Source organism: Shewanella sp. MM_2022_3 (genome assembly GCF_022557375.1).
In the GTDB taxonomy this organism is placed as follows: domain Bacteria; phylum Pseudomonadota; class Gammaproteobacteria; order Enterobacterales; family Shewanellaceae; genus Shewanella; species Shewanella xiamenensis.
Map to the genome: position 1 here is coordinate 58,517 of NZ_JAKZGV010000005.1, position 115,343 is coordinate 173,859.

General features: G+C 47.5%; 118 protein-coding genes, 1 other RNA gene and 1 riboswitch (2 of these 120 running past the window's edge). Of the genes, 63 read left to right on the top strand and 56 right to left on the bottom strand.

Features of this window, described 5'->3' with window-relative positions; translation table 11 throughout:
- The 19 genes from MMG82_RS04740 to MMG82_RS04830 all read left to right on the top strand — a co-directional run.
- Nucleotides 1-179, top strand: the 3' end of a protein-coding gene (locus MMG82_RS04740; RefSeq protein WP_047540663.1) for an AMP-binding protein. The gene continues 1,186 nt to the left of window position 1, outside the view; 179 of the gene's 1,365 nt are visible here — the last part of the coding sequence; its start codon lies beyond the left edge, outside the window; its stop codon occupies nt 177-179.
- A complete protein-coding gene (locus tag MMG82_RS04745; protein ID WP_088586548.1) occupies nt 172-546 on the top strand; it encodes a thioester dehydrase in 375 nt (124 codons plus the stop codon). The genes MMG82_RS04740 and MMG82_RS04745 overlap by 8 nt, the downstream gene beginning before the upstream one ends.
- 20 nt (nt 547-566) lie before the next feature.
- On the top strand, nt 567-2,375 hold the full coding sequence (locus tag MMG82_RS04750) for a glycosyltransferase family 2 protein (protein WP_241406571.1): 1,809 nt from the start codon (nt 567-569) through the stop codon (nt 2,373-2,375).
- Nucleotides 2,372-3,937: an aromatic amino acid ammonia-lyase gene (locus tag MMG82_RS04755; RefSeq protein WP_172591056.1), complete on the top strand. Its 1,566-nt coding sequence runs from the start codon at nt 2,372-2,374 to the stop codon at nt 3,935-3,937. The genes MMG82_RS04750 and MMG82_RS04755 overlap by 4 nt, the downstream gene beginning before the upstream one ends.
- The gene (locus tag MMG82_RS04760; RefSeq protein ID WP_047538731.1) at nt 3,934-4,368 is read left to right on the top strand and encodes an acyl-CoA thioesterase; all 435 of its coding nucleotides are present in this window, start codon (nt 3,934-3,936) and stop codon (nt 4,366-4,368) included. Before MMG82_RS04755 ends, MMG82_RS04760 begins: the two co-directional genes overlap by 4 nt.
- Nucleotides 4,365-5,186 carry an outer membrane lipoprotein carrier protein LolA gene (locus tag MMG82_RS04765; protein WP_047538734.1) on the top strand — a complete coding sequence of 274 codons (822 nt, stop codon included), beginning with the start codon at nt 4,365-4,367 and terminating at the stop codon, nt 5,184-5,186. Before MMG82_RS04760 ends, MMG82_RS04765 begins: the two co-directional genes overlap by 4 nt.
- Nucleotides 5,186-7,705: an MMPL family transporter gene (locus MMG82_RS04770; protein ID WP_241406541.1), complete on the top strand. Its 2,520-nt coding sequence runs from the start codon at nt 5,186-5,188 to the stop codon at nt 7,703-7,705. Before MMG82_RS04765 ends, MMG82_RS04770 begins: the two co-directional genes overlap by 1 nt.
- On the top strand, nt 7,706-9,031 hold the full coding sequence (locus MMG82_RS04775; RefSeq protein ID WP_241406542.1) for an NAD(P)/FAD-dependent oxidoreductase: 1,326 nt from the start codon (nt 7,706-7,708) through the stop codon (nt 9,029-9,031). It begins immediately after the preceding gene.
- A gap of 4 nt (nt 9,032-9,035) precedes the next feature.
- Nucleotides 9,036-9,776 carry a DUF3261 domain-containing protein gene (locus MMG82_RS04780; RefSeq protein WP_241406543.1) on the top strand — a complete coding sequence of 247 codons (741 nt, stop codon included), beginning with the start codon at nt 9,036-9,038 and terminating at the stop codon, nt 9,774-9,776.
- 103 nt (nt 9,777-9,879) lie between these two features.
- On the top strand, nt 9,880-11,097 hold the full coding sequence (locus tag MMG82_RS04785; protein WP_241406544.1) for a beta-ketoacyl-[acyl-carrier-protein] synthase family protein: 1,218 nt from the start codon (nt 9,880-9,882) through the stop codon (nt 11,095-11,097).
- A 5-nt stretch (nt 11,098-11,102) separates the two neighbouring features.
- On the top strand, nt 11,103-11,645 hold the full coding sequence (locus MMG82_RS04790; RefSeq protein ID WP_172589179.1) for a hotdog family protein: 543 nt from the start codon (nt 11,103-11,105) through the stop codon (nt 11,643-11,645).
- Between the two features lie 100 nt (nt 11,646-11,745).
- The gene (locus tag MMG82_RS04795; RefSeq protein ID WP_241406545.1) at nt 11,746-12,471 is read left to right on the top strand and encodes a 3-ketoacyl-ACP reductase FabG2; all 726 of its coding nucleotides are present in this window, start codon (nt 11,746-11,748) and stop codon (nt 12,469-12,471) included.
- Nucleotides 12,472-13,734: a beta-ketoacyl-ACP synthase gene (locus MMG82_RS04800; RefSeq protein ID WP_241406546.1), complete on the top strand. Its 1,263-nt coding sequence runs from the start codon at nt 12,472-12,474 to the stop codon at nt 13,732-13,734.
- A 10-nt stretch (nt 13,735-13,744) separates the two neighbouring features.
- Nucleotides 13,745-14,488 carry a hypothetical protein gene (locus MMG82_RS04805; protein WP_241406547.1) on the top strand — a complete coding sequence of 248 codons (744 nt, stop codon included), beginning with the start codon at nt 13,745-13,747 and terminating at the stop codon, nt 14,486-14,488.
- Nucleotides 14,489-14,662: 174 nt separating this feature from the next.
- Entirely contained in the window at nt 14,663-14,905 is a 243-nt protein-coding gene (locus MMG82_RS04810) for a type II toxin-antitoxin system Phd/YefM family antitoxin (RefSeq protein ID WP_023266112.1), read from the top strand.
- An 8-nt stretch (nt 14,906-14,913) separates the two neighbouring features.
- On the top strand, nt 14,914-15,213 hold the full coding sequence (locus tag MMG82_RS04815; protein ID WP_241406548.1) for a type II toxin-antitoxin system RelE/ParE family toxin: 300 nt from the start codon (nt 14,914-14,916) through the stop codon (nt 15,211-15,213).
- A 532-nt stretch (nt 15,214-15,745) separates the two neighbouring features.
- On the top strand, nt 15,746-16,717 hold the full coding sequence (locus tag MMG82_RS04820; protein ID WP_241406549.1) for a toll/interleukin-1 receptor domain-containing protein: 972 nt from the start codon (nt 15,746-15,748) through the stop codon (nt 16,715-16,717).
- Nucleotides 16,718-16,820: 103 nt separating this feature from the next.
- Nucleotides 16,821-17,891, top strand: a complete 1,071-nt coding sequence (locus MMG82_RS04825) for a hypothetical protein (protein WP_241406550.1) — start codon at nt 16,821-16,823, stop codon at nt 17,889-17,891.
- A 722-nt stretch (nt 17,892-18,613) separates the two neighbouring features.
- Nucleotides 18,614-19,069: a GNAT family N-acetyltransferase gene (locus tag MMG82_RS04830; protein WP_241406551.1), complete on the top strand. Its 456-nt coding sequence runs from the start codon at nt 18,614-18,616 to the stop codon at nt 19,067-19,069.
- 57 nt (nt 19,070-19,126) lie between these two features.
- Here the strand turns inward: MMG82_RS04830 and MMG82_RS04835 are convergent, their stop codons facing one another.
- Nucleotides 19,127-20,314, bottom strand: a complete 1,188-nt coding sequence (locus MMG82_RS04835; protein WP_241406572.1) for a benzoate/H(+) symporter BenE family transporter — start codon at nt 20,312-20,314, stop codon at nt 19,127-19,129.
- A gap of 129 nt (nt 20,315-20,443) precedes the next feature.
- On the opposite strand from MMG82_RS04835, the gene MMG82_RS04840 reads away from it, so the two are divergent.
- The 3 genes from MMG82_RS04840 to MMG82_RS04850 all read left to right on the top strand — a co-directional run bounded on the left by MMG82_RS04840 (nt 20,444) and on the right by MMG82_RS04850 (nt 21,639).
- Nucleotides 20,444-21,019, top strand: a complete 576-nt coding sequence (locus MMG82_RS04840) for an XRE family transcriptional regulator (RefSeq protein WP_144345219.1) — start codon at nt 20,444-20,446, stop codon at nt 21,017-21,019.
- A gap of 95 nt (nt 21,020-21,114) precedes the next feature.
- The gene (locus MMG82_RS04845; RefSeq protein WP_241406552.1) at nt 21,115-21,438 is read left to right on the top strand and encodes a rhodanese-like domain-containing protein; all 324 of its coding nucleotides are present in this window, start codon (nt 21,115-21,117) and stop codon (nt 21,436-21,438) included.
- A 36-nt stretch (nt 21,439-21,474) separates the two neighbouring features.
- On the top strand, nt 21,475-21,639 hold the full coding sequence (locus tag MMG82_RS04850; protein WP_241406553.1) for a hypothetical protein: 165 nt from the start codon (nt 21,475-21,477) through the stop codon (nt 21,637-21,639).
- A gap of 61 nt (nt 21,640-21,700) precedes the next feature.
- Here MMG82_RS04850 and azoR read toward each other — a convergent pair whose 3' ends face one another.
- From azoR to MMG82_RS04890, 8 genes are all read right to left on the bottom strand, one after another.
- Complete coding sequence (azoR, locus tag MMG82_RS04855; RefSeq protein ID WP_037423238.1) at nt 21,701-22,297, bottom strand: FMN-dependent NADH-azoreductase; 597 nt, start codon at nt 22,295-22,297, stop codon at nt 21,701-21,703.
- 186 nt (nt 22,298-22,483) lie between these two features.
- Nucleotides 22,484-23,017, bottom strand: a complete 534-nt coding sequence (locus MMG82_RS04860; RefSeq protein WP_241406554.1) for a hypothetical protein — start codon at nt 23,015-23,017, stop codon at nt 22,484-22,486.
- A gap of 11 nt (nt 23,018-23,028) precedes the next feature.
- Nucleotides 23,029-24,249: a serine protease gene (locus MMG82_RS04865; protein WP_037423230.1), complete on the bottom strand. Its 1,221-nt coding sequence runs from the start codon at nt 24,247-24,249 to the stop codon at nt 23,029-23,031.
- 160 nt (nt 24,250-24,409) lie between these two features.
- On the bottom strand, nt 24,410-24,853 hold the full coding sequence (locus tag MMG82_RS04870; protein ID WP_172589174.1) for a thioesterase domain-containing protein: 444 nt from the start codon (nt 24,851-24,853) through the stop codon (nt 24,410-24,412).
- A gap of 39 nt (nt 24,854-24,892) precedes the next feature.
- Complete coding sequence (gene dtd / locus MMG82_RS04875) at nt 24,893-25,330, bottom strand: D-aminoacyl-tRNA deacylase (protein ID WP_037423224.1); 438 nt, start codon at nt 25,328-25,330, stop codon at nt 24,893-24,895.
- A 15-nt stretch (nt 25,331-25,345) separates the two neighbouring features.
- Nucleotides 25,346-25,948: a hypothetical protein gene (locus MMG82_RS04880; RefSeq protein ID WP_241406555.1), complete on the bottom strand. Its 603-nt coding sequence runs from the start codon at nt 25,946-25,948 to the stop codon at nt 25,346-25,348.
- Nucleotides 25,945-26,901: an alpha/beta fold hydrolase gene (locus MMG82_RS04885; RefSeq protein WP_241406556.1), complete on the bottom strand. Its 957-nt coding sequence runs from the start codon at nt 26,899-26,901 to the stop codon at nt 25,945-25,947. The genes MMG82_RS04880 and MMG82_RS04885 overlap by 4 nt, the downstream gene beginning before the upstream one ends.
- A gap of 45 nt (nt 26,902-26,946) precedes the next feature.
- The gene (locus MMG82_RS04890; protein WP_088586535.1) at nt 26,947-27,960 is read right to left on the bottom strand and encodes a virulence factor BrkB family protein; all 1,014 of its coding nucleotides are present in this window, start codon (nt 27,958-27,960) and stop codon (nt 26,947-26,949) included.
- 81 nt (nt 27,961-28,041) lie between these two features.
- Here MMG82_RS04890 and MMG82_RS04895 point away from each other — a divergent pair, with 81 nt between their 5' ends.
- The 3 genes from MMG82_RS04895 (at nt 28,042) to MMG82_RS04905 (ending at nt 30,471) form a co-directional block, all read left to right on the top strand.
- Nucleotides 28,042-28,263, top strand: a complete 222-nt coding sequence (locus MMG82_RS04895; RefSeq protein WP_037423215.1) for a hypothetical protein — start codon at nt 28,042-28,044, stop codon at nt 28,261-28,263.
- Between the two features lie 29 nt (nt 28,264-28,292).
- Nucleotides 28,293-28,946 carry a DUF2959 domain-containing protein gene (locus MMG82_RS04900; protein WP_047539718.1) on the top strand — a complete coding sequence of 218 codons (654 nt, stop codon included), beginning with the start codon at nt 28,293-28,295 and terminating at the stop codon, nt 28,944-28,946.
- A gap of 310 nt (nt 28,947-29,256) precedes the next feature.
- The gene (locus tag MMG82_RS04905; protein WP_047539716.1) at nt 29,257-30,471 is read left to right on the top strand and encodes a 4Fe-4S binding protein; all 1,215 of its coding nucleotides are present in this window, start codon (nt 29,257-29,259) and stop codon (nt 30,469-30,471) included.
- 85 nt (nt 30,472-30,556) lie between these two features.
- On the opposite strand, the gene katG is transcribed toward MMG82_RS04905, so the two are convergent.
- Nucleotides 30,557-32,743 carry a catalase/peroxidase HPI gene (gene katG / locus MMG82_RS04910; protein WP_047539714.1) on the bottom strand — a complete coding sequence of 729 codons (2,187 nt, stop codon included), beginning with the start codon at nt 32,741-32,743 and terminating at the stop codon, nt 30,557-30,559.
- 375 nt (nt 32,744-33,118) lie between these two features.
- On the opposite strand from katG, the gene MMG82_RS04915 reads away from it, so the two are divergent.
- Entirely contained in the window at nt 33,119-34,147 is a 1,029-nt protein-coding gene (locus MMG82_RS04915; protein ID WP_047539712.1) for a diguanylate cyclase, read from the top strand.
- An 83-nt stretch (nt 34,148-34,230) separates the two neighbouring features.
- Here the strand turns inward: MMG82_RS04915 and typA are convergent, their stop codons facing one another.
- Nucleotides 34,231-36,042 (bottom strand): translational GTPase TypA, encoded by a 1,812-nt coding sequence (typA, locus tag MMG82_RS04920; protein WP_037425027.1) that lies wholly within the window; start codon nt 36,040-36,042, stop codon nt 34,231-34,233.
- 974 nt (nt 36,043-37,016) lie between these two features.
- On the opposite strand from typA, the gene glnA reads away from it, so the two are divergent.
- Nucleotides 37,017-38,426, top strand: a complete 1,410-nt coding sequence (gene glnA / locus MMG82_RS04925) for a glutamate--ammonia ligase (protein ID WP_037425030.1) — start codon at nt 37,017-37,019, stop codon at nt 38,424-38,426.
- A gap of 573 nt (nt 38,427-38,999) precedes the next feature.
- Nucleotides 39,000-39,257 (top strand): YceK/YidQ family lipoprotein, encoded by a 258-nt coding sequence (locus tag MMG82_RS04930; RefSeq protein ID WP_224021454.1) that lies wholly within the window; start codon nt 39,000-39,002, stop codon nt 39,255-39,257.
- A gap of 142 nt (nt 39,258-39,399) precedes the next feature.
- Here MMG82_RS04930 and MMG82_RS04935 read toward each other — a convergent pair whose 3' ends face one another.
- Nucleotides 39,400-40,521, bottom strand: coding sequence for an aminotransferase class V-fold PLP-dependent enzyme (locus MMG82_RS04935; protein WP_240292840.1), 1,122 nt, complete (start codon nt 40,519-40,521; stop codon nt 39,400-39,402).
- A 4-nt stretch (nt 40,522-40,525) separates the two neighbouring features.
- Nucleotides 40,526-41,704, bottom strand: a complete 1,179-nt coding sequence (locus tag MMG82_RS04940) for a monodechloroaminopyrrolnitrin synthase PrnB family protein (RefSeq protein ID WP_240292839.1) — start codon at nt 41,702-41,704, stop codon at nt 40,526-40,528.
- Nucleotides 41,705-41,985: 281 nt separating this feature from the next.
- On the opposite strand from MMG82_RS04940, the gene MMG82_RS04945 reads away from it, so the two are divergent.
- The 4 genes from MMG82_RS04945 (at nt 41,986) to MMG82_RS04960 (ending at nt 45,326) form a co-directional block, all read left to right on the top strand.
- The gene (locus tag MMG82_RS04945; RefSeq protein ID WP_241406557.1) at nt 41,986-43,329 is read left to right on the top strand and encodes an anaerobic C4-dicarboxylate transporter; all 1,344 of its coding nucleotides are present in this window, start codon (nt 41,986-41,988) and stop codon (nt 43,327-43,329) included.
- 211 nt (nt 43,330-43,540) lie between these two features.
- Nucleotides 43,541-44,206, top strand: coding sequence for a CHAP domain-containing protein (locus MMG82_RS04950; RefSeq protein WP_240292837.1), 666 nt, complete (start codon nt 43,541-43,543; stop codon nt 44,204-44,206).
- Nucleotides 44,207-44,209: 3 nt separating this feature from the next.
- Nucleotides 44,210-44,791, top strand: coding sequence for a hypothetical protein (locus MMG82_RS04955; RefSeq protein WP_240292836.1), 582 nt, complete (start codon nt 44,210-44,212; stop codon nt 44,789-44,791).
- A 22-nt stretch (nt 44,792-44,813) separates the two neighbouring features.
- Nucleotides 44,814-45,326 (top strand): M23 family metallopeptidase, encoded by a 513-nt coding sequence (locus MMG82_RS04960; protein ID WP_172589162.1) that lies wholly within the window; start codon nt 44,814-44,816, stop codon nt 45,324-45,326.
- Nucleotides 45,327-45,362: 36 nt separating this feature from the next.
- On the opposite strand, the gene MMG82_RS04965 is transcribed toward MMG82_RS04960, so the two are convergent.
- Entirely contained in the window at nt 45,363-45,521 is a 159-nt protein-coding gene (locus MMG82_RS04965) for a DUF2986 domain-containing protein (protein WP_240292835.1), read from the bottom strand.
- A gap of 303 nt (nt 45,522-45,824) precedes the next feature.
- Here MMG82_RS04965 and MMG82_RS04970 point away from each other — a divergent pair, with 303 nt between their 5' ends.
- On the top strand, nt 45,825-47,999 hold the full coding sequence (locus tag MMG82_RS04970; RefSeq protein ID WP_037423169.1) for a TonB-dependent receptor: 2,175 nt from the start codon (nt 45,825-45,827) through the stop codon (nt 47,997-47,999).
- Between the two features lie 76 nt (nt 48,000-48,075).
- On the opposite strand, the gene MMG82_RS04975 is transcribed toward MMG82_RS04970, so the two are convergent.
- On the bottom strand, nt 48,076-48,195 hold the full coding sequence (locus tag MMG82_RS04975) for a YqaE/Pmp3 family membrane protein (RefSeq protein WP_224022102.1): 120 nt from the start codon (nt 48,193-48,195) through the stop codon (nt 48,076-48,078).
- Between the two features lie 220 nt (nt 48,196-48,415).
- On the opposite strand from MMG82_RS04975, the gene MMG82_RS04980 reads away from it, so the two are divergent.
- On the top strand, nt 48,416-49,594 hold the full coding sequence (locus tag MMG82_RS04980) for a GGDEF domain-containing protein (RefSeq protein WP_241406559.1): 1,179 nt from the start codon (nt 48,416-48,418) through the stop codon (nt 49,592-49,594).
- 4 nt (nt 49,595-49,598) lie between these two features.
- Here MMG82_RS04980 and MMG82_RS04985 read toward each other — a convergent pair whose 3' ends face one another.
- Genes MMG82_RS04985 through MMG82_RS05000 form a run of 4 tightly spaced genes read right to left on the bottom strand, consistent with a single transcriptional unit; the run spans nt 49,599 to nt 52,871 of the window.
- A complete protein-coding gene (locus MMG82_RS04985) occupies nt 49,599-50,285 on the bottom strand; it encodes a TIGR01621 family pseudouridine synthase (protein WP_241406561.1) in 687 nt (228 codons plus the stop codon).
- Between the two features lie 32 nt (nt 50,286-50,317).
- Complete coding sequence (locus MMG82_RS04990) at nt 50,318-51,574, bottom strand: HAMP domain-containing histidine kinase (RefSeq protein WP_037423161.1); 1,257 nt, start codon at nt 51,572-51,574, stop codon at nt 50,318-50,320.
- 49 nt (nt 51,575-51,623) lie between these two features.
- Nucleotides 51,624-52,301, bottom strand: a complete 678-nt coding sequence (locus MMG82_RS04995; protein ID WP_011621087.1) for a response regulator transcription factor — start codon at nt 52,299-52,301, stop codon at nt 51,624-51,626.
- A 48-nt stretch (nt 52,302-52,349) separates the two neighbouring features.
- Nucleotides 52,350-52,871 (bottom strand): hypothetical protein, encoded by a 522-nt coding sequence (locus MMG82_RS05000; protein ID WP_069454050.1) that lies wholly within the window; start codon nt 52,869-52,871, stop codon nt 52,350-52,352.
- A gap of 409 nt (nt 52,872-53,280) precedes the next feature.
- Here MMG82_RS05000 and MMG82_RS05005 point away from each other — a divergent pair, with 409 nt between their 5' ends.
- Nucleotides 53,281-53,442 (top strand): hypothetical protein, encoded by a 162-nt coding sequence (locus MMG82_RS05005; RefSeq protein WP_218737865.1) that lies wholly within the window; start codon nt 53,281-53,283, stop codon nt 53,440-53,442.
- A gap of 1 nt (nt 53,443) precedes the next feature.
- Here the strand turns inward: MMG82_RS05005 and MMG82_RS05010 are convergent, their stop codons facing one another.
- The 7 genes from MMG82_RS05010 to moaA form a co-directional block, all read right to left on the bottom strand.
- A complete protein-coding gene (locus tag MMG82_RS05010; protein WP_172589159.1) occupies nt 53,444-54,547 on the bottom strand; it encodes an ABC transporter ATP-binding protein in 1,104 nt (367 codons plus the stop codon).
- On the bottom strand, nt 54,528-55,208 hold the full coding sequence (modB, locus tag MMG82_RS05015; RefSeq protein ID WP_047538588.1) for a molybdate ABC transporter permease subunit: 681 nt from the start codon (nt 55,206-55,208) through the stop codon (nt 54,528-54,530). Before modB ends, MMG82_RS05010 begins: the two co-directional genes overlap by 20 nt.
- A gap of 8 nt (nt 55,209-55,216) precedes the next feature.
- The gene (modA, locus tag MMG82_RS05020) at nt 55,217-56,020 is read right to left on the bottom strand and encodes a molybdate ABC transporter substrate-binding protein (RefSeq protein ID WP_144376043.1); all 804 of its coding nucleotides are present in this window, start codon (nt 56,018-56,020) and stop codon (nt 55,217-55,219) included.
- A 43-nt stretch (nt 56,021-56,063) separates the two neighbouring features.
- Nucleotides 56,064-56,531 carry a molybdopterin synthase catalytic subunit MoaE gene (moaE, locus tag MMG82_RS05025; RefSeq protein WP_023265973.1) on the bottom strand — a complete coding sequence of 156 codons (468 nt, stop codon included), beginning with the start codon at nt 56,529-56,531 and terminating at the stop codon, nt 56,064-56,066.
- A gap of 1 nt (nt 56,532) precedes the next feature.
- Complete coding sequence (gene moaD / locus MMG82_RS05030; protein ID WP_047538593.1) at nt 56,533-56,784, bottom strand: molybdopterin synthase sulfur carrier subunit; 252 nt, start codon at nt 56,782-56,784, stop codon at nt 56,533-56,535.
- A gap of 19 nt (nt 56,785-56,803) precedes the next feature.
- Nucleotides 56,804-57,283, bottom strand: a complete 480-nt coding sequence (moaC, locus tag MMG82_RS05035) for a cyclic pyranopterin monophosphate synthase MoaC (protein WP_011074083.1) — start codon at nt 57,281-57,283, stop codon at nt 56,804-56,806.
- 113 nt (nt 57,284-57,396) lie between these two features.
- Complete coding sequence (gene moaA, locus MMG82_RS05040) at nt 57,397-58,377, bottom strand: GTP 3',8-cyclase MoaA (protein WP_037425068.1); 981 nt, start codon at nt 58,375-58,377, stop codon at nt 57,397-57,399.
- Nucleotides 58,365-58,498: riboswitch (molybdenum cofactor riboswitch) on the bottom strand. Its footprint overlaps the gene before it by 13 nt.
- 252 nt (nt 58,499-58,750) lie before the next feature.
- Here moaA and MMG82_RS05045 point away from each other — a divergent pair.
- Both MMG82_RS05045 and MMG82_RS05050 read left to right on the top strand, forming a co-directional pair.
- The gene (locus MMG82_RS05045) at nt 58,751-60,400 is read left to right on the top strand and encodes an electron transfer flavoprotein-ubiquinone oxidoreductase (protein ID WP_047538596.1); all 1,650 of its coding nucleotides are present in this window, start codon (nt 58,751-58,753) and stop codon (nt 60,398-60,400) included.
- A gap of 303 nt (nt 60,401-60,703) precedes the next feature.
- Nucleotides 60,704-62,620: a methyl-accepting chemotaxis protein gene (locus MMG82_RS05050; RefSeq protein WP_241406562.1), complete on the top strand. Its 1,917-nt coding sequence runs from the start codon at nt 60,704-60,706 to the stop codon at nt 62,618-62,620.
- An 86-nt stretch (nt 62,621-62,706) separates the two neighbouring features.
- Here MMG82_RS05050 and MMG82_RS05055 read toward each other — a convergent pair whose 3' ends face one another.
- The 4 genes from MMG82_RS05055 to MMG82_RS05070 all read right to left on the bottom strand — a co-directional run bounded on the left by MMG82_RS05055 (nt 62,707) and on the right by MMG82_RS05070 (nt 66,496).
- Nucleotides 62,707-63,063, bottom strand: a complete 357-nt coding sequence (locus MMG82_RS05055; protein WP_055646891.1) for a DUF4870 domain-containing protein — start codon at nt 63,061-63,063, stop codon at nt 62,707-62,709.
- Between the two features lie 39 nt (nt 63,064-63,102).
- Complete coding sequence (locus MMG82_RS05060; RefSeq protein WP_240292832.1) at nt 63,103-63,795, bottom strand: MOSC domain-containing protein; 693 nt, start codon at nt 63,793-63,795, stop codon at nt 63,103-63,105.
- A 94-nt stretch (nt 63,796-63,889) separates the two neighbouring features.
- On the bottom strand, nt 63,890-65,347 hold the full coding sequence (locus MMG82_RS05065) for a sensor domain-containing diguanylate cyclase (RefSeq protein WP_047538607.1): 1,458 nt from the start codon (nt 65,345-65,347) through the stop codon (nt 63,890-63,892).
- 309 nt (nt 65,348-65,656) lie between these two features.
- The gene (locus MMG82_RS05070) at nt 65,657-66,496 is read right to left on the bottom strand and encodes a PfkB family carbohydrate kinase (protein ID WP_241406563.1); all 840 of its coding nucleotides are present in this window, start codon (nt 66,494-66,496) and stop codon (nt 65,657-65,659) included.
- Nucleotides 66,497-66,861: 365 nt separating this feature from the next.
- Here MMG82_RS05070 and MMG82_RS05075 point away from each other — a divergent pair, with 365 nt between their 5' ends.
- A complete protein-coding gene (locus MMG82_RS05075; protein ID WP_037423119.1) occupies nt 66,862-67,059 on the top strand; it encodes a hypothetical protein in 198 nt (65 codons plus the stop codon).
- An 8-nt stretch (nt 67,060-67,067) separates the two neighbouring features.
- Here MMG82_RS05075 and MMG82_RS05080 read toward each other — a convergent pair whose 3' ends face one another.
- Nucleotides 67,068-67,463 carry a hypothetical protein gene (locus tag MMG82_RS05080; protein ID WP_037423116.1) on the bottom strand — a complete coding sequence of 132 codons (396 nt, stop codon included), beginning with the start codon at nt 67,461-67,463 and terminating at the stop codon, nt 67,068-67,070.
- A 141-nt stretch (nt 67,464-67,604) separates the two neighbouring features.
- Nucleotides 67,605-68,588, bottom strand: a complete 984-nt coding sequence (locus tag MMG82_RS05085; protein ID WP_241406564.1) for a 2OG-Fe(II) oxygenase — start codon at nt 68,586-68,588, stop codon at nt 67,605-67,607.
- Between the two features lie 292 nt (nt 68,589-68,880).
- On the opposite strand from MMG82_RS05085, the gene ovoA reads away from it, so the two are divergent.
- The 7 genes from ovoA (at nt 68,881) to glnG (ending at nt 77,419) form a co-directional block, all read left to right on the top strand.
- Nucleotides 68,881-70,980, top strand: a complete 2,100-nt coding sequence (gene ovoA / locus MMG82_RS05090) for a 5-histidylcysteine sulfoxide synthase (protein ID WP_241406565.1) — start codon at nt 68,881-68,883, stop codon at nt 70,978-70,980.
- 660 nt (nt 70,981-71,640) lie between these two features.
- Complete coding sequence (locus MMG82_RS05095) at nt 71,641-71,952, top strand: pyrimidine/purine nucleoside phosphorylase (RefSeq protein ID WP_047538618.1); 312 nt, start codon at nt 71,641-71,643, stop codon at nt 71,950-71,952.
- A 113-nt stretch (nt 71,953-72,065) separates the two neighbouring features.
- Nucleotides 72,066-72,662, top strand: coding sequence for a TetR/AcrR family transcriptional regulator (locus tag MMG82_RS05100; RefSeq protein ID WP_140907482.1), 597 nt, complete (start codon nt 72,066-72,068; stop codon nt 72,660-72,662).
- 150 nt (nt 72,663-72,812) lie between these two features.
- Nucleotides 72,813-73,970 carry an iron-containing alcohol dehydrogenase gene (locus tag MMG82_RS05105; protein ID WP_037425092.1) on the top strand — a complete coding sequence of 386 codons (1,158 nt, stop codon included), beginning with the start codon at nt 72,813-72,815 and terminating at the stop codon, nt 73,968-73,970.
- 294 nt (nt 73,971-74,264) lie between these two features.
- Nucleotides 74,265-74,798, top strand: coding sequence for a DUF4124 domain-containing protein (locus MMG82_RS05110; RefSeq protein ID WP_241406566.1), 534 nt, complete (start codon nt 74,265-74,267; stop codon nt 74,796-74,798).
- Nucleotides 74,799-74,919: 121 nt separating this feature from the next.
- Nucleotides 74,920-75,966, top strand: coding sequence for a nitrogen regulation protein NR(II) (glnL, locus tag MMG82_RS05115; RefSeq protein ID WP_037423098.1), 1,047 nt, complete (start codon nt 74,920-74,922; stop codon nt 75,964-75,966).
- A 37-nt stretch (nt 75,967-76,003) separates the two neighbouring features.
- The gene (gene glnG / locus MMG82_RS05120; RefSeq protein WP_055647105.1) at nt 76,004-77,419 is read left to right on the top strand and encodes a nitrogen regulation protein NR(I); all 1,416 of its coding nucleotides are present in this window, start codon (nt 76,004-76,006) and stop codon (nt 77,417-77,419) included.
- A gap of 68 nt (nt 77,420-77,487) precedes the next feature.
- Here the strand turns inward: glnG and MMG82_RS05125 are convergent, their stop codons facing one another.
- The 4 genes from MMG82_RS05125 to MMG82_RS05140 form a co-directional block, all read right to left on the bottom strand.
- Nucleotides 77,488-78,045, bottom strand: a complete 558-nt coding sequence (locus MMG82_RS05125; RefSeq protein ID WP_047538633.1) for a porin family protein — start codon at nt 78,043-78,045, stop codon at nt 77,488-77,490.
- Nucleotides 78,046-78,199: 154 nt separating this feature from the next.
- On the bottom strand, nt 78,200-78,610 hold the full coding sequence (locus MMG82_RS05130; RefSeq protein ID WP_081990927.1) for a hypothetical protein: 411 nt from the start codon (nt 78,608-78,610) through the stop codon (nt 78,200-78,202).
- Nucleotides 78,611-78,657: 47 nt separating this feature from the next.
- The gene (locus MMG82_RS05135; RefSeq protein WP_047538636.1) at nt 78,658-79,548 is read right to left on the bottom strand and encodes a cation diffusion facilitator family transporter; all 891 of its coding nucleotides are present in this window, start codon (nt 79,546-79,548) and stop codon (nt 78,658-78,660) included.
- Nucleotides 79,549-79,598: 50 nt separating this feature from the next.
- Entirely contained in the window at nt 79,599-80,087 is a 489-nt protein-coding gene (locus MMG82_RS05140; protein WP_050991289.1) for a Spy/CpxP family protein refolding chaperone, read from the bottom strand.
- A 359-nt stretch (nt 80,088-80,446) separates the two neighbouring features.
- Between MMG82_RS05140 and MMG82_RS05145 the strand changes: the two genes are divergently transcribed.
- Nucleotides 80,447-81,133, top strand: a complete 687-nt coding sequence (locus tag MMG82_RS05145; protein ID WP_011621060.1) for a response regulator — start codon at nt 80,447-80,449, stop codon at nt 81,131-81,133.
- 14 nt (nt 81,134-81,147) lie between these two features.
- The gene (locus tag MMG82_RS05150) at nt 81,148-82,497 is read left to right on the top strand and encodes an ATP-binding protein (protein ID WP_055647103.1); all 1,350 of its coding nucleotides are present in this window, start codon (nt 81,148-81,150) and stop codon (nt 82,495-82,497) included.
- A 58-nt stretch (nt 82,498-82,555) separates the two neighbouring features.
- Here MMG82_RS05150 and MMG82_RS05155 read toward each other — a convergent pair whose 3' ends face one another.
- Nucleotides 82,556-84,415 (bottom strand): sigma-54-dependent Fis family transcriptional regulator, encoded by a 1,860-nt coding sequence (locus MMG82_RS05155; protein ID WP_047540656.1) that lies wholly within the window; start codon nt 84,413-84,415, stop codon nt 82,556-82,558.
- A 369-nt stretch (nt 84,416-84,784) separates the two neighbouring features.
- Between MMG82_RS05155 and MMG82_RS05160 the strand changes: the two genes are divergently transcribed.
- The gene (locus MMG82_RS05160) at nt 84,785-86,305 is read left to right on the top strand and encodes an aldehyde dehydrogenase family protein (protein ID WP_047538646.1); all 1,521 of its coding nucleotides are present in this window, start codon (nt 84,785-84,787) and stop codon (nt 86,303-86,305) included.
- 69 nt (nt 86,306-86,374) lie between these two features.
- Here the strand turns inward: MMG82_RS05160 and MMG82_RS05165 are convergent, their stop codons facing one another.
- Nucleotides 86,375-87,136: an SDR family oxidoreductase gene (locus MMG82_RS05165; RefSeq protein ID WP_047538649.1), complete on the bottom strand. Its 762-nt coding sequence runs from the start codon at nt 87,134-87,136 to the stop codon at nt 86,375-86,377.
- Nucleotides 87,137-87,273: 137 nt separating this feature from the next.
- Here MMG82_RS05165 and MMG82_RS05170 point away from each other — a divergent pair, with 137 nt between their 5' ends.
- Nucleotides 87,274-88,191 carry a LysR family transcriptional regulator gene (locus MMG82_RS05170; RefSeq protein WP_037423076.1) on the top strand — a complete coding sequence of 306 codons (918 nt, stop codon included), beginning with the start codon at nt 87,274-87,276 and terminating at the stop codon, nt 88,189-88,191.
- On the opposite strand, the gene MMG82_RS05175 is transcribed toward MMG82_RS05170, so the two are convergent.
- Together MMG82_RS05175 and MMG82_RS05180 are read right to left on the bottom strand one after the other, a co-directional pair.
- A complete protein-coding gene (locus MMG82_RS05175) occupies nt 88,188-88,676 on the bottom strand; it encodes a hypothetical protein (protein ID WP_047538651.1) in 489 nt (162 codons plus the stop codon). The two genes, MMG82_RS05170 and MMG82_RS05175, sit on opposite strands and share 4 nt — an antisense overlap.
- A gap of 28 nt (nt 88,677-88,704) precedes the next feature.
- Nucleotides 88,705-89,127, bottom strand: a complete 423-nt coding sequence (locus MMG82_RS05180; RefSeq protein WP_037423071.1) for a DUF2809 domain-containing protein — start codon at nt 89,125-89,127, stop codon at nt 88,705-88,707.
- 207 nt (nt 89,128-89,334) lie between these two features.
- On the opposite strand from MMG82_RS05180, the gene MMG82_RS05185 reads away from it, so the two are divergent.
- Genes MMG82_RS05185 through MMG82_RS05210 form a run of 6 tightly spaced genes read left to right on the top strand, consistent with a single transcriptional unit; the run spans nt 89,335 to nt 93,247 of the window.
- Nucleotides 89,335-89,931 (top strand): cytochrome b/b6 domain-containing protein, encoded by a 597-nt coding sequence (locus MMG82_RS05185; RefSeq protein ID WP_047538653.1) that lies wholly within the window; start codon nt 89,335-89,337, stop codon nt 89,929-89,931.
- Nucleotides 89,932-89,964: 33 nt separating this feature from the next.
- On the top strand, nt 89,965-90,396 hold the full coding sequence (locus MMG82_RS05190; protein WP_047538656.1) for a DUF1924 domain-containing protein: 432 nt from the start codon (nt 89,965-89,967) through the stop codon (nt 90,394-90,396).
- Between the two features lie 47 nt (nt 90,397-90,443).
- The gene (locus tag MMG82_RS05195; RefSeq protein WP_047538659.1) at nt 90,444-91,007 is read left to right on the top strand and encodes a diheme cytochrome c; all 564 of its coding nucleotides are present in this window, start codon (nt 90,444-90,446) and stop codon (nt 91,005-91,007) included.
- Nucleotides 91,000-91,266, top strand: coding sequence for a PepSY domain-containing protein (locus MMG82_RS05200; RefSeq protein WP_037423059.1), 267 nt, complete (start codon nt 91,000-91,002; stop codon nt 91,264-91,266). The genes MMG82_RS05195 and MMG82_RS05200 overlap by 8 nt, the downstream gene beginning before the upstream one ends.
- A complete protein-coding gene (locus tag MMG82_RS05205) occupies nt 91,266-91,928 on the top strand; it encodes a response regulator transcription factor (RefSeq protein ID WP_037423056.1) in 663 nt (220 codons plus the stop codon). The genes MMG82_RS05200 and MMG82_RS05205 overlap by 1 nt, the downstream gene beginning before the upstream one ends.
- Nucleotides 91,929-91,930: 2 nt before the next feature.
- Nucleotides 91,931-93,247, top strand: a complete 1,317-nt coding sequence (locus MMG82_RS05210) for a sensor histidine kinase (protein ID WP_241406567.1) — start codon at nt 91,931-91,933, stop codon at nt 93,245-93,247.
- 37 nt (nt 93,248-93,284) lie between these two features.
- On the opposite strand, the gene MMG82_RS05215 is transcribed toward MMG82_RS05210, so the two are convergent.
- The 3 genes from MMG82_RS05215 to rsmI form a co-directional block, all read right to left on the bottom strand.
- Nucleotides 93,285-93,797 (bottom strand): DUF1993 domain-containing protein, encoded by a 513-nt coding sequence (locus MMG82_RS05215; RefSeq protein ID WP_037423051.1) that lies wholly within the window; start codon nt 93,795-93,797, stop codon nt 93,285-93,287.
- Between the two features lie 343 nt (nt 93,798-94,140).
- An RNA gene (gene rnpB / locus MMG82_RS05220) (RNase P RNA component class A) lies at nt 94,141-94,494 on the bottom strand.
- Nucleotides 94,495-94,569: 75 nt separating this feature from the next.
- Nucleotides 94,570-95,415, bottom strand: coding sequence for a 16S rRNA (cytidine(1402)-2'-O)-methyltransferase (gene rsmI, locus MMG82_RS05225; RefSeq protein WP_037425136.1), 846 nt, complete (start codon nt 95,413-95,415; stop codon nt 94,570-94,572).
- An 88-nt stretch (nt 95,416-95,503) separates the two neighbouring features.
- Here rsmI and MMG82_RS05230 point away from each other — a divergent pair, with 88 nt between their 5' ends.
- The 4 genes from MMG82_RS05230 (at nt 95,504) to dolP (ending at nt 98,967) form a co-directional block, all read left to right on the top strand.
- Nucleotides 95,504-97,381: a penicillin-binding protein activator gene (locus MMG82_RS05230; protein ID WP_047536236.1), complete on the top strand. Its 1,878-nt coding sequence runs from the start codon at nt 95,504-95,506 to the stop codon at nt 97,379-97,381.
- Nucleotides 97,378-97,704, top strand: a complete 327-nt coding sequence (locus MMG82_RS05235; protein WP_047536234.1) for a YraN family protein — start codon at nt 97,378-97,380, stop codon at nt 97,702-97,704. The genes MMG82_RS05230 and MMG82_RS05235 overlap by 4 nt, the downstream gene beginning before the upstream one ends.
- Nucleotides 97,705-97,810: 106 nt before the next feature.
- Nucleotides 97,811-98,404, top strand: coding sequence for a phosphoheptose isomerase (locus MMG82_RS05240; RefSeq protein ID WP_011070670.1), 594 nt, complete (start codon nt 97,811-97,813; stop codon nt 98,402-98,404).
- A complete protein-coding gene (gene dolP, locus MMG82_RS05245) occupies nt 98,401-98,967 on the top strand; it encodes a division/outer membrane stress-associated lipid-binding lipoprotein (protein WP_037424203.1) in 567 nt (188 codons plus the stop codon). The genes MMG82_RS05240 and dolP overlap by 4 nt, the downstream gene beginning before the upstream one ends.
- 18 nt (nt 98,968-98,985) lie before the next feature.
- Here dolP and MMG82_RS05250 read toward each other — a convergent pair whose 3' ends face one another.
- Complete coding sequence (locus MMG82_RS05250; RefSeq protein ID WP_037424200.1) at nt 98,986-99,909, bottom strand: DMT family transporter; 924 nt, start codon at nt 99,907-99,909, stop codon at nt 98,986-98,988.
- A gap of 119 nt (nt 99,910-100,028) precedes the next feature.
- Here MMG82_RS05250 and MMG82_RS05255 point away from each other — a divergent pair, with 119 nt between their 5' ends.
- Complete coding sequence (locus tag MMG82_RS05255; protein ID WP_037424198.1) at nt 100,029-100,901, top strand: LysR substrate-binding domain-containing protein; 873 nt, start codon at nt 100,029-100,031, stop codon at nt 100,899-100,901.
- A gap of 98 nt (nt 100,902-100,999) precedes the next feature.
- Here the strand turns inward: MMG82_RS05255 and trpS are convergent, their stop codons facing one another.
- Genes trpS through rpe form a run of 3 tightly spaced genes read right to left on the bottom strand, consistent with a single transcriptional unit; the run spans nt 101,000 to nt 103,395 of the window.
- On the bottom strand, nt 101,000-101,998 hold the full coding sequence (gene trpS / locus MMG82_RS05260; RefSeq protein WP_047536232.1) for a tryptophan--tRNA ligase: 999 nt from the start codon (nt 101,996-101,998) through the stop codon (nt 101,000-101,002).
- 36 nt (nt 101,999-102,034) lie between these two features.
- On the bottom strand, nt 102,035-102,718 hold the full coding sequence (locus tag MMG82_RS05265) for a phosphoglycolate phosphatase (protein ID WP_037425184.1): 684 nt from the start codon (nt 102,716-102,718) through the stop codon (nt 102,035-102,037).
- The gene (gene rpe, locus MMG82_RS05270) at nt 102,718-103,395 is read right to left on the bottom strand and encodes a ribulose-phosphate 3-epimerase (protein ID WP_037424193.1); all 678 of its coding nucleotides are present in this window, start codon (nt 103,393-103,395) and stop codon (nt 102,718-102,720) included. Before rpe ends, MMG82_RS05265 begins: the two co-directional genes overlap by 1 nt.
- 262 nt (nt 103,396-103,657) lie before the next feature.
- Here rpe and MMG82_RS05275 point away from each other — a divergent pair, with 262 nt between their 5' ends.
- Complete coding sequence (locus MMG82_RS05275; RefSeq protein WP_037425148.1) at nt 103,658-104,023, top strand: hypothetical protein; 366 nt, start codon at nt 103,658-103,660, stop codon at nt 104,021-104,023.
- Nucleotides 104,023-104,208: a DUF2970 domain-containing protein gene (locus MMG82_RS05280; protein WP_037424187.1), complete on the top strand. Its 186-nt coding sequence runs from the start codon at nt 104,023-104,025 to the stop codon at nt 104,206-104,208. Before MMG82_RS05275 ends, MMG82_RS05280 begins: the two co-directional genes overlap by 1 nt.
- Nucleotides 104,209-104,257: 49 nt before the next feature.
- On the opposite strand, the gene MMG82_RS05285 is transcribed toward MMG82_RS05280, so the two are convergent.
- From MMG82_RS05285 to MMG82_RS05325, 9 genes are all read right to left on the bottom strand, one after another.
- A complete protein-coding gene (locus tag MMG82_RS05285; RefSeq protein ID WP_037424184.1) occupies nt 104,258-105,097 on the bottom strand; it encodes a Dam family site-specific DNA-(adenine-N6)-methyltransferase in 840 nt (279 codons plus the stop codon).
- A gap of 48 nt (nt 105,098-105,145) precedes the next feature.
- Entirely contained in the window at nt 105,146-106,549 is a 1,404-nt protein-coding gene (locus tag MMG82_RS05290; protein ID WP_047536228.1) for an AAA family ATPase, read from the bottom strand.
- An 18-nt stretch (nt 106,550-106,567) separates the two neighbouring features.
- A complete protein-coding gene (aroB, locus tag MMG82_RS05295; RefSeq protein WP_047536226.1) occupies nt 106,568-107,647 on the bottom strand; it encodes a 3-dehydroquinate synthase in 1,080 nt (359 codons plus the stop codon).
- 5 nt (nt 107,648-107,652) lie between these two features.
- A complete protein-coding gene (gene aroK, locus MMG82_RS05300) occupies nt 107,653-108,168 on the bottom strand; it encodes a shikimate kinase AroK (protein ID WP_037424170.1) in 516 nt (171 codons plus the stop codon).
- 219 nt (nt 108,169-108,387) lie between these two features.
- The gene (locus MMG82_RS05305) at nt 108,388-110,445 is read right to left on the bottom strand and encodes a type IV pilus secretin PilQ family protein (protein ID WP_037424166.1); all 2,058 of its coding nucleotides are present in this window, start codon (nt 110,443-110,445) and stop codon (nt 108,388-108,390) included.
- 21 nt (nt 110,446-110,466) lie between these two features.
- Entirely contained in the window at nt 110,467-110,982 is a 516-nt protein-coding gene (locus MMG82_RS05310; RefSeq protein WP_037424163.1) for a pilus assembly protein PilP, read from the bottom strand.
- Nucleotides 110,982-111,605: a type 4a pilus biogenesis protein PilO gene (locus tag MMG82_RS05315; protein ID WP_037424160.1), complete on the bottom strand. Its 624-nt coding sequence runs from the start codon at nt 111,603-111,605 to the stop codon at nt 110,982-110,984. Before MMG82_RS05315 ends, MMG82_RS05310 begins: the two co-directional genes overlap by 1 nt.
- Complete coding sequence (locus MMG82_RS05320) at nt 111,602-112,186, bottom strand: PilN domain-containing protein (protein WP_047536223.1); 585 nt, start codon at nt 112,184-112,186, stop codon at nt 111,602-111,604. Before MMG82_RS05320 ends, MMG82_RS05315 begins: the two co-directional genes overlap by 4 nt.
- The gene (locus MMG82_RS05325; RefSeq protein ID WP_037424154.1) at nt 112,174-113,253 is read right to left on the bottom strand and encodes a pilus assembly protein PilM; all 1,080 of its coding nucleotides are present in this window, start codon (nt 113,251-113,253) and stop codon (nt 112,174-112,176) included. Before MMG82_RS05325 ends, MMG82_RS05320 begins: the two co-directional genes overlap by 13 nt.
- Before the next feature lie 189 nt (nt 113,254-113,442).
- Here MMG82_RS05325 and MMG82_RS05330 point away from each other — a divergent pair, with 189 nt between their 5' ends.
- A protein-coding gene (locus tag MMG82_RS05330; protein ID WP_047536221.1) for a PBP1A family penicillin-binding protein crosses the window boundary here: on the top strand, nt 113,443-115,343 show its 5' portion. 619 nt of this gene lie beyond the right edge of the window; 1,901 of the gene's 2,520 nt are visible here — the first part of the coding sequence; it begins with the start codon at nt 113,443-113,445; its stop codon lies beyond the right edge, outside the window.

A 115,343-nucleotide genomic window follows, 5' to 3' on the forward strand; every position in this document is an offset into this window, starting at 1 on the left:
TTAGCGTGCATCAAGAGCAGGGAAAACTCAGTATCAACAATGCCTTAAAAGCGCATCTGCTGACCCAATTTGAACGAGTCACCTTGCCGCGCCGCTGGCGTTACCCCGACACCCTACCGTTAAACACTCAGGGTAAGCGTGTCGCCGCCCAGCTAGTTGAGTTATTTGACCATGATTAAGTCGAGTTTACCGCCGATACTCACGTCGCAGATCGGCCCTGATAGCATCGAATTGCGCCTGCTGGTCGCCGCCGATCTCGAATATTTTAACGGCCACTTCCCTGAGCAAGCCGTACTCCCCGGCGTGACCCAACTCGATTGGGCCGTGCGCTTAGGTTGCGAGCATTTTGGTTACAACGCTGCGGTCGCTAATTTAGAAGTACTAAAGTTTCAACAGCTTATTCTGCCAGGGCAAGAAGTGACCTTAGTTATTAGTCACAATGCCGCCAAGGAAAAACTCACCTTTGCCTACAGCGATGGCGACCACCGCTATGCCTCAGGCCGTATCAGCTTTGCCAGCAAGCAAGGCGATGGAGCGGCGCAGTGAGCGACGGAATGAACAACATAATGTTAGCCCCGCCAAGTGATTTAATGGGCCCAGTCCCAATCAAGCTGGCACTGGTGATCCCCAATTACAATCACAGCGCCGCTATCGCCCAGACCTTAGCCGAGCTAGCCACTCTTAATCTGCCCTGCTATTTGATTGACGATGGCAGTAATGATGAGACCCGCTATCTACTGCAATCCTTGGCGGAGCAACACGAATGGGTGACCTTGCTGCAACACCCCTACAACCGAGGTAAAGGTGCGGCAGTGATGACAGGGCTTCGCCGCGCCTATCGCGATGGCTTTACCCATGCGCTACAGGTCGATGCCGATGGTCAGCATAATTTAAGCGATATCCCCGCGATGCTCACCAAGGCGCAGGCCAAGCCGGAAGCGCTGATCTCGGGTAAGCCCGAGTACGATGAGTCCGTCCCAAAGGGGCGACTCTACGGCCGTTATCTCACCCACTTTTGGGTATGGGTCGAAACCTTAAGCTTTGATATTCAAGATTCTATGTGCGGATTTAGGGTGTATCCCTTAGCCGCCACCGAGCGTCTCTTCAGCCAACAAGCACTAACAGAGCGGATGGATTTCGATATCGAAATCCTAGTAAAACTCTACTGGCAAGGGGTAGAAATTCTGTTTCACCCCACCAAGGTCATTTATCCCGAAAATGGCGTCAGCCACTTTCAAGGTGTGGCCGACAATGTGCGTATCACTAAACTGCACACGCGGCTATTTTTCGGCATGTTAAAACGTCTGCCGCAGTTGCTGCGCCGTAAACAAGCGGCGAAATTGACGTCATCTGCTCATACTGCGACCCATTGGTCAGCCATGAAGGAGCGCGGCAGTTATTGGGGCATCAAACTGTTAGTCGAAAGCTACCGTTTTGGTGGCCATTGGCTGTGCCGCGCCATTATGTATCCCGTGATTTGCTACTTCTTCCTGACTGGCAAAGTCAGCCGCGAAGCCTCATTAGATTTCCTGCGCCGCGTACAGCACCTCGAGCCACGGCATCCTCAGTTAAATCAGCCCGTTGGCTGGCGCGACAGCTTAAGCCACTTTATCGCCTTTGGTAATGCGGCGCTCGATAGAATCGATGCTTGGTGCGATCGCATTCAATTAAGCCAAGTGGATTTTCCCGACCGCCAAGTGCTGGCCGATCAGCTAGAAAGCGGCCAAGGTGCCGTGCTGCTGGTGTCCCACTTAGGCAATCTCGAGCTGTGCCGCGCGATTTCAATCCACCAGCGTAAGGTCAAAGTGAATGTCATGGTGTTAACCAGCCATGCCGAAAACTTTAATAACGTACTCAAACAGTTAAATCCCGATAGCACGCTGAATTTGATCCAAGTGACCGAGCTAAATCCCGCCACATCGATGCTATTACAACAAAAAATTGAAGACGGCGAGTTAGTGGTGATTGCAGGAGATAGAACCTCATCCCACGCCCAAGGGCGAGTCGTGTACGCGCCATTTATGGGCCAAGAAGCCGCCTTCCCGCAGGGGCCATTTATTCTGGCCGGACTCTTAGATTGCCCGGTTTATCTGATGTTTTGCCTGCGCGAGCAAGGGCGTTATCGAGTGCATTTAGAACGCTTCGCCGAGACACTTAAAGGCCCACGAGCGGGCAGAATGGAACGACTCCAACAGGCCGTTTCTCGCTACAGCGAACGCCTCGAACACTATGCAAGGCGTGAGCCCTTGCAATGGTTTAACTTTTTTGATTTTTGGCGGGATGATAGCCAGGTTAACCGCGCGACATCCGCCCACAAAACGACAGCAGCACTCCCAGAGCAGGAGCGCACTACAGACAGGACAGAGCATTTATGATCCACGCAGTTACTCACACGACAACCGTTGAGTCGCCAATCGAATTTGGCCTTCAGTTACTCACATTAGAGCAGGTGGTCGCCGTGGCTAAGGGCGCCAAGGTCAAACTCTGTGATGATTCCGATTACCAAGCGTATATCCAAAAAGGCGCCCGCTTTATCGATAGTTTGCTGCACGAAGAAGGCGTGGTCTATGGCGTCACCACCGGCTATGGCGACTCTTGCACAGTGAATGTGAGTCTCGACTTAGTCCACGAGTTGCCGCTGCACTTATCCCGTTTTCATGGTTGTGGCCTTGGCGAAGTCTTAAGCGTAATGCAGGCGCGCGCCGTGATGGCATGCCGTTTAAACTCCCTCGCCATTGGCAAATCCGGCGTGACATATGAGCTATTAAATCGCATCGAAACTTTGCTTAATCTCAATATCGTGCCAGTGATCCCAGAGGAAGGTTCAGTCGGTGCCAGTGGCGATTTAACGCCACTGTCTTATCTCGCCGCCGTGCTAGTTGGCGAGCGAGAAGTGATTTATAACGGCGAGCGCCGAGCCACCCAAGAGGTTTACCGCGAGCTGAATATCACGCCCCATGTGCTGCGCCCCAAAGAAGGCTTAGCCCTGATGAATGGCACGGCAGTGATGACAGCATTAGCCTGTTTAGCCTTTGATCGCGCACAATATTTAGCGCGTTTAGCCAGCCGCATTACCGCCATGGCGTCGTTAACCCTCAAAGGCAACTCGAACCATTTCGACGATATTTTGTTTGCTGCCAAACCCCATCCAGGGCAAAACCAAATCGCCACTTGGATACGGGAAGATTTGAACCACCATGTTCACCCGCGCAATTCCGACAGATTGCAGGATAGATATTCCATCCGCTGCGCGCCGCACATTATTGGCGTGTTGCAGGATGCGCTGCCCTTTATGCGCCAATTTATCGAGACCGAAGTTAACAGCGCCAACGACAACCCGATTGTCGATGCTGAAGGCGAGCATATTCTCCATGGCGGCCATTTTTACGGCGGGCATATCGCCTTTGCGATGGACTCCTTAAAAAATACTGTGGCCAATATCGCTGATCTGATTGATCGCCAAATGGCATTAGTGATGGACCCTAAATTTAACAACGGTTTACCCGCTAACCTTTCGGGTTCGACTGGTGCACGTCGCGCCATCAACCATGGCTTTAAGGCGGTGCAAATCGGCGTTTCAGCTTGGACGGCGGAAGCACTGAAACACACTATGCCCGCGAGCGTTTTCTCACGCTCAACCGAATGCCATAACCAAGATAAAGTCAGCATGGGCACTATCGCCGCCCGTGACTGTATGCGTGTATTACAGCTGACAGAACAAGTCGCCGCCGCAGCCCTGCTCGCCATGACCCAAGGCATTGGTCTGCGTATCAACCAAAACGAGTTAGACGAAGCCTCACTGACGCCATCGCTGGCGACCACGCTCGCCCAAGTGCGTGCTGACTTTGAGCCATTAATAGAAGACCGACCACTCGAAGCCGTATTGCGCCAAACCGTTGCGAAAATCCAAGCGGGCGAATGGGAAGTGTGCCGATGAAAGCCTTGCTCTGCATAGAAATGGACATGCAGATCCCCTTCCACGATGTGGATTCGATGGGGATCACTTGGCATGGTAATTACCTGCGTTATTTCGAAATTGCCCGTTGCAAATTGCTCGACGAATTAGGCTACAACTATCGCCAAATGCAGGCCTCGAACTACGCTTGGCCGATTATTGATGTGCAGATCAAATACGTTAAGCCCAGCACCTTTGAGCAACATATTACCGTGCGTGCCGAGTTAGTTGAGTGGGAAAATCGCCTAAAAATCAATTATCAAATCCGTGATACCGCAACGGGTGAGCGTATTACCAAGGGCTATACCATTCAGGCGGCGGTGGATATGACGAGCCAAGAAATGTGCTTTGTGACGCCAGAGATATTTCGCAGCAAAATCGCCCCGCTACTGGCAAAGGTTGATAACGAATGAATGCCATCCTCAAAACCTGGTCGCGAGCTAAGTGGGTGCAATGGTTCTGCCAAGGCGCACTTTTAAGCTGCATGCTGCTTGGCTCTGTGCAGGCGCAAGACCTTGCTACTCCTAACCTTACAGAAGCGAGCCAATATCAGCCCCTGTTTAACCAAGGAGCCGATAACGCCGCATTACTCGCCCTCAGCCAAAAGCTTAACCTTGGCGAGACAGTACGCGGCCACTTTGTGCAATCCCGCCAACTTAAAGTGTTAAAAAAGCCCCTCATTAGCCAAGGTCAGTTTGTATTCGACAAGGACCAAGGGCTGATTTGGCAGCAGCTTACGCCCTTTGAGTCCTTGCTTATTTTAAAAGATAAGCAACTTATTCAGCGAGATAGCCAAGGACGAGTGCAAGTCAGCAGCGCCGATGCATCGGCAAGTGCCGCAGCCATGGGGGATTTATTACCCAGTCTGGTGAGTGCCATGCTGGGCGGTGATATTTCGGGTTTAAGCAATCATTTTGAACTGCACTTCTTAGCTCAAAAAACGTTAACGAACGAATTAGCTAAGGAAAATTGGCAGCTCGGATTAACCCCGAAAGATCCGCTGATGAAAAAAGCCATCGCTAACATGGTGCTCGAAGGCAGCGATACTCTTCATGCATTAGTGCTGCTCAGCGCCGCACCCAGCGTGAGTCCGCAGGATATCACCCGTATCGATTTTCGCGAGCTGCGCCAAGGTAAACTGAGCGACGCCGAATTAGCCCAGTTCTCCATCGCGCTAACTCAAAAAGTTTCTCCACAGGAGACTGATCCTCAAGAGAGCAAGGCAAAATAATGGCGACCAAGATTGCCACGCGCATAGGTCACAGGCTGATGCACACCTCAAGCAAATTACGCCTTGCGATTTGGCTGTGTCTGATGCTGGCGGCGAGCCTATGGACGCTGCAACTGTGGCAAAATGGGGCAAAGGTTCAAAGCGATATTCTCGCCATGTTGCCCCATCTGCAGCAGGATGCGCTCACAGCCCGCGCCCTCGAGCAAGTGGAGTCAACACTTGCCGATCAAGTGTATCTTGCCCTGATTGCCAAGGATGAAACGCAAGCCATTGCGGCGGCAACGCTCCTGATGGAGCAGCTTAAGACTCAAAATACCGCCTTTACCGATATTCGCAGTGCCGACATACAAATGGGTGAAGCCCTAGGCCAATATTATTTTCCCCATAGATTTAAGCTATTAACCCCAGAGCAAGCCGATGCGTTAACCCATAATGGCCTCGATAGCTTAGTTGCCTCGGCCACACAACAGCTCTACAACGCCTTTAGTTATGCTAATAGCCAACTGCTCACTCAAGATCCTTTGCTGTTATTTCCCGCCAATTTGCTCGCCCTCGCACCCAGCTCGAAACTGAGCGCCAAGCAAGGGATTTTACTTGCTCATCCACAAAGTGTTGATACCAAACAAGGTGTTGATAACAGTGAAGGCGTGGCCGCTATTGTGATGGCAAAGGGCAAAGACAGCGCCTTTAATCCCAATGCCCAACTTATTCAGCAAGCAGCGTTAACACAAGCACTTACCACAGTGACTGAGCAATATGCCGGCATACAAGTGTTACAGGCAGGCGCGCTGTTTCATGCCATAGAAGCCACCAATGCTGCCAAGAGCGAAATCTCTATCCTCGGCCTCGCCTCTCTGCTTGGGGTGGTGTTATTAGTCTGGCTGGCGTTTCGCTCCGTCATGCCGCTGCTGCTGGCGATAGTGACAATATCCAGCGGCCTACTGCTGGCGGTGACATTTACCCTAAGCGTGTTCGGGGAGCTGCATTTGCTCACCCTCGTCTTTGGCACCAGCCTGATTGGGATTGCTATCGACTACAGTTTCCATTTTTACTGCGAGCGGTTAAGCGATCATCAGCGTAGCGCGCAGGCGACCGTGGCCTATATTTTCCCCACTGTGTCGCTCGCCTTTATCACCAGCGCCTTGGCCTATGTCGGCATTGGCCTCGCGCCGTTTCCCGGCATGCAGCAGGTGGCGATTTTCTGCGCCTCTGGCTTACTCGGTGCTTACCTGACGTTAGTGCTGGCTTACCCACTCTTAGCGGGCAGCAAGTTACCTTCGGGAGAGCGTCCGCTGAATCTTGCACAAGCTTATCTTACGAAACTCTCCGGATTCTCAAACAAACTGGTGTCGCCATGGGGATTGAGTCTATTCACCTTACTGCTCGTAGGCGTTTGTCTGCTGGGTATCAGCCAACTTAAGGTGGATGATGATATTCGCCATTTACAACAAAGCCCTGCGAGCGTAACAGAGCCTGAAGATAAGCTCAGAAAACTCCTCAGTGGCGGTACCGATAACCAGTTTTTATTGGTGCGCGCGCCAAATGAAGAAGCCTTACTGCAACGGCTCGAAACCCTTAGCCCACAGCTCGATGCCGCCATAAAACAGCAGGAGCTGGGCAATTATGTCAGCCTCAGCCGTTACCTACCGAGCAAGCAAAAGCAAGATGCGGCGTATCAATTACAGGGCGAGATTTACCAGTCGCAATTAACCACAGTACTAAGCCACATTGGCCTTGATGACAGCCTAGCGCCAAGCCTTTCTGCCGTCTATCTTGACGCCAAGGATAGCTATATCACCCCGGCGGATTTTTTCGAACTGGGCTTTGGTAAACAGCTAGCACCACTTTGGCTTGCACCACTGGGATTAGCGCCGCTTGAACACTCAACGGAGCCAACGGCCAATCCAGATAATACACAGCGAGGAAGCGACAGCCATGGCGCCATAGTGTTGCTCGGTGGTATTGAAGATATTGCGGCTCTCAAAGCGCGCTTTGCCAAAGATCCGCAAGTGCAACTTATCGATAAAGTCGCGGATATCTCCACCGTGATGGGGCATTATCGCCTGCTCACCCTTAAATTATTGGGGCTAGCACTGGTTATCGCGCTCTTGCTATTTAGCCTAAGTTTTGGACTCAAAAAGGCCACTGTGGTTGTCGCTGTGCCAGCACTCGCCGCGGTACTTACCTTAGCCATTTTAGGCTTAGTCGGCTCCCCCTTAAGCTTATTCCATGCGCTGGCGCTGATTTTAGTCTTCGGGATTGGGATAGATTACAGCTTGTTTTTTGCCGCCGCAGCGCAACATGGCAGGGCGGTGATGATGGCGGTGTTTATGTCCGCCTGCTCGACCCTATTGGCCTTTGGCTTACTCGCCTTTAGCCAAACCCAAGCTATTCATTACTTTGGATTAACCCTATCCCTCGGCATAGGCTTTACCTTTGTACTTTCGCCATTGATTTTGACCACCCGTCAGGTTTTAACCACCAACAAGGTCTCGATACCTACAAGGAATGTTATTTAAATGTCTACCTCTACCGCGGCAAGCGCCACACAGTCTCACTCCCTTTGCGTCGATGTCGCCATTATCGGCGCGGGCCCCTCAGGCTCGATTGCCGCCAGCCTGCTACATAAGCAAGGCAAACGTGTCATCGTGCTCGAAAAACAACACTTTCCGCGCTTTTCGATTGGTGAGAGTCTACTGCCCTGCTGTATGCAATTTATTGAAGAAGCAGGCATGTTAGAGGCGCTAAATGCCGCGGGATTCCAATATAAAAATGGCGCGGCCTTCCGCCGTAACGGGGTATATACCACCTTCGACTTTACTGACAAATTTACCCCAGGGCCGGGAACAACCTTCCAAGTACAACGGGGAAACTTCGATAAATTACTCGCCGATACTGCGGCAAGCTTTGGGGTGGAGATCCGTTACGGTGAAACCGTTGAGGCGATAGAGTTAACTACCGCACCACGTTTAACTGTGCGTAACGAGCAGGGCGAACTTTATCAAGTCGAGGCTAAATATGTGCTCGATGCCAGCGGTTTTGGCCGCGTATTACCACGACTGCTCGACCTCGAAACGCCTTCTTCACTGCCGACCCGCAGCGCCATCTTCACCCATGTGGAAGATAACATCAGCGATCCCAACTTCGACCGGAATAAGATTTTAATTAGCGTGCACCCGCAGCATCAGGATATTTGGTACTGGTTAATTCCCTTCAGCAATGGCCGTTGCTCGCTCGGCGTCGTGGCAGAGCCGCAATTGCTCGCGCGCCTAGAAGGTGATTTAGAGCAGCAGTTAATGACCATAGTCAAGGAAGAGCCCGGCCTTAACGCACTGCTTGCCAATGCCAAAGTCGCCCAACCTTGCGCGACGCTCAAGGGCTACTCCGCCAACGTGTCACGCCTCGCCACCGATAAATTTGCGTTGCTGGGCAATGCCGGCGAGTTCCTCGACCCGGTGTTTTCATCGGGCGTAACTATCGCGATGCAGTCGGCATCCATGGCAGCAAAATGCGTGACCAAACAGCTTAATGGTAATACCGTAGATTGGCCTACCGAGTACTCAGCGCCGTTAATGCAAGGGGTGAACACCTTCCGCACCTATGTGCAGGCTTGGTACGATGGCCGCTTCCAAGATGTGATTTTTTATGAAGATCCGAATCCTAAAATCAAGCAGATGATTTGCTCGATTTTGGCGGGTTATGCTTGGGATGCGCAAAATCCCTTTGTTAAAGAATCCGAGCGACGTCTAAACATGGTGGTCGAGCTATGTCGGCAGGATGCTGAACTCATAACAGGCAAACCCGTAATCAGCGAACTCACAATCAACGAATTAGCCGAGGTGTAATTCGATGCGTCTAAGCCCTAACGCCAAAGGTCGCACAAAAGCGATAGTGACAGTAAGCCTAATGCTCTCAAGCCTAGGCTTGATGGGCTGCAGTGAGCTGCTCTATCGGCAAACCTGCGTAGGATTCACAAAAGATATGCGTTATTGCTTAGCGCCACTGCCACAGCATTTTGGCCCCGCAACGGACAAACCGCTTACCAAGCCGCAGGCAAATGCGCCCCAAAGCCAGACTCAAAGCCAGAGTCAGCAAAACGACAGCAAAACTGGGGTATCTTCGCCCCAGTCCTTTAGTCAGAAGGTGAGCATAAAAGTGGGCGATAACACCCATGAGCTGCTCACCCAGCTTGAACTTGAAGGGGAACGCATGACGCTGGTTGGGCTCGCTCCGCTAGGGCAAGCGTTGTTTACCTTGGTTTACGATGGGAATACACTCAGCAGTGAGCAGAGTCAGCTACTCGGGAATGAGTTTAAAGCCGAATATCTGATGGCGATGATGCAACTTATCTATTGGCCAGAACAGAGTATTCGTAGTCATTTAGAAGGTGGAAGTTTAGTGACAGGGCTGTGTGACGCCATCCCCTGCCGCCAGTTTTATAGCCAAGACACGCTTATCAGTTACAACGATAACCAAACCCAAGTGATACAAATTCGTTATCAGCACCAAATCGACGAGACCCTTTGGCAGGCACATATTAATTTAACCATGCCGCAGGCAAAGTTTGAGTTAGAGATACAACCCATTTAAGCGTTAAGTTATAGGCAGCCAATCTAAGATAAAACTTTAAAACTAATTATATTAGCCACTTATATTTACCACCCAGATTCGGTAATAGGTATAGCAAGCAACAATGAATAACAGAGTCGCCATTACACAGATTGGATTGTGTACCCCGTTAGGGCAAACGCCCGAGCAGGTGTTAGCCCGCTTGATTGCAGGCGATACCAGTGCCATGCAAACCAATGACACCCTATTATTTGGGGAGTCAACACTGGTCGCGCCCGTCACTGAGCCGTTACCGACGATACCTGCCGCACTGGCGCAATTCGATTGTCGCAATAATCAATTACTCCTGGCTGCCGCATTGCAAATTCGCGATGCCGTAGAGCAAGCTAAAAGTGACTTTGGTGCCGACCGCATCGGCGTGGTGTTAGGCACTAGCACCTCAGGGATTTCGAAGGGCGAAGCCGCCTTGGCCTATCGCAATCAACACGGCCACTTCCCCGCCGATTACCATTACTTCCAGCAGGAACTTGGCAGCACCAGCGATTTTTTACGCCAATTATTTACGCTCCAAGGTCCCTGCTACACCATTTCGACCGCCTGCTCCTCTAGCGCTAAAGTGTTTGCCAGCGCCAAACGCCTACTTGAGGCCAAGCTGTGCGATATGGTGATTGTCGGCGGTATCGACAGCCTGTGCCAACTCACAGTTAACGGGTTTCACGCCTTAGAGTCGGTTTCCAAAGGACATTGCAATCCCTTCAGCGCCAATCGTGATGGCATCAATATCGGTGAAGGCGCCGCGCTATTTACCCTAACCTTAGCGACAGACAACACAGCAAATGAAGCCTGCGTATTGCTCGCAGGTATTGGCGAGTCGAGCGATGCGCACCATATGTCAGCACCGCATCCTGAAGGCGCAGGGGCGATTGCCGCCATGCAGGCCGCGCTTGATGATGCACAAATATCTGCGCAAGATATTGATTATATAAACTTACATGGCACTGCAACGCCTAAAAATGATGCAATGGAAAGCCGCGCCGTACTCTCGGTATTTGGCGACACGCCGCCCCCTGCAAGCTCAACCAAACCGCTGGTCGGCCATACCTTAGGCGCTGCGGGCGCGATTGAAGCCGCATTTTGTTACCTGTTGCTGTCACCGCATAATCACAGCTTTGCCCTGCCGCCCCATAGGTTTGATGGGCAGCAAGATCCGCAGGACCCCTGCATTGCGCTAGTCGCGCCGATGCAGTGCGCCGAGCATGGCAAGCTTAACTATGTGATGAGCAACTCCTTCGCCTTTGGCGGCAGCAATGCCAGCCTGATTTTTTGCCGTAAAGGGGCTTAAGATTGATGTCCAGTTCAACTGACACTGCAATGGCACACGCTGAGCCGATTTGGCTGCAACACTTAGCCGAGCAGAATATTGCCGATTTTATTCCGCATCGTGCGCCAATGATCTTGATTGATAAGATTATTAGCCATCAGCAGGATGTGCTCGAAACTGAAGTGCTGATCACTCCGCAGAGCGCTTATTTTGACGAGCATCGTCAGGCCGTCCCCAATTATGTGGGTATCGAATATATGGCGCAGAGCATTGCCGCTTTAGCGGGCGTTGAGGCTAAACTGCGTCACGATAAAATCCGCGTGGGATTTTTATTGGGATCGCGTAAATTAGCCTTACACACGGCGCAATACGAACTCAATCGCTGCTACCGCACTCAGGTTAAACGCCTCTATCAGGAAGAGTCGGGACTGGCGGTATTTGATTGCCAGATTTATCTATTGCCCGAAGCGGGAGCGCAGCAAACACCACTGTTAGTGGCCGAGGCCAATGTGAATGTGTTCCAACCCCAGGACACCCAAGCGTATATCGCCTCAAGCCAGCAGGCTTAATGCCAAGAGGCATGCTTGGCAGCAACAAGTATTATCACAAAAGGATTTAGCCCTTTGATGCACAAACAACTCATCGAGCATCAAGGGTGGAGAAATAAAGATGAATAACAGAGTATTAGTCACAGGTTCGAGCCGCGGTATTGGCAAAGCAATCGCCCTTAAACTGGCTGCGGCAGGTTATGATATCGCGCTGCATTATCACAGCAATCAGGCCGCAGCCGATACCAGCGCCGCAGAGCTTCGCGCCCTTGGGGTTAACGTCAGCCTACTAAAGTTTGATGTTGCCGACCGCGTTGCCGTCAAAGCCGCCCTTGAGGCCGATATCGAGGCAAATGGCGCTTATTATGGCGTGGTGCTCAATGCGGGCATCAACCGTGACAATGCTTTTCCGGCGATGAGTGAAGCCGAATGGGATAGCGTAATCCACACTAACCTCGATGGTTTTTATAATGTGATTCATCCCTGCGTTATGCCTATGGTGCAAGCGCGCAAGGGCGGACGAATTATCACCTTGGCTTCCGTTTCCGGTATCGCGGGTAACCGTGGTCAGGTCAATTACAGCGCCTCTAAAGCCGGATTGATTGGCGCCACTAAGGCGCTGTCCTTAGAGCTGGCCAAACGTAAGATCACCGTAAACTGTATCGCCCCAGGCTTAATCGAAACCGATATGGTGGCGGATATTCCTAAGGATATGGTCGAACAGTTAGTGCCGATGCGCCGCATGGGCAAACCCAATGAAATCGCCGCCTTAGCAGCCTTTTTAATGTCGGACGATGCTGCTTATATCACGCGCCAAGTGATTTCGGTGAATGGAGGCATGATCTAAATGACTGAGCCGACAAACCCGAACCGCTTGGGTAGACGAGTTGTTGTCACCGGCATTGGTGGCATTACCGCCTTAGGTCACGACTGGCCGAGTATCGCAAACCGCCTTAAGGCACAAAAAAACTGTGTCGTGACGATGGCGGAATGGGATAAATACGACGGACTAAACACTCGCCTCGCCGCTCCCGTGACCGACTTTGAAGTGCCGAGCCACTATTCCCGCAAAAAAATCCGCTCCATGGGACGCGTCTCGATTATGGCGACTCGTGCCAGCGAACTTGCACTTATCGATGCGGGACTCTTGGACGACCCTATCGTCACTTCGGGAGAGATGGGCATTGCCTATGGATCTTCCACGGGCAGTACCGATCCCATTACCGCCTTTGGCGATATGCTGAAAACTGGCGATATGTCAGGCGTTACCGCCACCAGTTATATCCGCATGATGGCCCACACAACCGCGGTAAACGTGGGGGTTTTCTTTGGCCTTAAAGGGCGCATTCATACCACCAGCAGCGCCTGCACCTCAGGTAGCCAAGGCATAGGTTACGCCTATGAAGCGATTAAATATGGCCAGCAAACCTTAATGCTCGCGGGTGGCGGCGAAGAACTCTGCCCCACCGAGGCCGTAGTCTTTGATACGCTGTTTGCGACCAGCACGAAAAACACCACGCCAGAATTATCGCCACGCCCTTTTGATGCCCAGCGCGATGGTTTAGTAATTGGCGAAGGCGCTTGTACGCTAGTGCTTGAAGAGTTAGAACACGCCAAAGCGCGCGGCGCGAAGATTTACGCCGAGATCGTCGGCTTTGGCACTAACTCCGATGGCCAGCATGTGACTCAGCCCAATAGCGATACCATGGAAATCGCCATTCGTTTAGCCCTTAAGGATGCGGCGCTCACGCCCGACGCCATTGGTTATGTCAATGCCCACGGCACCGCCACCGACCGCGGTGATATTGCCGAAAGCCATGCGACCCACGCGGTATTCGGTGCGGATATGCCGATTTCATCCCTTAAAAGCTACACAGGCCATACCTTAGGCGCCTGCGGTGCGCTAGAGGCTTGGGTGAGTATCGAAATGATGAATGCGGGCTGGTTTGCCCCCACACTCAATCTCGACAATATCGACCCAGAATGTGCCGCACTCGATTACATTCGTGGCGAGCCACGTGCGCTCGACACCGACTATGTGATGAGCAATAACTTCGCCTTTGGCGGTATCAACACCTCACTGATTTTTAAACGCTGGAAAACGACATAAGGACATATCAATGAAACCATTAGTTGCAAGCATTTTACTCGGTATCAGTTTACTGGCCTCGCCGGTGTGGGCGCAGGATTATACGGTTGAAACCTATCAAGAAATTTTTAAAGGCGACAATCAATTTAAGCAAAAACAAGCTATCGAAGCCCTGACGCTTGCCGGATTATCCGATCCCGCCATTTACGATGTGTTAGAGGCCAAACTTATCGCATCGCTGCCACAAGCAACCGAGAAAAATGCTATCGACTATAGCGCTTGGTTAGTCAAAGGGTTAGCTTACTCAGGGAACGATAAATACAGCGGCACCATCAACAATATTATCAATGGCGACTACCATAAGAAGCTGAAGAAGTACGCTACCCAAGCCCTTGAAAATCTTGACCAGTATAAAAAATGGAATGCTATTTTAGGCGATAAAAGCCAATATGTGGCCGAGCAAAGTACTAAAAATAATGCCTATGCCAACGCCTTTAAAAGCGATGATTTAGAGCTGATGCGCCTCGCTGCCAAACGCATGATGGATGATCAAAATTACGATGACTTTTTGCTAGAGCGCCTGAGCGTTGAGCTTAAAAATCCACGCCTTATGCGCAACGACAAGTTAGCCATCGACACCTACGCCAATATGGCCAAGGCCCTCGCCGCATCCGGTAATCCCCAATACCGTGAAGTGATTGAAAACATAGCCAACAACAACCCAAACAAAAAGCTGAAAAGCTACGCCGAAAGCTATCTGAAGAAGTACTACTAATCGCTTTTGAGCTAGCAAAAGCGTTAACAACAAGCCGAGAATCATCTCGGCTTGTTGATTTCATTGTGTAGGCAAGCCAATCCATCCTTAGCACAAATCGCACGATTTAATCATTTTGACCATTTCGCCCAATAAACTATACTGCCACTGTCTTTCCAAAACGGGGCTTAACTCATGCAAACCTTAACCGCCAATGACGCCAAACGAAATTTCGGTGAGTTGCTGCTAAACGCTCAACGTGAACCCATCAAGATCAGCAAAAACAGTAAAGATGCGGTTGTGGTCATGTCTATCCACGATTACGAACAGCTTGAGGCGATGAAAGCCGACTATCTGAAGCACTGTTTCAACGCAGCCAAAGAAGATTTAGCGCAAGGCAATGTTGTTGATGGCGAAGATTTTCTTAACGCCCTGTAGCCACTCACATGAATAATAAACGTTATAAACTGAGTAGGTTAGCTCAGACTCACCTACTAAAGATTAAAGACTACACCCTTCAACACTTTTCTGAGTCGCAGTGGCACAAATATAAAGAAAACCTAATATCCGGCTTGCAAATGTTAGCCGATAACCCCGGATTAGGCAGAAGCTGCCACGATATTTACCCCAATGGTTTCTACTTTCCTATCGGTAAACACACCGCCTACTTCACCAAAGAAGACGACTTTATCCTTATCGTTGCCCTGTTAGGTCAACCACAGCTACCCCAAAATCATCTGAAATAGCCCCACCTCTTTCATAGATCTGAAGTATTTGCAGTAGGCGTGAGGCAAACCATGATGCTGGCCAGATAACACACCAAGGAGTGAGGCAAACCATGGTATTGACTCAACGACACACAGCAAGTCCATCCCTGGATGCTCGACCGCCCCGTCCATGGGGCGGACGGTCGTCTCGTCAATCACCATGGTTTGCCTTTCGAGCATCAGCGTAATCTGCTGGCTTGAAAGACTAGAGCCAGATTAACACTTTGAAAAATTGCTATTTACAACTGAACATTTAGGAAATTTAACAATGGGTGGCTTGTTAAATTTTTTTCATGTTTTCTGATTTACATACCGCGCCAAAATACTTCTTGGTATATAAAGTCTCGCTTTTTCTGCATGAAAAAAGATTGGAAACTCACCGTAATGGATGCTAAGTTACTGGCACATTTGAATTATTTACTCTTATTTCTCAAACTTCGAGTCCATTATGGTTTGGGTTTCATTAGAAGTGTGGGTAATACACTGTTATGTACCACATCTGGAGTAACTTTTGAGCAAAATATTTATTTCACATAGCAATAAAGATAAAGGGCTTCATGATGCATTGAGAGATGCTCTTATTGAGATCGGTCATGATGTAATAGGTATGGATTCTTTATCGGTTGGTTCTAACATAGCAAAAGATCTGAATAAATTACTTCATTCTGCTGATGCTGTTGTCGCAATACTTACTGATGAATCTCTAAAATCAAGGCATGTCATAAACGAAATTACAGTGGCGCTCGCTCAAATGGACGCTGTGGATAGTAAACTTTTTATTCCTATTGTGGTTGGTGAAAATATAGCAATACCAGATTATTTATTGGATCGATTTGTTCAAATGGTTCCAAATTTCATGGACAGTTACTTGAACAAAGTCGTTTCAAGTATTCATCGAGCTATAGAGCGTAATAAAGCAGTACAGGAAGAAAAGAAACGAGCGAAGACCGCGCAAGCAGCTAAATTAGAAACTAGTAAAACGGAGTTTATTCGAGAGGCAGAAGAGAGGCTCAATACAAAAGAATCCTCGCTAAAACTAAGCGCCAATTTTTGGTATGGCCTCGGGTATGCGGCCTTGATTTTAGGCGTTTTAGCAACTTTCTATCTTATTAAAGAGAGCTTAGGTAAAGACATAAGTACTGGCGCTATAGTGCTTTTGTCCATAAAAGGTCTTATAGGTATAGGACTTCTTGTAGCTTCATCTAAATATGCTTTTACACTTGGCAAGTCTTACATGAACGAGTCATTAAAAAACTCAGACCGTTTACACGCCATTTCATTTGGTAAGTTTTACTTGCAGGCGTACGGCGACGTTGTCACTCCTGAAGATGTTAAAGAGGTATTTCAGCATTGGAATATTGCTCAAAACTCCTCATTTAAAGATATAGACTCTAAAAACTTTGATCCTAGAATCTTAGAGTCAGCAATTGAAATAGCTTCAGTGCTCAAAAAAAATGATACATCGAGCAAGAAAAATACATAACAAGTGCCAGCAAGTTCGCACACTGCGTGTGCTGGACTCGCGGCAAGCCGCTCGCCCTTGTGGCAGGCGTTAGCAGTTTCGGCACATTTATAGGAAGTTAGTAGTGAGTAGTAGAGATAATTTCACTCAGAAAACCAAAGATACTTTAAAAGACAGAGCTGGAAATAAATGTTCTTTTCCTTCGTGTCGTGCTCCAACTTCTGGTGCTAGTGATGAGTCTGACGAATCAGTCGACCGTACGGGTATGGCTTGTCATATATTTGCCGCTGCACCAGGAAGAGGAGCTAGGAGATATGACCCAAATATGTCCTCTGAAGAACGTAAATCAGTTCGAAACGGTATTTGGATGTGTTACAAGCATGGTAAGCAAATTGATAATGATGAATCTCGATTTACCTCAGAAATCCTACAGAAATGGAAAGAAGTAGCAGAAAGACGTGCTCAAATTGAAAATGAGTTAGGGCGTGAAATTGGTGAAGAACATGAGCATTTATTGTCGTTGGGATTGGCTGCACATAATGTGTCTATTGATTCAGTTTGGTCAAACGAAAATGAATTGATTGGTGACGCCCTTAAACATTCGTGCGTTGAAGCTATTTGGGGGAAAGGGTTAGTTAGTTATTTACGTTCATTTATCATCGAAAAGGTGCGAAATTCATTTATTCATGGTGGAGCTAGTAGCGTCAAACTTGAAATTGATACTAAGTCCGTAATCCTTATTGATGATGGTGATGAATTCACACCAAGTAAACTTGTCAAGCATGCTCAAGCTAGAGGTGGTGCTCACTCATATAAGCACCTAATCGAAAAATATGGTACTAAAGTGATCCCATCAACAATGAGAAAGGATTCAAAGAATATTACATCGTTTCAAATTCTCACAAGTATTGACGACTTGAAGAACATAACACCTTGTAGTCTAGAGTTATCATATGAGCCTGTTCGTGGCGGTGGATATGAGTTGGATGTAATTGATCTTTGTGAAGAGTTGTATATTACGATTCCTCGGTATTTTGCTCTTAGTGACCTATATTGGCTTCAAAGGATCTCACCAGATATCCAAGATGGTAAAAAGCAGCTTGTTTTTGTTCTGGACGAAGTCGCAGACTATGTTACTGCTCAAATTAAACAGGTATATCCATCAGCTCGAGTAATCGACTTAAGTAACTGCTGAATAAGATCGGACAGGCATAACTTTTTATTCAACATTTGACCAATAACACCTAAGCCCAAGGAATACACCACCCCCTCGGAATTGCCGCAGGGCGAATAGACAAATTGCGTGAGTTCGGCCATGGCCGTTCTCGTGCATAAGACCCATAGGGAAATGGGAAATGTCAGAATGATGTATGGAACATCATTGACCATGCACTTCACGACATTCAGGCCTCCTGCCAATCAGAGGCAGAGATAGCGTCAGTCGAATCAGGGACGAGCGTCTGACGTGATAGCATAAGGACGCTAAATGCCCAAGGGGCTTTCAACTCCGTTGGGGGCGTCTTGGAGCATCCAAGGGCGAAGACAAACGGCCGTTTTGAGCGCGAGATAGGGATATCGAGCTGGCAGTTTAACATGGACGTTTTTGATAGGACGAGCAGTCCTCCTTGGTCGGGTGTGGGGTGAAGCCCCACGACTTTGATTTTATCTAAAAATCCAAACTAAGTTGGGAAAGATCTAGTGGCGACTTTTCTAGCATTTACTAGGCCCCATAGAAAGAAAACAAAATAAAACAGGAAGTTATTTCTCTTGCTATAAAGACTGATATTAACCTCTTCCCTAAATGTTGGCCTACCCTTTGCTTAGTTACCGCAGCGTTTTAATCCTAAAAACAACCAAGCACGTTAACGCTATGATGGATAAGTGACAACACAGGGAATTTTAATCTTGAGAGCAACAATGAAAATAATACTAGATGATCTAAAAGGGCCTGAAATTGCAGCACTTTTAACTGAGCACCTTGAAGATATGCGAGCAACCTCGCCGCCGGAAAGTGTGCACGCATTAGACTTGGATGGCCTGCGCCAACCCAATATTCGCTTTTGGACACTGTGGGATGGCCGCAATCTAGCAGGCTGCGGTGCACTAAAATGGTTAGATGCTGAACATGCAGAGATCAAATCGATGCGAACCGCAGCAACTTACAAACAACAAGGCGTGGCATCCCAGATTCTGCAGCACTTGATCAATGACGCCAAAGCCGCTGGCGTGCAACGCCTCAGTTTAGAAACCGGCTCGATGGCCTTTTTCCTGCCCGCACGTTCTCTCTACGCTAAGTTTGGCTTCGAGCTGTGTGGCCCCTTTGCCGATTACACGCTCGACCTCAATAGCCTGTTTATGACCAAAAGGCTCTAGGCCTCTGCACACATCAATCCACTGAGGTAGCAAACCTCAGTCTAGACCTAACCACAGCTAAGCTTTTGCCTGTTTAGTTGTGGTTAAGGCGCGATGCTTGTGCCAGTAATGCATTAAAAATCCGAGTAATAATCCCCAGAAGGCGCTGCCAATCCCCAATACACTCACACCCGATGCGGTGACGAGAAACGTAATCACCGCCACTTCTCGCTCGTCGTTATCCGCGAGCGCTGCGGTTAGACTGTTACCTATGGTGCCAAGCAGGGCTAATCCTGCAATCGCGAGCACTAACTCCTTCGGAAATGCGGCGAAAAGGCCAACTACAGTGGCGCCGAGTAAACCAGTGATAAAGTAAAACACGCCGCCCCACACTGCCGCCCAGTAACGGGTCGCGGGATTTGGGTCAGCTTCTTTACCCATACAAATCGCCGCCGTAATGGCCGAGAGATTAAAAGCAAAGCCGCCAAAGGGGGCAAACAATACGCCCATCAGACCCGTCACAGTAATTAATGGCGAGATAGGCGGGCGATAACCATGGCCGTGAAGCGCTGCCACCCCAGGCATATTTTGTGAGGCCATAGTCACCATAAATAAGGGCAGCGCCACGCCCACTACGCTGGTGACAGAAAACGCAGGCGCTATCCATACGGGAGCCGCGAATTGCAGTTCAAGCTTATCGAGTTGCAGTAGATCCAATTGATAACTCATCCCTATCCCCGCTACGAGGGTGAGCAACATAATGTAACGCGCCGCAAAGGGCTTAAGCACAACAAACACTAATAACATCAATAGGATTAAGCTCAGTTGAGTCTGCATGGCTTGGAACAGTCCTAAACCAAACTGCAGTAAAATCCCTGCTAACATGGCCGAAGCGACTGACTGCGGCATGATACGAATAAGCTTATCCATCCAGCCCGCCAAGCCGCAGAGGGCGATCAACAAAGAGCTAATCAGGAAGGCACCAACGGCTTCGTGGATACTCAATCCCGCCAGGCTGGTGACCATTAGCGCCGCCCCGGGGGTCGACCATGCCGTAAGCACCGGATTTTTATAATAGAGAGACAGGCCAATACTGGTGAGCCCCATGCCGACCCCCAAAGCCCACAGCCATGAACTCATTTGTGCCGATGTCGCACCCACGGCATCCGCCGCCTGCAGGATAATCACCGCAGAACTACTGTAGCCCACCAGCACAGCAATAAAGCCCGCCGATATTTTTGATAGTCCCAAAGCCTCGCGCCACATCATCCCTACTCCTAATCCTACCTTTGCCTCGAGCATCGCACCATTGCCCGTGCGCTATAACGCACAAGATGGACAAGATAGCACCTGTGCGTTATAACGTACAAATAATTTTTTAAGCATCAGACCACAATGCAGACCATCAACAGCTATCTTGCCGCGACCCTAAAACAACTGCGCAGCCAAAAAGGTTGGAGTTTAGATAAAGCGGCACTCGAGACAGGCGTAAGCAAGGCCATGATAGGCCAGATTGAGCGCGGCGAATCTAGCCCCACTATTGCTACCCTGTGGAAAATCGCTAGCGGTTTTAATACCTCACTCTCAACTTTTCTGGAGCCGACACCCGAGAGCCAAGGCGCGGTCTTTCGTAACGCCGATGCATTACGCCAAAAGCCTGCAACCGACGGCATGTTAGTGGCATCGCTATTTCCCTTTGAGCCACGCTTTGGTTTTGAGATGTTTGAACTCACCCTATTACCGCACTATGAGCGCCTCTCCGAGCCCCATGAGGCGGGCGTGACCGAGCATGTGATTGTACTGAGCGGCACCATGGAAGTGTTAGTCGATGGCCAGTGGCAGCCATTACAGCAGGGCGAAGCCGTGCGCTTTGCCGCCGATAAACCCCACGGTTACCGCAACTTGAGCGATCAACCCGTGGTGTTTCATGATCTTATCCATTACCACAGGGAAACGCCTGCCACCGAGTAACGCCGACGAGCCAAGCACCCAACAGATTGCCGCTTGCGCTCACCAATTCATTAGAATAAACTTATTGAAAATTTTCTAATCATAGAGGCAAAGCTATGTTTCAATCTTTACTGGCTAAATTATCTGGTAGCAGCAACGGTGAAAAATGTTGGCAATTGATTGAGCAGGGTGCGCGCGTTATCGATGTGCGCTCACCGGAAGAGTTTGCTTCGAGTCATTTGCCTCAGGCCATCAATGTGCCGCTGCCAACGCTCGACCAATGGTTACATCAGGTTGAAAATAAACAGCATCCCTTTGTGCTTTACTGCGGCGCGGGTATCCGTGCCCAAAAGGGCTGCGATATTCTCAAAGCCAACGGTTTTGAATGTGTGGTCAACGGTGGTTCGCTAAAAGATTTAGTCTGCTGCCAGCCAAGCTAAAACCTAAGCCAAGCAACCATGCGTGAGGAGGTGCAGATGACAACAAAGTGCCCGCACCCAACTAGCGGCGAACAACCGCCGCAGCCCAAAGTGGTTCGCGAAACCCGCTACAGCGTGAGCCGTAACCGTGGCCAAGCAAGCACTAAGGTGCGCTATATCGAAACCAGCGCCATGTCCCTTGGCTGCAAACTGTGCGAATAATTGTGTTCTGCGTAAACAAAAATGCCAGCATTTACGCTGGCATTTTTTATTATCTTTATGATTAAACCGCTAGCTTATCGATACTGGCTTTAGCTTCGCTGATACCTTTTTGGTTGGCTTCTGGGCCCATGTTCAGCGCTTCAGCATATACCACTTCCACATCAGTGATACCGATAAAGCCGAGGAAGGTTTTTAAGAAAGGCACAATGTGATCGGTTGGGCCATCTTTATGGGCGCCACCACGAGTGGTGATCAACACAGCACGTTTACCTTCTACTAAACCTTTAGGACCGTTTTCGGTATAAGTGAAAGTCACACCGGCACGGGCCACAAAATCAATCCAGTTTTTCAGCTGGGTTGGAATGTTGAAGTTGTACATCGGCGCGGTGATCACGATAGTGTCGTTCGCTTTTAACTCTTCAACTAAGGCGTTCGACAGGTCGAGCATCTCTTGCTGACGCGCAGTTAACTCAGCGCCGCCACGTAGGCCAGAGGCGATTTCGCCATCAACCATTGGCAACACATCTTTACCCGCTAAATCGCGAACTGTGATGGTCGCGCCTTGGTCTTCCCATTTACCGATCAGGTGGTCAACTAACAAGGCAGATTGTGAATAACCGCCAAGAATACTGGATTTTAACACTAGGACTTTAGACATAATCTGCTCCGAAAATTGAAATTCTTGAGAGTCTTTCAGCTTGCTCTCGACTCTATGGGCTTAGTTTATTAGCCCATAAAAAAGAAAAAAAGCGGATAAAATTTGAGATTACTTTCTAAAAAATAGAATGGTTGAATTAAGGGCTAGCAAAGCTAGCCCTTCATTTATGGAGATGCATCACTCGAACTATTGAGCAAAATAATAGTTGTATTCACTGATTAGCTGGGAAAGCTCAGGCGAGTTTTGAATATCAACCATAAACTTATCAGTCGTGGTCATCGCCCATGCCAAACTCTCTTTATCTAGGCTATACATTCCCTCATTAGAGTACATGTTGTGAGCCTTGGTAAAATTTTCACGGTAACTGACGCTGGCAATCACCTCATTGTGAACCCTAAACTCATAGGTCAGCACCAAATCATTATTGGTCACCATAGGTAACAGCCCTAGGGAGCCACCCGCTAAAATCGCCGAGGTTAGCCCAGCGGCTTCTCCCCCTGCTGTAGGTTCCATTTTATAGGTCACAATCAGTTTCAATGGATTACCGATATTCTCTTTATCCATTTTTTCAAATAATAGGATACCCTTGAGTTTGTTATAAAAGTCAGTTGAATCAATGGTACTAATAAAAAATACTGGTGGAAGTACCGTGGTTTGTGCTTTAACAAACGGGCTAATGAGCAACAAAGCCAGTATCAAAATACGAAGCATAAATAGCATTGGAAACATCCTTATTGATAGCAATTTAGTTGAACAACAGCACCAAGTGCCGCCGCATTTGCCGTTCGAATATCGCCCTTCATATTGGGCTCAACCGACTGATAACTAATGCGGTGCTTATCTAAAAAACGGGCAGCATATTTTGCATCAAGGGCAAAGTTAACATTCTGCGGCAATGCACCCGATTCACGTAGACTCGTCACATTTAAGGTACTGACGGTAATACCTAATAGCTCCCCACCGTCAGAGACCACTGGGCCACCACTTGAGCCGGGCTGGATCGGTGCCGAAAACTGGAATTGCCCCACCGCCCCCTTTAATGCCTCGCGTGAGCTGATATTTCCGCGCGTTAAATTGGGAGAGGCCGCCAATAATCCCTGCAAGGGATAGCCAACATTGGTAATCGCCTCGCCCAAGAAAATCTCTGTACCTTTGCGCAATGGTAAGTATTGCTCCACTGGCGTACCCGTACTCACGACCGCTAAATCCAATAAGGTCGAGCTAGCCTCTACGGCCGCATCAAAGGATTTACCGCCAACATTCACCTGTGTCACCATGCAATTTTTGAGTACATGGGCCGCAGTAACAATTTGCCCCTGAGGATTAATATAAAAACCTGTTCCTGTACTGACTGGCTTTTGCATATTTGCCAGCAAATTCGCCGAGACATCCTTCATTGCATACTGAGCAGGATAGGAGCTAGCCGACGGCGTCAACGTGTTTAGCACATCGACAATCACTAATTGAGTCGCACGCAATGCGGCGTTATAAAGGCCTAAACCATCCCCTAAATAACCAATATCTGCCTTAAAGGATTTTTGCCCTTCGCGAATGGGCTTATCGGAGCCATTAAATACCCGATAGCTCATGATCATTTCTGCTTTACCCGACTCAAATTTCCACTCAGGATCGATATCGATCAGCAGTCCATACTGACTCGCTTGCGTGCGGTCTAATAACTTAGCATTTGAAAAATAAGCACCAAAACCATCCTTCACGCCATCACTGAGTGATTTTCCTGGATCGACCCAAATATTCCATTTCTCTAAATAAAAACGGTTATTTAACTGCGAATGGGGCAAATAATAAGCAACACTCACATCCACAGGGAGCGTAATAGCTTTATTTAGCACCACACCCTTTGGTAATTTATTGGCATTTAACTTGGTATTGGCGCAACCACTGAGATGAAAACAAAATAGAGCAATAAGCACACAGGAGAGAAATCGCATCGGTTATCCTTAATATCAATGCAAATAGCGCCATACAGCATAAACGTGATAACCGTACGGACCATGGCGTATGCAACTTAAGTTGCATTAAGCCAAAGATTCTATTGCAAGTTAAAGGCAACATCAACGATGAAAATTTACAAAAATCAAACAGTCGCAACTATTTTTTAATGCTTGGAAGACTAATATACAGGCCAGAAAACTCCGCGCAGAGCAGGTCTTCACAGTAAAGCTTAACCACAAGTCGAACTTTGGCTTTTCGCCCCACAGATAAGCCCGCTAAACTGGCATCCTGCCATACCACGCGTGCAATAGGTTGATTGCGAATGGGCGCCAAGTAACGGATATGGGCATCGGCTAACACTATGTCGCCATCCACATTAAGGAGTTGCTGTTGCAGCCATACCATGCCCCAACCTGTGAGGGTCATAAGGGTATAAATGCTGCCCGCAAACATGGTGTGATGCAGATTAATATTCGGCGCGAGTGGCGCACTCACGCTCAATTCACCATCAGTAAATGACAGCGGCGCTATCTGCATAAACTCACTCACAGGTATCGTGCGGTGCCAGGTCTGGCGTAATTGGTTTAATAATTCGTCCATGTGCATGTCCTTACTGCCGTTGGCACACTGTCCTGTAGGTTAAACCTGTAAATGGAAGGTCACTGGGCCATCGTTGACCAGTTCAACCTTCATATCAGCAGCAAATTGCCCTGTTTCGGTGGTCACGCCCTTGGCGCGGCAAAAGGCGACAAACTCTTCATACAGGCCAAGCGCTTGTTCTGGTGTGCCCGCACCCGAAAAGCTCGGCCTTAGCCCACGCTCAGTATCAGCGGCCAAGGTAAATTGGGATACCACTAAAAGCGAACCTCCCGCTTGAGTCAAATTGAGGTTCATTTTGCCGTTTTCGTCAGAAAAAACTCGATAACTCATCACTTTAGTAGCTAGCTTTTCCATCTTCTCGCGGTTATCTTCCCGCTCAACCCCCAGTAAAACTAACAAGCCCTTATCAATTGCACCTATGGTTTGATTATCTACAACCACACTGGCGCGGCTGACTCTTTGAATTAAGGCGATCACAACTTTTCCTTTAAATTAAGACTTAACAACGGGCATCAAAGGAATTGGGCGCAGATACTGCTCAATTCCCTCCGGCAAGGACTTAGCGATTTCAGCCAAGCCGCCATCGGTCCACAGCATAAAACGGCGAAGCTCCTCGATTTCGACCTTATCAGCAAAGGTCACAGTACCTTGGATTTGGATCACCGCACCTTGCTCGCGCAATACAAATTTAGCGAAGTTTAGCTTGGCGTTTAGTTCGCCAATCACCGCGGGCAGTTCAGGGCTGGCCTGCAACTGTGGATGCACCGCATAAAAACGGTTCATCAAAATACGGTCAATCCCCGCAGCATTTATACTGGGTTCGAGCATAAAATCATTATTGCCAAATTGCACCGCAACCTTATCCGCCCCGACTTTAGTGGCTAAATAGTTGGCATTAATTAAGGCCTGATACAAAGCATCAGCAGCGGCCTCATTGGTCATTCCAGCCAATTGCACCACTTTAGGCGCCACAGGTGCGCGAGCCTCGGTAGATTCGACCGCAGAAGATGTCGATTGAGATTCTGGGGTAGAGGATGAGGTGGCCGCACAGGCCGTTAATCCCAAAATGGCGGCAATAATCATAGCTAATTTCATGTTAACTCCTGTCGCTTTATCCAAGACCACATGGCTTGAATTTCGAGAGTGACGGCAAGTGAGAGTATTTCACTATTCAGCGAATGCCCGCCATCAACAATAGTGTGGATTTGAATCTTGGGGTTATCGATTTTTGCCCCAAATGCGGCTAATAAGCGTGCAGGACAGACAGCATCCTGCGTGCCTTGTAATAGCAGGGTACGCGCAGAGACTTGAGATGTCACCCGTTGTAATACACTGAACATATTGAAGTAATCATTTTGCGCATAGTGCAGCTCGATTTGAGCTAAGGCGAATAGCGGCGGCGCAAGCCGCTTAGGTAGGCCAGTTGGTACGCCCGCTAAGGTTATTTCCCATTGGATCCAACGGCGGGCAGATTCGTGGCGAGTTGCTTCATCTTGGGCGTTAAATCCTAGCTGATAATGCGTAAATAAATCCGCCAATCCAATAGAAGGCGCGGCAAATTCACGGTAAGCCTGTGGATATAACTGCGCCGCGCCCGAGGGCGCATAGAGCCATTCAATCCCTTCTTTTGATGGAAGAAACAGCGCCCATAATACTTGAGCTATTACCCGCTGCGGAAATAACCCACTGTAAATTAAGGCTAAGGTGGCGCCAAATGAGCCACCCGCTAGGCACCAACGCGCTATGCCTAAGTGAATGCGAATCGCCTCAATATCGCAGATAAGCCCATTTAAATGATTGTGTTCCAACTCGCCAGCAGGCAGCGATTGTCCCGCACCACGTTGATCTAGCAGTAAAATCCAATAGTGCTCTGGGTTAAATAAACTCAGTTCACTGATCGAAGCCCCCGCGCCAGGGCCACCATGCAAATACAGCAGCGGGATACCCTGCGGATTACCATATTGAGCGAGATGCAACTGCTGCCCATTGCCTATCATCAGCCAATCACGGCGGATAAAAGCGGCAAGCGGATGGGCATCAGTGATCATAGGTGGGATAAGGCTCGCTGAATGTCTTGGTGAATGATAACTTAGCTACGGCTTATCCAGTGTAGTCGATGAAGGCGCGTTTGCCGCAAGTTCACCTGTCGTCTCAAGCACTTGGCTTGACTGGGCAGATGTGGTTTCTGGCTGCGCGGCGGGTGTATCCTGCGCCGCTAAAGGCTGATCATCGAGGTTAATTTCGTTGATATCGCTACTGGACTCATAGTCCAAATACTCGGGCATGGCGGCGGTAATTTCGGCGCCCAGCAGCACGATCATCCAAGATAAATATACCCAAACAAATAGAATAGGAATGGTCGCCAGCGCACCATAAATGGCTTCATAACTTGGAAATTTCGTCACATACAAAGCAAAACCTTTTTTCCCCAACTCGAATAGCAAGGCTGCCACCACAGCACCGAGTAGTGCGTGCCAAAACTTCACCTTTTGATTCGGCACCACCATATACAGCAGTAAAAACGCGGCCACCGAAAATAACAGCGGCAAACGTTCGATAAACAGCGGCATTACGCCAGATAAGGTGTCGCCCTCAAACAGCTTTAACGACACCACGTAGGAAGTCGCCACTAGGCTCGCCCCCACCAGCACAGGGCCTAAGGTAATCACCATCCAATACATGGAAAAGGCCACGACCACAGAACGTTTTTCCTTAGTGCGCCAAATATTATTCAGTGACTTATCAATGGCGGAGATCAGCATAATCGCCACCACCACTAAGGCCGCAATCCCCACCGCTGTGCCTTTAGAGGCATTACCCACAAATTCATTGATATAGACTTGTACCGTATCGCCCGCTGCGGGTAAAAAATTCTCGTAAACGAAGGCTTCAATTTGGCCGCGGATCCCCTTAAACACAGGAAACGCCGACAGCATAGACATAGTCACCGCCACCATAGGAACGAGCGATAATAGGGTGACATAGGCCAAGTGGCCCGCACGAATATTGATTTGATCTTCTACTAGGCGCTGGCGTAAATGCAGCAGGAAGTGCCAAATCCCAAGGAGTAAGGCTCGAATTTGTGCCAGATCTATCTTCTTAGTCACGGGTTTCTCTTGATTCTGTTGGTATAGACTCGTTATCTTCGTACAATAAACACTTAATTTACAAGTCTAAGGAGTGAATTGATGTCACAACAAGGATCCACTGGCAATGTTATCGCCGCAATCGCTAGTCTGTTTTTCCCAGGCCTAGGCCAACTGCTACAAGGGCGAATTTTGGCAGCATTGCTATTCTTCGTGGTCACTGTAGTCGGCTACGCCCTTTGGTGGTTAATTGTGCCCGCGGTAATTGGTGCTATCTTTCACCTCTGGAGCATTATCGATGCGGCACGTTTTAAGGCCGACTAACTTCATCTGACTCAGTGACGGAATACCCAATGAAAAGATTGATCACCTCTAGTCTGATAGCGGCAACGCTATTGCTGACGGGCTGCCAGAGTGCCTATTACGGTGCCATGGAAAAAGTGGGCTACCACAAGCGCGACATTATGGTCGACAGAGTGAAAGCCGCGAAAGAATCCCAAGAGGATGCGCAAAAAGAGTTCAGCTCAGCACTCGAGGAGATGCAAGCCCTACTCAACCACAATGGTGGCAACCTCGAAAAGGCCTATAACAAGGCTAAAGATGAATACGAGTCAGCCCAAAGTGCCGCCGATGATGTAAGTAATCGCATCAACAAAGTCGAAGATGTTGCCGAGGCGCTATTCGATGAGTGGCAAACGGAAATTGGTGAGATCAGCAAAGCGAGCCTACGCCGCAACAGTGAAACTAAGCTCAAGGAAACCCGTCGCTCCTACGAGCAGTTGATTAAAACCATGCGCCGCGCCGAATCAAAAATGCCGCCCATTCTCACCGCTATGAAAGACAATATGCTGTATTTAAAGCATAACTTAAATGCCCAGGCGATAGGCGCGATTAAAGGTGAATTTGCCAACTTACAAACGGATATCTCAGGCTTAATCAAAGAGATGAATAAATCTATCAACGAGTCTACTCGATTTATCGAGGCCCTTGATAACTCAAAAGGGTAAGGCCATTTAGCTTGCTCAAACTGGCTGTTAATTCCGTCAAACCAATCTGAATTAACAGCTTAGCACTGATGCTCTAACCCTCTAAACACCTCGGCAAGCTGCGATGGCGGTTTGCTGTTGATTTTATCCTCCCTGCATTCCCAGTTTCGTTTGTGCAAGGCTAAGATTTTTAGCTTTGTGAGCGATGGCGCGCTTTAGTGTGATGATTCAATCAATATTGGATCTAACGCACAAATTCACTTTAGGCTCATAAACTTATCTACAAAAGATTGCTCAGATTGAATACGTGTATTCTATTTGCAGTATTAACATGACCTTTATTGAATCCCTTACCCTAATGTTGGCCCTAATGTATATTGCCTCCCTAAGCTATTGGAGTGGTAAAAAATGGGGAGCAGTAACCACCTTACTCCTGAGTGTTGGCGCCGTGGCGATTAGCCTCTACTGGCCCTTGGCGCTCGCCCTAATCATTGCCTTGCCCCTTGCACTTATTGCCCATAAGTTTGCTCCGGTGGAGTATAAGGCCGAGATAAAAATCAACGCCCTGCGTGAAGGTTGCCAACACCTGCTCGCACTCTCGTTGTTTTTAGTCGCCATCCAATACTGCATTAATGCTATCCAACTCAAACAAGGGGTCACGCCTTGGTTAATGCGCCCTGATGTTGTCGATGCCTTTTTGCCCATCGCCGGCGGGATTGAATTAAAAGCCATATTGACGCTCAACCTGTGGGACCAAATCCATCCCGCCGCCGCAGTGATGCTCGCCGCCGTGCTACTCACTGGCCTACTCTGTAAACGCGCCTTTTGTGGCTGGGCCTGCCCCTTAGGACTTGCCGGCGAATACCTTTACGCCTTGCGCAAACGCTTTATCAAAGCAGAACTTGCGCCCCCAGCATGGCTAGACTGGCCACTACGGATGCTGAAATACTTATTACTGCTAGGGCTGTTTTATGTAGTGATCGGCATGCCAAGCGAGTCGATTCCCTATTATCTGCAGGGTAACTACCACAAGATTGCCGACCTTAAGATGGCACTGTTTTTTGTCACACCAGGGCTTATTACCTTAGCCTGCTTTGCTCTTATCCTCGTCCTCGCCGCATGGCGTCGCCAAGGTTTTTGCCGCTACTTGTGTCCCTATGGTGCCATGCTCGGACTGTTAAGTTTTGCCAGCCCACTCAAAATCCGCCGCGATACTCAGCATTGCCTGATCGAAGCCAAGGGTATGAAGTGCGACAAATGCACCCGCGCCTGCCCAGCCAACATCATAGTGCATACCAAAACCACGGTTCGCAGCGACGAATGCCAAGCCTGTATGCGCTGTGTGGCGGCCTGCCCTAAATCGGCGGCACTCGGTTTTGGCCTTAAATCGGGTCACAGAGTTAGCCATAAAGGATTGTTAGTCTTGTTATTATTGGCGCTCTTCCTCCTGCCACTCGGCGCTTATTTAGCCGGGTTCTGGCATAGCCAAACACCGGACGCTATCCGCATGGAACTTATCCAAGTGATTGACCGAGTGGGTCATTAACTCTCTGATTTGTTAATAAGAGACATAAAAAAGGTGCAGTCTAAGCTGCACCTTTTATGGTCACGATAAGCTTGAGTGCCAGTGACTAAGCCAAATCGAACCTGTCGGCATTCATTACCTTAGTCCAAGCGGCCACAAAGTCATGCACAAACTTCTCTTTGGCATCATCCTGCGCATAAACCTCAGCATAGGAGCGCAAAATCGAGTTAGAGCCAAACACCAGATCGACACGGGTAGCGGTCCACTTCACTGCGCCAGTTTTACGCTCGACTATCTCATACAAATTAGTACCCGCAGGCTTCCAGTTGTAGGCCATATCGGTAAGATTCACAAAGAAATCATTAGTTAACACACCCACTTTGTCGGTAAACACGCCGTGGCGTGTACCGCCATAGTTAGTGCCCAACACCCGCATTCCCCCAACCAACACTGTCATCTCATGGGCGGTTAACCCCATAAGTTGAGTGCGATCGAGCATCATCTCCTCGGGCTGAACTATATAATCCTTTTTCTGCCAGTTACGATACGCATCGTGCAAAGGCTCAAGTACGGCAAAGGATTCCACATCGGTCATTTCCTGCGTGGCATCACCACGGCCAGGCATGAAAGGTACTGTGATATTGACTCCCGCAGCGTGGGCGGCCTTTTCAATCGCCGCAGCGCCACCGAGGACAATCAAGTCGGCAATACTGACCTTTTTGCTTAAGCTTGCCTGCAACGCGCTCAACACCTGCAATACTTTTTGCAAACGCTCGGGTTCGTTGGCCTGCCAATCTTTTTGTGGTGCTAAACGGATCCGTGCGCCATTGGCGCCACCGCGGAAATCCGAGCCTCGGAAGGTGCGCGCGCTGTCCCACGCGGTTGCGACCAATTCGGAAACACTGAGTCCCGAGGCTAATAATTTCGCCTTCAGGTCGACAATCTCACTGGCATCCAAACGATAATCAACGGTTGGGATGGGGTCTTGCCAAATCAGCTCTTCACTCGGCACTTCTGGCCCTAAATAACGGCTCTTAGGCCCCAGATCGCGGTGAGTTAACTTAAACCAAGCACGGGCAAATACCTCGGAGAAATAGGCGGGATCTTGATAAAACTTCTCGGAGATCTTGCGATACTCGGGGTCCATTTTCATCGCCATATCCGCATCGGTCATGATGGGGTTAAACTTGCGATTCGGGTCGCCCACTGAGACGACTTTATCTTCCTCTTTAATATTAATAGGTTCCCACTGAGAGGCGCCCGCGGGGCTTTTTTTCAATTCCCAATCGTAATTTAACAGTAGGTGAAAATAACCGTTATCCCATTGAGTGGGATGAGTCGTCCAAGCGCCTTCGAGACCACTGGTAACGGTATTCGCGCCAGTGCCTGGGCCTTTTTTGTTGAGCCAGCCCAAACCTTGGGCCTCAAGTTCTTCGCCCTCGGGTTCAGGGCCAAGATCCTGTGCCTTACCATTGCCATGGCATTTGCCCACCGTATGACCACCGGCGGTTAAGGCCACGGTTTCTTCATCATTCATCGCCATTCGTGCAAAAGTGACACGCACATCTTGAGCGGTGCGCAGTGGATCGGGTTTACCATCAACCCCTTCAGGATTCACATAAATCAGCCCCATCATTACGGCAGCTAAGGGATTTTCAAGGTCACGCGCGCCCGAATAACGGCTGTTAGGATTATCACTTGGCGCAAGCCATTGTTTTTCAGAGCCCCAATAAATGTCTTTTTCAGGATGCCAAATATCCTCTCGACCGCCGGCAAATCCATAGGTTTTTAAGCCCATAGACTCGTAGGCCACATTACCCGCGAGGATCATCAAATCTGCCCATGAGAGTTTGTTGCCGTATTTTTTCTTAATCGGCCAGAGTAAACGGCGGGCTTTATCAAGGTTGGCGTTATCGGGCCAGCTATTGAGTGGGGCAAAGCGTTGATTACCCGTCCCCGCACCGCCACGGCCATCGGCAATGCGATAGGTTCCCGCAGAGTGCCATGCCATGCGGATCATCAAGCCACCATAATGCCCCCAATCGGCTGGCCACCAATCTTGGCTATCGGTCATAAGAGAATGTAAGTCCTGCTTCACGGCAGCGAGATCAAGGGTCTTAAAGGCTTCACGGTAATTAAAGTTGGGATCCATGGGATCCGTCTTCTTATCATGCTGATGCAAAATATCGAGATTTAGTGCCTTAGGCCACCAATCCATATTGTTGCTGGCAACGGCTGAATTTGCCCCATGCATCACGGGGCATTTACCTTGAGAGTGTTGAGTCTTGTCCATGGAATATTCCTTTACTTATGGCTAACGAAGGGAATGACCCTATAAGGCGTCATTAGGCTTATCTGGTTTGGACGTCTTCTAAAACGTTTATCGTTTGCATTAATCCCTTCTGCACTGTTCCAAAGTAACGATTAATGCACCATTCGGTCTGTATACTAAACAAGCAAAATGACAACATTTCAAACTTTTGCCACTAAAGCTAGGTAACTGTAACAAGAACAGCAAACCCTAGCTCAAAAAGCGGGCACAGATCACACTATTGGTGGTTTTTACATCACTATCTTGATTTTAATCAGAACGGAAGATGGTTTTATCACTAATACTCATCTCAAATAAGAACAATAAAACGCTTATATTCTTACTTGAGGTGAATCTATGCGACAGAGACGCTTGCAACTTATGCAGTCACTTTTTGATGAATATATTGAGATGTACGCTGCACGGGATGACAAACTCACAGCCCGCTTTAGCGATACTTTTAGTGGTTATGCAGGTAGCAGCGATATTCTTGTCACCAGTAAAGATGAATGGGTAAAAATAACCCGTCAGGACTTCGCCCAAGTCCCCGAACGGATCCATATTGAAGTATTAGATCTTTCACTACAGGATCTTGCCGAAGATATTATTGTTATTACAGCGTTTTTCCATATACACCTCCCTATTCCAGACTCGATACTCAGCCAAGAAACCGCAAGGTTAGTGCTGATTTTTCGCCAAGAAAGCAACGATTGGAAAATCGTCCATAGTGGAATATCCATTCCCTATGGTTTAGCAAAACAAGGCGAAATTTACCCGATGACGAGTTTAGAAGAGCGCAATCGAGAGCTAGAGTCCATTATACAAGCGCGAACCTATGAACTTGCCGAAGCGAACAACAGACTCGAAAAACTCAGCAATACCGATGGGTTAACCAATATTGGCAACCGTAGATTGTTTGATCAAATGCTGCAAAAGGAATGGAGTCGTGGGCAACGCAACAACACGCCACTCTCGCTTATCATGCTCGATATTGACCACTTTAAATTATTTAACGATTTTTATGGCCATCTCGCTGGAGATGATTGTCTCAAGATGCTGGCGAACAGCTTATCTCAATCAGGTCGTCGGGCAGGTGAATTGGTTGCACGCTATGGCGGCGAAGAATTTGTTATTTTACTCCCCAATACGGATCACCAAAGCGCACTCGACACCGCCAAGCACGTACATCAACTTATTCAATCGCTTGCTATACCCCATATTAAAACAGACATAGGAATTGTCACGGTCAGCGTGGGGGTCGCGTGTTTACTCCCCTCAGATAGACATAATGCCTTAGAATTAGTCCACCAAGCAGATACCGCCCTTTACTTGGCGAAGTCCGCAGGTCGTAACTGCATACGCTCAGTACATGAACCTGAAATATAGCCATTAAAAAGCCCCGCTAAGTTGCCTTAGCAGGGCTTTATTCACTGTATGGCAGTCACTTTACGTGACCACCACAACCACCATTAACCGCGGCTAGCGCGCTTACGGTCGTTTTCAGTTAAGTGTTTCTTACGAACACGGATGCTCTTAGGTGTTACTTCAACTAATTCGTCATCATCGATAAACTCAAGCGCTTGCTCGAGTGTTAAAGTGATTGGCGTAGTCAGTACTTGAGCTTCGTCAGTACCAGAAGCACGCATGTTAGTTAGCTGCTTACCTTTCAGGCAGTTAACTGTCAGGTCGTTAGAACGTGAGTGAATACCCACAACTTGACCTTCGTAAACTTCGGCTGCGTGGCCAATAAACAGACGACCACGGTCCTGCAGACCGAACAGTGCGAATGTCAGCGCCTTACCCGTAGCGTTAGAGATCAATACGCCGTTAGCACGTTGACCGATATCGCCACCTTTGTGCGGACCGTAGTGATCGAATGAGTGGTAAATCAGACCAGTACCAGAAGTTGCAGTTAAGAACTCAGTTTGGAAACCAATTAAGCCACGGCTTGGGATGATAAAGTCAACGCGCACGCGGCCTTTACCGTCAAGCTGCATATCTTTCATCTCAGCCTTACGGATACCCAGCTTCTCGATGACTGTCCCTTGATGCTCTTCTTCAACGTCAACGGTCAGGGTTTCGTATGGTTCACACAGTTCGCCATCGATGGTTTTTAAGATAACTTCTGGGCGAGAAACCGCTAATTCATAACCTTCACGACGCATGTTTTCGATCAGGATAGATAAGTGTAATTCACCACGGCCAGATACCGCGAAACGGTCTGGGCTGTCGGTTTCTTCAACACGCAGTGCCACGTTGTGCACTAATTCCTGTTGCAGACGCTCAAGAATGTTACGTGATGTCACGTATTTACCTTCTTTACCTGCGAAAGGTGAAGTGTTGACTTGGAACGTCATGGTCAGCGTTGGTTCGTCAACTGATAGTGGTGGTAGTGCTTCAACATTACCAGCGGCACACACAGTGTCAGAAATCTTCAGCTCGCCTAAACCAGTAATCGCTACGATGTCGCCCGCGTTTGCAACGTCAACTTCGGTACGCTCTAAGCCCATGTAACCTAATACTTGGCCCATTTTACCGTTGCGTACTTTACCGTCAGCACCAATTACGCTCACTTGTTGGTTAGCTTTGATGCTACCACGCTTGATGCGACCAACACCGATTACACCTACGTAAGAGTTGTAATCAAGCTGAGAAATTTGCATCTGGAACGGACCTTCAGCATCTGCTGCAGGTGGAGATACTTTTTCAATGATAGTCTGGAACAGTGGCGTCATATCTTCACTGACGACATCCGGATCTAAAGTTGCAAAACCGTTTAATGCAGAAGCATAAACGATTGGGAAATCTAATTGCTCGTCAGTCGCACCTAAGTTATCGAACAGGTCGAATACTTGGTCGATAACCCAATCAGGGCGTGCACCAGGGCGGTCAATCTTGTTGATAACAACGATTGGCTTTAAGCCTTGGGCGAACGCTTTCTTGGTTACGAAGCGAGTCTGTGGCATTGGACCGTCAACGGCGTCAACCAGCAGTAATACTGAGTCAACCATAGACAGAACGCGCTCAACCTCACCACCGAAGTCGGCGTGGCCTGGGGTGTCTACGATGTTGATGCGGTAGTCGTTCCACTTGATGGCAGTGTTCTTTGCCAGAATCGTGATTCCACGCTCCTTTTCAAGATCGTTGGAGTCCATCACCCGCTCAGTAGCTTCTCCCCGGGTCTCAAGGGTTCCTGATTGCGACAGCAGCTTGTCAACCAGGGTCGTTTTGCCATGGTCAACGTGCGCAATAATGGCGATGTTACGTAAATTCTCTAGCACAGATAAACCTCTTACCATCAAACAAAATTAGGGATATTACAATATTCGTTACAGCAATCTACGTTGAGTCGCCATAAAAAAGCGTGACATTCTACTCCAGAGCGGCCATATCGCACAGGATTATTTTTGAACACTTATAAAACTATTTTTTGGGGCCTATGCTAACGAATCAGTTATGGCGATAAGGCAAATAACCCAAATGCACCGTTAACGCGCAGACAATTGCCACGTTATCTCGAACTCAATACGACTAACCAGCTGAAATTACTATTTTTCACTGGAATGTCATTGCAGACTATGCGCTCAAGGCCGCCATAAGTATAGCGAATAACCCCAATTCGGCAGCCCCGTTTTTTCGTCCAAACACATCAGTATGCCAAACCGCTACCTAAGTATTTTCTCGATAGCCTCAATAAATGGCTTTAGACGCAGTTTCAATAAACTCTATTCCCACCTAAGAACAACAAGGCTAATCAATTGATTTTTAATGATAAGCAATGAAAACAAGCCAAAATCATTATCAGAAAAACAGCTTAGCATCTCACTGTTTTGTGACATTATGGCGAGCACTGAAAACAGTGACCTTACGCGGTTATCTAGACTTATTTATATGCTAAATTCATTCTGTTTTGCTGAGCCTAATGGATAGTAACAGGCTAACAGCGAGTATGCTGCTCAGCTTGAATATGGATATGAATTAACCAAGCAAGCCGATGCTCATCGTCACTGCACTAAAATGGGGGGCGAATGGCGCGCACCAAAATGGATGAATGCACCAAAATGCCACATCAAAACGCACCAATAAAGTGCAATACAGAGTTAAAGATAGTGCAATAAAACACATATTTATTAATTATCAACAAGTTAAATTGTTGGCATAGATATCGCTTTATAGCTAGTAAGTTTGGCTCAAGCACTACTTGAGTTAAAAGATTATAGAAGGGACATCCCTTTACCCTACCGGAGACTTGAGAATGTCAGTTGAATCAGTTTTAAAGCAACTTGAAGAATTAGAAGTTAAGTTTGTTGATTTACGTTTTACCGACACCAAAGGTAAAGAGCAGCACGTATCTATCCCAGCTCATCAGGTAGACGCTGACTTCTTCGAAGACGGTAAAATGTTTGACGGCTCGTCAATCGCTGGCTGGAAAGGCATTAACGAATCAGACATGGTACTGATGCCAGACCCAACTACGTTCGTACTGGATCCATTCACCGAAGAAACCACTGCGCTGATCCGTTGTGACATTCTCGAGCCAGGCACTATGACTGGTTATGACCGCGACCCACGTTCTATCGCGAAAAAAGCGGAAGAATACTTACGCTCTACCGGTATCGCTGACACTGTATTAGTTGGACCAGAACCAGAATTCTTCCTGTTCGACGATGTCCGTTTCGGTACTGACATGTCTGGTTGTTTCGTGAAAATCGACGCTAAAGAAGCGGCATGGAACTCTGGCACTAGCTACGAAGGTGGCAACACTGGTCACCGTCCATTCGTGAAAGGCGGTTACTTCCCAGTAGCTCCTGTTGACTCATCACAAGACTTACGTAGCGCTATGTGTTTAGTGCTCGAAGAAATGGGTCAAGTGGTTGAAGCTCACCACCATGAAGTGGCGACTGCGGGTCAAAACGAAATCGCAACTCGCTTCAATACCCTGACTAAGAAAGCGGACGAAATCCAAATTCTGAAGTACGTAGTACACAACATGGCTCACGCCTACGGTAAGACTGCGACTTTCATGCCTAAGCCAATCGTTGGCGACAACGGTAGCGGTATGCACGTTCACCAATCTCTGGCGAAAGATGGCGTAAACCTGTTCGCAGGCGACAAATATGCTGGTTTAAGTGAAACTGCACTGTACTACATCGGTGGTATCATCAAGCACGCTCGCGCACTGAACGCTTTCACTAACCCAAGCACTAACTCTTACAAGCGTTTAGTACCACACTTCGAAGCGCCAGTGATGTTAGCTTACTCAGCACGTAACCGCAGCGCTTCAATCCGTATTCCAGTGGTACCAAGCCCTAAAGGTCGTCGTATCGAAACTCGCTTCCCAGATCCACATGCAAACCCATACTTAGGTTTCGCAGCACTGCTGATGGCGGGTATCGATGGTATCCAAAACAAGATCCATCCAGGCGAAGCGATGGATAAAGACTTGTACGATCTGCCAGCGGAAGAAGCGGCTGAAATCCCACAAGTAGCGACTTCATTAGAAAACGCCCTTGAAAACCTGCAAGCTGACCACGAGTTCTTAACTCGCGGCGGTGTATTTAGCGAAGATTTCATCCAGTCTTACATTGCACTGAAATCTGCAGAAGCTGAGCGTGTAAGCCGTACAACTCACCCATTAGAGTTTGAAATGTACTACAGCCTGTAATGGCTAGATGCATGCAATTACTCACTGTATAAATGCATGCATAAAGTATCAAAGCCCCAACAGTTTTGCTGATGGGGCTTTTTGTTTCTTGAAGGTATACGCTACTTTCATGCTGGTGCAATGACCAACACTTTTCTCTAAATGGCGACATAGCCAACCACTTATTTATCATCAAAAGAAAGCATACCAGCAGACACCACTGCAATAACAACAATAGGGACAGATGTCGTTTAAGACTGAGCTAAACGCGATATAAAACTAACTTATAGGCAGAGGCGTTAACTACAGCGACACTAAAGTTGGGAGTCTCTTTACTGTTGTCTCATTACTGCTGCTGAATAATTGACACATATATTCATGTGGTTAGAATGCCGACTTGCTAAAACTGAATATATCGGTGTCGAACAAAACCAGTTCGGGTTCCATAAGACTAACGCCCAAAGTTAATCAAGCGAGTCGCTCATACCGAAACAATGCGGTTTTTCACATATAAACAATGGAGTGGTTATGCGTTGGTTGACTTGCTTGGTCGTGTGCTGTTCTCTCACGGGATGTGCAACAATAACATCGAGGATGGGAGAAAATTCAACTTGGGGGCATTCTTTCTCCAGTGTTCAAACGGCTGTCGATAATGGCGAGGAGTGTACGATAGTTTCTGCGTTATCCGCCCCGCCCCTGCTACTGTTTACTATCCCCCTGACACTGGTCGATATGGGTAGCTCGCTGATCGTCGATACCGTGATGCTGCCAGTCGATTTAGCTATCACGCCCAGTAATCCTAAGCTCCGAACCCCGCGTTCTATGTTCTGCCACTATAACTACAGCATTTAAGCATATTCGCCCCCATAAATGACTTCAGCCTCATGGCATGGGTTCACGACATCGGCATTAGGGGGCACCTTAGCGCCCCAGAGCCATGCTCCCTGTTCGAGGCTATTGCGCCATGTCGGCTGAGTCAGCCAAGTTCAATCCGTTAACAATGGGCTTTTATCACCTCCAGTAACCTTAGGATATCGGCCTCATCGTTATAAATATGTGGCGATACGCGTATCCCTAAACTGCGGGCATCGACACTGATATTCGCCTCAGCCAATGCCGCCATGATCGGCGCTTGCCGCTCGCCAAATTGCAAAATCAGCGTACCGCTACGCTTATCGATTGCCCTCGGCGAGACGAGCTCATTGTCCAATGCCTGTACCACTGGAGCCATCAGTTGCAAGTTATGCTCACGCATCGCCTGTGAGCCAATATTGGCGAAATATTGAATACTATGGGCGGCAATAGCGTAGGGGGCGATAGAAGGCGTGCCGCCCCAAAACCGCAACGCTGTTGGATGATAGCGAAAATCATGAATATCAAACTCAAAGGGATTTTCATGGCTAAACCAACCCACATCCTGTGGCTGACATTCGGGCAAGATGGCAGGATTAACCCACAGATACGCAGCGCCTGGGCCGGAGCATAACCATTTCACACTCGAACCAATCATAAAATCTGGCTGTAGCTTGGCTAAATCCAGCGGCAAAATCCCAGCCGATTGCGCCACATCCACTAGGCTCAAGCAGCCACGCTCACGGGCAAGGGGGATAATCTGCGCGAGGGGGGCCTGTTGTCCCGTGTTAGAATAGGCATGGCTGACAAAGACTAAATCGACATCGTCGCTGATATGTGCGTCCCACACATTGGGGTCGGTAACATCTAAGCCCTTGGGAATAAAGCGCAGTTCACAACTTGCGGGCAATGCCTTTTTAAGGGCGAATCCCATGCTAGGAAAATCAATCTCGCTCATCAGCACCACGGCGCCATCGCGATTTAATCTATCCAGTGACATCACCAACTTGGTCAATGCGCTCGATAGATTCACCTGCGGGCAAAATTCCTGCGGCTGACCATTAAAAAGGCTTGCCAGCGCCGCGGTAAAGTTATCGATGACACCTAACCATTGACCCCAAGGCTCGCGGCCAGACTCCTGCCAAGGTGCAAAAAACGCCTGCTTAAACGCCTGCTCGGTCGATTTGAGTGGCCGCCCCACGGAATGGTTAAGCAGATATCCAGGGCCTGCGAGGCAAAAATCCTGTTTTACATTTAGCAGCATGGCCTTACCTCAAACTGTCTTTGAGTTTTTTCAAATCATAATAACGGGTGCGAATATCGTCACGTAATACGGCCGCGCGTCTATCCCTTAAACGCTCAAGGGAGGCGAGCAGTACATGCAATGGTGGGCCGCTGGCGGTCACTTTGGCTAAATGTTGCTGCTCCATACTGACCGAAGGTTCTGCAATGTATTTAGTCACTAATTCATTGTGATGCTGGATGGCGGTTTGCCCATGCAATTCACAGACTTCGATAAACAGCTTGAGGTTTTCTTGATACCAATCCTGCTGCACGCTGGCCTTTGACTGTAAAAAGTCATCCATCAAATTCGGGCGACGCATGCATTCCCGCAGGATTTGTTGATCCTCTGGCATCATGTATAAAAACTTATCCACCAGCATTTGCGAATAAGATGCTTCGTTGGCAAAACATAAACCTAGGGTTAAATCGATAACGTTAATCCCGGCAAAGTCGCCCGCATTGGCACCACGATACACCACAGAACCAACCCGATAGGGTTTGTAATATGGGCGGACACAGTAGAAGAAACGGTCCGTATCTAAACGATTGAATAACTGCGTATTAGAATCAATCACATCCTGCAATGCCTGCTTAGCGACGCGCAGTAAATCGTGACTAATTGGATGAGAAATCCCCAAAGGCTGGATTTTTAATAGCGCATCAGCGGCACGTTTATAGGCCAAAATGCCTTTAGTGTTGTAATCCACAAACAGTTTTTCATCGGGCAGATCGGTAAAACGTTTGTAGATACCATTATGGGCGCGGTTATGGGTGGTTAAATGGGCGGTAGCAAAGCGCGGCGTGACTCCAATTGAGGCGCCGATATGCATCGCCAATGCTGACGCTTCAAGAAGTGGCGAGGTGGTCTCCCGTGTTGGCTCAGTAATTTCATGGCGGCGGCAGGCGGCCATATACAGGCCAACATTGCCTAGCAAATCAAAAGCACTATCAAAGCCTTCGTCGGTATTGCCCTCATCGAGCAAAGCCTTAATCAGCCCTCGCCCTTCGCTTTCCAAAGTGCGCTTAAGCTCAGTGCCAATCCCCTGCACATTGGCACGGTCGGTCTGCTGGTCATAAAGCTGTTCGAGCTGCGAGTTGAGTTCTACAAAGCGGCTGCGGATCCACTCATCGAAGGCTTCGGTATTATAGGTGGCAGGTTTCACTTGGACATCCTTGGCGATTGTTATGGTTATTTTTACCGGAGCAAGTACTAGGGCATGTTTCACTTGGCTACAGGCGTCATTAGCGCTTCCGAGTTAACAAGGATGCAACTTCTGGCGACACGTTTCTAGCGCTAGCTCAAATTTATGAAAAATCTAATGCCACTTTTTATTTACACCTTGCGCCAGCGCAAGTTATCAAATTCAATCGCCTCGCAAAATAACGCCAAATAAAGCTAGTCCTAATACAAATAGCGCGGCAGGTTCCGCAGGGGTAAATCAAAATGATTTTAATGGAATTTATTGTCGTACTCGGCTGCTTGCTACTGGGCACCCGCTATGGTGGTATGGGGCTCGGGTTGATAAGTGGTATAGGTTTATTTTTATTGACGTTTGTCTTTGGTCTCGCCCCCGGACAGCCACCAGTGCAAGTGATGTTAACCATTCTTGCGGTTATCGGTTGTGCCGCCGTGTTGCAAACCGCAGGCGGCTTAGATGTGATGATGCAGTTTGCCGAACGTTTACTGCGCCGCCATCCACAGTACATCACCATTCTGGCACCGTTAACTACATGGACGCTCACCTTTTTGTGCGGTACAGGCCATGTGGTTTACACCATGTTCCCGATTATCTCTGACATTGCTCTGAAGAAAAACATTCGCCCAGAACGCCCAATGGCGGTGGCCTCCGTCGCCTCACAAATGGCGATTTGCGCCTCCCCGGTATCAGTCGCCGTCGTTTCTATGGTCTCGATTTTGGCGGCGCAGCACGGTGTCGGCCACGCCTACAGCATGCTAGACATTTTAATGGTGTCGGTGCCCTCCTCCCTTTGCGGTGTGTTAGTGGCGGCACTGTGGAGCCTACGTCGCGGCAAAGATTTAGATAAGGACGAAGAGTTTCAAGAACGAATTCAAGATCCTGTGCAAAGAGCCTTTATCTACGACAAGGGCGAAACGCTGCTGAATCAAACCTTCCCCAAAGAAGCGTATTGGGCAACAGGGATCTTCTTTGCCGCTATCGCTGCTGTAGTGTTACTCGGCTCCTTTAGCGAGCTGCGTCCAGTGTTTGAAGAGAAAGGCAAGCTCGCGCCACTGTCGATGAACCTAGTGATCCAAATGATGATGTTGATTGCAGGCGCCTTTATTTTGATGAGCTGCAAAGTCAAGCCAGCTGAAATTGCCAATGGTCCGGTTTTTAAAGCGGGTATGGTGGCGATATTCTCGGTATTTGGCGTGGCGTGGATGAGCGATACTTACTTTATCAGCCATATGGATGTACTGAAGGAAAACCTCTCCCACGTAGTGCAAAACCAGCCTTGGACCTATGCCCTAGTGCTGTTTTTAATCTCCAAACTGGTCAATAGCCAAGCGGCTGCGCTCACGGCGATTGCACCGATGGGATTAGCTTTAGGTGTCGATCCTAAGTTGTTAATTGCTTTTTTACCCGCCAGTTATGGCTACTTTGTGCTGCCCACTTATCCAAGCGATTTGGCCTGCATCGGTTTCGATCGCTCAGGTACCACTAAAATTGGTAAGTTCATCATTAACCACAGCTTTATTATTCCAGGGTTGATTGGTGTTAGTACCGCATCAACCGTGGGTTATCTGTTGGCAACTGCGCTACTGTAAAGTTAGTTTGCGTTAATAAGCACGTATAATCAGGCCGATAGCACATTAACGCTATCGGCCTGACGAATTAAAGATGTGCAAGCGCTCAGTACGAAAGTATTAAGCTCCCGCCACATTCCCTTATCAGCTAGACGTCTTTAGCAACAGCAGCATACAATCCCGCCTTATATCATGCTGAATCAATTTATCTTTTGAGAATGTCGTACTAAAGATGATTAAAGGTTTTCGCTTATGGATGCTGATTGTGGGTCTGGGGCTTAGCGTCAGTTTTCTCGGCTATCAGTTGCTTACACGCTATCACTTCAACACTGATCACCAAGTGGGTGACATTATCGACTCCCTCAATGGAATCGAGATTTACTATAACGGTGGCGTTAACACTAATGAGGGACGCAACCTCTCCCTCGACGGCTATAACCTCGGCATAAAATATCAATGCGTTGAATTTGTTAAGCGCTACTTTTACCAACGATATCAACACAAAATGCCTGACAGTTTTGGGCACGCCCGGGACTTCTTCGATAATCTGCTCGCTGATGGCAGTTGGAATGAAAAACGTGCGCTGCGCCAATTTACCAATGGCAGCCAAAGCAAACCTATGGCTGATGATTTACTGGTCTTTGCCCCATGGATGTTTAATCCCTATGGCCATGTCGCCATTATCGCGGAAGTCACGGACAACAGTATCGAAATCGCCCAGCAAAACCCCGGCCCATTTGCCCCATCAAGGGAGTATTTCTTTTTAGAACAACGAGCTGGACTCTGGTATATAAACGCACCACGCGCCAAAGGATGGTTACGCTGGGAAGCAATAAGCCCTAAGGTGATAACAGAAACGGGCGGCTTTATCGACCCAGCGATGGCCATTAAGGAATAAGCTATGGGGATTTTTAACTGGGTAAAACGGCTATTAGCTATAAAAGCGACAACTCACTCGCAAGCAACGGATCTTCAAGCACTCTTTGGTGGCGAGGCAACTGCGAGTCTCACTTTGCCTCGCCACCAAGCTTATCCCTTAGTCACGCCAACAACTCAGACTGAATTATCCGCCTATCAACTCCATTGCTTGTTGAATGATCAAGATAAACAACGACTCGACACTTTACTTTGCCAAGCGGGATTCGAGCAAATTGTAGGTTCTGACGCGCCATTTAATGGCGTACTGCATAACACCAACCTACAGACAACAGTATTTTTACAGCAATATGCTGATTTTGCGGGGTTCTGCGTACTGCTCATCACCAATGATATCAATCTATTACAACAGCTTATTACCTTTAAGGCCGCGCCGCCTGCTCCTTGGGAAAGTTTTCCCGATGTTGATCCTGATACACTTGGGAGTTTGCAAGGGAACCTTGAGTTTTGGTGCGATGCGTTTTGGCGCCCCTATTGGTTATCACTTGGTGCAACCGAGCGCCTGCAATATCCAATAAACTGGCGTGAATTCAGTGAGTTTCACTAAAAGATTTATGTAAGAGATAACAATGAAACTAAAATATATCGCATTCACTCTCGCACTCTTTTTCCTTGCCGGATGCTTGGTGCCAGAACAACCTATCATCCCCGTAAAAGGTGCCACGAATAAGGATTGGAATAGCCAAACCTTTTGGTATGAGCCTTGGGGAAGTTCAGGCACACACAAGGGTATCGATATTTTTGCCGCAGCCAATACCCCCGTGGTCGCACCAACGCCCATGCTACTGCTGTACAAGGGTGACTTTTTAAAAGGCGGAAAAGTCGTTGTTGGACTCGGCCCTAAATGGCAAATTCATTATTTTGCGCACCTAGGCAGCATTGAAGCATCGACAGGCTTATTCGCGACAGGTGGAGAAACGCTAGGCACAGTCGGTACAACTGGCAATGCTCAAGGTAAACCACCCCATTTGCACTATTCCATTTTAAGCCTGTTCCCAAGACCTTGGCGAATAGACACTTCAACCCAAGGATATAAAAAGGCTTTTTATCTCAATCCCATTGAGTATTTAGAGGCTAAGTAAGCTTTATTGAGGATTTAACTGTTAGAGATTAACGGCTCACTCAACGGACACTTCTAGCTCATTTTCTGCCGCGAGAGCCTGTGCAACTCGTTCGGCCTTAGCGATATATTTAGGTTTATTACTGGTATGAAGCTTGGCATTGGCTTTTTTCGCCTTCTGCTTAAGCGTTTGATTAATTTTCTTTTTGCGGTTCATAAGGGTTGTATTTAGGCACAATTAAAGCCGCTATTATAGTCATCCTAAGCCACAGCAACAAATCAGTAGGATGAAGATAAACCCTCAATCTTAATACACCTATAATTGCTATCCGAGTCACAAGTTGCAAAAAACGCCACATTTTAGCTCGTTTGATTTACAGATCGACTAGACAACCTCGAATGACTTCCTTATCATCCGCAGTTAATAAAAATCACTATCATTTGCAATGTTGTTTAACGGAAGAGTCTGATGCCAAGGAATTCGGTGTAGCAAATTCACACGCCCTTAGCAGGAAGTTATATGACGTTCAAAACCTCGTTTGTTGCTCTCGCTGTCTTTGCAGCACTCACCCAATCCGCTATTGCACAAGAAAAATCCGACACGGAAATAAATAAAAACAAAGAAATAGAAAGAATTACCGTGACCGCGAGCCGTATGGACAAATCCCCAAGCTCGATTCCTAATACAGTGACCATTATCGACCGCGTGCAACTCGAAGAACAGTTCCGCACCACCAAAGATCTGTCGACCATTATCGGCAACTTAGCACCAAGCTTTTCACCTAGCCGCCAAAAGATGAGTAATACGGGTGAAACCCTGCGTGGTCGTGCACCATTAATTATGATCGATGGCGTGCCGCAATCGAACCCGCTGCGCAGCGGTGGTCGTTCAGGACAAACTATCGATCCTGCAATGATTGAACGCATTGAAATTATTCACGGCGCCAATGCGATGCACGGCCTAGGCGCACAGGGCGGTATTATCAACTACATCACCAAAAAGCCCACGGGCGATAACCAGCACGTCGCTAGCTTTGATGTCACAGTCCCTGACTCACTCAAGTCTAACGGTGTCAGTTTTGGTGCCAGCTATGCGTTTTCAGGCGAGTCAGAATTGATCGATATGCTAGGCTCGGTCAGCTATCGCAATAACGGGGTTTACTACGATGCCAATCACGATGTGATTGGGGTGGATACCACGCAAGGCGAGTCCATGGATAGCCAGAGTAAGGACTTCTTCATCAAATTAGGCCACAACTTTACCGAGTCACGCCTAGAGCTGATGGTTAACCATTACAACATGGATAACAATGGCGACTGGATGGCCGTAGCAGGAAATAAACCCAATGGTATTCCAACCGGTGCCGTGGAACAAAAACAGCCCTGGGAAGCGGCTAATAACCAAGTCACCACCACTAGTTTGACCTATAGCCACGAAAACATTGCAGGCCAACAGCTCAACATGCAGTTGTTTAATCAAGACTTTAAAGCGGTGTACGGCGGTGGTTGCTTCGATAGCTTCTACGATCCTTCCTTTGAAGGCAGCGATCAAGTGGTTCAATGCGGTGTAAATAGCAAAGGCGAGCACTTATACTACGAGCAATCACGCAACTCTTCGGTTAAATGGGGCCTAAAAACTTCGTTAATCGCGAAAAACATTGCAGATACTGGCATCGATGCGGCCTATGGTATCGACTTGTTCCGCGATACGACTGAACAGGACTTAGTGAAAACTGGGTTCTCTTGGGTACCTGAAAGCACCTATGATAACTTCGCGCCGTATCTACAGTTAGACTATGATTTAATTAAAGATTTAACCGTATCAACCGGTGTGCGTTACGAACACGCTACCCTCAATGTTGATGACTACAAAACCCTCTATGGTGCAGGCAATAAGCAAATCGCGGGGGGCGAAGCCACCTTTGATGAAACCTTATTCAATGTCGGTTTATCCTATAAAATCACGCCGGATATCCGCGTCTACACTAGCTACAACCAAGGTTTTGGCATGCCAGACATTGGCCGTATTCTGCGTGACGGAAACAGTTTCCCCGGCGCCAATCCAAGCATTAGTGACTCTTTAGCCTTAACTCCAATCGTGACGGATAACGTTGAATTGGGTGCCGATTATCAAGGTAGTTTCTTAAGTGCTAAGATTGCTTACTACCGTTCTGCTACCGATTTTGGTGCCCGTTTAGCCTTAAACAGCGACGGTTTCTATGATGTAAAACGTGAAAAAAGCGTCATTGATGGGATCGAAGCGAATGTCACCGCTTATCTGACAAGCAATGATGATTTGGGCATGAACATCGCACTGCAACGGGGCGAATACGATGTAAACGGCGATAATAAGGTCGATACCGATCTCGATGGCGCCAATATTTCCCCGAATCGTATCAACTTATTCTGGACCCACAACTTCGATAATGAAATGTCGACACGTGTTCAAGCAAATTACTTTATGGACCGTGATTTTGAAAATGCCAAAGGTGCTAAATATGCCGAGTTTGATGGTTACACCACTGTCGACGCGTCATTTTCAATGCCGCTCTACACGGGTACCTTAAGCATTGGTGTACAAAACCTGTTTAATAAGGATTATTTCAACTACTACTCACAAACCATGGGTACAAATGATCGTTATTTCAAAGGTATGGGTCGTACTGCCACTATAGGTTATACCGTGGCGTTTTAATTAACGAACAGGTGAAATCGATAATCAGCGCAACTTAGGTTGCGCTTTTTATTGGCTCATTGAAACACGCTACACCTTAGTGACAACGGTAGGGCGGGAACCCGAAAAATAAACACAGCACTATGATAATTAACAGATCTTTGCCTACGCCCGCGTTTAAAAATACCACAACGGGAGGCAATAGAATCGCAATAATGACTCATAGTCATTTGTTTATATCGACAGCAGGCCATCCTTAAACCGTAATAAATGACGAGTAAGCAGTTTTTAACTTCGTCGTTAGCCCACCGGTTTGCAACCATTGCATTATCAACCTGTGGCTTGGGCGTTGTGGCACAGGTCTTCACTTAACATTCAGTCCATTTCAACAAAAATGCCAAAAGCCATCTATAGTTAAAGGAAAATTGAACGCCGCCATGGAATTTGATCCCCAAGCCCTTCTACTGATTAAATTTATCTGTCTACTGACAGGTACAGCCGCTATTGCATGGGGATTAATCGCCAAACCATTGAACATTGCCAAATTAGCCAGCATACGCTTTTCCCTTGCGAATATCTGTGTATTTATCGGCATCATTCTCAACACTCTAAGAACCGAATCAAATAGTTACCTCTACTGGTTTTGCGCAGATATTGTTATCTTACTCGGATTTATCATGCTGCGTTGGGGTACACAATATCTGTTCCGCTTACAGCACAGCACTAAGCTCGATCTCACTATGCTCGCAATCACCGCTGCACTCATGTTGATGGTTCCCCCAAATGTCCAATCTCAGCCGATACTCGCCATGCTTTTTTCAGCCAATGCAGCACTATCTTTTGTGATGCTCAGCCGAGATAACTATTACGCTATCCGCAGAGAGACTGGCAATAAGATTGCGATTGCCATGATCACCCCCTTAATCGCGATGGCTATCATCTTCATGATTCGGTTTTTCATCGCCCTGTTATCGCCGAGTGAAACGCCAATATTTATTGCCATGCACACGATTGAAGCCATTCCTGTGCTGTGGTTTTATGTGTTCTTAGCCTTACTTATCAATATCCTGATGATAGGTAATGCGATGACTCGTCTGGTGAGTAAAATCAGAATGTTGGCTGAAAAAGACCAGCTCACAGGGCTGTGGAATCGACGCGCAATGCAAAAAAGACTCTCCACAACCCACCAACGCTGGCAGAAAAATGCAGAGCCTTATAGCGTGATCTTGCTCGATCTCGACCATTTCAAACACATAAATGATCACTATGGTCATGATGTTGGTGACCTCGCCCTGCTGACGGCGGCAAGATTATTTAACTCGGTATTACGGGAACACGATGTCCTGTGTCGTCATGGTGGGGAAGAGTTTTTGGTTTTACTGCCAGCCACAAGCGCACCATCCGCAAGAGCCGTTGCGGATAAATTACATCGGGTACTGAGGGAAAATCCGATTAACTGGCAGGATAAACAAGTCCAACTTTGCGCAAGCGTGGGTTACGCCACGATTTATCAAGGATGTCAGCCAGACAAACTATTGATTGAAGCCGATCATGCCATGTATCAAGCAAAGTCTGAGGGGCGCGACCGGATCTGCCAAGCATTCCCCTCCCAATAAACACCTATCGATCAGGCCAATCTAAAGTCTCTGGTGCTTGCCAAAATGTCAGCGCCTCACTGACAGCCTCTGTTAAAAAGAGCTCACCCTGCTCAGGCATATCAAGATACGCATAATTCTGCCAAGTGCCATCCTCATGTTGATAACGAAAATGCAGGCAATAGGCGTGCAGATAACAGCGGTCGGCGACATCGGAGCCATAGAGGGCATCGCCCAAGATTGGCACACCAAGGCTAGCAAGCGCGACCCGTAACTGATGGGTTTTCCCCGAGTGGGGTTTGAGTAAATACAGCCGTAGCCCATCGCTAACACTGACGGAAAAGAATTGGGTAATCGCTGGATTTTCTTTGGTACGCAGTAACTTAAACATACTGCGGCGGGATTTGGCCATATCGCCAATGACCCAACCTTGCTTCTTTTTAGGCTTACCTTTGGCAAGGGCAAGATAGTATTTCTGCACTCGATGGGCGCTAAAAAGCTCAGTCAACTGCCGCGCTGCCGCCGGATGTTTGGCTAACAGTAACAGCCCTGAGGTCGGGGTATCGAGCCGATGCACGGCAAAGAGCTTAATCCCCAAATCATGCTCCAGCTGCGCAACGACACCCGCGGTGCCATCTTGGCTGTGAAAGTGCACATTCGGCGATTTAGAAATAACAAGAAAATCAGCCTCATTGGCTATGATTCGGTACATGGGGTTCCTAACACTGTCACGCGGATATTGGCCTAAAACTGGATAGTAACCACAAGGCCAGGATGATTATCCGAAAGAGTAATTTGCGCATTGTGCCGCGACAGAATCGCTTTGACCATAGATAATCCTAAACCTGTACCCTGCAAATGGCGGCTGGGGTCGAGCCGCACTAGACGCTCAAATACTCTTTCTTTGCTGTCATCGGGGATACCTGGACCGTTATCGCAAATCTTAATTTGGGCACCGGATTGAATAATATCGATACGTGCGCCTTGGCCTGAATATTTCATCGCATTGTCGACCAAGTTATATAAGGCTTGGAACAACAGATACTTGTCGCCATATATTTTATGGTCAGATAGCAGCGACAGGCTCAAGGTTTGCTCATTCGACTCCGCAACTGCATCAGCCATTTCCAGCAAATCAGTACATAGCTGCGCCAAACTCAGCTCCTGCAAATCTAAGGTTTGCTGCCCTTCCTCAATGCGTGTCAGCGAGAGCATGGCATCGAAGGTCGCAAGGCAGTGGTCAAGCTCTTCGGTCAAAATAGCACAGCCCTCACTGATTTCATCGGGAGATTTGGCCGCTAACTCCTCAAGACCAATGCGAATATGGGATAAAGGCGTGCGCAAATCGTGGGCGATATTATCCGTCACGCCACGCACCGCCATCAGGTTATTCTCAAGAATATCCAGCACGTTGTTAAATTGCAGCGCCAACATATCAAACTCGTCCTGACGCCAACTGAGCGGCAGACGCGTATCATAATGCCCACGCTCAATTTGCTCACTTAAACGGTTGTACTGCACTAAACGGCGTAAAATTGCTTTAGAAAACAGATAGCCCAGCGCTAAGGTTAACACTATGGTCAACATCACGGCCGTGGCCGCCGCACTGATAAATTTATCAATGAGTGTGGCTAAGTTGTCGGTACGGGTGGCGATGAGCACGGGGCCATAGCGAGTCATCACTAGACCGCCGGTAAGGATATGCAACTTATCAGGGCCGCCCGTTAAAATCGGAAAATCCCGGGTTTGCGGCAGCATAGGCATGCCTTCAGGCATAAAGCTTAAGGCGCCAACCATATCATAGCTATTGCGCCAGGCGATAAGCGCCGTCTGCGGATCGGCGGCACGAATTTGCGCCGCAAAACTGCGACGGTCGACAGTAAGAGCAAGCTGCTGATAACGTTGGGTTTCTGACTCGAGATACTGAGTCACTTGGTACTGCTGTTCGATAATAAGCTGCCGATAAAGGGCAAACAGCAAAGCGCCTATGATCACAGTCACTAAGGTCGAGAAGATAATAGTGATGCGCCAGGCGCTGCTTTGGTAAGGCTTAATGCCTTTGGCGTAAGCGATAACCCGCTCCCCTTACGGTTTCAATCAATTCACCGTGGCCTAACTCTTCAAACTTGCGACGTAACTTGGCGATATGCACGTCGATCACATTAGTACGGGGATCAAAGTGATAATCCCACACGGCTTCAAATAATAGCGTCCGACTAATAACCTGATTAGCGTGTTCCATCAGATACTTAAGCAGTTGGAATTCTTTGGGTTGCAGCATTAAATCGTGGCCATCTAAGGTCACGTTACGTGTTAGCAGCTCCATTTTTAAGCCGCCGACCACCAGATCTGTGGTAATAGGTACGGATTGGCCCCGTTGCATCAACTTTTCGGCACGTACAAGCAGCTCCGAAAAGGCAAAGGGCTTAGTCATATAATCATCGCCGCCCGCACGCAGGCCTTTTACCCTTTCATCCACATGGGCCAGCGCTGACAGGATAAGCACTGGAGTTTGGTTGCCAGTTGCTCTAAGGGCGGCCAGCAATTTCAACCCATCGAGTTGGGGCAACATGCGGTCGAGAATCAAGAGGTCGTACTGACCACTCGTGGCTTGCAGCAGACCTTGATGACCATCGCTGGCGGTCTCAATATTATGTCCCTGCTCAAGAAATCCTTTAACGATGTAGTCGATCGTTGTCGCATCATCTTCAACTAAAAGTATTTTCATCTGTATGCTGCGCTCCCCTGTCTTCACTTAGCGGTAATTCTCAGCGTGCTAATCCCACTTAAGTAAAGGTAACTGTCGTAAATTTTCAATATCGAATGCCAATTTATACTTGCCTGTATCGTCCAGCAACTTTAACTCTAAGTAACTGATACCTAAGTCATGGTCTAATTTTGCATCGGTCAGAAAGGCCTTATGATCCTGAGTCGCCATTGCAATAATGCCGGAGAAGGTTTGATGCTTAGTGCTGATAAGGCGTGCGGCTTCCACCTCGCCGACATCATCGGCTGTGACTTTACCCGCTTTTTGTTTCAATAACTTACCATCTCGCGCCCGATATTCGAAACGGGTAATTGCATTCGCCAGCGGATTAATCAACTCAAACTGGTAGACCAACTCGCCTTCCTGCATTTCCATTTCAAACTCGGCAATCACGCCAGGAAACTCCTTCTCAATTTGCTGCATCACGCTTAACGGCGGCTGATACTCACCGCTCGAAAGCATCGAATACATGCTCTGGGCTGCGGTGGCAATCCCAGATACCAACATGAATCCTAGCAACCATAGTCTCATGGTTCCTCCATAAAAATCAGCTAAGTTTGTATCTTATGAGACAATCAGTTAGATGTCGATGGCGTACCAAAATCCCATCGCTTTTATCCCTGTTTGTCAATGATGGCGCCTAATTTATCACTCATGTGAATTGCTCAATCCACTTGATTCAAACACAGCAAACACTGACGAATGCATTCAGTTTACCTAATAGCGACTGAAACACCGATGGAAACAAGATTAAGCTTTGATCATCTGGGGATTTTGAAGCATGACATTTACCGTAAAAACCCATCATTTAGCCATTTAAAATCACACTAATTGAATTTCAGCTAGTATTTTAGCGCATCTGTGTCGTCAAAAAGTACGATTGGCAATTCAATCCCATTGTTCTAGAGTCAACTAAACGGCTATTTAAATCGGAGTGCATATGCAACCAATTACACGCTGGATTAGCTTAAGTTTGCTACTGCTTGGAGCATTAAGCGCCTACGCCTATGGCAGCGCCACAAGCGCTGTGACGTTTATAATCTTAGGTATGCTGTTGGAAGGAACATTTTGGATGGGATTACTAGGTAAAAAACGTCATTAACTTATTCTAAAATATGAATTTGCTCAGATTTGAGCGCAACCGTAGTTTGCATTCCTTTGGTTAAGCCAAGCTTCTGTGCGAGATGAAGCGACACTTCCGTATTAAGCTGTAGTTTAGTCCCAGTAGCATAACAGACGACCCGCACCGACTCGCCCATCACAAGTAAAGAGTCGATTGTCACATCTAACTTATTAAAACTACGGCATAAACGTCCATTTGAAATGGCGTTAAATCGAATACCCTGATTGGGGATGACCCAGCGAACTTTACTGCCAACACTGCGGTCTTTGCCAAAATCGCTGGCAATCAGCTGCTCACCAAATTTGAGCCAGGTGATGTCTTTAGTGCGATCTTGAAACACCACTTCGCCATCGAAAATATTCCTTAAGCCCATCTGCCGCGCAACGGCCTCGTTACGTGGCCGCGATAACACCTCAAACGGCGCACCCTGCTGTAACATCTGGCCTTGGCTAATCAAGATCATCGAATCGGCCAGCAGCAGTGCTTCGTTTAAATCGTGGGTCACCATAATCACGGGGCAAAGCAGTTGCTCTTTGAGTCGAGCAAGTTCGAGATACAAACGCTCGCGGGTTTCTCTGTCCACCGCCGAAAATGGCTCATCAAGCAGTAGCACTGAAGGTTCACGGGCAAGGGCGCGAGCAAGCGCAACCCGTTGCCGCTGCCCCCCAGAGAGGTGCATAGGCAGTCTATCGGGCAAACCATGTAAATTAACCCGTTCTAACCAATCCTTCGCCCTAGCAACTCGCTCCGATTTGGGAATATGGTCAAGCCCTGCAACCACGTTCTCGAGCGCGGTAAGATTAGGAAATAAGCCAAAATGCTGTGGCATATAGCCAATATGGCGCAGCTGCGGCGTTAGCGCGGTGCTACTTTGATGGTCAAACCATGGCGTTTCACCAAACACAATACTGCCCGTGTCGGGATGATTCAGCCCTGCGATCATCCGCAGTAACGTCGTCTTACCGCCGCCAGAAGGCCCTACGACCGCTAACACTTCACCCGCCTTACAGCTAAATTCGGCACTCAGTTTTATATGCTTATGGTTTTGGATCTGGCAATGCAGATCAGCGATGATTTGCGCCACCCTGACCTCCTAAACGCCGTGACAAACTGGTAGTTAGAGCCAATGCGGTAATCGCAAATAACAGCAATACCAGAGACATAGTACCTGCTGCGCCAAAATCGAAGGCCTGCACGCTGTCATAAATGGAGATCGATATCGTCTTGGTTTCGCCAGCGATATTGCCGCCCATCATCAGCACCACCCCAAACTCACCCAGCACATGGGAGAAACACAGCACTATGGCGGTCAACACCCCCGGCCAGACCATAGGCAATTCAATTTTAAGTAGAATTTTAAGTTTGCTCATGCCGCAACAGGCTGCAGCATCGCGCACGTCGTGGGGAACAGCCTCAAAGGCACGTTGTATCGGTTGCAACGCAAAGGGAATATTCACCAGCACAGACGCCAGCACTAACCCCGAGAAATGAAACACTAACTGCTGCCCGGTTAGGCGCTCTAACCATTGCCCTAACCAGCTTTGACTCCCTAGCCCCACCAGCAAGTAATAGCCAATCACAGTTGGCGGTAAGACTAGGGGCACCATGATGAGCGCCTCAACCCAGGACTTACCCACAAACTGACGATAGGCCAAGGCGCGCCCAGCCAGGATCGCCAGCGGGATCAACACCAATACTGTGATGCTACTGAGTTTGACCGATAACCAAAGCGCCTGCCAATCCATGTCTGGCCTTACTGAGCGGGTAGACCAAATCCGTATTGCAGGAATACGACTCTGGCGGCATCAGATTGAAGATATTGATAAAAACGCTCCGCAGTTACCCCCGCTTTAGGCGTTAACACCATACGCTGATAAAGTGGGCCGTGAAGATCTTCGGGTAAAGCAATTGCTTGCCCTAAGGCCTTAAACTGGGGCGCTAAGGCTAGGGATAACGGAATAATACCGCCTTGGGTGGAGCCACTCACGGCAAATTGCGCCGCTTGGGAGGCATTTTCACCTAGGATTAGCTTGGTTTGTAGACCATCCCACAAGCCTAATTTTTGCAACAGTTCACGGGCGCGTTCGCCATAGGGCGCATGTTCAGGGTTGGCAATCGCAAAGCGCTCCAACTTACCCGCGGCGAGTAGGGCTTTTACGCCGTTAAGTTCAGTATCCAAGGTTAAAGGGGACTTGTTTGGGGCGACTAAGGCTAGGCGACCCACTGCGTATTGCACGCCTTCATCGCGGGTAAAGCCCGCTTTTTGCAGCTCATGGATATAACGCTCATCGGCACTAAGCAACATTTCAAATGGCGCACCATGTTGAATTTGCGCGACAAAATTCCCCGACGAGCCGTAGGATACCCGCACCTTAAGTCCGGTTTCAGCGCTGAAGTTTTTAACAATATCATCGAGGGCAAACTTGATATTGGCGGCGGCCGCAATCGCAGGCACTGTCTCGGCGCGACTAACGGCAGGCATCAAGGCAACACAAAACGACAATACTAGAGAAAATACTAGACCCCAGATTTTGCCTAACCCTGTCACACCGTGCATAAACTCACCTCTCAGTCTCGCCTGCTACTGACTCAGTCTTACGTTAGTCTTTGTGTTGCCACAATTGCGCCGCTTGCTCATCGGCGTCCTTGGCTTCGACCCAATTCTTGCCCTTGTCCCCAGCTTCTAATTTCCAGAAAGGGGCTTTGGTTTTCAAAAAGTCGATTAAGAATTCGCAGGCCGCAAAGGCCGCTTTGCGATGAGCGCTGGTGACACCGATAAACACAATTTGCTCACCCAGCGCCATCGTGCCGACACGGTGGATAACCGTAACTTTATTGAGCGGCCAACGCTCACGCGCCTCGGCAACGATTTGCTCAAGAACACGCTCCGTCATACCGGGATAGTGCTCTAAGGTTAGATCCGTCACCACTGAACCATCGTTAAAGTCGCGCACTTTGCCCACAAAGGTGACAACGGCGCCATCGCTATTGTCTTGGGCTAATTGGTGGTACTCATCGGCCACATTAAAATCGACGGTTTGCACCCGCACATTTGGCAGTAAACGCATATCAACCTCCGGTCACAGGTGGGAAGAAGGCCACTTCATCACCATCGCTCACTCGGGTATCCCACTGGCTGATGGTTTGATTTACCGCCACCAGCAATTTATCCGAGGCTAACACTTTGGCCCATTTATCATCTTTAGCCGCTAAAGTTGCCCGTAATCCTTCTGCGGTTTGTGTCTGCTCGCTCGCTTCAACACTCAGTTGTGCCGTCCCTAAAAGCTCACGAACTTGGGCAAAAAACAACACGTTAATCATATTCTTATCTCGCTTTACGTTATTCAGCTTTAAAGTGTCCCGACTTGCCGCCGCGTTTTTCGAGCAGGCGCACCTGTGAAATCACCATGTCTTTCTGCACGGCTTTGCACATATCGTAAATCGTCAGCGCTGCGACAGAGGCCGCCGTGAGCGCCTCCATTTCGACACCGGTTTTGCCGGACAATTTACACAGACTAGTGATGCGAACACGATTGTGCTCAGGCTGAGCCTCGAGCTCGACTTCGACCTTGGTTAGCATTAGTGGATGGCATAACGGAATTAAATCTGAAGTCTTTTTCGCCGCTTGGATCCCCGCGATACGCGCGGTGGCAAATACATCGCCCTTATGGTGGCTGCCGCTCATGATCATCTCAAGGGTCGTGCTCGCCATCTCGATAAACGCTTCGGCACGGGCCTCACGCTCGGTCACGGCTTTCTCGGTCACATCGACCATGTGGGCATTGCCGTCGGCATTAATATGGGTAAATACATTGCTCATTGAAGCGATCCTTTAAACTGCTGCTAAATTCAAGCATATGGAAAATTGAGCGCAATCGCGAAACCTAACTAAATGAAAGATAACGCGATAAGCAGACTAAAACCTAAGTTAGATTAACCGCCAATCGAGGCCAAATGCTGAGTTACGCCAGTAATGCCCTGATGCAGATAATGGGTTTCTTTCTTCTGTGCCAGTTGACCGTGTAACCGCTCGATTAATTCCGCTTGCTGACTCGGGTGTTGCAGTAGATCACGCAAATCAATACCGGACTCTGTAAACAGGCACAAGTGCAATTTGCCCTTGGCTGAGACCCGCAAGCGATTACAGCTCGCGCAGAAGTTAGTGGCGTAGGGCATGATCAAGCCGATACGGCCCTTAAAGTCACTGTGGCTGAAGTTTTGCGCAGGGCCATCGTCGGCACGGGGCGTATCCAATTGCCAGCCGTTGGCAAGCAACTGAGCTTTAATATCGGCACCCGCTAAGTGGTGGGCTTGGAAATACTCGCGGCCAAGGCCGGTTTCCATTAACTCAATAAAACGCAGATCGATAGGCGTATGCTTAATCCAATTTAAAAAGCGCGGTAAATCTTTATCGTTCATGCCTTTGAGCAATACTGCATTGACTTTTACGCGCTCAAAGCCTGCTGATAATGCAGCATCGATACCACGCATCACCTCGTCGAACTTATTCTCGCCGGTGATCTGGTAAAACATCTTGGGATCTAAGCTATCCACCGACACATTGATGCGGCGTAGCCCTGCATCGAACCACTCTTGGGCATGCTTCTCGAGCCTATACCCATTAGTGGTAGTGGCTACAGTATGAATACGCGGATTATCGGCGACCACTCGAATGATATCGGTAAAATCTTTACGCAGGGTGGGTTCGCCGCCAGTAATACGGATTTTTTGAGTGCCAACGAGGCTAAATGCGGACACCAAGTTTTCTATCTCACTGAGAGATAAAAACTGTTGCTTGCCATTCGGATGATAACCATCGGGGAGGCAATAGCTGCATTTGAAGTTACAAACGTCAGTGACTGACATCCGTAAGTAATGAAATTTACGACCAAAATTGTCTTGTAATTGAGACATGATCACCTTTCCAAGTGTGGGAGGCGAGTGCATTTCTTTACTCACCCCAGTGGCCTTATTGCCACGGCTACACCACCATATCTGTTGACTTAGGTAGGCAAGCTCGGAGAACCGTCAGCCGTGATTATAAGCCGAAAGTATTGGCTAGCTATACCCCTAAACAGGTATTTCTTGATCCGCTTCAACTGAGCGTGAACAATCTGTGACAGTGCTCACCCAAAGATTTGTCATTCTTTAGGCTAAACAGCCTGCTTAGCCCCTGTGCCCTGCGGTGATTTTGAGGTAAGGTGGACATTAGTAATAAAACGCCCGTTTACAAACAAACTACAACACCCGATATAAATTGGGGATAAGCGAAGGAAAAGGTGAACTGATGGAACGCGAATCAATGGAATTCGATGTTGTTATCGTCGGCGCTGGCCCAGCTGGCTTGGCGACTGCGTGTCGATTAATGCAGATATCAAAGGATTCAGGTAAAGAAATTACCGTTTGCGTGGTAGAAAAAGGCTCCGAAGTGGGCGCGCATATTCTATCAGGCGCCGTATTCGAACCAAGGGTATTAGACGAGCTATTCAGCGACTGGCGTGATAAAGGCGCCCCCGTCACCACAGCCGTGACCCACGATGAAATCTATCTACTCAACTCCGCTACCGACAGCAAACTCATGCCCAATGCATTTGTGCCGAAAACCATGCACAACGAAGGCAACTATATTGTCAGCGTAGGTAATCTCTGCCGTTGGCTCGCGACCCGTGCCGAAGAACTCGGCGTAGAAATTTTCCCCGGCTTTGCCGCCAGCGAATTACTCTTCAATGAAGATAACAGCGTGAAGGGTATCCTGATTGGCGATATGGGCGTCGGCGCCGATGGCCAACCCAAAGACAGCTTTATGCCCGGCATGGAGCTTCACGCCAAATATACCGTGTTCTCAGAAGGCTGCCGTGGTCACTTAGGCAAACAGCTGATCGCGAAATACCACTTAGATAATGGTAAAACACCACAACATTACGGCCTAGGCTTTAAAGAAATCTGGAAAGTGCCCGCCGAACAACACGAACAAGGTAAAGTGGTGCACACAGGTGGTTGGCCATTAACCGATGGCGCCTCGGGTGGTGGCTTCCTCTATCATATGGAAGACAACCAAATTGCCGTGGGTCTGATTATCGACCTCAACTACAAAAACCCCCATTTAAGCCCGTTCGATGAGTTTCAGCGTTATAAGACTCACCCAGTCATCGCCAAATACTTAACTGGTGGTGAACGTTTGAGCTATGGTGCTCGCGCAATCACTAAGGGCGGCCTGAACTCACTGCCGAAGATGAGTTTCCCCGGTGGTTTGCTGATTGGTTGCGATGCGGGCACTTTAAACTTTGCCAAGATCAAAGGCACGCATACCGCCATGAAGAGCGGCATCGTCGCGGCTGAAACCTTAGCTAAGGCAATGATGGCCGAGGTCGAAGGCGGTAAAGATCTGGATTGTTTCCAAACCCATCTGGAAGAAAGCTGGTTACACGAAGAGCTATATAAGTCGCGCAACTTTGGCCCGGCAATGCATAAGTTTGGCACTTTCCTTGGCGGTGCATTTAACTACATAGATCAAAACTGGTTCGGTGGTAAGTTCCCGATCACCCTGCGTGATGAACACCCAGACTATGCACAAATGGCCCCAGTAAGCGCCTACAATAAGATTGATTACCCGAAACCCGATGGCAAACTCAGCTTCGATAAGCTCTCTTCAGTTTACCTGTCGAGCACCTATCATGAGGAAGACCAGCCTTGCCATCTACGCTTAAAAGACAACAGCATTCCGCTCGGGATAAACCTGGCGCAATTTAACGAGCCCGCCCAGCGTTACTGCCCTGCTGGCGTGTACGAAATTGTTGAGGAAGCGGGTCAACCGAAGTTTGTTATCAATGCGCAAAACTGCATCCATTGCAAAACCTGTGACATTAAAGATCCTAGCCAAAATATTACTTGGGTGACGCCCGAGGGCGGCGGCGGTCCAAACTACCCGAATATGTAATCTCCACGGAAGAAGGCGCTCATTGAGCGCCTTCTTTTTACTTGCCTTACCCCTACATTTTGGCCACAATTGCATCATAAAAATCACATGCTTCAAATCAGCAACTCATTTCCATCTATACTCTACATAACAAGATCTACCGCAAGAGCAACAGGTTAGGCCAAATAAATGTCTTGTACGCTGTTTTATTCGGCATTAGACCAAAACTAAGGTTAACTTTTAACATTTCTGTCCGATACTAAGTCATTGGTAGAAAACGTCGACCGATATTTCTAAACGTATAACACAGGCATATTGATATTTATGATATTTAATAACCTTACTATTAAGCAGAAAATTCTGCTGACAGTGGCATTTGCAGTGCTGCTATCAACCATTCTGGTGGGCGTGCTCAGCCAACGCAGTGCTAAAAATGTGGTTCAGCAACGTATGCTCGGGTCGGAAATGCCCAGCCTAATGATGCAGATCCGCAACAAGATTGAGCTGGATATTTCGAGCTTAATGAATGCCGCCGAACAACTCGCCAGCAGCCGTATGTTACTGCAATGGCTTGAAAATGGCCGTCCATCGGAGCAAGAGCCCCAAGTCGTTGCCCAATTAAAGGACATCACCCGCCAATATCATTTGGCCCAAGCCTCCTATGCCGATAGACAAACCGCCGCCTATTATACTCAGGACGGTTTTTTACGCGTACTCACGCCCGCCCAAGATGGGTGGTTTTTTAGTTATCGTGATAGCGGCCAAGAGCGGATGTTAAACGTATTTACCGAAGCCAATGGTGAGGTAAAACTCTTTATAAACTATCAACAACCTAACGGTCGCGGACTTGTTGGTCTCGCCAAATCCCTCGATGATATGGTGCGACTCCTCGACTCTTTTAAAATTGAAAAAACCGGGTTTGTCTACTTAGTCGATGCCAAAGGCGAGGTAAAACTACATCCAGACGCCAGCCAAATTGGCAAGAGCAGCCTCAAGAGTTTGTACTCGGGCGCCAACATAAGTTCATTACTCAATCGTAGTGATTTCAATCTTATTAATACCGACATCCAAGGTGAAAACACCTTTGTTGCCAGCAGTTATATTCCGTCGATGGATTGGTATTTGGTTGCCCAAGTACCTGAAGCCGAAGTCTTCGCCCTGCTGACAGATGCCGCCTATCAGATCCTAATTTGGACCGTAATCATTGCCGCGGGCTTTATCATGCTCGCCATTGTGGTAGCAGGCTCCGTGAGTCGCCCTATCGCCCAAGTCGCAGCAATGTTCCATGATATCGGTGAAGGTGAGGGTGATTTACGCCAACGCTTACCTGTAAATGGTGAAGACGAAATTGCGCAACTTGCCCAAGGATTTAATAGCTTTATTAGCAAAATCCAAGATTCTGTTATTGAAGTCGCGCAGACCAGTGAACAACTCGGTCTCTCGGCGAAAGATGTATCTAATCAAGCGCAGCAAACCCTTGAAGATAGTCATGAACAAAAAGACCGCACTATGATGGTGGTAACGGCCATCAATGAGATGGGGGCAACCGTAAATGAAATCGCCAGTAATGCAGCCCAAGCCGCTGTCGCCGCGAAAGATGCCGATACAGAATCCAATAGCGGCCAAGTGGTGGTAACGCGTGCCCGTGACACTATCAATCAGCTCTCCCATGATGTGGAACAAGTAGGTGAAGTGATTGAATCCCTCGCGACTCATACCAAATCTATCGGTGGCATCCTCGATGTGATCCGTGCTATTTCGGAGCAAACCAATCTATTAGCCCTCAACGCCGCGATTGAAGCTGCACGCGCAGGTGAAGCGGGACGTGGCTTTGCCGTAGTAGCAGATGAAGTCCGTAATCTGGCATCACGTACCGCAGCCTCTACTAACGAAGTCCAAGGTATGATCGACAAGTTGCAATCTGAAGCAAGCCGCGCAGTTAATGCCATGGCACAGAGCCGCGCTCGCTCACACGAAGGTGTCACAGCGGTTGATGAGGCTAGCCAGTCTTTGGTTGGCATTAGCGATCGTATTGGTCTTATCAGTGATATGAACATTCAAGTCGCGGCGGCAACAGAAGAGCAATCGACCGTAGTCGAAGATATTAACCGTAACGTGACCGAAATTAACGACATTACCCAACGCACCGCGAGCACAGCTCAAGCTGCGGCGCAGGCCAGTTTAGCGTTAAATCAACTCGCCCACCGCTTGGATACCTTGGTAGCTAAGTTTAAAGTGTAATTGTCAAACACAAAGATATTGATATAGAAAAAAAATGCCTTAGTGGATCTCCCTAAGGCGTTTTTATTACACAACTTAAAAGGCGATTAGTTATCGGAGAGAAACTTGATTGTCAGTGGATAGCGATAAACCTGCCCTTCACTGGCCTTAACTATGCCTAGGATAGTACAGACTAAGTCCAAAATGCCTAGGATGATAAGCAAGATAAATCCAATGCCTACAAACGCTAATACTCCACTGATAATCACGTAGATTAGTAGGCTTAGCTTAAAGTTCAGACAGCTGCGCCCACATTGGTCGACAAAAGCCGACTCTTCACGCTTCATCAGCCACAAAATGAGCGGACCAAGGATGGAGCCTAATGGCACTAAATACCCGATTAAACTAGAGGCATACACCAGTAAACCAAAATCTTTCTCGCTCTTCGTCACTGACTCTATCATGACACTTTCCCTGTATTATTGTTTGAAATATAAAAGTTATTAGCTCTTTGGGCCATACAAACGCATTTGCCAATCTTCGACTTGCTGCGTTGCTAAGCGGCGCTGTAGGCTATTCACCCAGCTTTGTGCCAGCCCTTCACAGGAGGCGAGTCTATCATAGGCTTTAGCGTTATATTGAGGAGAAAAATACAGCGCCATCGCCTCGGCAACGCTGATATCAGTTTTACGCTCGACTAATTCTATCTTGTCGCTTAACTGAATCACACCTGGGATTAATACTCTGTAAAACCAACCGCATAACTGACTCTGCTGCATGGCAAGGGCAAAGTCTCTATGGCCAAATTGCAGGTTCAATTTAAAGCAAGGTGAGCGCGGCTGAGTCACTTGCACAATCACTTCACCGATTTGCAGCACATCCCCAATATTGACCTCGGTTTCATTTAAGCCAACCGTGCTGATATTTTCACCCATGCTCGGTGCATCTTCGAGTTGGGTGATTAAATCCCAACGACGGTATTGACCATAATGCTCACGGGGAAAATGATGCAATACTCGGTCAAGTCCGCCATGATGTTTAGGATCAGCCTGTGCATCGCCTTCCACATGGTCGACATTTACCACTAACTGCTGCGCCGATTTTTTACCGTCAATGCCAGTTGAAATGCCGCGAATTTCTTGCAGGCTCGCCCCTAAATACAAACCCGATAATCTGTTTACCAATAAGGTCGACATTGGTTACTCCCATCATTGTCGCCACACGGGGCCAAATAAAAACGCTAAGTATTACATACTCTAAACAAATAGAGCGTGCTCTAAAATCTGGGTATCACTGATTTAACACTACTTGATTACGGCCAGCTTCTTTCGCTTGATATAAAGCTAAATCGGCTCGTTTTATTAAATCCTCTGCCGGTTCAAGCTTTTGATATTCTGCAACACCAATACTGACTGTGATAGCAATATGTACTCCATTGACCTTCAACTCGCGCTGAGAAATCGAATCACGGAAACGTTCCGCCAACTCTGCCGCATGGCTTAAATCCATCTCTGGCAATAACACCAAAAACTCTTCCCCACCCCAACGGCAAAGTATATCTTGCTGTTTTAGCTGGCTACGTAGCAGGTTAGTGACCGTTTTTAGCACTAAATCACCAATACTATGACCATAGCTATCATTCACTTTTTTAAAGTGGTCGATATCGACAAGGAGAACTGAAATAGGAGTTTGCGACAAATTAGCTTTGTCTAATGCCTGATGGAAATACTCTTCAAAGACTTGTCGATTAGCTGCACCAGTGAGTTTGTCAGTTGATGCCATAACCTCAAGTTTGCGCTGATAGCGCCCTAAGGTCATGTTTGAAATAAACAAAATACCTATGGTCACGACCAAACTTAGGGCTAAGTTCCCCCAAAAGGTATTAAGCAGTTCTTGTTCTTGCGGAGCATCTTCTTGCTCAACAATTAAATACCACTTGAACTCAGGCACTAATCGACTGTTTAAGTAGACCGTTTTACCGTTGCGCTGATAGCTAAATGCGGCGCTTGGGCTAGTTAAAATGCGCGTTGATAGTTGCTCCAAGCCAGTGCTGGCTTGCAGTGAATTAGCGCCATCATATTCATCACCATGGAGAGTGACATTCCCCTGTCTATCGGTGAAAAAAACCCGACGGTTATAACGCTTTTGATAGAGTTCAATCAGCGCCTTGACCTTTTCAACTGCAAGGCCAACACCAGTAACCCCCATAAACTTACCTTCAAAATCAAAAACTTTATAGTTAACAAATACGGTTGTTTTAGTGCGATCAGCAGTATCAGCATCGATATTAATTTCATAATGTTCTGATTCTGGTAACGAACGGACACGAAAATACCAAGCATCATTAGGCTCAATATCTTGGATTTTCTTTAACACCCCCGATGAGTGGTAGTAGTTGCGACTCTGTTCTGAAACAAAAAAGCTGGTGACAGTATCGTACTTATCCTGGATTTCTTTCAGATAACGGATCAGCTTTTCAGGTTCTTGCTCATGGTTTAATGTCCAATCACGCACAAAGGTATCCTGTGCCATAAGGGAGGAAATAAAGATCGGACGTAGTAGATCTTGTTGAATTTCTGAATAAATATTATCGCTTGTTAAAGGTAAAGTATTACTTTCAATTTGCTGACTCAAAGAGTCATGGGCCACTTTATAGCTAATACCACTGGTCACTAAAAAGGCAACTAGCAACAACACAGAAAGTAGCCAAATAAACTTCTTTTTATCATTCCAAACGTGATTGCCCATTTCCAACTCCAACAGCAGTAGGCTTATTATTTTGTAGTAGCGTGGTGAGTTACCTAAATGTTAACGCAATCCCTCAATGACCGCACAATATTTCCGCTATATGAATGTTCTTCGACGAAATAACATTATTCGAGGTAAAAAAATGCCCCGTTGGGGAAACGAGGCAAACAAGCGAACCAACAAAATGGGAGAAAAGCACAAGCAAACGTTAAAGGACAAGAGCTCTCCGTCACTGTGCATACTTTATCAATCCAAGATGACAGAAAAATGACGTCTAAATTGTTTAACACTTGCAGCCCATTTCCAGCATTATGCTTCTAAATACTGCTTTAAAGCTTCACCAGGAATAGAACTGTCTGTTGCGACTGCAAAAGCCGCCCAAACAGCACCTTCAGACATTGCTTGAGTGATAGATTTGCCAGCACAGAGTCCATGAATAAGCCCAGCAGCATAGGCATCCCCTGCACCCGTGGTGTCGACAACCTCAGCAGGCACCGCAGGCACATGCTGCACATCATCTTGGGTATAAACCTTCGCGCCACGGACACCATCAGTCACCACAAAATAACGTAATGATTCACCACCAATGCTTACACCGTAATCCCAAGAGGCGACATCACATCGTCCATGCATATCACTCATAGAAGCAAGTAGTACATGGCAAGGGCGTGGTCTATCATCCTTGGCCAGTTGCGCGATCACAAGGCAATGATCGAGTGCCGTTTTAGCCCAACTTACAGTCCCTTCCGCTGATGTATTAAAATACAACGCATCCCAATGCTGCCATTTAGGTGGAACCGATAACTCAAAAATAGGCCGCTGTGGGCGGATAATTGTGCGCTCACCGTCAGGTGTCATTACGAGTAGCATCTCACAGGTATTCCCTGCGCGGCGCTGCACTAAATGACAATCGAGCCCTTGAGTGCTAGCCTCTGCAATGGCCCAATCCCCCATTTCATCCCGACCCACTTGGCTGACTAATGCAACTCTATGACCTGCCCAAACAAGTCCAAGCCCTGTATTCGCTCCACCGCCGCCGAGCCTTTGACCGCCATCTTGATAATGAAAGCGCCCACCTGTTTTTAAAGGTTTATCAAGAATTAACACACGGTCACAGTTAAGATTGGCCACCAGCAAAATATTTGCCATGACAGGACTCCATTGAAAGAGAATACCACACCCAATCGGGACAAGTTTTGGGCTAAAAGAGCCCTCAATCTAGACCAAAATGTGGGGTGGCACAATCTGAGAATCTAATACCTATATTCATCAAATGTCAGCTTAAACGTGCTTTTGTTGTAAGACCTTGACCATAATCAAATTCAGTAACACAACACATTCAGGCTAAACAATTAAAGACGATGTTCGATTAATATCATGATAAATAATATGAATAATTTTAAAAACCATAAGCTTTACTCATGAAAATATAACAATATCACCAAGATTCAATCGAGTCTTAAATTAGAAAAAGGTTAAACTTGGTGCCAAGGATAAAGACGAAAGGAATTCGTATGTTAATGGGCTGGCTACATCAGGATATGGATGGCGAAGAACAATTACGCCGTTATCGACAATGCGTAGAGGAATTTAATCTGCTGGACTTTCATGATGATTATGTAGCTAAAATCCAATACGAATATCGATTACTACAAATCTTGTTTGAAGAGCAGTCGATTCAACAAAGTGAGCCTGACTGCTCTGAAAAATAACACGAGAATTAGTCAACCGCCTTAAATGGCGAAAGTGATGCAAACTTGACCTCAAGTTGCCAATCCTGAATAACCATCTCCGACGGTTGCCAACTGTCATCAACCCATTCGTAAAGTAGGCCAGGATCTTCCTCAGCATTCACCAATAAACGACGGCCATCTTTTAAAACAATCGTATAATCAAGCCCCTGCGCATCCACACTTTCAATATCCCCCAAGACTTTGTGGTGAATGCTTGCAATTGCCCCAGTAGCCTTAACTGCTTCAGTTTTATTCGCTCCGCTGTAAAGTCTTAATACCTCATTGGTAGCGGGTTTATGAAATAAAAACTCTTCAGTCACGCCCACAACGATCGACGGATCAAGCTCATACCAAGCGGGTATCCATAATGCGTTCATTGCCATCCCGTTATATCCTGCATAATAATTTTACGGACGTGAACATTCTGCCCTAACCTTAGCCGATAAAATACTGCCCAAAGATAAAATAATTTTATCCTTGCGCAATCCAGTAAACCACAATTCCCTTATCAAATGCTGATAAAACTAGCTGAACAAGCCCGCTCTTAACCAAAACGGCTTATCTCTAAACCACTGGGTACAAACCCATTTTTGCCCCGCTGTTACCTCACAGCCACGGTGCAATGAGGAAGGAATGGGTTTGCCTGTTTGATCCGTATTGTCAAAAACCAAAATAGCGGCAGTCTCAGGTTTGACTTGTATATAAGGTGCCTTGAACTCCGTTTCGCCTCCGTCAAAATCATCATTAAGATACAAAATAGCCGTTTTTGACCTTTGGCCAAAACGTGCCAATTCGGCTTCAATTTCAGCCGTATATGCATGTATTGCATCATAATGCCATTGATAGAACTGGCCAGGCTCGTACCGAAGTACAACGATGGGTTCCGCAAACGCCAACTTAACCCCTGCAAACTTGGCAATGACTCTTTCAACACAAGCCATTGCAAGATTGTCATTAGGGATCGGTGTGGGGTAATGCATGTTGTTGCGGATACCACTTTCGACACTCCCCTTTCCCTGATGTCCATACACAGTAATAGGCCGCAAATGGGGCAATGAACATCTCTTAATATCGTCTAATAAATTCACTGGGAGTTGTGAGTGGGACAGCGTTGCCGATTGCAGTTGCTTCCCGGCTGAAGTCGGCCTGCGCTCAAAAGCCAATAGCGCAGCAAACACACTGATCGCATCAGCGTGGCGGGGCGTAATCGTTTTTAGCCAAGGTACGAAATAACAAAATTGTGCTTTAACCTCTTGCGCTTGCAGAGGATCTTCCATCAAAACATAGGCCCCCCAGAACAATTTTAAACTCGCTAGTTCCTCTAGCTCCCACTCAGCACTAAAAAACAAAGCAATGGCCAGCTCTCTTTCAGAAACCATACTACGCATGCAGTGAACCAACCAAAAACGCACAAAATCAGCCGACTCAGTTGCCAACTTAAGTACTAACGCCTCAGGCAAACGATTGAAATAACGCTCTTCTAATAATTGAACAAATAACTGCTGCATATAAAGACCTATTCACAACTCAACCCAACCATGCTCATTAAAACTGAATCGAATCTGCGATGAAACATTTTATTTACAATTAATCGTTTGTCGTCTTTTGTATCTATCAATCTTGAGTACAAAAATACAATCCAAGTTTCATCTCGGGCTTGGTTTCTGTTAGCTTGAAAACTCAGATAAATAACTGCCACATTTTGTTGGTAAAGTGATCCGATAACCAACCGTGACGTATTGAGCCTGACAACCCATGGCAACAACAATGGCACCCGCTTGCCCTATGGAGAAATCGAATATGCCTGTTTTGCAAACACTCAAACTTACGGGTGATAATGAAACGCTAAAACGTCAAGCGCTTAAGCACTACTTCAATCAAACTTGGACGCTCTATGAGTCGCTCTTCGAGCTGATAAAACACGACCATGCCTATTATTTAAAAGCCGAGCCTTTACGCCATCCGCTGATTTTTTACTTTGGCCACACCGCGACCTTCTACATCAATAAGCTCAAACTGGGCAAATATCTTGAGGAGAGAGTCAACGATCATTTTGAGTCGATGTTTGCCATTGGTGTTGACGAGATGTCTTGGGACGATCTCAATGAAACCCACTACCAATGGCCAACGGTCACCGAGGTAAAAGACTATCGAGACAAGGTAAATCGCGTTGTTAACCAATTAATTGATACTATGCCAATCACCTTGCCTATCACTCAGGACAGCCCTGCTTGGGTCATTTTGATGGGGATTGAGCATGAACGTATCCATTTAGAAACCTCATCAGTCATTATCCGTCAGTTGCCTTTAGAGGAAGTATCCCCAAGTGTTCACTGGCCTGAGTGCCAAGACTATGGAACGATAGACGCTAACCAGCTGATTGCTGTGGCGGGCAAAAAAATCACTTTAGGTAAAAAAGAGCAAGATGAAACCTACGGCTGGGACAACGAATACGGCAATAAGGGCTTTAAAGTGGCAGACTTTAAAGCTTCAAAGTATTTAGTGAGTAATCAAGAATATTTGGGCTTTGTTGAAGCCGGTGGCTATCAATCGCCCGAGTTTTGGAATGAAGAAGGTCGTGCATGGCTGGCTTACACTCAAGCCCAGATGCCACGTTTTTGGCGCCGTGATGAGGGCAAATGGTGGCAACGAAATCTTACCAGCGAAATTCCACTTCCCCTTAATTGGCCAGTTGAAGTCAATCAACTCGAAGCTAAAGCGTTTTGTTATTGGAAAGCGCGCCAGACTCAAAGCAACATCCGCCTTCTGACTGAGGCGGAATGGTATATTCTGCGAGAAAATATTCCAACCGATGCCCCCGACTGGCAAGAAGTGCCAGGGAATATCTCGCTGGCCTACTACGCCTCTTCTTGTCCGGTAAATCGCTTTAAACATAATGAATTTTACGACATTGTCGGTAATGTCTGGCAATGGACCGAAACTGCTATCGATGGTTTTAATGGCTTTGCAGTGCATCCACTCTACGATGATTTTTCAACGCCAACTTTCGATGGTAAACATAACCTGATTAAAGGGGGCTCTTGGATCTCGACGGGCAATGAAGCCATTGCAGCCTCTCGCTACGCGTTTCGCCGTCACTTCTACCAACATGCCGGATTTCGTTATGTGGAGTCCCTGCAAAACCCAGAGCAAATGGCCGAGGTTAATGTGTACGAAACCGATGAACTGATTTCTCAATATTTAGAATTCCATTATGGCGCTCAATATTTTGGCGTCCCGAATTTCTGCGTTAATGGCGTTCAACAGGCGTTAAACGAAATCCAACTTGAGCATACCGCGAAGGCATTAGACATCGGCTGTTCGGTGGGCCGAGCCAGCTTTGAGTTAGCTAAAGTGTTCGACCATGTTGACGGTATCGATTTTTCGGCTCGTTTTATTCAACAAGCCTACGCGCTGACTGAACAAGGCGAAAAACGCTATACCATCCGCACCGAGGGCGATTTACAAGAGTTTAAGAGTGTCAGCCTTGCTAAACTGGGCTACCAGGAAGAAGCCAAAAAAGTCAACTTCATGCAAGGTGATGCCTGTAATCTTAAGCCGATCTACACAGGTTACGACTTAGTTTATGCCTCAAACCTTATCGACAGGTTGAACGATCCCAAACATTTCCTCACCAGTATTGGCCAACGCATTAACCAAGGTGGCTACCTAGTGATTGCATCACCTTATACTTGGCTTGAGGATTACACACCAAAAGAGAAATGGCTCGGAGGTATTAAAGTGAAAGGAGAAAATTTCACCACTTTAGATGGGTTGACCGAAACCTTGATCGGCCAATTTGAGCTAGTCGCGGTTAAGGAAATCCCCTTTGTTATCCGTGAGACTAAACGCAAGTTCCAACATTCCCTCTCAGAAATGACGATCTGGCGTAAACGATAACCGAGAACATTTAAGAAAAAATCCGCCAGAGAATCACTTCTGGCGGATGCATAACAGACAGCTCTGTGACATTCGCGGCCTCCAATGGCAAGGATCTGCTTTTGATATTGCTTACCGATAACCAAGTTGATTTACTAAGCCAATAAACTCTCTCTTCAGGAAGCGGCTAGGCTTATCACTGCACTGTATTCCTCTACTAGGGCGTGTTGACGTTTCAGTAGAATAACGACACATCATTCCTCGTTTCGCGAGCACGTGCTTGCCAGAACGAACAAAATCTAATCTCGAAACGTCAACACGCCCTAATACCAATGGCATTAAACATCTGTTCATTCAGCACGAGTTCAAAGTGCTTTAGGCAAGGCGAAGCATAATGGAGCTCTATCAGAAGTCTTGAACCTAATATAAAGTACTTCATTCATCCAGCCATCACCTGCACTATGGTTGCTAAGCCAGATTATTTTATTGGGTATGCCAGCACCAACGAGTAATAACATAGAATAAGTAAGAAAGTTTATGCACTTACACCAAAAACAAATCCTGCGTGCACAACATCCTATTTATTAAGCAGCTAAAGAGCAAAAAATCATATTGACGACAGAATTAAAATAACTTTGAATTGCATACATATTCATAAGCATAAAGTAATTGGAGCACGAGATGGAACGAATTGAGCAAGTAGCAGTAGCCAAAAAAGCCAATATCTACTTTGAGGGTAAGGTCGCTAGCCGCAGTGTATTTTTCAGTGACGGTAGTAAACAAACCCTAGGCGTAGTGCTTCCAGGAGAATACGAGTTTTCCACCTCTCAAGGGGAAATCATGCAGGTTACCAGCGGCAGTTTCGAGGTGTTACTACCAAATAACACAACCTGGCAAACCTTTAGCGAAGGCAGCCAGTTTGAGCTTGCGGCCAATGTCAGCTTTAAAATTCGCAATAGCGACATAGCAGAATATTGCTGCAGCTATCTATAGCGTTCAAGTCGATGGAATGCTTAGTCAACTGAGCATTCCGCTGTTTACACAATACATCTGTATAAAAACCAACCACTAGACGACTGGTCTAATTTGCTATAGACTCCTTCGCCATGAAAACAGAAACCCAATCAACCCGTCAGCATATTCTCGACGTCGGTTACTCGCTGATCGTTAAGCAAGGCTTTTCGTGTCTAGGATTAGCCCAATTACTCAAGACCGCCCAAGTACCAAAAGGCTCGTTTTACCATTACTTTGAATCCAAAGAGCAATTCGGTGAGGCACTGTTAACCAGTTATTTTGAGCAATACCAAACAGAGCTTGATAGCTTATTTGCCAACCCACAGCTCTCTGGCTTTGATCGCCAAATGCAATACTGGCAAAGATGGTTGCACGTGCAGCAGGACGGCTGTATCGATCAAAAATGCCTAGTCGTTAAGTTAAGTGCTGAGGTGGCCGATCTCTCTGAGGCTATGCGCCTTGTGCTTTTAAAGGGGTCGGCTGGCATCATTGAGCGCTTAACCCAGTGCATTCAAGTGGGGATTACCGATAAATCCATCTGTGAACAGGATGCTCAGGCAACAGCAGAGTTGTTGTATCACATGTGGCTCGGCGCCAGTTTGATGAATAAACTCGGCCACAGCCGCGCAGCTTTAGAGCGCGCCCTTGCAATGACCGAATCTATTTTAAAGACCAAAACCATGGGTTAATGCCAGCAACACTGGCACACCAATTAATCAGCAACCCGTTAATGAACAATGAAATATCGCCTCGTCGGCTTGATTTATCATTTAGTAGCCAAACCAATATAGACGACTGGTCTACTAAATTCATTTTCCAACCATAGGACAAATAGCAGTATGTTTAATTTCACCTACTACAATCCAACTCGTATTCATTTTGGTAAAAATACCATAGCTGAAATCGACACCTTAGTGCCTAGCAATGCCAGAGTGATGGTGCTATTTGGCGGCAGCAGCGCCAAACGAACAGGTACCTTAGCTGAAGTAAAACAAGCGCTTGGAAATCGTTTTGTGGTCGAATTTGAGGGGATCGAACCCAATCCAACCTACGAAACTCTGATGCAAGCGGTCGCGCAAGTACGTGAATTACATATCGACTTCTTACTCGCCGTTGGTGGCGGTTCGGTCATCGATGGCACTAAGTTTGTTGCCGCGGCTGCGGTATTTGAAGGCGAGCCTTGGGATATTCTCACGAGCTGGGGCACCAAGGTGACCAAAGCCATGCCATTTGGCTCGGTATTAACCCTACCGGCCACAGGTTCAGAGATGAACAATGCCAGTGTGGTGACCCGTAAATCTTTGAAAGCAAAGCTGCCATTCCGTAACGATTTAGTGTATCCACAATTCTCCATCCTCGATCCCACCAAAACCTTTACCCTACCGGAAAGACAAGTGGCGAACGGTGTTGTCGATGCGTTTGTGCATATCACCGAGCAATATCTCACTTACCCAGTCAATGCCGCGGTACAGGACAGATTTGCCGAAGGTTTACTGCAAATTTTGATTGAATTAGGCCCGCAAGCACTCACAAAGCCTGAAGATTACGATATCCGCGCTAACTTGATGTGGGTCGCGACTATGGCACTCAATGGCACGATTGCCACAGGCGTTCCGCATGATTGGGCAACTCACATGATTGGCCATGAGCTCACCGCACTCTATGATATTGACCATGCCCGTACCTTAGCCATTGTATTGCCAGCACTATTACGCTGCACAAAAACGGCTAAGCGTGAAAAATTACTGCAATTTGCAGACAGAGTATGGCATATCACCACAGGCTCCGAAGACGAACGAATCGAGGCCGCGATTGCGAAAACCCAAGCATTTTTCGAAGCCATGGGCATTGCAACGCACTTATCTGGCTATGATTTAGGTAAAGAAGCTGTCGATGCGGTTGTTGCTCAACTCGAGAAACATGGCATGGTTGCTTTAGGTGAACATGGCAATATTGATCCCGCCATGAGCCGCGATATTTTAACCCTCGCCTTATAGCTCAATCTCACATCTCTGCAATCCCATGCTGCCGTGAGACTTTACACTATCAACGCACCATAATGGTGCGTTGATATTCCCTCAAACGGGGCAAAGGGTACTCACACTTAGGGGCATCAAGTTTTAAAGAAATATTTGTAATGGCGTTAGCGACATCATTCAGTCACACCTTGTCATCTTGTAAACCCGTTTATCGCCGATAAATCCTCATTACTGATGCACAAACACCATGATTTTTGATGAAAAAACGACTACTCTTGGATAATCTTATCTTACTGATAAAAGGATTTTTGCATGCGTTTCTTTACTCTCATCAGCTTAGTGCTGCTTAGCTTATTCGCGCAGGCAACAGTATATAAGTGGGTCGATAAGGACGGTAAAGTTCATTATTCCGATGAGCCACATCCAAATGCTGAGATTGTTGAATTAAAAGAAAAAACGCTAAACCAAATTACCCTTCCCCCCGTAAACCCTGATACAAATGATTCGCAAGCCATTGAACAAACCAAATACCAAGTCGTCATAACTTCCCCCGAAGAAGAGGAAACCGTCAGGGATAATAATGGCGATTTCCAAGTCACAGCCACAGTCACCCCTGAAATCAAGAGCCAATATTTGATGGCCCTTAAACTCGATGGTAAAGCCATCGGCCAACCCCAAATTGGCGGCACATTTCAGTTGAACAATATCGACAGAGGTGAACATACCATTGTTGTCGATGCGATGACTCAAAACGGCAAAGTCTTTGCATCTAGCTCACCAAGAAAGATATTTCTTCATCAAGCGGCGATGACTCCAGCACCTAAAAAGCAACCAAAATCAAATTAAGTTGTTTAATAATAATTAGTTAGGCTGTAAGCAATACATTAAGCCGTTTGACGAAGTCGAGTTGCAGCATGCACCAAATCGGTGCAACATAAGGGTGCAACCCTATTTTCAGGAACGGTAGATGGATAAAGAGACTCTGCTCAATCATTTAGTGACCGCGGTACTGGTCATCGATAAGGATCTTAAGCCTTGTTATGCCAACGCCGCTGCAGAGCAACTGTTAGGTGTCGGTAGCCACAGGCTAGTCGAACAAGCATTACCCGAGCATTATCAAGCGCTCGGTGTCGACGCTCAGCTCCTTAGCGATGCGGTAAAGGCTGGGCAAAGTCTCACCGTTAACACCGCGACGTTAGTCACCTTAGATGCCCAGCATCACACAGTCGATCTGACACTGATCCCGCTCGAGGATGAAGCACAGCTGAGCCTGCTTGAACTTAGGCAAGTCGACCAACAACGACGTATCCACCAGCAACTTAGCCAAGATGCACAGCAGCAGGCGGCACAATTCTTAGTGCGTAACTTAGCCCATGAGATTAAAAACCCCTTAGGCGGCTTGCGTGGCGCAGCGCAATTGCTCTCGCGGGAACTCGACGATCCCGCGCAAAAGGAATTTACCAATCTCATCATCGAACAAGCTGATCGGCTGCGTAGCTTAGTCGACCGACTGCTTGGCCCGCAGCGCCCCACTCAACATAGCCTACATAACATTCATCAAGTGGTGCAAAAAGTGTACAAGCTGGTGGAGATCGCACTGCCAGCCAATATCCAGTTGAAGCGGGATTATGATCCCTCGATTCCCGATATCGAGATGGACCCAGATCAAATGCAGCAAGCCGTGCTGAATATTTTGCAGAATGCGGTGCAAGCCCTTGAGCATACAGGTGGCGAAATCCTGATCCGCACCCGCACGCAACATCAGGTCACTATCGGTTCGCAGCGCCACAAGCTCGTACTGACCCTGTCCATTATCGACAATGGCCCAGGCATTCCGCCTGAGCTCATGGACACACTTTTTTATCCCATGGTCACCAGCCGTGAGCAAGGTTCTGGGCTGGGTCTATCGATTGCCCACAACATTGCCAGATTACACTCGGGCAGAATTGATTGCGTCTCCAGCCCAGGACACACAGAATTTATTATCTCTCTACCGATTTTAAGCGCAAAATAATTAAGCAAAACCAACACATACCGTATGAGGAAGCAAAATGCGAATCAGTGAACAAGTGTGGATCCTCGACGATGATAGCTCAATACGTTGGGTGCTCGAAAAAGCGCTCCAAGGCGCTAAACTCAGCACCGCCAGCTTTGCTGCGGCCGAATCACTTTGGCAAGCATTAGAGATTGCCCAACCAAGGGTCATCGTCTCGGATATCCGTATGCCGGGCACCGATGGCTTAACTCTGCTTGAAAGACTGCAAATCCACTATCCGCATATTCCCGTTATCATCATGACGGCGCATTCGGACTTAGACAGTGCCGTGAGTGCCTATCAAGCTGGGGCGTTTGAGTATTTGCCAAAACCCTTTGATATTGATGAGGCAATTTCCCTCGTTGAGCGTGCGCTGACCCATGCAACAGAGCAAAGTCCAACGCCAGTTGCGCAGGAAACTCAAGTCAAAACCCCCGAAATTATCGGTGAAGCCCCCGCGATGCAGGAGGTGTTTCGTGCCATTGGTAGGTTATCGCGTTCTTCAATCAGCGTGCTGATCAATGGCCAATCAGGCACAGGTAAAGAGCTAGTCGCAGGCGCACTGCATAAGCACAGTCCGCGTAAAGATAAACCTTTTATCGCCTTGAATATGGCGGCGATTCCCAAGGATTTAATCGAATCAGAACTATTTGGCCATGAAAAAGGCGCCTTTACTGGTGCGGCTAACGTGCGTCAAGGGCGCTTTGAGCAAGCTAACGGCGGCACCCTGTTTTTAGATGAAATAGGCGATATGCCGCTAGACGTGCAAACTCGTTTGCTACGGGTTCTCGCCGATGGACAGTTTTATCGAGTCGGCGGCCACAGTGCTGTACAAGTGGATGTGCGCATCATTGCTGCCACCCACCAAGATCTTGAGCAATTAGTCCTAAAAGGCGGATTTAGGGAAGACTTATTCCACCGCCTCAATGTGATTCGTATCCATTTACCACCGCTGTCACAACGCCGTGAGGATATTCCTCAGCTTGCTAGCCACTTTTTAGCCTCCGCCGCCAAGGAGATTGGTGTCGAAGCCAAAATCCTCACCAAGGAGACCGCCGCTAAGCTATCGCAATTGCCATGGCCGGGCAACGTTAGACAACTCGAGAACACTTGTCGCTGGCTCACCGTCATGGCCTCAGGACAAGAAATCCTGCCCCAAGACTTGCCGCCCGAGTTACTTAAGGAACCTACCAGTATTAATCCAATGGCGAAAGGCAGCCAAGATTGGCAATCGGCACTCACCGAGTGGATCGACCAAAAACTGTCTGAGGGAAATAGCGATTTATTAACCGAAGTACAGCCTGCCTTTGAGCGCATATTACTCGAAACCGCATTGCGACATACACAAGGGCATAAACAAGAAGCGGCAAAACGTTTAGGCTGGGGAAGAAATACTTTAACGCGAAAACTGAAAGAATTGTCTATGGATTAACCATCCATTTAAAAGCAAAAAAGGGATATCACTATCCCTTTTTTATTATTTAGATTTAATCTAAATAATTAGAACTGGTAATGCACACCAATCGCCAGTTGTTTAATATCGGTATCGATATCTTTCACATTTAAATAATTGTGGTCAGCGTCTAAATCACCGCTAGTAACATCGTAACTCAAGCGAACATTTAAATGCTCTGTCACAGCAGCGTTAATACCAACACCGTAGGTCCAGCCATAGCCTGTGAAATCTTCATCAAAACCAAAACCGTCAATATTCATAGCCATAGATGCAACACCGACCTTTGCATAAGCTGAGAACATATCATTGATTTGCATAGTAAACTTAGGTGTAAAAGTAAGTGCACCCGCAGAAATATCGACATCCTTATCGCCTAAATCGCCAGTTGCAAATAAATTCGCCTCTAAACCAAACCATTCGTTAAAGTTGTAACCACCGTATACACCGAAACCTGTCCCTGTTTCTCCATCATCAAGCACATCAACAGTCACGCGATTTAGTGCACCACCCACATAAAAACCTGTGGTGTCAGCTGCCGCTACAGCTTGGCCTGTCACTAATACTGCTAGTAAAGAACCCGCAACTAAAGATAGTTTTTTCATTACATTTCCCTAATGAGTTAACCTAAGTAGTAAACGCCGCGAATAATATAACAAACACAAAATAAGAGTAATAGTTTGTAAAGGCTAAATACACTTTATACAGAAAGCATTCAGCTTTAAATAAAACGAGCATGTATGAAAAGAGACTTAAGCATTAACTAACGACTCGCAATACATTCATAATCGCGAAATAACACCAACGAATAAGGGAACGACGTTTTCGCTCATCGAGGCATTCACTAATCATGACTTTTCCCGATAGTGCACAAATTACCCGGCTGCGCCACATTAATAATGGCCAAACATGTAGTCGATACTCCCGCTGCGCAATATTGAACGGAATAATTCTCGGCCAATAATATAAGGATTGACGCAGGATAAGCTCGCTCCAAACGCCCATAGGAAGATTCACTAGATTATGATCAGAGAGGTTTGAGTCAAGTCCCCCGCTCGCGCTGGGGACATGCTCGGCAATCAACTCAAAGCGAGTCGACAATCGATGATAACGGCAGATGAGCCGCGTATTAGCATCAAACAGGTGAGACTGCCGCTGCATCCATGGCATAACCACTCCTTTGGTATGTCAATAATCGCTTTAGTGTTTTACCGCGGTTATTGAGTCATTGGCTCCACTTGTACGGGATCTTGGTGAATAATCACCTCGGCATCTTCAAAGGCGGCCTTTACCCTAAGCCCTGTGGTATCGGCAATACTGTGGGCCTCGTTTAGGCTTAAATGGCCGTCTAACTCCAAATGGAATTGAATAAAAATGGTTTTACCTGCTTGGCGCGTCCGTAAATCATGAAGCCCTAATACTCTTGGATCTTCCTTAGCAATTTGTTTTATCCGCTGGCGGGTTTCTTCATCTAACTCACGATCTAACAATGCTTGAATCGAGCGGTAACCTAAATCAAAAGCCTGCCGGCCTATGTAACAGGCAATCAGTACTGCAAATAGACCATCCGCCCACCACCAGCCATATTGAGACAATATGAGTGCTAAAAGCACTGCGGCATTGAGAAATAAATCTGACTTATAGTGCAACGAATCGGCTTCAACCACAGTGCTATTCGTTGCCGCTAGCGCCCGTTTTTGCAGCAAAACTAAGGCGAGTGTCAGCACAATTGCGACTACAGAAACCACTACGCCTAAGGTGGCATTTTCAACGGGTGAAGGATTTAGCAAACGTTCGCCGCCATAAAATAGCAACAGAAATGCCGAACCCATAATAAAAGCCGATTGCGCTAGCGAGGCTAATGGCTCAGCTTTACCGTGACCATATCTGTGGTCATGATCTGCGGGAACGAGAGCATAGCGAATGGCAATAAAATTGATAATCGAAGCGAGTGCATCGGCGAATGAATCCGTCAAGGATGCCAACATACTGGCAGAACCGGAATACAACCAAGCTAACAGTTTGATTGTGATAAGGGTCAAAGCAGTAGCCACGGAAGCGCGACTAGCTAATTTGACCCAAAAATCGTATTGGGAAGTTTCAGTCATAGGGGTCTATATCGGGAAGCTATGACCCTATTGTATATCAGCTTACAAGCTTAACTGCGAGGTTCTTTAGCAGCTTGTGCTTCAAATCGCGCTTTAAACTTAGCTTGTTGCTCGGGCGTCAGCAGATTGTAAATTTGATTCTGCATCTTCATCCTTTCAATCGCTTGCGTTAGACGTTTTTCCTGCTGAGCACTCAGCAGTGCCTTAGCTTGCGCCTCATCGAAGGTGGCCGAGGTGATCAACCCATGCATTTCAGTTCGGTGCGCTAAACGCTCTTCCTTCGAAGGTCTATCATCACTACGTGCTGCACGTTGCTCAGCAAACAGTTTTTTAATGTCTGCTTTTTGTGCATCAGTTAAGTCTAATCCTTCGAACATTCTATGCATGCCATCATGCTCCATGCGATCGCCACGTTTATGAAACTCACCACGAGAATGATCACAGCCTTGGCTAGGCTCAGCACTCACTGCTGTCGCCAATACTGCGGAGCTTGCTAAGATGGCAAATAGACCTGCTTTTAAAGGAGATAATGTTTTCATCATATTAACCTCAATAATTCAACTTCATGTTGTAAAGATAAGAAATAGTGACGACCCTTTTAAAAGCCGAATCACTTTCGACGATAACAGTCTAAAGCCTCATATGTAAGTGAGGTCGTGACCTGAGTAAATCAGTGTAAAGTTGCGCCAATAACCATACCCGAACCACCTTAAGGAGCAGAAACTCGACTCTGGAACTCGCTTAGGTAAAACAGATTCTCTATTCTTTACTTTGGCTTACATTGCTACACAGCAATTGACATCAAAAGGGGTATACTCAGGCAAAGTACTAAAAGTGCCTGCGATTTACTGAGCCCATGCCGGTTTGCAGCACCCGTTCACCCAGATTAAGGAACACTATGAGTCGGATATTATTAATCGATGATGATCTCGGTTTATCAGAACTCCTTGGACAATTACTCGAACTCGAAGGGTTTAAACTCACGTTAGCCTACGATGGCAAGCAAGGCCTAGAACTGGCCCTTGCAGGGGATTACGATCTGATCTTACTCGATGTGATGTTACCTAAATTAAACGGTTTTGAAGTGCTGCGCGCCCTGCGCCAACACAAGCAAACTCCAGTGCTGATGCTCACCGCCAGAGGTGATGAAATTGACCGAGTGGTAGGGCTTGAGATCGGTGCCGATGACTATTTACCTAAGCCCTTCAATGACAGGGAGCTTATCGCCCGTATTCGCGCCATTATTCGCCGCTCACACTTAACCGCCCAAGAAATTCACGCCACCCCGGCGCAGGAGTTTGGTGATTTACGCTTAGATCCCTCACGCCAAGAAGCCTACTGCAATGAGCAACTGATCATCCTCACGGGCACAGAATTTACCCTACTGCACACCTTAGCGCTCCATGCTGGCGAGTTGATGAATAAAGAAGAGCTCAATGAAATTGTGCTGGGTAAAAAATTGATGCCATTCGATCGCAGCCTAGACATGCACCTCTCGAATCTACGTAAAAAACTTCCCGAGCGCAGCGATGGCAGACCCAGGGTGAAAACTATTCGTGGCAAAGGTTATATCTGGTTACCATAACGGCGGGAACAACTGTGCCTAATCGCTTATTTATCAAATTACTGCTCGGATTTTGGCTCTGTAGTTCGTTGATTATTGCCTTAGTCGGGCTGTTGCCTTTGTTGCAACAAAATCACGACCGCGCCCCAATACCGCCCCACCTGCAAAAAGTACTGGCGACCGTAGCGCAGCGCATTCAAGAAAATCCAACTCTGCTTAAGTCCGATTTTCTGCGCCGCTGGGAGAGGCATCGAGATATGGAAGGCAAACCGCTGCGGCTGTATCTCACCAATAGCCAAGGCCAAGTGATTAACACCAATAGAATCAGCCGTGGTGTACGCAGTTTTATGCTGATGGCCGATGAAGAAAAACAGCCAATTAGCCACCAATTTAAAGATGAATTAGTATTTGGCCCACACCAATTTACTCTGGAGGGAGAAACCTATTTTCTCTATGGTCGACTGCCAGATATTCATCCTCGGCCCTGGTTCTTCTTCTTCATCGAAAACAAACTACTCACCCTCAGTTTGGCCATACTGATGTCGGGATTACTCTGCGCCCTACTCGCTTGGCATTTGGGTAAGCCACTCAGTTCACTCAAGAAAAGTGCAGATGCCCTCGCCGAAGGTGATCTCAGTAATCGGGTAGATAAGGCAACCACCCAACGTAACGATGAAATCGGCCAACTCGCCACTGCGTTTAACAGCATGGCTGACTCGATTGAGGCCATGGTCAAAAATCAACAGCGATTAATGGGTGATATTTCCCACGAACTGCGCACCCCACTGACCCGCCTGCAATTGTCACTGGCACTGGCCCGTAAGAAAGGCCAACAAACTACAGAAACCGACCGCATTGCCTACGAGGCCGAGCAATTAGAACAACTGATTGCCGAGCTGCTGGAGCTATCGCGGGTCAAACTTAGCACCAATGAGACCAAGGTACGCCTTGGCTTAGCCGAGTCGTTAAGCCAAGTATTGGACGATGCCGAATTTGAAGCCGATCAACAGGGCAAAAAGATCACTATCGATATCGATGAAGCCATCGAACTCAGCCATTACCCCAAATCCCTGTCTCGCGCGATAGAAAACCTGCTGCGCAACGCGATTCGTTATGCCCAGAGCGATATCCACCTGCGCGCGAGCCAAGCCAGCGGCCAAGTACAGATCACCATTAAAGACGATGGCCCGGGGATAGATCCTGCTGAACTTGAAGCGATTTTTAAACCCTTCTATCGCCCCGATTCGGCAAGGCAGCGGGAAAGCGGTGGTTGGGGCCTAGGACTCGCCATTACCGAAGCAGCCATTAGCGCCCATAAAGGCAAAATCAGAGCCGAGAATCGTCAGCCCCACGGCCTTGAAGTCAATATCAGTTTACCGACCTAAAAACATAAGCCCCGCTAACACCGTCAGCGGGGCTTATATTATCAACAGTCAACTACCGTTAGTCCTTAATACCGAGCTGTTTTAATTTGCGATACAAGGCATTACGACTAATCCCCAAACGCTTAGCACATTGGCTCACATTGCCCTCGCAGGCGCGGTAAGCCTGCAACACGTTCAGATTTATGGTTCCATGGAGCGAGTCGATGGTGGCGGAGCTAGACTCGGCCAGTTCGTGCGGATGCGCCGTGGTTTCGGCTTCAACAACCTCAGTTAAGGTGTGCGGCTCAAACGCCAGATCCATTAGCTTTTGAGCAAGGTAATCGGGGAGATGATTGATCTCGAGTACAACCTCACCTTCGGCCATTAAACACGCCACCTGCATTAGGTTATCCAGCTCCCTTAGATTGCCGGGCCAATCGTAACGCATCAGCTGCGCCAATAATTCAGCACACAGGGTTTGTGGGCCGCTGCGGTGACGGCGGTGTAATTTATGGATGATGCGCTCAATATCCTGCCGCTCACGCAGCGCAGGCAAGCGCACCTGCAATCCATTCAGGCGATAAAACAAATCCTGACGGAACAATCCCTGCGACACCAGCGACTCTAAATCCATATGGGTCGCGGCGATGATCTGAATATCGACCTTAACACTTTGATTACTGCCGACAGGAACGACCTCACGCTCCTGCAGCACCCGGAGTAACCGGCTTTGCGCCGCCAGCGGCATCTCGCCAATTTCATCGAGGAACAAAAAACCACCGTGGGCTTGGCGGATCTTACCGATAAAACCAGTTCGATTAGCGCCAGTAAAAGCCCCTGCCTGATAGCCAAATAACTCAGACTCAACTAACTCCGCGGGCAAGGCGGCGCAATTCACCGCCACTAACGGCTGCGCCCGGCGCGAGCTCTGGGCATGGAGCTTTTTGACAAACTGCTCTTTACCCACCCCAGTTTCACCGAGCACCAGCAAAGGGATTTGTTTAGTGATGACTTTATTCGCTTGCTGCCAAGCCCGCTCAAGCAAAGGATCGCGAAACCTTACTCCCAATTGACTCTGCGGCTTATCTTGAATCGTCTTCGCACTTTTGGTCTGCGTAGCACCCAACGCCTGAGTCTGTAAGTGCAGGGCCAAATCCCGATTGAAGCCCCCCGCTCGCGCCCAGCTATCTCCCAAATGCAGCTCTAGGCTATCGCCCAGCTTGGCTTGACTCAGCAATTGTTTTGCCATGGGATTACAACCCACAATTCGCCCATCACTGTCAGCGATCACTATGCCTTGCCAGCCAGAACTTAATAAACTCGGCTCGGCGGCTAAATCAATCCGATAATGGCTATCGGGCAGATGACACAGCAGCGCCGTTTCGACCTGCTGCGCCAGACTCGACACTAACATTAAGGTCTGCTGTGAATGCCGCTGTTGCTCACTGGTGATATCGAGCACTCCGAGCATCTCGCCTTGGGGTGAAAAAATCGGGCAAGCAGTACAACTCATAAAACGATTTTGGCGGATAAAATGCTGCTCGCCAACCACTGAAACCGCCTGCTTAGCCGTGAGCGCCGTCCCTATGGCATTGGTGCCTTTATACTGTTCAAGCCAGTTAACCCCAATATCAAGCGCTACATCCGCTAACTTACTGGAATAGCGGCTCACACCCCAATGTTTCAGCACATAACCGTCGGCATCGGAGAGCAATAATCGACTATTGGAGTGCGCCATCAGTTGATTAAACAGCGGTAAGGCATGGGATTGTACTAATTCGATGAGTTGCTGATATTGCTCATGTTTATGTTTGAGTTCAGCGCGCGTGAGCCTGAGATCCTCACCAGCACGAAACTCTGATAAGCCAGCACCTAAGCTGCGCTGCCATGAATCGGCTAACCATGCCTGTGTGGTTGGGAAATGCGGTTTTACTGTCATAGCCATGCTCCCCGAGCGCTGTTCCATTTCGGCACACCTATGGTGTGTCGTTGGATGACAAAATGACCACAGGGCACCTTTCCTTCCGTGAATGCCCCTATTGTTTGGGATCTGCAAAATTAGCTTTTCATCATACTGTTAGCTCAACAAGTGTACAACTCCTGCCAGTTTGGCACTGTCCTTGCGATATCCGTTTATACGCAGTACTCAAGTGTTGCGTAAGAGAACACCAACTTAATCAACAACTTTGTCAGTCAACTCGATTGGCAAAGGATAAAAATAACAACAGTGCTAAAACCTATTTCAACAAGACCCTTTGCTGAGACGCTGCACATTTAGCGTATTCGGCAGTCACAGAAGGAAAACACTATGATCTATGCTCAACCTGGAACCGCTGGTGCCATCGTTAACTTTAAGGAAAAATACGCCAACTTTATCGGTGGTAAATGGGTCGCCCCAGTCAACGGCGAATACTTCGATAATCGCTCCCCCGTTAATGGTCAAAACTTCTGTAAAATTCCCCGCTCCGACTACCGCGATATCGAACTGGCGCTCGATGCCGCCCACGCCGCTAAGGACGCTTGGGGAAAAACCTCGGTCACCGAGCGTGCGAATTTACTGCTGCGTATCGCCGATCGCGTTGAGCAAAATCTCGAATACTTAGCCGTTGCCGAAACCTGGGAAAACGGCAAAGCGGTGCGTGAAACTCTCAACGCCGACTTGCCTCTGTTTGTAGACCATTTCCGTTACTTCGCTGGCTGCATTCGAGCACAGGAAGGCAGTGCTGCTGATATTGATGGCAACACCGTCAGCTATCACTTCCCTGAACCTTTAGGTGTCGTCGGGCAAATCATTCCGTGGAACTTCCCGCTGTTGATGGCGGCATGGAAAATCGCCCCTGCGCTCGCCGCAGGTAACTGTGTGGTGCTCAAACCCGCCGAGCAAACGCCCGTCTCTATCCTTGTGCTACTCGAACTGATTGAAGATCTGCTGCCGCCCGGCATCCTTAACGTCGTCAACGGTTTTGGCGCCGAAGCGGGCCAAGCCCTCGCCACCAGCAAACGTATCGCTAAACTGGCCTTTACTGGCTCCACCGAAGTCGGTTACCACATCTTAAAATGTGCCGCCGAATCACTGATCCCATCGACCGTCGAACTCGGCGGTAAATCGCCTAACCTGTATTTCGCCGATGTGATGGACCACGAAGACGAGTATTTAGATAAGGCCGTCGAAGGTATGTTGCTGGCCTTCTTCAACCAAGGCGAAGTCTGTACTTGCCCATCAAGGGTGCTGATCCAAGAGTCGATTTACGATCGCTTTATCGAAAAAGTGCTCGCCCGTGCGCAAACCATCAAGCAGGGCAACCCGCTGGATACTGCAACCCAAGTGGGCGCACAGGCCTCCCAAGAACAGTTCGATAAGATCTTAAGCTATCTCGCGATCGGTAAAGATGAAGGCGCGCAGGTGCTCTTAGGTGGCTCACTCTGCCAACTCGAGGGCGAGCAAAGTAAAGGCTATTACATCAGCCCAACGATCATGAAAGGCCATAATAAGATGCGGATTTTCCAAGAGGAAATCTTCGGTCCGGTTATTTCGGTCACCACCTTCAAGGATGAAGCCGAAGCTTTGGCAATCGCCAATGACACTGAATATGGCCTAGGCGCAGGTGTGTGGACACGGGATATGAACCGTGCCCAACGTATGGGTCGCGGCATTCAGGCTGGTCGTGTTTGGATAAACTGCTACCACGCCTACCCTGCCCATGCAGCCTTTGGCGGTTATAAAAAATCAGGCATCGGCCGTGAAACCCACAAGATGATGCTCAATCACTATCAAAACACCAAAAACCTCTTGGTGAGTTACGATATCAATCCGCTCGGGTTCTTCTAACCGAGCAGAAACCTTGCCTTGATAACAAGAAAGGGCCATTGGCCCTTTCTTTATTTTTAGCGCGTTGAACTATAAGAACATACCGCCAGAAGCCTCGATACGTTGTGCGTTTATCCACGCCGCAGCGGGTAACAACAAGACACTGATTGCACCGCCAATATCCTCGGGTAACCCCACCCGCCCCAACGCCGTTTGCTGCGCTAAAAACTCATTCATCTGTGGATTATCCCGCACCGCACCACCGCCAAAGTCCGTTTCGATTGCACCGGGAGCCAGCACATTAACACGAATCCCGCGTGGACCAAGCTCCTTCGCCCAGTATTTGGTCATGGTTTCGACCGCGCCTTTCATGGTGGCGTAGGCACCAAATCCCGGAACAGCAAAGCGCGTTAACCCCGTAGAGACATTGATAATACTGCCATTATCGGCAAGCAGAGGCAGCAGTGCCTGAGTTAAAAAGAAAGGCCCTTTGACATGAATATTCATCAAAGTATCGAACTGCTCCATACTAGTTTCAGCCATGGGAACATGGATACCAATCCCAGCATTATTAACTAGATAGTTAAAACTATCCCGCTGCCAAGTCTGTTCGAGTGCGGTTTTAACGCGTTGAGAAAAATCACTAAAGGACTGGCTATCACCCACATCTAACGGTAACGCGACAGCCTTGCGTCCGTACCATTCAATTTCCGCAACCACCTCAGCGGCCGCAGCGGCATTACTTTGGTAAGTTAGAATAATATCAACACCTTGTGCGGCTAAGGTCAGGGCCGCATTTTTACCTAAGCCACGGCTTGCACCGGTGATCAGCGCGATGGGAGTTGTGTTCATTGTGTATCCTCTTCATTCATCTATGTTAATGCCGCCGCACAACATGGCGATTCCACAGCACACAGCTTATTACTTGCACAAAGAGGGATAAACACACTATAAATGGCAAGACTGTTAGCCATTAGAGAACAATTGCGATGCAAGATAGACTGCAAGCCATGCAAATTTTTATGCGGGTGGCTGAATTAGAGAGTTTTACTCAAGCCAGTATCAGCCTAGGTCTGTCGAAAACCCATGTGTCGAATGTGGTAGCTCAGTTCGAAACCGCGTTAGGTGCACGTTTACTACAACGTACCACTCGTACTGTGCGCCTCACCCAAGATGGCATAAGTTGTTATGAGCGCTGTAAAAACTTGCTCACCGACTATCAAGAATTAGAAAGTCTTTTCCAGCTGCAGGCGACGCAAGTTTCGGGTCGCTTAAGAGTCGATATGTCCACAGGGATTGCGCGTAACTTAGTGCTTCCCCATCTTCCTGACTTTATTGAGCAATATCCCCAAATTGAGTTGGAGCTAAGCAGTACCGACCGCAAGGTCGATATCGTCGCCGAAGGTTTTGACTGCGTGATCCGCGTAGGCAGCGTGCAGCAAGAAGGTGTTATCGCTAAAAAGATTGGCCACTTTAAGATGCTTAACTGCGCAAGCCCAAGCTATATCGCAAAATACGGCAAACCATCGAATATAGAAGAGCTTAGCCAAGGGCATAAGCTCATCCATTACGTTGGCCAGTTAGGCGGCAGCGATTCAGGATTTGAGTATCTAAGCCAAGATAATCACGAACTCTGCGCCCTAGCCTTACCTAAGCTAATCACAGTCAATAATGCCGATGCCTACAGCGCGGCCTGTCTGGCGGGTTTAGGGATTATTCAAGCGCCAAATATTGGGGTGGCAAAATATCTTCAAACTGGCGAACTGATCGAGATCTTGCCAGATTACCCAGCGCCCTCAATGCCAGTGAGCTTGCTCTATCCCCATAGACGCCATCTTTCTAAACGCCTTCAAGTATTTATGGCTTGGTTAACCGAATTGCTGACGCCTTTTTTAGTATCACGTTAACGGTCAGTCTCGACATTCGCTAACCGCTGCGACAGTTCTGCCATCGAGCTTGCCGTGCGGGGATCGCACTCAGGATTGGCTACGGGGCTAAATGCGAGACGCGGACCGCCGAACCGACCTAAACGGCTTGGCAGAATATGCAAATCCCAAACTAACTGATCGTAGTAATGCAGCCGCAGGCCATTATCCGCAACAGGCCAATGGGCATAGAGTAAAAACGAATGATAACTCTGCGAGAGGGAGCAACTCGCTACTAATTTAAAATTGGCATCGAGCAGGCTGCACTCAGTCGATTCTTCAAAGGGGCAATCGTAGGAGGTCAGCAGTAGATAGCCTTGGGTGCCATTGGGTAAAGTGCAGCGGTACTGGGCCTCAAGCTGCCTTCCCGCAATATTGACCCCAGTAGCTTGCTGATTGAAATACAAAGGCTGAGTGATCGCCTCGGTATCGGACACTCGCAGTGTGAAGGCTGTTATCGGCTGCATGCTGTATCCTTCCTGTGCCTTGAAATAGCTAATTTCGCTTCCAATACAAGCCTATCAATATCAGGTATCCCACAAAATAAGCCAGCAAATCGAGTGGGTCGAAATGGCTACCAATCACAATTCGCGCCAAGCGGTTACCGCCCAGCCCCAGCTTGTCCACTAAGCCCCAATACTGACCAAATTCGATAGCGAAGGCAAACAGCAACACAGCCAATGCCAACCATGGCGTGTGCCAAAAGCGATTGATTGATTCCCCTTTTGCATTCACCACGGGCACTAGCGTGCGCGCCATGCAAAACAATAGGATCACGACTAACACGTCACCGACAAAACCGCGAATAAATCCCGAAGGCACAAAACGGGCGATCAACACTTCGATGATAAATAACAGCACCGCATAAATTAAAAAAGATTTTCGATCGGGCTGACGGCTAAAAAGATGGACTGGCATAAACAGGTTGCTCCCTTACCTCTCGAAGATGAAGCGGCAAAATCTAGCTTAATACCAATACCTTAACAAGCTTAGTTCGATGGATTTCTCACTTATTTGCCCAGTTCACTCAACAGAACAGCGGGCAAGTTCACTCCGCAAAATTTAAGCGTCGTTTAAGTTTGGCTTTAGTAGCCTGCAAGCACACCACCTTAGGAGCAACAGATCATGTCCTCAAATATGCAGCAAAACATCAACGTCTGGGATCCCTTGATCCGTATCTTTCACTGGTCATTGGTGGGCTTTTTTACCTTAGCCTACCTCACCGAAGGCGAAGACAAATGGATGAACATCCACAGTTACGCCGGCTACAGCATCTTAACCCTGCTGGTATTTCGCCTGTTGTGGGGCGTGATTGGCACTCACCATGCGCGTTTTATCAACTTTGTCACCCGTCCGAACATCGCTTGGACTTACCTGAAGGAACTCTTCACGGGCAAGGCTAAGGATTACATCGGCCACAATCCCGCAGGCGCACTGATGATAGTCGCCCTAATCCTCAGCATAGGGTTCACTGGCTTCTCCGGCATGGCACTTTATGCCACCGATGGCCAAGGTCCACTGGCCACAAGCTTTTTCGCTACTTGGCCCGAGGGCACACTGAAGGAAGTACATGAGTTTTTCGCCAACTTCAGCCTGTTTCTAATAGCGACCCATATCGGCGGCGTGATTGTCAGCAGCCTGCTGCATAAGGAAAACCTCGTCAGAGCCATGCTGACAGGTAAAAAGCAGCGCCCGCTGATCCAACAAGATGAACATCAATAACCGCCGCAACTCGACCGTTCAAAGGAGTCAGAAATGAACTACGTGAATAAACACAGCATCGGACTAGCAATCACTGCGCTACTGCTCAGCAGTGTTAATGTCAGTGCCGCCAATACCAAGGTCGCCAGCTTGCCACTCAGTGCCGAGCGAATTGGCTTACAACTGCAACAATATCAAGCACAAGGTGCAGGCCCCTTTAGCGCCGATGCAGGACAAGCACTGTGGCTACAGCAGAGTGAGGATCGCAGCTGTGCCAGCTGTCACACCGCCAAAGTGACAGACCCAGGTATGCATCAAAATACCCGAAAACCCATTGAGGCCATGGCGCCGTCGCTCACCAGTAACCGTTTAACCGATGCGGCCAAGATTGAGAAATGGTTTAACCGCAACTGTAACTGGACCTTTAAACGCGAGTGCACGCCTCAAGAAAAAGGCGACGTACTGCTGTGGCTAAGTTTGCAATAAAGGCGTTATCCACATCCATTTTAGTAAGCAAAACGTAAGGAAATACCATGACTAAACAAGCCCATCCCCTAAGCTGGATTGCCGGTTCCACACTTACTGCCCTCGCCCTGGCGATAGGCGTCGTAGGGCTCAGCTTAACCTTTACCAGCACGGGTTATGCCGACGATGGTCGCGAGCTGAATCAAGCCATCCCACAAAATGCAGAATACTCGGCAGAATGTGGCAGCTGCCATATGGCGTATCCCGCAAATTTACTGCCCGCAGACAAGTGGCAGGCAATTACCAACAACCTAAACAATCACTTTGGTGATGATGCCAGCCTGACGCCTGAAGCAACGGCGAGAATTGAGCAATATCTCGTTCAACATGCCGCGCAAAATGGTAAGGTGATGAAAAATAGCAAACCTTTAATTGTTGATATGGGGCCACAAAAAATTACCGAGCAGGCATTTTTTATCCGTAAGCACGATGAGATCCCAAGGCGCATGGTGCAAGATAACCCCAAAGTCGGCTCATTCAGCCAATGTAGCAATTGCCACAACCTCGCAGAGAAGGGCATATTCGATGAAGATACCGTTAATATTCCTGGCTTTGGCCGCTGGGATGATTAACAGCCCAAGCTGTCTAGCCCATGATGACGACCTCTCTAACAAAGTGGTCGAATGGGTGAAGGAGGGTAAAGTATTACCCTTCGACACCATCATGCAACGCTATGAATCACGGTTAAAGGGACGTTTGCTCGACCTTGAGGTCGAGCAAAAACACGGCCGCATCATCTATGAACTCGAAATCCTGCGCGACGATGGCATTGTCTATGAGATTAAGATCGATGCCAAAACGGGTGAATGGCTTAAGGAAAAGGTCGACTAATGCGCTTACTCTTGATTGAAGATGATGCCGACTTAGTAGCTCGCCTCATTCCCGCCCTTAACAAGGCGGGCTATACCGTTGAACATGCCAATAACGGCATCGATGGCGCCTTTCTCGGTGAGGAAGAAGCCTTCGAAGCGGTGATCCTCGATTTAGGCTTGCCGGGTAAGCCGGGCTTAAGCGTACTGAGCCAATGGCGTCAAAAGGGTCTGTTGATGCCAGTGTTAATTCTTACGGCTCGCGATGCTTGGCACGAACGCGTCGATGGCCTTAAGGCCGGCGCCGACGATTATCTCGGTAAACCTTTCCATGTTGAGGAGCTGCTCGCCAGATTAGAAGCGCTGATCCGCCGACACTTTGGCCGCGCCGATAATCTGCTGCAACATGCTGGCGTCTCTCTCGATGTGGATAAACAAGCAGTGACCAATGCCGAAGGGGAAGTTATCGAGCTCACTAAGATTGAGTATCGCCTGTTGCATTATTTAATGGCCAACCCGACTAAGATTGTGTCCAAATCCGAGCTGAGCGAGCGTATTTACGAAGAGGAACAAATCAAAGACAGCAATGTAATTGAAGTGTACGTCAACCGACTCCGCCAACGCTTAGGCAAAGATTATATCGAGACGCGGCGCGGCCAAGGTTATCGACTCAAGGATGCATAAGCGTGTATTCACTCAAAGCCTATCTCACTAGAAACCTGCTTATCACCCTCACCTGTGCCATGGCACTATTGCTGTATTTGCTATTTCAAGGCATTCAAATCTTAACCCAAGACTTTGTTGCCTCGCGCCTGCAACACGATGCCGATAGCCTGATCTCCGCCCTCGAACCGCAAGCCGATGGCACTTGGTCGCTGAGAACAGACAGGCTCCCCAATGTGTATCACAGGGTCAACTCAGGTCATTACTTTGCGATTAACATCGGTGAGCAGCTATTACGCTCGCGCTCGCTGTTTGATCATGCCGTTTCACTCCCCAATCTTAACGTTGGGGAACAACAACAAGCCACTCAATACGTTGGCCAAGAACACTGGCTGATGTTCAGCCAAACCATAGTCAAGAATGGGCAAACCATCACCCTGTGGGTGACCGAAGACATCAGCTCACTCGAGCAAACCCAATTACGCTTTTTAGGCTTTGCCACGGTTGTGGTGCTGCTAACCATAATGATCCTACTATTTGCCCAGCATCTGTTGCTCAAACGGGGCTTTAAGTCGCTAGAGCAAATGCCAGATGCCATCAGGCAACTGCGGCTCCACGGGCATGAAATCGATACCCAGCACACGCCAACAGAGATTAGTCCTTTGATTGAGGAAATCGAACGCCTCATCAATCAACTCGGCCAAAGGGTACAACGCTCACGCAATGCCTTGGGTAATCTTGCTCACGAAATGAAACGTCCTCTGCAAGGGTTACAATCCTACCTCGATAGCCTAGCGCCAGAGCAAAGACGCGAAGGCAGCAAGGTGCTCGCGGATCTGCACCATATTATTGAGCGAGAGCTTAAGCGCACTAAAATCGTCGGGCTCTCCACTCCGGGGCGTTTCACCGTGCTCAATGACGATCTGCCGCCACTCATCCAAGTGATGCAGCGCATTTATCCAGAGCGCAAAATTGATTATCGGTTTGATAAAGCACTGGTGATTCCCTTTGACCGGGACGACTTACTGGAACTGCTTGGCAATCTGCTCGATAACGCCTGCAAGCATGCGCGTCGACAGATACAGCTTTGTATTGAACAGACAAATACCAGCAATCGAGCGTATCTGATTGAGGTCAGCGACGATGGCGAAGGTGTATCGGATAGCGATTTAACGGTGATTACTGAGCGAGGGATTCGGCTCGATGAGAGCGTTCAAGGCCACGGTTTAGGCCTGTCGATTTGCAAAGATATTGTCGAGAGTTATCAGGGAGAACTTAGCTTTACGCATTCAACACTTGGCGGGTTAAAAGTTAGCGTGATATTACCTCAGCCGCATTAAACGCACAGCAAAGCAAATGCTCGCTGTGCGATGGGAATTACGACTTATAAGGCATAGGGCCGAGATAATCTTTCTTACCCACATCCACACCGTTATGGCGCAAAATCGCATAGGCCGTCGTCACATGGAAATATAAGTTTGGGATAGCATGTTCAATCGCAAACTCATATCCTGTTAAATACTTACCTTCCCAACGTGGTTGAGAAACGTGAATTGTCGCCGCATCGGCAAAATCTGCCTCGGTAAATTGGGCTAAGTACTCGATAACAGAAGCAATACGCGCCTGCAGCTCTGGCAGAGTCGTTTCAGTATCATCATGCTTAGGTACGGTATCTAAATTCCCCGTTAGACGCGCGACCCCAATCTTGGCGGTATCACAGGCAATCTGGATCTGACGGATCAGATTAAATTGATCGGGTGCTAAGCGGGAATTCAATAATACCGCCATATCCACCTTCTTCAAGTTGGCAAAAATCTCACCCTTTTCCAGAATAAGACTCAAGTTTTTCAGCATCTTGCTAAATTGAACAGCCGTTAAATCATAAAGCATGACATAAACTCCTGTGATAAACGCCACCAGATTGCAGCACTAGAGACTATATTGGGGCAAAAAAGATGATTTCAACAGAGTTAAAATTTCAGCTTTGCTAGGGCGTGTTGACGTTTCGAGATTAAATTTTGTTCGTTCTGGCAAGCTCGTGCTCGCGAAACGAGGAATGATGTGTAGTTATTCTACTCAAATGACGAGCGGCTCTTATGACAGAAAGTAACATAAAAACAATTTCTTAGCATTTATCCAGAAGCTTAACTATCAATCTTCTTTATGCATCAATTAATCGTATTGCCTGAAAAATAAAAGGCCTCGCATTGCTGCGAGGCCTTTTACTTTAAAGAGGTTGAGTTGGCCGATAAGCCGGGTCCTGTCGTGGACAGTCATTCATCTAGGCCTGCAATCGCTCACAGGCTCAAGCGACCTACCCGGTTCCAACGCGAGCCACGCCATACGGAACCCTATTTGGTCTTGCTTCGGGTGGAGTTTACCTTGCTACGGACTATTGCTAGCCGCACGGTGCGCTCTTACCGCACCCTTTCACCCTTACCACCTTAGCCGAGGCTATGATGGCGGTCTCCTCTCTGTTGCACTTGTCGTCGGTTCACACCGCCCAGGCGTTACCTGGCACCCCGCTCTTTGAAGCCCGGACTTTCCTCCCCGTTCTTGCGAACGCGGCGACTGTCTGGCCAACTCGGCGCGGATTATAGCCTAAGCCTTCTACCTGCACCACTGTTAATCCTGCCAGTGTGTGTCTATCTGTTAGATCTGCTTATAAATCAGACTCTAAACCGAATTTATACAGGGCATTCTTTTTAAGACCGTGAATTTGCGCGGCAATGGCGGCGGCTTTTTTAAGCGGCAATTCTTCACAGAGTAACTTGAGTGTGTTGATGGCAACGGTTGGGATAGCTTCATCATCCTCGGCCGCACGGTGACCGTGCACCATCAGCACTATCTCGCCTTTTTGCTGGTTAAGATCGCTGCTGACGGTAGCCAATACCTCAGCCACTGGGCCGCTGAGGAAGGTCTCGAAGGTTTTAGTCACTTCACGCGCCATCACCACCTGCCGCTCACCGCCTAACACTTCAACCATAGTCGTTAGGCTATGTTCGATACGGTGGGGAGATTCATAAAAAATCAGCGTGCGCGGATCTTCCTTAAGTTCAAGCAACTTATCGGCGCGAGCTTTTTCTTTCGAGGGTAAAAAACCTTCAAAAGAAAAACGATCCGACGGCAAACCCGAGGCACTTAACGCCGTAATCGCCGCACAGGGGCCTGGCAGCGGGATCACCTTAAACCCAGATTGGCGCACATGGGAGACCAAGTGATAGCCGGGGTCGGAAATCAGCGGCGTACCCGCATCGGAAATTAGCGCAATCGACTGCCCTGCGGCTAGCTGATCCACAATCCACTGGGCGCGAGCACGCTCATTATGGTCGTGCAGTGCGATGGTTTTAGTTGAAATGCCAAAATGACTCAATAACTTGCCGCTATGGCGGGTGTCTTCACAGGCAATTAATGCAACCTGGCTGAGCACGTCAATAGCACGTGGGCTCATGTCCCCCAAATTACCAATAGGAGTGGGAACGATGTAGAGTGCGACGCTTTGGTCCATATATACCTCTGTAATGACAGTGCCAAGACTTTCGTCAAGCGCAAGAGAAGGTTAAACTAGAGGCAGCATCTTACCAGAGTGAAGCCCAGTGTTAAAAAGCCTGAATACAACTAAGTTCGTTTCCGTGGCCATTTTATCCGCAGTGTTGGCGGGTTGCGGCAGTCAAGCGCCCACCTCAACGAATACTGCGCCCACCGTGGCCACCTCTTTAGCCTCTGCTCCATTGGCGCCAAATGTGTATTTAGCACAGGCTGCTAATAGCAAAGATCCCCAGCAACGTGATACTTACCTGCTGCTGGCGGCGCATGCGCATATCAATGCGAACGACTATGCGGCGGCGCAAAAGCTGCTCAAGTCGATGCTGCCAAGCCTGACTCAGGTCCCGACGCTAGTGGCTGAACATAAATACCTGACTGCGCGGGTGCTAGAGCATACATCGACGCCGCTTGATGCTCTGAAAACGCTAACTTACCCAAGCACTTGGGTATTACCCGGCTGGCAAATGGCAGCGTATCATCAATTAAGAGCGCATTTATTCCAACAGAATAAACAGCCTATCGAACAGGTGCGCGAATTAAGTTTATTGACCACCTATTTACCTCCCGCCGAGGCGAATGAAGTCAATAATCAGATCTGGCAAGTGTTGCAACCGATGCACGAGCAAACCTTGCTCGCATTCACCAAAGATGCCAAAAGCCCTGTTTTTGCAGGTTGGTTACAACTGGCGTATATCGCTAAGCATTATGCGGTCGATCCCAACCAACTGGTCCGTTATTTAGGCGACTGGCAAAAACAAAACCCTTATCATCCTGCGGCGGCGAAGTTGCCCGCGGATTTAGATCAAGCGTTAAACGCCAAACCTTATACTCCAAAAAATATCGCTGTACTCTTACCGCTCACAGGCCAGCGCGCCAGTGCCGCCAATGCGATTCGCCAAGGTATTTTGGCCAGTTATTTAGCCAAACCGAATGAGCAAGTCTCAGTGAATTTTTACGATACCGCCAATGACGCAGTAGCCGCCTATCAGCAAGCGGTAAATGCAGGCGCTGAGTTTATTATTGGCCCGCTACTGCCAAATGAAATCGATCAATTATTGGCATTAAACACTGGTACTGCGGCAACCAACACCACTGGCACGCCAGCAGCGCCTGTTGCGGCAAGCGCGCCGATCCCGCAACTGTTTTTAAATCAAACAGACAAGTTTGTCGCTGATGCTAATAAGTTTTACTTTGCATTATCGCCAGCACAAGAAGCAGCCGATGCTGCAATACGCATGTATCAAGATGGCGTAACTATGCCACTGCTACTCGCCAGCAACGACGCCATCGGCAAACGTATGGCCGAGAGCTTTATTCAAGCTTGGAAAAAGAAAAGCGATACGCCCATCGAAGTCTATTACTACGACAGTGGCGATAAGATGAAAACCACGGTGCAAGATGCGCTCGGCGTTCGCGATAGCCAAGCCCGCATTGCGCGCATCAAAGAACTACTGGGCAATTCAGTACAGGCCGATTTCCGCTCGCGCCAAGATATAGATGCGATTTATATGATCTCGACGCCGCAGGAGTTAACCCTGCTCAAGGCCTTTATCGATGTCACCTTTAGCGTCTTTACTCAGCCCGTGCCGTTGTACACCTCGAGCCGTAGCCGTATCGATAATGAATCGAGCCAAACTGCGCAGGATTTAAATAACCTCACTCTCAGTGACGCACCTTGGTTGATGCAAAATGGCGAAGAAAACCTGATGGTTAATACCTTATGGCCCGGCTGGAACAACGGCCAAAAACGCTTATTTGTGATGGGTTATGATGCGATGGATTTGATCAGCAAACTCGCACAAATGCGCTCATTTACCGGTTACCAGTTCAATGGTCGTAGCGGCGTGTTATCGGTCAATCCCGATGGCGTAATTAACCGCCAATTAAGCTGGGGACGCTATCAAAGAGGCAGTTTCCGCCAACTATGACACTCGGACAGCAAGCAGAGTCGCTCGCCCAAGGTTACCTTGAACAGCAAGGTTTAATCTTTGTTGAGCGCAATGTCCGCTATCCCTTTGGTGAAATAGACTTAATCATGCGCCACAAAAACTACTGGGTATTTGTTGAAGTAAAATACCGCTCAGCAAATCAATTTGGTGGCGCAATACAAGCACTTAGCAAAGCACAAATCGGCAGGATCCGCATGGCGGCCAGTCATTATTTACAGAGCCATAAATTGGATGTACCCTGCCGATTCGACGTTGTCGCCATCGAAGATACGCAGATCCAATGGCTGGTCGATGCCTTTTAAACGAGGCTCTCGACTCAGCTAATCGAATAATTTTTAACGCTTATGCCTCAACTCCACCGTGGAAATATGGCATCATAGCCACACTTTATCCTGAAAGGATGTATCCATGTTAGAACGCATTAAAGACAGCTTTACTGAATCTATCCAGACTAAAATCGATGCAGCCGAAGCACTGCCAGAATCCATCGCCAAAGCGGCGGAGATGATGGTGCAATGTCTTTTGGGTGGCAATAAAATTCTTGCCTGCGGTAACGGTGGTAGTGCCGGTGATGCTCAGCACTTCTCGGCCGAGCTATTAAACCGCTATGAGATTGAACGTCCACCACTGCCAGCCATTGCCCTGTCGACAGACACATCGACTATCACGGCAATTGCTAACGATTACAGCTACGATGAGATTTTCTCAAAGCAAATCTTAGCCTTAGGTCAGCCTGGCGACATCCTGTTAGCCATTTCCACCAGCGGTAACTCTGGTAACGTGATTAAAGCGATGGAAGCGGCACTGAGTCGCGATATGACTATCGTAGCCTTAACCGGTAAAGACGGCGGCGCGATGGCGGGATTACTCAGCGTGGGTGACGTCGAAATTCGCGTTCCTTCGAACGTGACGGCACGTATTCAAGAAGTGCACTTACTGGTGATCCATTGCCTGTGTGACAATATCGACCGCACACTCTTCCCACAGGACGAACAGCAATGAGATATGCTGCCCCACTGTTAATGGTTTGCATGCTACTGCAAGGTTGCGCCGGTGCCGTTATGGTGGGCGCAGTCAGCGGTGCCATGATGGCCAACGATGAGCGTTCGGTAAAAACGCAGCTCGATGATACTAATACTGATTTTAAGATCACCAGTGCGCTACTTGAGCATGAAGATCTTAAGAAACAAACCAATATCACGGGTGTATCGGTAAACGGTAATGTGCTGATGATAGGCCAAGCCCCCAACTCGATGTTGAGGGATAAAGCGGTTAAGGTCGTACAAGACCTTAAGCTGGGCGGTAAAATCCACAATCAGATCCGCATCGGTAATCCAACGTCTTTCACGACTCGCAGTAACGACACTTGGGTAACAACCAAAGTGAAGGGACGTATGCTCAACGAGAAAGAATTGGATGTGACCCGAATTAAAGTGATCACTGAAAATGGTGAAGTCTTCCTGCTAGGGCTGATCCACCGCTCACAGGCAGAGCTTGCTGTTGACATTGCCCGTCATACTGCTGGTGTACGCAAAGTCGTTAAGGTTTTCGAATATATCGAATAACCGATTGAGCCTAAACACTTAAAGTTTAGGCTCGCCTTTTACCACGGTGTCAATTCCTAAAGACTTCACCTGTATGTTATCCATCATCTTGGGTGACTTCTCCACCAACGCTCCTATCCAAGGTAAAAACAGCGAAGGCAGCACAATCAAAGCGGCACCCAGCCAACTTAAGCTATCCAGCCATTCATCAAACAACAGCCAGCCTAAGAAAACGATAAATAACAAACCAGTATATTCGGCAATCGCAATATCACTCGCCTGTGCTTTACGGTAAGCCAGTACACAAAACCAATGATAAATCAGTAAAAAGGCATTACTAAGTAGTGCAACCGCGAGCAATTCCCAGCTCAGCCCCTCCAATCCCTGAAAGGCTGCAATAACTAAAGTCGCAGGAATCCCCAGCAAGTTATAGAGCATTAAGGTTAATACCGGATGCTCAGTATTAGGCACTTTTTTAAGCATCAACTGATTGATAGCAAAAGTAAATGCTGAAAATAACACCGCTAATCCAAACCAGTTCATCTCGCTCGGCCTGAGGATAATTAAGATCCCCACAAAGCCTAACGCTGTGCATATAACCTGCCCAGTGGTAATCCGCTCCTTTAAAAACCAGTATCCCATCAAAATAATCATCAGGGGGGCAGAATAAAACAGGGAACTGACTGTAGCTAAAGGCAATGCCATCAAACCAATAATTAAAAAAAGCGCGCCAACCGAGCCTATGTTGGCACGCCAAAGGTGAACCGAAATATATTCCGTCTGCGGTCTCTGCGAGTACAACCAAATCGGGGTTAACATGAGTACTGAAGTGATTTGTCTCACGAGTAGAAAAGTGGCTGCATTAGCATCTTCTGGCAACCATTTGATCGATACATCGTAAAAAGCACTAAATAGATTACCCACTATCAATAAAATCAAACCGATAACAACAGGGCGCTGCATTTTAACTATCCGTAAATCTCAATGCTGGCATGATAATCCCCGCAAAACTTAAGCTGAAATGATGCTTTCTAATGCTAGATGAATTAAATTCATACTAAATCGTTTAGACGTTGAAAATCATGAGAAAGCTTCCTCCCTTACGTGCGCTGCAAGTATTTGAAACCGCCGCGAGGCAACAGCATTTTTCCAAGGCTGCCGCCGAGCTTTGCATTACCCAAAGCGCGGTTTCACACCAAGTGCGTGTATTGGAGGAGTACTTTGGTGAACAACTTTTTGATCGTCAGGGACGTAAACTACAGCTCACGCCCAAAGGCCAGAGCTTATTTATTGAGTTAGAAAGAATTTTTAATGAGTTAAGCGATCTTAATCTCAAAATCCGCGACACCCCAAATCAACAACTCTGTTTGGCGGTATACAGCTCATTTGCGGTGAAATGGTTGATCCCAAGGTTAGCGGATTTTCGGCGCCAATATCCCAGCGTTAAAATTCGCCTCGAGATGATCACTCAAGACCCCGATCTCAGCACCAGCACGGCCGATATCTTTATCGCAGGCAAACTCAATCAACGGGGTTATTGGCAACAATTACTGCACAAGGAACGCCTGATCCCCGTATGTAGCCCTAGCCTTTATCCTAAATGGCGCGAGATTAACTTGGGCAATTTTCAGCAACAAGCATTACTGATTGTGGATGAAGGCCCACTTGGACTCGATTGGCATAAGTGGTCATCGGCGCATAAAATCCCCCTGAATAACGAACAACAGCATATTTTTAGCCACATAGTGATGGCAATTGAGGCGGCGATTGCCGGACAAGGTATCGCCCTCGCCCCTGATTTTATGGTGGCCGGTGATATCAGTACTGGACGACTGGTAGCGGTAAATCTACCCGATGTTCATACGGGTTTTGAATTTTGTTTTTTATGCAAACAGCGACGCCTAAATGAACCCGCCATTGCAGCCTTTGCATCTTGGTTAAAATCGCAGGCCTAAACGCTTAGCTACAGCCCAATAAATAACAGACATAAAAAAGCCGACCTAGGAATAGGTCGGCTTAATAACGTGTTGTGTAATGCGCTTTTTAGGGCAAATTACACCAATAAACCAATCTTCTCGTACACCTTTTTAAGCGTCACTTCAGCACGAGCTTGGGCATTTTCAGCGCCCGCTCTCATCACTTGATCAAGGTAAGCACGGTCAGCACGCAGCGCACGATAACGCTCTTGCAGTGGCTCTAACATCCCCACTACCACTTCACCCGCGGCGCCTTTTAAATGACCATACATCTTGCCTTCAAACTCGGCTTCGAGGCTGGCAATGCTTTGACCCGTAATACCTGACATTAAGCTCAGCAGGTTAGATACGCCTGGCTTGTTTTCCATATCGAAACGCACCACTGGCGGCTCATCACTGTCGGTCATGGCTTTTTTCAGCTTTTTCATGACCGCTTTAGGATCTTCAAGCAAACCAATTACGTTGTTACGGTTGTCGTCCGACTTAGACATCTTCTTCAGCGGATCCTGAAGCGACATCACCTTAGCGCCATGCTCAGGAATAAAAGGCTCAGGAATGGTAAATGTCTCGCCGTAAGCGTTGTTAAAGCGAGTGGCGATATCACGTGTTAACTCAAGATGTTGCTTCTGATCTTGACCAACTGGAATTTCATTCGCTTGATACAGCAGAATATCCGCCGCCATCAGTACAGGATAACCAAACAGACCGACGTTAATATTGTTGGCGTGCTTTTGTGACTTATCCTTAAACTGCGTCATACGGCTCAGCTCACCCATTTGGGTATAGCAATTTAACGCCCAACCCAGCTGAGTGTGCTGCGGCACTTGAGATTGGATAAATACCGTGCTCTTTTTAGGGTCGACGCCGCAGGCTAAATACAGTGCAAGTGTATCTAAGCAGGCTTCACGCAATGCTTGAGGATCTTGGCGCACGGTAATGGCATGCAAGTCCACCACGCAATAAAGGCAGTCGTGGCTATCTTGCATGGCAACCCATTGACGCAATGCACCCATGTAGTTACCTATGGTTAATTCGCCGGACGGCTGTGCACCGCTGAGTACTATGGGTTTGGTCATTACGTCATTGCTCCAAATAAAGATAAAAAGAATCGATTAAACTGCCTGGCCGACATTTAGCCAGCTAAGGATCTCGGCAAACTGCTCGCACACCGCGTCAGGGCCAGTGAGCCCAATATCTTCACCGTAGTTGTAGCCATAGGTCAAGCCGATTGATGCAACACCTGCTGCTTTCGCCGCTAAAATGTCATTTTTAGAATCGCCCACCATCAACAACTCACTTTTATCGAGTTGCCATTGCGCTAATAAATGCTCTAGCGGTAATGGATCCGGCTTCATCTTCGCCAGCGAATCGCCGCCAAGCACTAAGCTAAAGAAGTCATTAATCTTAAAGGCCTCAAGCAGCGGCAAAGTAAAGCGGTAGGGTTTGTTTGTCACCACTGCCAGCTTAAATCCAGCGTCAAACAGAGTTTGTAGCACTTGGTGCACATCGGCATAAAGTGCGCTGTGCTTCTCAAGATTTTCTTGATAGTGATGCATAAAAATCGGCATAGCCGCATCTAATGCCGTTTGCTCGACATCCGCGCCTAAAGCGTGGCTCATGGCGCGGCGCATAAGCATTTCAGCGCCATTACCCACCCAAGTTCTCACCTGTGCCTCGGTACACGTTGCCAAACCTAATTCGGCGAGTGCCGCCTGTGTCGCGACCGCAAGATCGGGCACACTGTCAATCAGTGTGCCGTCGAGATCAAAGGCAATCGCCTTAATCTGTTTCCGCATCATTTGGCCTCAACTTTTGCTAACTCGGCACGCATTTCATCGACAACGGCTTTATAGTCTGGTTGACTAAAAATAGCCGACCCAGCGACAAACATATCGGCACCTGCGGCAGCAATTTCGGCAATGTTATCCACTTTTACGCCACCATCGACCTCTAAGCGAATATCAAAACCGCTCGCATCGATACGCTCACGCACTTGGCGTAATTTATCTAAGGTCGAAGGAATAAAGGATTGGCCACCAAAGCCTGGGTTGACCGACATCAGCAGGATCACATCTAACTTATCCATCACATGGTCAAGATAATGCAGCGGTGTTGCAGGGTTAAACACTAAACCTGCCTTACAACCGGACTCTTTAATCAGTTGCAAAGTACGGTCGATATGCTCAGAGGCTTCGGGATGGAAAGTAATAATAGAAGCGCCAGCCTTAGCAAAATCTGGCACGATGCGATCAACAGGCTTAACCATTAAATGCACGTCGATCTCGGCCGTAATGCCATAGTCGCGTAACGCTTTACACACCATAGGACCAATGGTTAAGTTCGGCACATAGTGGTTATCCATCACATCAAAATGCACTACGTCAGCCCCTGCATCTAACACGGCTTTAACGTCATCCCCTAAACGGGCGAAATCGGCGGATAAAATCGATGGAGCAATTAAAAATGGGCGCATAGGACACTCGCTGCTATTGAACAAAAAGTGCCTTATTTTACCCTTAGCTAGACCATGCCTCTATAGCAAATGCCACATTTATCGCGATTGAAACCAGATAGAAGCTCAATTCCAGTACTCACAACCTACGGTAAGTCCTAGGAGAAGCTGAAGCGTTAGAAAGATTTTAGTGAAGATTGATAAATTATTGTTCATAAACTAAGCGAGTTTGTTATACTCGGGCAGCTAGCGTGGATCATTTAATGATTTCAAGGGAAGTATCATGAAAGGGCGGTTAACACAGTTTTCACACATTTTAGGCTCGGTGACATTTAAGTCGTCGATGATGTTGGCATTTACCGCAGTGGTAGTCGCCTCCTTAGCCTTTGGTGTCGAAAAACTGACCGCAGGTAACGATACCTCCGCCTGCGCTTGCAGTAGTGATACTCGTTACAACAATAGCTTACCTAGCAGCCATCCGAATAACCGTTGTGCTGAACAGGCGCAAACTTTAAGTTGGAAGACCTGGCTTACTGGCAAAAATCGCTCTAGCCAGTTCCATTTTGTCGACTTGCTTGAACTGCTCCATGGTCATCAAGATAAACCTATCGATGACATGAAACCTGCCAATTCACAACAGTCCTATTGATGCTAAGCCGGATCTGGCAAGTCTTTCACAGTACGATAGCCGCCTTCTTTGGGGTGCAGTCAGATAAAAATCGCCAAAAAGACTTCCAGACCAATTCACCATTACCGTACATTTTGATGGGAATCGTGTTAGCGATAGCCTTAGTTGCCAGCCTTATTTTGCTGGTTAGCCAAGTCGTTAGCTAGATAAGCAAATAACTGAAACCTTCCGTCATCAGTAATTAGTCTTTAGTCTTTAGTCATCCTGCGGATCGTAAGTCTCATCGTATAAAGCAATCAACTCGTCAACTTTATTGCGGCCACTACCATTTTGGCTAATGTTGCGTTGCACTTGGATCTTAGCGAGATGCGCGCCGCGATACAGTTCTCGCGTCAGCGGAATATCATGGTTGCTAATCACAACAGGAATGCGCTGTTCAAGAGCCATATGCCGCGAATAACGCGCGAGCAACGCCTGATCATCTAAGCTAAAGCCTGCACCGACATAGGTAGTAAAACTCGCCGTGGAGGATAATGGCGCATAGGGTGGATCACAATAAATCACATCACCAATTCGGATTTGTTCAAAGGCTTTTTCATAGCCAATGCACTTAAATTCGGCGCGTTGCGCTTTCTTTGAAAAGGCCAAGATTTCCTTTTCGGGGAAATAAGGCTTCTTGTAGGAGCCAAAGGGTACATTAAAGCCGCCTTTGCGGTTATAACGGCACAAGCCATTAAAACCATGACGATTGAGGTACAGGAAATAAACCGAACGCAGGAAAGGATCGCGAGATTTATTAAAGTCTGTACGCACGCGATAGTAGGCTTCTTTCTGATTCATCTCATCGACAAATAGCTTCTTAGCAGCCGCAATGTACTCCAAGGGCCTTTCTTTGACTATGTTGTAGAGATTTATCAGGTCTTGATTGATATCGCAGAGTAAATAGCTGGGATAGTCAGTATTTAAAAATACCGAACCTGCGCCAACAAAGGGCTCAACTAAACGTTCACCCGTGGGTAAATAGTTCGAGAGCTCATCCACCAATTTAAATTTTCCGCCAGCCCATTTCAGGAAGGCTCTATGTTTTTTGATCATTTAACTTGATGAATGCCGACAAAAATAAAGGCCATGATTGTACTCTGTTTATTCTGAAATTTCACCGCTTGGAAGCGCATCTTGTAATTGATAACCACCGAGCTCAGCCCATTTTTTTATCATGGGTTGACTCAAACGATATTGTTTGACCAATTCTGCGGCAGACTGTTGCGCCGATTGACTGTCGCTAAACTGTCCCACCAGCACCACCCAAAATTGTTTGTATTTAGCGACTCGAATATCCGGCACAGAATGCAGTTTTTTCAACAGCGACTCGACTGTGTCACGCTGGGAGACTGTAGCTATTTGGATGGTATAACCGGACGTTGGCCGAGTTTTTACATTAGTTATTGATGCAGCCGTGATGTTCTTCGCTGGATGAACGTTATCGTTCTTAGCGATATCTTCATGTAATGTATTGTTACTAGCAGTCACAACATTGTTTTCGGCCTTACTTGTGGCTTCATCAATCGGTTGTGTTATGGCGGACTCATTCTCGGCTGGAGTCTCACCATGAAATCCCGCCAAAGGATCAGCTTGCTGCGCCGCTTGCAATAATAAAGACTGTGCTAACGACTCCTCACGTTGTTTAAAATAGGGCGTTAATATCCGTTGACCATGGGCTAAAAACTCGTCGGAATCCAATGCGGGATAAGTGACCACGTCAAGCACGGGCTCATCGGAAAAGGGTTGAGCCAATCCAAACCAAATCAAAATGGTAATCAACAAACTGCAAAGTCCAATCAACGCTAGCTTATATTGTACCCAGGCTGACTTCTTCTCACTCTGGCCATGTAGCGCCAGTTCCAGCAAGGTAACGACTTCCTGAGGAGTACCCGTTTGTTTTTCAAGTTGTGCGCGAACAATGTCTCTTGGAGTAAATGGATTTTGGTCACTGTATCGCAGCAAGGTTTGATACAGTGCTTCCCGCTCAGGCAAACTTAGCGGTTCAATACTAATAGGCAGGATCTGCCGCCGGAGAGAATCGGGTAATTGTGGCAATAAATCGGCTAAAAATGCTGGAGGAACCGTTAAGGTCACAGCTATCCGCTGTCCCGCACACTGAATTTGATTGAGTATGATGCATTCTGCCCATAGCTCTTTTGAGAGCAAATGAGCATCATCGATAATGATATGTAACGGTTTACTTTGATTTTGAGCTACACGCAGAATGGTTTCGGCGAGGGGGATCTCATCATCAAAAATGGGGGATGACATCAACTGCACTAAAATCTTGCGACGAATCTCAGCGTTATCGGCATGCATAGGGCAGATAACCAGCGCCGCATTTGAATCATCAAAATCGGTAGCTAATGCAGTGAGCAGCGTTGTCTTGCCCGAACCTTGGCCGCCAACAAGCACCAGCAATTGGTCGCTATAACTGGCAACATGATGCAATCTTTGTATGAGGGCTTCCTGTGAGGGAAGCAAGACTTGCCCCTGAAATGTCACTCATCCACCACACAAGGTTTATGCGCAGCAGATAACCTGTTCTAGGGTAGATTCAGAGACTTGACTAAATACTTCTGCTCGACCAATGGCCGTTGGAAGTACCAGCCGGATCTGACCGCCTAACACTTTCTTATCGCGACGCATATGTTGAATAAAACTGTCGAAATCCATTGATTCCGGCGCTTTTACAGGAAGATCGAAGGCTTGAAACAATTGCACAATACGACGGACAATTGACTCATCAACCAATCCTAAAGACTTAGCGGTTTGAGCAGCAAGGACTGTGCCAGCCGCAACGGCCTCACCGTGCAACCAGTTACCATAGCCCATCTCAGCTTCAATAGCATGACCAAAGGTATGCCCAAGATTCAAAAGCGCGCGCACGCCCTGCTCTGTTTCATCTTGGCTGACCACATCAGCTTTAATTTCGCAGCAGCGGGAAATCACATAGACTAAGGCTTGAGTGTCTAAGCTTTTTAGTGCTTGAACATTATCCTCAAGCCATTGAAAAAACTCAGCATCCCACATAATGCCATATTTAATAACTTCCGCCATCCCCGCAGCAAACTCACGCGCCGGCAAGGTCTTTAAACAGTCAGTATCAATAATGACAATTTGTGGCTGATAAAAAGCCCCTATCATATTTTTACCCAAAGGATGATTGACCGCCGTTTTGCCGCCAACCGAAGAATCCACTTGGGATAAAAGCGTTGTAGGGATTTGAATAAAATCGATACCACGTTGATAACATGCCGAGGCAAACCCCGTCATATCACCAATCACCCCTCCACCGAGGGCCACCAACACAGAATCTCGGGCATAATTACGTTGCAGTAGAGCCGAAAAAATAACATCTAAATGCGTTAAATCTTTAAATTGTTCGCCATCGGGAAGGATGACACTAGATACCTCACCAAACGAAGCCATCGTGTCTTGAACCTGGTTTAGATACAAGGGCGCGACGGTTTCATTGGTGACGATAAGGATACGTTTTTTCAGCAGATAGCGAGACAAAGTCTCGCTATCACTCATCAAACTCTGGCCAATGTAAATGGGGTAACTACGTTCACCTAAATTAACCTGAATTTGTTGTGTCATTCTGCCTAGAAACCTAATTTCTCAACGATTTGATTCGCAACAACCTTTGCACTTTGATCATCAGTTTTAACGATCACATCAGCAATTTCTTCGTACAGAGGGTTACGGATTTCTGCGAGGCTCTCTAATACTTCTCGCGGATCATCTACTTGCAGTAATGGGCGACGCTTGTCTCTTTGAGTTCGCGCAACCTGTTTGTCGATAGTGGTTTCGAGATAAACCACAATACCGCGAGCAGATAAATGATTACGGATATCTTTGCTCTGAACTGAACCACCACCAGTGGCAAGGACAATACCCTGTTTTTCAGACAGATCAGCAATAACCTGAGCCTCACGACGGCGGAAACCTTCTTCGCCTTCTACATCAAACACCCAAGCAATATCAGCGCCTGTGCGTTGCTCAATCTCTTGATCTGAATCGTGGAATTCTAAATGCAGCATTTGCGCCAGATGGCGACCAATTGTGCTTTTACCTGCGCCCATTGGGCCTACCAGAAAAATATTACGTTTTTCAGCCATTTCTTGTACGTCTGAATCTTAATGAAAAGTATGCCTATATCGACTCATGATCAAGCCGACCTACTGTATGTTACCTTGCTCTTATGAGACTTGACCGAGGATTATCTCAGTTTAATGTCTAGTCTGGCAAGTGATGCTCGCTATTTATGGTAAGAATTGTATTTTATAAATAATAAAGCCAGCAAGTGGTGCTGGCTTTATCCGAACGACTACATAGAGTTAGAGTTTCTCATTCACAATTTTAGGTGTTACAAAAATCAATAGCTCTTGGCGCTCATTCTTGTCGGTACTGTTACGGAATAAGAAACCGACCAAAGGAATGTCTCCCAAAATAGGTACCTTGCTAACCCGGCTAATCAAATTCTGCTGGTAGATACCACCTAATACAATGGTTTCGCCATTGTCGACAAGTACTTGAGTACCAATACGCTGTGTATCAATCGCTACTGCTGGACCTGTCGGCGTATCCACCGTTTTGCCCTGTGAGTCCTGTGTAATCTCAAGATCCAGAATCACACGATTGTCCGGTGTAATTTGTGGTGTCACCCTTAGTGACAACACCGCCTTTTTAAAGGTCACCGAGGTCGCACCGCTTGACGTGGATTGTACGTAGGGAATTTCAACACCCTGCTCAATATACGCCGATTTTTGGTTAGAGGTCGTGATACGAGGGCTCGCGATAATCTCACCTTTGTTTTCTTGCTCTAGTGCACTGAGCTCTAGATCCAAGATAGTACCGTCGGCGAGCTTAGCCACATGGAAGGCGATGCTAGTTGGGTTAGTGACGGCCGCAGGCAAGTTCACATTCAAACGATTATCTAAACTCGGTATCGTACCATTGGCAATATCACCGGCCCCTTCTAGAGAACCAGAGGTCCCTTTATCACCCTGCTGATCAGTAACTCCCCAGCGGATACCCAAATCTTCGGACACGTCATCCTTTACGGTAACCATACGTGATTCAATCAACACTTGGCGGATCGGAATATCAAGCACCTCAACCAAACGATGAATATTTTCGATGATTTCAGCGGTATCTTTGACGAGTACCGTATTGGTGCGCTCATCAACGGCCACAGAACCGCGAGGAGACAATAAACTTGAGTCAGTGCCTTTTAATAGCTCGGCAATGTCGGTCGCTTTGGCATAGTTAATCTGCAGATACTCAGAATAAAGCGGCGCAAGCTCTTTAACTTCCTGTTTACTTTTTAGATTTTGACTTTCGCGAATTGCAAGTTCTTCACTCGGCGCCACCATCAAAATATTACCTTCGATGCGCTTATCGAGTCCTTTGGTTTGCAAAATCAAATCCAGTGCTTGGTCCCAAGGTACATCGTCAAGCCTAAGAGTAATATCTCCCTCAACAGTATCACTGGTCACTAAGTTAAAGTTGTTATAGTCAGCAATAATCTGTAATACGGTACGAACAGAAATATTCTGGAAGTTTAATGAAAGGGTCTTACCGTTATATTTCTTAATATCTTTAGTCGCTACAGTACGTTCAACCTTATTAATCGACAACCTAAAGAGGTTATCTTCCTGCTTATAATTGAACTCATAATTACCCGATACATCAACTATGATGCGAGTCGTTAAGTCATCTTTAAAGGTTTCAAAGTTTTTAACTGGCGTAGAAAAATCCTGTACATCCATCACATACAACAAGTCATTGTTGATGTCAGTGTTGTAAAGCTGAACCTCTAGTTTGGCGCCAATTTGCTCAACGTTGGCCGCAACAGAGCGGCTATTTAGATAGACTAATAAATCGCCACCGCCATTTTCATTACGTCGAAAATCGATATTTTTAATACTATTAACAAATGGGCTATTTGCTGTTGCCTGAGAATTCACAACCTCATCATTAATGGTTAAGCGATAAGAATTACCTACTACGCTACCTTGATAAGGTTTGACTTTGGATAAACCTAAAGTCACTGTCAAACGCGCATCTTGCTGCGAGGTCACTAGATCTTTAACACCGACCTGATTAATCGGTAAGCGATCTTTAGAAAGACCAGAAATACTATCATCAAAGGTCAATACCAGCTCAGCAGGCGATGCATTTGAATCAATTTGTGGAGCCGAAATCGCATCCTCAAATATTAACTCGACCTCTAACTGATGATCGACTAAAGCATGGTATTTCACATCCATTAGCCGATTTGCCGCAAAGCTCGATGGCAAAAATCCAAATAGTAATGCGATCCCAATAACAGACTTAACTAAGCCTGAAGATAAAAACGATAACGGGATTTTTATCGCGGCAGAAGATTTCATTGTTCCCTCATCCTTCGCTTGTTATTTTCCAGAAAGTTCGATGTTGTTTGTGCGCTCTGACCAACAACCCGTACCATCTGGAATTAATTCTACAACTTCCACATTCTGTGGAGTCACTTTCGCTATACGTCCGTTAAACAACCCTAGATACTCACCCACGCCCATCCGATATACACTGCCATCATTAGTTTCAATCAGCGCCCAAGTTACATTAGCTTCACTTAACGTACCGCGCATTTTTAGGTTGTCTAAAGCATAAGTTTCTAAACGGCCCTTACGACGTTTTAAATCCGGTTGTAAGCAGTTTTTACTGGTATCAACGACTTCTTCGGTTAATTCGCGAGAAGGCGGAACAAAGGGACTACGCATTAACTCAGCCTGGTAGGCAAAATGCTCAAACTTAGGCGGTTCTTTTAAGGGTGGAATATGCGCCACATGCTGTGCTTTAGTTGTAGTAACAAATAGCTCTAAATCACTACGATCGCCAACACACCCCATTAAAAAAAGACTCATCCCTAACAGAGGTAAGAGTTTCATTATTTCTTCCCCTTGTTAGCAGGCTTTTCGGGGGGTAACTCTGCCCCTTCTTTAAAGCGATAGGTTTTAGCAAGAATGTCCATGGTTAAAGTACCGCTATCATCACGTTTGATCGTAAAATCATGCAAACTAACAATACGAGGTAACTTAGCAACACCACTCACCATATTGCCAATCTGGTGATAATCACCAGTGACTGACATCTTAATTGGAAATTCGATATAAAAATCTCGCTGAATTTCAGCTTCCCAATTTAAACTTTTAATCCGTAAACCAGCATCCGTTGCTGCAAAGGTTAAGTCATCAAGCAAACCGGGCATCTCGTTTTCTGAAGGTAACATTTTCAGCAATTCGGCAAATTGCCCTTCCATTACGGCAAGTTGTTCACGATAGAGCTTTAAATTAGCGGCCAGTTGATATTTGTTTTGAAAATCTTCTCTTAGCTGTAACTCTTTGTTTTGTTCATTATTAATCACATCGATTGCATCAGACAACACCACAAAATATCCCGCTGCAAATACGCAAAGAGCCAGCAAAATAGCGAAAAATACTTTTACTTGTTTTGGCCAACTTCCGATATTTTCAAAATCGATATCATTAAACTGACTGAGATCGAGCTTCATTTACTCGCTCCTTTTGCCGCTTTTGCGGGCTCTTCAGCAATGGCTCCTTTGATGCTCACCCTTAAACTAAAGCTCTGCAATTGTCTTAACTCATCATCTTGGGTAACGATCGATTGCATATTGGGATCGGTTAACCACTCAGACGCTTTTACCTTACGCATCATATTTGCTACGTTATTATTCGACTCACTGCGACCTTCAATGAGCAACAAACTGCCTTTTTTCTCAAGACTCGATAGATAAATTCCTGGCGGAACAATACGCACTAGCTCGTCTAATACGTGTGTCGGCAAATTACGGGATTGCTGAAGATTTAAAATAATTTCTGTTCGACGCTCAATATCTTTTTTACGTTCAGTGATCTTTTTAATCTCGGCAATTTGAGCATCGAGCTGCTGAATTTCTGACTGTAAATAAGCATTTCTTGCTCGCTGCTCATCAGTCATCATTTCGAGTAAAGCCAGCGCAGCATAGACTAAGATTGCTGACCCCAAAAATACCGCAGCCAATATGCCGATATAATCGCGTTTCTGCTTTTCTCTCGCTTCTTCACGCCAAGGAAGCAGGTTTATGTTCGCCATTGACCGTAGCTCCTCAGGGCTAAGCCACAAGCAACCATATATTTGCTAATGCTAGGTTGCAGTATATTTTTAACGGATTCATCCGCGTGCAGGCATCCTTGGAAAGGGTCGGCAATTATGGTGTGAACACCTAACTCATTGGTCAATAAGTTAGCCATGCCTTCTAGTTTAGATGTGCCACCACATAAGACGAGATAGTCGACTTTATCTTTGCCGCTTGAAGTACAATAAATTTGCAGCGTTCGCTTAATTTGCTGCAGTAATTGCGTTTGGAAGGGAGATAACACTTCAAACATATAATTACGCGGTAAATCACCCTCGATTTTTGCTTTTTCTGCCTGCTCATAAGACATGCCATAAAAAGAGAGAATCGACTGAGTAAATAACTCACCACCAAAGGCTTGTTCACGGATAAATGTAGTTTCGCCAGACTCGACAACGCAGAAAGTAGTCATATTCGCGCCGATATCGACCATGGCAACCGCTTTCTGGCGGGCCCCTTCAGGTAATTGGCCTAGGACTAACTCAACCGCTCGACCTAAGGCATAGCCTTCAACATCAACGACTTTAGTCTCTAGCTCGACTTCATCAAGCGCATCAACTCTGGCATCGATATTGTCAGTACGGCAAGCACTGAGTAATACATCGACCTTAGAAGGATCGGTACTGTTGACGTTTAAGGTTTCAAAATCAATGCTGACTTCATCAAGGGAATAGGGGATTAAGTTATCTGCCTCAATCTCAATTTGCGCTTCCATTTCCTCTTCGCTAAGCGAGGCATCCATGTAAATGACCTTAGTCATTACAGCAGAACCAGAAACCGCAACCGCAGCATATTTAACCGATTTAGGCAAAGCACGCTTTACCTGTTTGAGGCATTCAACAACGGCATCGGTATCACGAATATCATGATCGTTAATAGCACCCTTTTTTACGGGAACCGCTACGTGACTTAATATTTTGTATCCATCAGCAGTCTTACTCAGCAAAATGGCCTTTACTTCATGGGAACCAATATCAATTCCGACCATTTGCGGAGCCTGACGCTTCCATAAATTTGAAAGCATAATCCGTTGTCACTTTATTATTTATATTTCAGTATGAGAGATTAGCACAAAATCAACCCGTTATACGTATTTGTATAGAATGTTTCAAGATTTTACAAACGCTATTTTAGGGCCGTCACGTTTTTGCTTCACCCAAACGTTCGCGCCTTATATACTGTCGCACTTAACTGAACATTAGGATCAATTTAGGTGAAGTGGTTAAAACGTATTGTTATAGCTCTATTCAGTCTAGCCCTTTTGGGCGTAGGCGCCATTGTTGCAGCATACTTTTATGTTTTGCCGGATCTGCCGGATGTTTCGACACTAAAAAATGTGCAATTACAAACACCTTTGCGCATTTACAGTAGTGATGGCAAACTCATATCTCAGTTTGGTGAAAAACGACGTATTCCCTTAAAACTGGAAGAAGTCCCCAAACCACTGTTACAAGCCTTCCTTGCCACCGAAGATGCGCGCTTTTATGAGCATGGTGGTATCGATCCTGTCGGGGTAATCCGCGCAGCAATCGTCATGTTAACAACCGGCGAAAAAAAGCAAGGAGCAAGTACTATCACCATGCAGGTGGCACGTAACTTCTTCCTAACCCGCGACAAAACCATTATTCGTAAGGTGAAGGAAATTTTTATATCCTACCATATCGAGCAGTTGTTAACGAAAGATGAGATTTTAGAGCTGTACGTTAACCGTATCTATTTAGGCCAAAGAGCCTATGGCGTTGGCGCAGCCGCTCAAGTGTATTTTGGCAAAAACGTCCAAGATCTGACTCTGTCTGAAATGAGTATGATTGCTGGCTTGCCAAAGGCCCCCTCAACGCTTAACCCCATTACTTCACCTTCCCGCGCTCTCGCTCGTCGCAACGTGGTGTTGATGCGGATGAATGAAGTGGGGTATATCAGCAAAACGGAGTACCAAACCGCACTCCAGGAGCCACTCGTAGCCAAATATCATGGTGCCGAAATCGATCTCTATGCCCCTTATATTTCTGAAATGGCCCGGGATTACATGGTGCAAAAATATGGTGAAGAAGAAGCCTATACCAATGGCTATAACGTCTACACCACGATTTCATCCGATCTCCAGCTGTTAGCGCAGCAAGCATTACGCAATAATGTTTATGCCTATGATGAACGTCATGGCTACCGCGGTCCTGCTGCTGTTTTGTGGACAGGTGCTAAGCCTGATAATGCACAAATCAAAGCTGAACTGGCTAAAGTCACACCCGTCCAAGAGTTACAACCTGCCGCGGTATTAAGCATTGATGGACAGCAAGCCAGTGTATTAACCGCTAAAGGTGAAACCAAAGTCATCAAATGGGATGGCTTGAAATGGGCGCGTAAATTTATTAATGATAAACGCCAAGGTGCGGTACCTAAATCGGCTTCAGACATGCTGACAGTAGGCGAGCGTATTTGGATCCGCGACAATGGCCAGTACTTACAATTATCGCAAGTCCCCGAAGTAGCGAGTGCCACAGTGTCACTCGATCCGGAAAATGGCGCTATCCGTACTTTAGTAGGTGGTTACAGCTTTAGCCAAAGCCAATACAACCGCGTGACTCAGGCTAAACGCCAATTAGGTTCGAATATTAAACCTTTCATCTATGCTGCTGCATTAGAAAGAGGCTTTACGCTCGCGACTCTGATTAACAACGCACCGATTAATAAACCCGATATTAGCCAAGGTACTGCCTGGCGGCCGAAAAACTCGCCCGATATCTATGGTGGCCCAACGCGTTTACGTGTGGGCTTAGCGCAATCGATCAACGTAATGTCGGTTCGCGCCATGCGCCATATTGGTTTAGATGCGGCTATCGCCGAATTGACTAAGTTTGGCTTTGACCCTAACGACCTACCTCGTAACGAGTCCTTAGCCCTCGGTTCACCTTCGGTAACGCCCTTACAAGTCGCAGCGGCTTTCAACGTGTTTGCAAATGGTGGCTTCTTGGTTGAACCTTTCTATATCGAACGAGTAGAAGACTCCTTCGGTAATGTAATTGAAAAAGCCAATCCAACCTTAGCTTGTAAGCCAAGTGGTAATCTAACCCAACCGAGTAGCGACCCAATGGGCTTTAGTGAGCCAACGGCGCAAAC

Coding starts and splice junctions, on each gene's coding strand:
- MMG82_RS04745 (WP_088586548.1), top strand. CDS start 172: ATGATTAAGTCGAGTTTACCGCCGATACTCACGTCGCAGATCGGCCCT.
- MMG82_RS04750 (WP_241406571.1), top strand. CDS start 567: ATGTTAGCCCCGCCAAGTGATTTAATGGGCCCAGTCCCAATCAAGCTG.
- MMG82_RS04755 (WP_172591056.1), top strand. CDS start 2,372: ATGATCCACGCAGTTACTCACACGACAACCGTTGAGTCGCCAATCGAA.
- MMG82_RS04760 (WP_047538731.1), top strand. CDS start 3,934: ATGAAAGCCTTGCTCTGCATAGAAATGGACATGCAGATCCCCTTCCAC.
- MMG82_RS04765 (WP_047538734.1), top strand. CDS start 4,365: ATGAATGCCATCCTCAAAACCTGGTCGCGAGCTAAGTGGGTGCAATGG.
- MMG82_RS04770 (WP_241406541.1), top strand. CDS start 5,186: ATGGCGACCAAGATTGCCACGCGCATAGGTCACAGGCTGATGCACACC.
- MMG82_RS04775 (WP_241406542.1), top strand. CDS start 7,706: ATGTCTACCTCTACCGCGGCAAGCGCCACACAGTCTCACTCCCTTTGC.
- MMG82_RS04780 (WP_241406543.1), top strand. CDS start 9,036: ATGCGTCTAAGCCCTAACGCCAAAGGTCGCACAAAAGCGATAGTGACA.
- MMG82_RS04785 (WP_241406544.1), top strand. CDS start 9,880: ATGAATAACAGAGTCGCCATTACACAGATTGGATTGTGTACCCCGTTA.
- MMG82_RS04790 (WP_172589179.1), top strand. CDS start 11,103: ATGTCCAGTTCAACTGACACTGCAATGGCACACGCTGAGCCGATTTGG.
- MMG82_RS04795 (WP_241406545.1), top strand. CDS start 11,746: ATGAATAACAGAGTATTAGTCACAGGTTCGAGCCGCGGTATTGGCAAA.
- MMG82_RS04800 (WP_241406546.1), top strand. CDS start 12,472: ATGACTGAGCCGACAAACCCGAACCGCTTGGGTAGACGAGTTGTTGTC.
- MMG82_RS04805 (WP_241406547.1), top strand. CDS start 13,745: ATGAAACCATTAGTTGCAAGCATTTTACTCGGTATCAGTTTACTGGCC.
- MMG82_RS04810 (WP_023266112.1), top strand. CDS start 14,663: ATGCAAACCTTAACCGCCAATGACGCCAAACGAAATTTCGGTGAGTTG.
- MMG82_RS04815 (WP_241406548.1), top strand. CDS start 14,914: ATGAATAATAAACGTTATAAACTGAGTAGGTTAGCTCAGACTCACCTA.
- MMG82_RS04830 (WP_241406551.1), top strand. CDS start 18,614: ATGAAAATAATACTAGATGATCTAAAAGGGCCTGAAATTGCAGCACTT.
- MMG82_RS04835 (WP_241406572.1), bottom strand. CDS start 20,314: ATGTGGCGCGAGGCTTTGGGACTATCAAAAATATCGGCGGGCTTTATT.
- MMG82_RS04840 (WP_144345219.1), top strand. CDS start 20,444: ATGCAGACCATCAACAGCTATCTTGCCGCGACCCTAAAACAACTGCGC.
- MMG82_RS04845 (WP_241406552.1), top strand. CDS start 21,115: ATGTTTCAATCTTTACTGGCTAAATTATCTGGTAGCAGCAACGGTGAA.
- MMG82_RS04850 (WP_241406553.1), top strand. CDS start 21,475: ATGACAACAAAGTGCCCGCACCCAACTAGCGGCGAACAACCGCCGCAG.
- azoR (WP_037423238.1), bottom strand. CDS start 22,297: ATGTCTAAAGTCCTAGTGTTAAAATCCAGTATTCTTGGCGGTTATTCA.
- MMG82_RS04860 (WP_241406554.1), bottom strand. CDS start 23,017: ATGCTATTTATGCTTCGTATTTTGATACTGGCTTTGTTGCTCATTAGC.
- MMG82_RS04865 (WP_037423230.1), bottom strand. CDS start 24,249: ATGCGATTTCTCTCCTGTGTGCTTATTGCTCTATTTTGTTTTCATCTC.
- MMG82_RS04870 (WP_172589174.1), bottom strand. CDS start 24,853: ATGGACGAATTATTAAACCAATTACGCCAGACCTGGCACCGCACGATA.
- MMG82_RS04880 (WP_241406555.1), bottom strand. CDS start 25,948: ATGAAATTAGCTATGATTATTGCCGCCATTTTGGGATTAACGGCCTGT.
- MMG82_RS04885 (WP_241406556.1), bottom strand. CDS start 26,901: ATGATCACTGATGCCCATCCGCTTGCCGCTTTTATCCGCCGTGATTGG.
- MMG82_RS04895 (WP_037423215.1), top strand. CDS start 28,042: ATGTCACAACAAGGATCCACTGGCAATGTTATCGCCGCAATCGCTAGT.
- MMG82_RS04900 (WP_047539718.1), top strand. CDS start 28,293: ATGAAAAGATTGATCACCTCTAGTCTGATAGCGGCAACGCTATTGCTG.
- MMG82_RS04905 (WP_047539716.1), top strand. CDS start 29,257: ATGACCTTTATTGAATCCCTTACCCTAATGTTGGCCCTAATGTATATT.
- katG (WP_047539714.1), bottom strand. CDS start 32,743: ATGGACAAGACTCAACACTCTCAAGGTAAATGCCCCGTGATGCATGGG.
- MMG82_RS04915 (WP_047539712.1), top strand. CDS start 33,119: ATGCGACAGAGACGCTTGCAACTTATGCAGTCACTTTTTGATGAATAT.
- glnA (WP_037425030.1), top strand. CDS start 37,017: ATGTCAGTTGAATCAGTTTTAAAGCAACTTGAAGAATTAGAAGTTAAG.
- MMG82_RS04930 (WP_224021454.1), top strand. CDS start 39,000: ATGGGAGAAAATTCAACTTGGGGGCATTCTTTCTCCAGTGTTCAAACG.
- MMG82_RS04935 (WP_240292840.1), bottom strand. CDS start 40,521: ATGCTGCTAAATGTAAAACAGGATTTTTGCCTCGCAGGCCCTGGATAT.
- MMG82_RS04945 (WP_241406557.1), top strand. CDS start 41,986: ATGATTTTAATGGAATTTATTGTCGTACTCGGCTGCTTGCTACTGGGC.
- MMG82_RS04950 (WP_240292837.1), top strand. CDS start 43,541: ATGATTAAAGGTTTTCGCTTATGGATGCTGATTGTGGGTCTGGGGCTT.
- MMG82_RS04955 (WP_240292836.1), top strand. CDS start 44,210: ATGGGGATTTTTAACTGGGTAAAACGGCTATTAGCTATAAAAGCGACA.
- MMG82_RS04960 (WP_172589162.1), top strand. CDS start 44,814: ATGAAACTAAAATATATCGCATTCACTCTCGCACTCTTTTTCCTTGCC.
- MMG82_RS04965 (WP_240292835.1), bottom strand. CDS start 45,521: ATGAACCGCAAAAAGAAAATTAATCAAACGCTTAAGCAGAAGGCGAAA.
- MMG82_RS04970 (WP_037423169.1), top strand. CDS start 45,825: ATGACGTTCAAAACCTCGTTTGTTGCTCTCGCTGTCTTTGCAGCACTC.
- MMG82_RS04980 (WP_241406559.1), top strand. CDS start 48,416: ATGGAATTTGATCCCCAAGCCCTTCTACTGATTAAATTTATCTGTCTA.
- MMG82_RS04985 (WP_241406561.1), bottom strand. CDS start 50,285: ATGTACCGAATCATAGCCAATGAGGCTGATTTTCTTGTTATTTCTAAA.
- MMG82_RS04995 (WP_011621087.1), bottom strand. CDS start 52,301: ATGAAAATACTTTTAGTTGAAGATGATGCGACAACGATCGACTACATC.
- MMG82_RS05000 (WP_069454050.1), bottom strand. CDS start 52,871: ATGAGACTATGGTTGCTAGGATTCATGTTGGTATCTGGGATTGCCACC.
- MMG82_RS05005 (WP_218737865.1), top strand. CDS start 53,281: ATGCAACCAATTACACGCTGGATTAGCTTAAGTTTGCTACTGCTTGGA.
- modB (WP_047538588.1), bottom strand. CDS start 55,208: ATGGATTGGCAGGCGCTTTGGTTATCGGTCAAACTCAGTAGCATCACA.
- modA (WP_144376043.1), bottom strand. CDS start 56,020: ATGCACGGTGTGACAGGGTTAGGCAAAATCTGGGGTCTAGTATTTTCT.
- moaE (WP_023265973.1), bottom strand. CDS start 56,531: ATGCGTTTACTGCCAAATGTGCGGGTGCAAACCGTCGATTTTAATGTG.
- moaD (WP_047538593.1), bottom strand. CDS start 56,784: ATGATTAACGTGTTGTTTTTTGCCCAAGTTCGTGAGCTTTTAGGGACG.
- moaC (WP_011074083.1), bottom strand. CDS start 57,283: ATGAGCAATGTATTTACCCATATTAATGCCGACGGCAATGCCCACATG.
- moaA (WP_037425068.1), bottom strand. CDS start 58,377: ATGTCTCAATTACAAGACAATTTTGGTCGTAAATTTCATTACTTACGG.
- MMG82_RS05045 (WP_047538596.1), top strand. CDS start 58,751: ATGGAACGCGAATCAATGGAATTCGATGTTGTTATCGTCGGCGCTGGC.
- MMG82_RS05050 (WP_241406562.1), top strand. CDS start 60,704: ATGATATTTAATAACCTTACTATTAAGCAGAAAATTCTGCTGACAGTG.
- MMG82_RS05055 (WP_055646891.1), bottom strand. CDS start 63,063: ATGATAGAGTCAGTGACGAAGAGCGAGAAAGATTTTGGTTTACTGGTG.
- MMG82_RS05060 (WP_240292832.1), bottom strand. CDS start 63,795: ATGTCGACCTTATTGGTAAACAGATTATCGGGTTTGTATTTAGGGGCG.
- MMG82_RS05065 (WP_047538607.1), bottom strand. CDS start 65,347: ATGGGCAATCACGTTTGGAATGATAAAAAGAAGTTTATTTGGCTACTT.
- MMG82_RS05070 (WP_241406563.1), bottom strand. CDS start 66,496: ATGGCAAATATTTTGCTGGTGGCCAATCTTAACTGTGACCGTGTGTTA.
- MMG82_RS05075 (WP_037423119.1), top strand. CDS start 66,862: ATGTTAATGGGCTGGCTACATCAGGATATGGATGGCGAAGAACAATTA.
- MMG82_RS05080 (WP_037423116.1), bottom strand. CDS start 67,463: ATGGCAATGAACGCATTATGGATACCCGCTTGGTATGAGCTTGATCCG.
- MMG82_RS05085 (WP_241406564.1), bottom strand. CDS start 68,588: ATGCAGCAGTTATTTGTTCAATTATTAGAAGAGCGTTATTTCAATCGT.
- ovoA (WP_241406565.1), top strand. CDS start 68,881: ATGCCTGTTTTGCAAACACTCAAACTTACGGGTGATAATGAAACGCTA.
- MMG82_RS05095 (WP_047538618.1), top strand. CDS start 71,641: ATGGAACGAATTGAGCAAGTAGCAGTAGCCAAAAAAGCCAATATCTAC.
- MMG82_RS05100 (WP_140907482.1), top strand. CDS start 72,066: ATGAAAACAGAAACCCAATCAACCCGTCAGCATATTCTCGACGTCGGT.
- MMG82_RS05105 (WP_037425092.1), top strand. CDS start 72,813: ATGTTTAATTTCACCTACTACAATCCAACTCGTATTCATTTTGGTAAA.
- MMG82_RS05110 (WP_241406566.1), top strand. CDS start 74,265: ATGCGTTTCTTTACTCTCATCAGCTTAGTGCTGCTTAGCTTATTCGCG.
- glnL (WP_037423098.1), top strand. CDS start 74,920: ATGGATAAAGAGACTCTGCTCAATCATTTAGTGACCGCGGTACTGGTC.
- glnG (WP_055647105.1), top strand. CDS start 76,004: ATGCGAATCAGTGAACAAGTGTGGATCCTCGACGATGATAGCTCAATA.
- MMG82_RS05125 (WP_047538633.1), bottom strand. CDS start 78,045: ATGAAAAAACTATCTTTAGTTGCGGGTTCTTTACTAGCAGTATTAGTG.
- MMG82_RS05130 (WP_081990927.1), bottom strand. CDS start 78,610: ATGCCATGGATGCAGCGGCAGTCTCACCTGTTTGATGCTAATACGCGG.
- MMG82_RS05135 (WP_047538636.1), bottom strand. CDS start 79,548: ATGACTGAAACTTCCCAATACGATTTTTGGGTCAAATTAGCTAGTCGC.
- MMG82_RS05140 (WP_050991289.1), bottom strand. CDS start 80,087: ATGAAAACATTATCTCCTTTAAAAGCAGGTCTATTTGCCATCTTAGCA.
- MMG82_RS05145 (WP_011621060.1), top strand. CDS start 80,447: ATGAGTCGGATATTATTAATCGATGATGATCTCGGTTTATCAGAACTC.
- MMG82_RS05155 (WP_047540656.1), bottom strand. CDS start 84,415: ATGACAGTAAAACCGCATTTCCCAACCACACAGGCATGGTTAGCCGAT.
- MMG82_RS05160 (WP_047538646.1), top strand. CDS start 84,785: ATGATCTATGCTCAACCTGGAACCGCTGGTGCCATCGTTAACTTTAAG.
- MMG82_RS05165 (WP_047538649.1), bottom strand. CDS start 87,136: ATGAACACAACTCCCATCGCGCTGATCACCGGTGCAAGCCGTGGCTTA.
- MMG82_RS05170 (WP_037423076.1), top strand. CDS start 87,274: ATGCAAGATAGACTGCAAGCCATGCAAATTTTTATGCGGGTGGCTGAA.
- MMG82_RS05175 (WP_047538651.1), bottom strand. CDS start 88,676: ATGCAGCCGATAACAGCCTTCACACTGCGAGTGTCCGATACCGAGGCG.
- MMG82_RS05180 (WP_037423071.1), bottom strand. CDS start 89,127: ATGCCAGTCCATCTTTTTAGCCGTCAGCCCGATCGAAAATCTTTTTTA.
- MMG82_RS05185 (WP_047538653.1), top strand. CDS start 89,335: ATGTCCTCAAATATGCAGCAAAACATCAACGTCTGGGATCCCTTGATC.
- MMG82_RS05190 (WP_047538656.1), top strand. CDS start 89,965: ATGAACTACGTGAATAAACACAGCATCGGACTAGCAATCACTGCGCTA.
- MMG82_RS05195 (WP_047538659.1), top strand. CDS start 90,444: ATGACTAAACAAGCCCATCCCCTAAGCTGGATTGCCGGTTCCACACTT.
- MMG82_RS05200 (WP_037423059.1), top strand. CDS start 91,000: ATGATTAACAGCCCAAGCTGTCTAGCCCATGATGACGACCTCTCTAAC.
- MMG82_RS05205 (WP_037423056.1), top strand. CDS start 91,266: ATGCGCTTACTCTTGATTGAAGATGATGCCGACTTAGTAGCTCGCCTC.
- MMG82_RS05215 (WP_037423051.1), bottom strand. CDS start 93,797: ATGCTTTATGATTTAACGGCTGTTCAATTTAGCAAGATGCTGAAAAAC.
- rsmI (WP_037425136.1), bottom strand. CDS start 95,415: ATGGACCAAAGCGTCGCACTCTACATCGTTCCCACTCCTATTGGTAAT.
- MMG82_RS05235 (WP_047536234.1), top strand. CDS start 97,378: ATGACACTCGGACAGCAAGCAGAGTCGCTCGCCCAAGGTTACCTTGAA.
- MMG82_RS05240 (WP_011070670.1), top strand. CDS start 97,811: ATGTTAGAACGCATTAAAGACAGCTTTACTGAATCTATCCAGACTAAA.
- dolP (WP_037424203.1), top strand. CDS start 98,401: ATGAGATATGCTGCCCCACTGTTAATGGTTTGCATGCTACTGCAAGGT.
- MMG82_RS05250 (WP_037424200.1), bottom strand. CDS start 99,909: ATGCAGCGCCCTGTTGTTATCGGTTTGATTTTATTGATAGTGGGTAAT.
- MMG82_RS05255 (WP_037424198.1), top strand. CDS start 100,029: ATGAGAAAGCTTCCTCCCTTACGTGCGCTGCAAGTATTTGAAACCGCC.
- trpS (WP_047536232.1), bottom strand. CDS start 101,998: ATGACCAAACCCATAGTACTCAGCGGTGCACAGCCGTCCGGCGAATTA.
- MMG82_RS05265 (WP_037425184.1), bottom strand. CDS start 102,718: ATGCGGAAACAGATTAAGGCGATTGCCTTTGATCTCGACGGCACACTG.
- rpe (WP_037424193.1), bottom strand. CDS start 103,395: ATGCGCCCATTTTTAATTGCTCCATCGATTTTATCCGCCGATTTCGCC.
- MMG82_RS05275 (WP_037425148.1), top strand. CDS start 103,658: ATGAAAGGGCGGTTAACACAGTTTTCACACATTTTAGGCTCGGTGACA.
- MMG82_RS05280 (WP_037424187.1), top strand. CDS start 104,023: ATGCTAAGCCGGATCTGGCAAGTCTTTCACAGTACGATAGCCGCCTTC.
- MMG82_RS05285 (WP_037424184.1), bottom strand. CDS start 105,097: ATGATCAAAAAACATAGAGCCTTCCTGAAATGGGCTGGCGGAAAATTT.
- aroB (WP_047536226.1), bottom strand. CDS start 107,647: ATGACACAACAAATTCAGGTTAATTTAGGTGAACGTAGTTACCCCATT.
- aroK (WP_037424170.1), bottom strand. CDS start 108,168: ATGGCTGAAAAACGTAATATTTTTCTGGTAGGCCCAATGGGCGCAGGT.
- MMG82_RS05305 (WP_037424166.1), bottom strand. CDS start 110,445: ATGAAATCTTCTGCCGCGATAAAAATCCCGTTATCGTTTTTATCTTCA.
- MMG82_RS05310 (WP_037424163.1), bottom strand. CDS start 110,982: ATGAAACTCTTACCTCTGTTAGGGATGAGTCTTTTTTTAATGGGGTGT.
- MMG82_RS05315 (WP_037424160.1), bottom strand. CDS start 111,605: ATGAAGCTCGATCTCAGTCAGTTTAATGATATCGATTTTGAAAATATC.
- MMG82_RS05320 (WP_047536223.1), bottom strand. CDS start 112,186: ATGGCGAACATAAACCTGCTTCCTTGGCGTGAAGAAGCGAGAGAAAAG.
- MMG82_RS05325 (WP_037424154.1), bottom strand. CDS start 113,253: ATGCTTTCAAATTTATGGAAGCGTCAGGCTCCGCAAATGGTCGGAATT.